This is a genomic window from Olleya sp. Ti.3.14 (assembly GCF_038154885.1).
Lineage (GTDB): Bacteria > Bacteroidota > Bacteroidia > Flavobacteriales > Flavobacteriaceae > Olleya.
Genome location: NZ_JBAKAO010000006.1, coordinates 57,672 through 173,014, shown reverse-complemented (window position 1 = coordinate 173,014; position 115,343 = coordinate 57,672). Strand labels below are relative to the sequence as shown.

Below are 115,343 nucleotides of genomic sequence, written 5' to 3'. Positions count from 1 at the left end.
CTTCTTCTTTAGCAATTGTGATGGTCTTTTTTTCGTTTAATTTCATATCAATAACTCCTTTTTCAAAACCAGGAATTAATTGTCCTTGACCTAAAGTAAACTCTAAAGGCTCTCTTCCTTCAGACGTATCAAAAATTTGTCCATCAGATAATTTACCTGTGTAATTTACTTTAACTGTGTTGTTTTCTTTTACTTGATTCATACTACATTATAAATTTTAAAACGTACGTTTTGCATAATTTTTATGCTGTAATTATTATAGTTTAAACGTACTGACAGGTTAAACGCTAAAACCAAGCCAAACCCTACATTTAGGGTCAACAAACTTATTTTAGCTTAAATTGCGATTTACTAAACGTCTCACCATTCCTTTGGTGATAGTACTGTAGCTGTTTTAAGTATTTAGAAAATTTAAAAAATACTTATTTACGCAAATCAGCAACTCTGTCATGTTTATGTAAATAACAAAAAATTAAGGTGTCAAAACTGCAAAATACCCATGTAACATTTTACTAAATTGTAGATCATAAAAAAAGCCCACAAGTTACCTTGTGAGCTTTTAATTTATTTGACTAATAAGGATTAGTCAATATAACCCATTTTACGCATCCAGTCGTCGTTATACATTTTACCAACATAGCGACTTCCGTGATCATGGAATAATACCACAACAACATCGTCTTTAGTAAAGTGCTCTTTTAATTGTAACACACCTTTAATTGCTGCTCCTGCACTATTGCCTAAAAACATACCTTCTTCTTTTGATAGTCTTTGTGTATATACTGCAGCATCTTTATCTGTTACTTTAGTAAAACCATCGATAATACTAAAGTCTACGTTTTTTGGAAGGATATCTTCTCCAATACCTTCTGTTACGTAAGGATAGATTTCGTTTTCGTCAAAAATTCCTGTTTCGTGATACTTTTTAAATACCGAACCGTAAGTATCTATTCCCCAAATTTTGATATTTGGATTTTGTTCTTTTAAGTATTTACCAACTCCAGAGATTGTTCCTCCTGTACCTACACCAACAACAAAGTGCGTGATTTTACCATCTGTTTGTTCCCAGATTTCTGGTCCAGTACTTTGGTAATGTGCTTTAGCATTACTTGGATTATCGTATTGGTTTACGTACCAACTGTTTTCTATTTCTGTGCTTAATCTTTTTGATACCGAGTAGTATGATCTTGGATCCTCAGGCTCAACTGCTGTTGGGCAAACCACTACCTCTGCTCCTACTGCCTTTAAGATATCTACCTTTTCTTTACTTTGTTTATCTGCCATTACAAAAATACACTTGTATCCTTTTATAATTGCTGCTAATGCTAATCCCATTCCTGTATTACCTGAAGTCCCTTCTATAATTGTTCCTCCTGGCTTAAGACGTCCATCTGCTTCTGCATCTTCTATCATTTGTAATGCCATACGGTCTTTAACGGAGTTTCCTGGGTTAAAGGTTTCGTATTTAGACAATACTAAACATGGTAACTCTGCTGTTAGTTTGTTTAGCTTTACTAATGGTGTGTTACCGATGGTTTCTAAAATGTTATTTGCGTATTTCATTAAGGTATTTTATTTTTTTTATTGAAGAAAAAAGCGTCTAATTTATGACTAATCCTTTAAGCTAAAGCTTGAAATTAAGACGTACTTATTTCTAATTTTGATTTTGCAAAAGTACGTTAATTGTCTAAAATTGAAAGTTAAAACTACATTAATTTATTTTAAAACTGTCCTTAGGGTTGATTGCGTTAGCGGTAGAAACGACATCCTTTTTTGTGCGCGCTTATGCGCAAAAAAGATATAGTGGATGACGCGACCCTTGTGGTAACGCCCAAATTATTTAATCAAAACGGATGGCCTTTACTGGCGAAATTTTTGAAATAATATATGATGGGACTAACAGCATTAACAAGCACAAAATAAAGGTACCAATGTTTAATGCTATTATGTAACCTATATTAATGTAAACTGGCACTGCAGAGACGTGATAGGTTTTTGGGTCTAATGGGAATAAACCGAAATATTTTTGTAATAATAGTAAACTTAATCCTATTACATTACCCCAAAATAGTCCTTTTAATATTAAATAGGCTGCGTTGTATAAAAATATTTTACGAATGCTATTGTTAGCACTTCCTAAGGCTTTTAGGATACCTATCATTTGGGTACGTTCTAAAATTAAGACTAGTAATGCTGTGATCATGTTTATACCTGCTACTAATATCATAATCCCGATGATGGCGTAAATGTTATTGTCAAAGATTTTAATCCACTCGAATATAAAAGGATATTCTTTATCAACCGTTTTAGCATTTAATGTAGAAGGGACCTCTTTAAAAATGGCGTCTCCTGTGGCTTCTAAGGTATTATAATCGTCAATAAAAACCTCGAAACGTCCTACTTGGTCGTCCTCCCATTTATTTAATCGTTGGATTTGTTTGATGTCACCAATCATATATAGTTGGTCCATCTCTTGTAAACCTGAATTATAAATACCTACTATATTATAGGTTATCACTCTTGGTGGTTTGGTCGTGTCCTCTCTTAAAAAATAGGTGTTTATATGATCGTTTAATTTTAGTTGTAATCTATTAGCTAGGTATTGCGATATTAAAACATCTGTACTGATATCCTTTGTGTAGTCAGGTAAGCGACCGTCTGTTAAAAATGTTTTAAAATATTGCCAGTCGTAGTCTGCACCTACACCTTTTATAACAACGTATTCAAAATCGTTTTCTAATCTAATAATTCCGGATTTAGTTGCAGTACCTTGTATATGCGTTACTTCTGGTACATTTTTAAATATTGGATAAAAGTCTTGATTGGTAGAGATTGGTCTTATGCTTTCTTGCGAGTTGTTATTATCGTAAATTTGAATAATACTATGACCATTAAAAGCGATTACTTTTTCTCTGATTTTTTGTTGTAAACCAATACCTGTTGCAATAGCAATCATCATTACAATAATACCTAATGCAATTGCTACGATACCAATTTTTATTATTGGTGCCGATATGCTACTTTTATACGCTTTACTATCAATTATGCGTTTAGCAATAAAAAACTCGAAATTCAAACTAGATTATGCGATTTAATATTTTCAAAAATACAGCTTTATTATTTGTTTTAATACTTATTTCTTGCGCTTCTAAAACGAAAAATAATATAAATGAAACTAATACTGTTTTGGCTAAAACCGAAACTACTTTAGATAACAGCACAATTAAGCCTATTATTGTTGGTGCCAACCAAACCGAAGCGTATTTACCTTTATTAAAAGGGAAACGTGTTGGTATAGTTGCAAATCAAACTAGCGTTATCTTTAAAAATACTTCCTTTAGTAAAACACCAACCTATGACAGCAACACACATATTGTAGATACTTTACTTGACTTACAAGTTGCTGTAAAAAAAGTTTTTGCTCCAGAACATGGTTTTAGAGGTACTGCAGATGCTGGAGAATTGGTTAAAGATGGTATTGATACAAAAACTAATTTACCAATAATATCATTATACGGAAATAATAAAAAACCTACCGTTGCACAATTACAAGATGTTGATGTTGTTATTTTTGATATTCAAGATGTTGGTGCACGTTTTTACACCTATATATCGTCTTTACATTATGTCATGGAAGCTTGCGCTGAACAAAATAAAACCTTGATTGTTTTAGATCGACCAAATCCAAATGGACATTATATTGATGGTCCAATTTTAGAAAAAGAACATTCTAGCTTTGTAGGTATGCATCCTGTACCTGTAGTGCATGGTTTGACTATTGGCGAATATGCACAAATGATTAATGGCGAAAATTGGCTAAACAATAGTGTAAAGTGTAATTTAAAAGTAATTACTATAAAAAATTACAATAGACAAATGGCTTATGACTTACCTATTAAACCGTCTCCAAACTTACCTAATGCTCAGGCGATAAACTTATACCCTAGTTTATGCTTTTTTGAAGGTACTAATGTAAGTGCTGGTCGTGGTACGGATTTACAATTCCAGATATATGGTTCTCCTTTTTTACCAAATACAGATTATGCTTTTACGCCTAAATCTAACGAAGGTGCTAAATACCCAAAGCATGAAAACAAAGTATGTCATGGTTATGATTTAAGTAATATTAAACAACAAAGTGGTTTAAACTTAAGCTACTTAATTAATGCTTATAATACCACATCTATAAAATCTGATTTTTTTATTACTAATGGTTTTTTTACAAAACTTGCTGGTACTAAAAAACTGCAACAACAAATTGAAGCAGGTTGGAGTGAGGACAAAATAAAAGCCACTTGGACAAGTGGCTTAAATGATTTTATGGTTAAACGTAAACCTTATTTATTATATCAATAAAGATTAATCTTCGTAAGGTAGACCGTTAGGTCTTAAATTTTCTTTTCTGTATTCTTCTCTGGTTTGCTTTTCTACAGATCCATCTTGTATAACAGAGATGTTATATTTGACTTCTTTTTTCTCAAGCTTATTGTCTTCTGTCGTCACAGTTTGAACATTTGCAATACGTGCATCTGCTTCTTTTCTTTCTGCTGCAGCAATAGCTCTTAACTCTTCTCTTCTTTTTTCTGCTAATGCTCTTTCTTTTATGGCTTGTTTATTAGCTTCAATTTGTGCTAATTGTCTGTCTGCTTTCTCTCTTTCAGCTTTTGCTCTATTAGCTTCCGCTAAAGCGTGTTCTTGTTTAGATCTAGCTTCAGCTTCTTTTTTAATTAATTCTCTTTGCTCTTGCTCTTTTTGTTTCGCTTCAGCTAAAGCCTGATTTTTTCTAGCTGTATCTTCTGCTGCTCTTTTTATCAACGCTCTTTGTTCTCTTTCTTTAGCTTCAGCAGCTTCTTTGCTTTTACTTGCAGCACTAGCTAAACGTGTGTCACTACTTGCATTGTGTCTAGGCTTGATGTTTCTTTTACGTTGCTCGTCATTAGACAAACTGGCTCTTAAAACATCTTCTTCTAAATCTGCAATAGCATCTATTGGCTTAGTAATAGCACCAACTCTGTTTAAAGAAATTGGATACACAGCATCTTCACGATAGGCAACAACGGTATATTGTCCTACTTCAAAATGGTGTAATGGAATTTTTGCTTCCTTACTATCTAGATCCATTAAAACAGACTCTTTTTGAGAATGATATAAGAAACTAAATCTATAGATAGATGAGCTACTTTTAAGTATAATAGTATCTCCTGTTCTGTTTAGTACATGAACAAGTCCTGCTTTGGTTGCATTTACATTTTCAACTATAGTTGTTTTAACTTGCGAAAATACCGAAGTACTTAGCATTAACATTAAGAATAGTAGGAATGTTATTTTTTGCCTAATCATAATATAAATTTTATATAGTTACGCTAAAAATCAGTTATAAGGGAGACCAAATGTATTATGAAATTGGGATATTACATACAAATCTGAACATAATTTATCTATAATTAGCCGAACTACATAAAATAGTCGACGAATAGTTAAATTATCTGATTATCAATGATTTAAAGCTTTAACCGCTAATTAATTATGAGATATTCAATAAATATACCAAGATTGTAAGTTTTTACTATTTTTTTAAAACAAAGTCAATAAACTTCTCAAAAAACACAAATCGATTATGACTTGATTAAATAAAAAAAAACTCGTATTAATATTTAATTCGTTTTTTCATCTCTTCAACTATATTAAAAGCAGCAGGACAAATAGCTACGTTTTTTAAAGTCAAATTAGATATTTGCTGAAACTTTTTACGATCAGTATGCGGAAACTCTGAACAGGCTTTTGGACGCACATCGTATATTGAACAGTAGTTATCTGCTCCTAAAAAGGTACAAGGTACAGATTGTAATACATAGTCATTCTCTTCATCCAGACGTAAATAGTTATCAATAAATTGTTGTGGTTTTTGCTTAAAATGTTTAGCAATACGTTGGATGTCTTTATCTGTAAATAATGGTCCAGTAGTTTTACAACAATTAGCACACGTTAAACAATCGGTTTTTTTAAACTCGTTATCATGCAACTCTTGCATTAAGTAATCTAATTGCTTTGGTGCTTTCTTTTTTAGCTTAGTAAAAAAGGTTTTATTTTCCTTATGCTTATCTTTGGCAAGCTTTGGAAGACCATTTAAAAATTGTTCCATAGTGCAAAAATAGTATTTTAAATGAAAGACCTTTTCGGAAAAGCATTATTAGATTACCAAAATGGTAATTATACAGAAGACTTAATAACGTCTACTAACATATCTGACGAAGATGAGTTACCACTACCTTATCTTTTTAGGGATTATCAAGACATGCCAAAATTAGAACAAAAAGCTTTGCAACTATCTAAAGGACTGACATTAGATGTAGGATGTGGTTCTGGAAGTCATAGTCTTTACCTACAAGACCAAGGACTAAACGTTAAAGCTATTGACATCTCTAAAGGTGCTGTTGAAGTAAGTCACGCTAGAGGTGTAAAACAGGTTGCACACCTTGCGCTTTTAGATGAAACTGAAACTTTTGATACAATTCTATTATTAATGAATGGTACTGGTATTTTTGAAACCTTAAATCAGGTAGCAATGTATTTATCGCATTTAAAAACATTATTAAATACAGGTGGTCAAATTTTAATAGACTCTAGCGACATAAAGTATATGTACTTAGATGAAGATGGTGGATTTTGGCAAGATATGAATGCTAATTATTATGGCGAATTAGATTATTTTTTAAGTTATAAAGGAGAAGCTGAATTACCAATGAAGTGGTTATATTTAGATTTTAAGTTGCTGCAAAAAGCATGCGAAACTTCTGGTTTAAAATGCGAAATGCTCGCTGAAGGCGAGCATTATGACTATTTAGCAAAGCTATTTATTTAGATATCGTATCCTTGTTCTGATAATTTTGCTATCACATTTTTGTATAAATCACCACTCCACATTACAGAAATATCACTCATTGAGGCGTTCATGGAGTCTTGAGAGCTTACAATTTTTTGACCTGTATCGCTTTGATAAAATTCTTTTAAAATTATTTTATCGCCTTCTGTTAAGGCTTCAGGCTTAAACATATTTTTACCTGCTTTTGTTTTATAAAGCGCATTCATATTTTTTACATCATCATGTGTAAAATGAGCTTTGTAAGCAGATACTATCATAACAGCTAAATCATCCATTGCATCAGGTTTAACTTTTTTTAGATCTTTCCAAACCGAAGCTGGTACATCCTGCGATTCAAACTGCTGCTCTAACATGGTAAACATTTGGTCTATAACTCCTTCATAGTATGTCATTGTTCCGTTGCTTTGTATGCACGTTTTAACATCTTTACTATACTGATCACTTTGAGCAATACTTACTGTACCTATTGCTAAAAAGCACACTAATGCGATAATTTTTTTCATTTTAAATTGTTTAAGTTATTACAAAATAGCAACTACTGTGCCACTCCATTAATGTACGTTTGATTTACTTTGATATTAGGGATTTCTTTCTCTTCGATAGTCATTATATTGTTATCTAAGATAATAAAATCCGCAAATTTACCAGCTTCAATACTTCCTTTTTCTTCTTCTTCAAAATTAGCATAAGCAGCCCAAATAGTCATCCCTTTTAAGGTCTCTTCTCTTGTTAATCCATTGTCTTTATTAAAACCGCCTGCTGGAAATTGGTTTACATCTTGACGAGATACTGCTGCATAAAAGGTTAAAAACGGACTTACTTGCTCTACCGGAAAGTCTGTCCCTAAGGCTAATCTTCCGCTTTTTTCTAGTAAGGTTTTATAGGCATAAGCACCTTTAATACGGTCTTTACCTAAACGGTCTTCTGCCCAATACATATCACTTGTTGCATGTGTTGGTTGTATGGAAGGTATGATGTTTTCGTTTTTAAAATAGTCAAAATCATTATCTGTGATAATTTGAGCATGCTCTACTCTCCAACGTCTGTTAGTTAGATCTTTTAAGGTTTTTTGATAAGTCTGTAAAACAAATCTGTTAGCTGAGTCTCCAATAGCATGCGTATTCATTTGGTATCCTGCTTTTGCTATTTGGTCAGCTAAATTAATAAATGCATCAGTACCAATAACTAAAGCACCAAAATGATCATGTTGGTCTGAATATTCTTGTTTTAAAGCTGCTCCTCTAGAGCCTAAAGCTCCATCTGCATACACTTTTACAGATTGCACATTTAATCTGTCTGTCTTGATTTTTCCTTTTGATAGGTAATACTCTAAGTTTTCTTTTTTATTGCTAATCATAGCATACATGCGCATATCTAATGTTCCTGCTTGTTGTAGACTATCAATTAATTGAATGACTTGTTTGTCCAAACCAGCATCAGACACGGTTGTTAAACCTAAATCTGTACATATCTTATGTGCTTCAAGCAAAGCATCAATTTGTTGTTGTTTTGTCGGTTCCGGAAAAATAGCCTCAACCAACTCCATTGGATTATCAATTAATACTCCTGTAAGTTGGCCATCTTTCTTTAAAATTTCGCCTCCTTCAATTTTTGTATTAACATCTATTTTAGCTAAATCTAAAGCTGCCTGATTACATAACATAGCATGACCATCTATTCTAGTTAGAGCCACAGGTGTATCTGGATATAATTTATCCAATAATGCTTTATTTGGGTAAGTTTTATCGTCCCAATCGTTTTGATCCCAACCTCTACCAATAATAAAATTAGATGGTCGGTTATTATGAAAATCGATAACACGTTTCATTACCTCATCAAAACTTTTAGTATCTCTAAGATTTACTTGTAATTGGTTTAAACCTAAACCGTAAAAGTGACAATGCGCATCGATAAAACCAGGCAAAATGGTTTGTCCTTTAGCATCAATTGTATTGATAGCTTTGTATTTTTTATTAATATCATTAGTTGTACCAACTGCTAAAAATTTACCATCTTTAATGGCAAAAGCTTCAGCATTGTTAAAATCGGCATCAACAGTATAAACCGTTCCGTTTGTAATGATAGTATCGACTTCAATTTTATCTGAAGCACAGGATACTATAATTAAGAATAATAATAAAACTTTGGTGATTCTCATTTTTAATATTTTTTGTAAATATAAACATAAAAAAAAAGCCTCAAATAGAGGCTTTAAATTTAAAATATTAGGTAGTTTAAAACCTATAAGTGAATTATTTATTTTTACTGAAAATCAAATTTATACGTTGCTCCTGCTAGAAACTGTATACCTTGAACAGGTGTGTTTTGCCATTTAGTATACTCCTCTCCTACAATATTATTAGCTTTAGCAAACACTGAAAAACGGTCATTTATATGATAACCAACATGTGCATTAGCATCAAAATAACTATCTAAGGTTACAATACCTGTGTTTGGACTAATCAAGTTAGGAATATTAAATTGATCCTTACGCTCACCTACATAAAATAGATTAGCTCCTGCAAACCATTGATCGGTTATTTGATAATCTAAAAAGACAGAAGCTGTTAAGTCTGGTAAATTCCATGCTTCCATTTGATTGGTTACATCATAAGAAAAATACTCTCCTTTAATGCCTAATGTAAAGTTACGGTTTATGTCAACATTTAATTCTCCAGCAACACTAAAAGTAGTCACATCGTCATAAACTAAACTAAACGAGTTACCAAATGTATATGGCTCTGAGGTTGTTGTAATATCATTGTTTGTGTAAAGTGCTTTGTTTTTTTCTGAATAATAATTTCCGCTAACTGAGTAACTCATTGTATTAGACAGCTTACCTTTTATTCCTGCAAATGCCTTATACTGCTGGTCTGTTGGTGCTATAAAAAGATTTGGTGAGACAAATGGATTTTCTTGAGCAAAATCATAATACGAATTTTGATTTAATCCTCCTGTTACTCCTCCAAAAGCAATTAAAACCTCATCCACCAACCTGTAACTTGCTGCTATATTTGGATAAATGAAAAACTTACTTTTACTTGCTTCGGTATCATTTAAATACACAGCCTTAACACCTAAATCTACAGTTAAGTCGTCTTGTTTTAATTGAAAAGTTGGTGCTAAACCAATCTGAAAGTTACCATAGTTAATCTGATTAGGATCTGCATAAGCTTTATCAAAACTACCACCAACATAATCTGTAAACACTTCAATATCTACATCGTTATCCTGAATATTAATTGTACCAATTGCATTGGCTTTAAATCTATTTTCTCCTGATCCCAAGTTATCTCCGAAGCGTCTATATAAAAAGCTTCCTGAGGATACTATAGCGTCTTCAAAAGTAATATCTCCTCCAACATAACCGTTAATAAAACTATGACCAACATCTAAACTATCTGCTGTTGCTTGATTAAATAGTGGTTGTTGTAAGCCATACCAATTGTACGTTTGGTATTGGAAACCACCTAAAGCAGTCCAACTATAATCACGATCTTTTTTAGTATATGTTAAATTAAGTTTTGAATCTGAAAATCCGTTGTCTGTCAATACATTTTCTATATCACCTTGTGACGAGTGATGTCCTACATATGCACTAAAAATCTGATCTCTACCAATAGCATGATTAAGATACGCTTCTCCAACTACTGTAGTGTATGTACCAACACCCAAGGTAGCATAGTTATCGTACAACTTAACTTTTTTTGCTTTATCCACAACTGCTGCTTTTCCTTTTGCAGGTGTAAAAGTAGAGGCTACAGGAAATGAAAAAATATTATATTTTACTTCTTTTTTAGTTGCAGTCTCTGTGTCGTCTAAGGTAGGTGTTTCTTTAACTTTAAAAGCGTCAGAAATACTAGGCGTATATGGTTTAACAACATCTATAACTCCTGTTTGAATGGTATCTCCTTCTCTTTCTTGTGCAAAAGCGAAGACAGTGATTAATAGTGATGCTATCGTTATAATGATTTGCTTTTTTGTACTAAACATAATTTATATTTATGAATTACGATTGTGTCGATTGCTGTTATTAGTCTTCAGATATTACTGAAGAGTTTGTTTTAGCTTCTTCTGTTTTAATTTTATTCAATTCGGTTTGTGCTTCTGTTTTTACATCTTCAAAATTGCTAAAATTTTTGATAACACTTTCTAGAATGTATGTCGCTTGAAACGCGTCACCTAAGGCATAAAAATTCTTAGCCATTACGACTAAACCTTTAGCTCCATAATATTTATAACCGGAATAATCTTTAGCTAAACGTTGTGTCACTTGGTTAGACTCTGCGTATAAACCATCTTTATTTTTAAAATATGCATTATAGTATAGTGCTTCTGCTGCAGTTTCACCAGTTGCAAACGTTTCGACTTGTGCATAAGCTATTCTTGCTTTAGCAACATCGTTAGTTTTAATTGCCGAACGTGCAATGATAACATGAGCATCACTTCTAATTTTGTTATCTAAATTACCATTACCTAGCACTTTTTCCGCGTAAGCGACTGCTTGATTATAATTATTTAATTGATAATTAGATTGCATTAAATTAGACTGTGCAAATAAGCTGTTTTGCGGAAAGTTTGCTTCTGCCTCTAAACGTTTTAAGGTTGGTATTGCTGCATTCCAATCTTTTTTATCTAACTGAATTTGAGATAAGCGCAATAAGGCTTCTTCTGAAAATTCGCTTTGAGATTTACCGACTACATAAGCATAATGAGGCTCTGCATTAGATTTTAAATCTTTTTTAAAGTACAATTGTGCTAAGTAAAAATGAGCTTGAGTGGCATGTAATCCATTAGAAAACTGATTTAAATACCCATTAAATTGCTTGATAGCTTCATTTACGTTTTCGTCTAGATATTGTTTTTCTGCAGCTTGATACGTTGCATTGTCTAAATCAGCATCTGTAACTTCTACAAAATCTAAAGTTCTAACCCAAGATGCATACTCATCTACCTTACCTAAATCTATATAAATAAGTCTTGCTGTTGCTACTGCTTGATTAGCTTCTGGTGTGCTTGGATAGTCTTTGGCAACGGACTTAAAGGTTGATAATGCTTGTTGGTTTTGACTTGCGTTATAATATACTAATCCTTGACGCAATTGGGCTTTACTAGTAAATGGACTAGTACTATATTCTTTTTTTAATTGGCTATAAATAGCTATTGCTTTAGCATCTTTACCTGCTTTTACGTAGCTATTACCTAAAGCATACATAGCATCATCACGTAATTTTGAAGTTGGGTATTTTGCAATAAATTGTTCTAATTGATTTGTTTGATCACCTTCTTTACCAATGTAACCGTAGCTCATCGCTTTTTGAAAATACGCATAGTCATTTTCAATCTTGCCTACTTGCATCGCTTTTTCATAAGCTGTTATAGCTTCAGTATAACGACTAGACACAAAATAACCATCTGCTAAACGTAAATACGCATCGTTTAACCTAACTTTATCCGATTGATTTTTCTGAATAAATTGATTAAAAAACACTGTTGATTGATCGTAGTTTTTTTGCTTAAAATACGTGTAAGCTATATTGTAATCTAAGTTTTCAAATTCTTTTGTTGACGAAGCTTCACCTTGTTGTTTAAATTGTTTAAACCCAATTAAGGCATCTTCGTAGTTGGTTAGATTATAATCTGTTTCGGCTTTCCAAAATGTTGCTCTTGCAGTAAATTTTTGATTTTGTTGTTCTTTCAAAGATTTATCAAAAAGGGTTTCTGCCTCTTGGTATTTACTTTCGTTATATAATTCTAAACCTCTGTAAAACGCTACTTTTTGTAACGCTACTTTGCTTTCAAAGCTGTTTTTATTTTTCAACAACTCTAAAGCTTCCTTATAGTTTTTAGAGGTAATGTACGAGTCTATTAGTAATACCTCTACCTCATCTTTGTATTGTGTGTCTGGATATTTATCTAAATAACCTGTTAGTATTTGAGGTACCGATTGATAAGCGTTACCAATTTCGTAACTAATTTTAGCGTAGTTTAACCAGGCGTCTTCTTGGATTTTTAAATCGTAATCCATTTGAGAGGCGTTTCTAAAAGCATTTAACGCTTCTTGTTTTTTGCCTACATTAACATAGCTTTCTCCTAAGTGATAGTATGCATTTTGAGCTACACTATTATCTGCACTTACAATTTTGTTAAATTCTGAAATGGCTTTATCATAATCCTTTTGCTTGTAGTAAGCGTAACCTAATTGGTAATAATCTGTATTACTCCATTTTCCTTTTTTACCTTTATATTGGGTTAGGTATGGAATCGCTTCGTCATATTTTTCTAAGTTGAAATAACTTTCACCTATAATTTTATTTAATTCTGAAACTTCGTCTCTGTCACTAGTTTCTAGTTTAGATTTAGCTAGCTCTATTGCTTTATCAAATTTCCCTAATTTGAAGTTTAAATCAGCCTGATAGTAACTTAGTTTTTCTTTATATTTTTCTTCTTGACCAACTTGCTCAAAATACTTATTAGCTCCATCATAATCATCACCTTCATAGGACATAAAGCCTAAATAATATTTAGCCTGAGAACCATATTTTTGAGAGGTCTCTACACGTGTTAAATACTTTTTAGCATCTTTATAGTTTTTAGTTGTAAATGAAGCATAACCATTATTAAAGTTATAAGATTCCTTATCTGCTTTAGACAGTCCATTCTCGTCTACTTTTGCATACCACTTTTGAGCATAGGCGTATTTACCATTAGCAAAGTAATATTCTGCAACATCTAAAAATGCCGTATTTTTTTTAGTACTTGTTGGATAATCTTCCACAAAACGCTCCATTAAAACGTCTGCATTTTGCTGATTTAATCTTATGGCTGCATTGGCTATATAAAAAGCACAATTACTTTTTACGTTTTGGTCTTGCGTCTCTTTTTTAATTTGACTAAACAAATTTTGAGAGGCTAAATATTGCTGACTATTATAAAGCTGTAACGCTTTTTGATAATCGCCTAGACTATTGGTATAAACTGCAGTTTCTTGTCCAAGTAACTGGAAACAAAAGACTATGGTAATGAAAAATGTAAGCTGTTTTTTTACTAACATTGATACTATTTTTAAATTCAAAATCAAAGATAAATTAATCTATATCTCTAACGATAGATTTAACTAATAATTATAAACCGACTTAATATATTATCAAAAAAAGGTAGATTTAATTATTCTATATTTACAGTCTTATTTAAAACAATCCCATAAATGTCTACCAAGAATAAATTACAACATTTAATAACTAATCATGCAGGACTTTTAGTTGTTATTTATGCTATAGTTATTCGTTTTATTTTTGTTGTTTTTTATAATACAGTAACCCTATTTCCTGACTCTGAAGATTATATTAATTTATCAAAAACTGTTTTTGATTTAACTGGTTATGACGGAAAAAGAACACCTGGACTACCAGTAATTATCAATCTTTTTGGATATAATTTAACTTGGGTTGTAGGTTTCCAATTAATTTTAGGTGTAATTACAACCTATTTTACATATAGCATTACTAGTGTCCTTAGTAAGGATAAAGTAATTGGCTTTTGGACTGCCATTATATTTACATCTTTTGCTAATGTTGTACTATTTGATTTTGCTATTCTAACGGAAACATTAACTACTTTTTTATTAATCTTTAGTATATGGCTAATAGTCTATTGCAGATTATTTATAAGCAAAACCAAATGGTACTTTTACTTTTTATTATCGTTAACACTAACTTGGTTATATCTTACAAGACCTTTTTTTATATATGTTCCTATAGGTTTTGCCTTGTTTTTTATTGTAGCATCTTTTAAAACTAATTTAAAATCGGTTATTTTAAAAAGCACAATCGTTTTAAGCTTGCCACTATTGACCTATTATATGTGGAACAACTATAATAAAAAAACCATTGGACACTTTACCAATACTGCATATTTTGGAATTAATTTAACACAAACAGCAACTCCTTTTTTTGAACTAGCAAAAGACGAACATGCACAAATTAGAGATATTATAGTTAGACATAGAGACTCTATACTTATACACAATCCAAAAATTGAAGCTATGAGTGTTTGGGACGCACAGGTTGAGTTATTGCAAGTCACAAATTTATCTCAACAAGACCTGTATTTTAAACTAGGAGACATCTCTAAACAGGTTATAAAAGACAACCCCTTACTTTATTTAAAACAAGTAGGTAAATCTTGGCTACTTTTTTGGGGTAATCAAAGTAGTTTTTATTGGAATATTGAAAAGATAAACAATGTTTATTTCAAGCAAGGCACGTTGCTAGTGTGGATTTACATACAACGCTTTGCCTTAATAATATTTAATATTTTATTTCTAATGTTTGCTTTCAAAAAAATAATCCTTTTTTTTAAAAACAAAATGTGTACCTATGATCCTGATCTTTTTATAGTTTGTATAATCCTGTCAGGATCCTTAGCACAAGCATTAATTGCCTACGGAAACAATAGTAGATTTTGTTTTCCATTTTTCCCATTAATTGTTTACTTTGTCATCAATAATATTTGGTCTTACAAAGACGTTATTACTTCAAAAAAATAAAACTTTTTATGTCAAACACTGTCTTAGAATTAAAAAACGCCTCTATTTTTCAGGGTGAAAGTCTAATCCTTTCTGAAGTTAATTTAGAAGTTAAAAAAGGAGAGTTTGTTTATCTAATTGGTAAAACAGGTTCTGGTAAAAGTAGTTTTATGAAAACCTTATATGGTGATTTAAAATTATCACAAGGTGAAGGACATATTGTTGAGTTTGACTTACCGTCTTTAAAGGAAAAAGACATTCCGTTTTTACGAAGAAAACTAGGCATTGTTTTCCAAGATTTTAAATTATTGACTGACCGTACCATTAATGACAATTTACTATTTGTACTAAAAGCAACAGGTTGGAAGGATAAAACTAAAATGAATGAGCGTGTCGCTTCTGTTTTGGACAAAGTTGACATGAAAACTAAAGGTTTTAAATTTCCGCATGAATTGTCTGGAGGAGAGCAACAACGTATTGCAATTGCACGTGCGTTGTTAAATGATCCTGAATTAATTTTAGCAGACGAGCCAACTGGTAATCTTGACCCACAAACCAGTATTGAAGTTATGGAAGTATTACAAGACATTAATAAAAATGGTAATACTATTTTAATGGCAACTCATGATTATGCTTTACTTTTAAAATACCCAAGTAAAACATTAAAATGTGACGATAACAGAATTTTTGAAGTGGTACAGCGTAAGACTACTGTATAATTTGGTTTAAAATTACTGTACATTTTTTAGCACCTTTAACATTAAGGTGATTAGCATCAAAAAAATCTGAATCATCAAATCGGTTATCTTCAAACAAGTTGATATACGTTGTATTACTATTGCCTAATGCTAAAGCATTTGCTGTATCGTAAATTTTAGTTACTTTTTTAGAATTTACTAAATTTACATACCTATAATTAACTGGTAAACTTACTAAATACACGTTAATATCTCTAGACTGACATTGCTTGATAATTTCTTGAATCCTATTGATATTTTGAGTAAAATCTAACAATCCATCTTCATGGTTTAAAGCAACACGTGTAGCAAAACCATCTAAATCTTTAGTACTATTTTTAACTAAATTAGTTGTAATAAATCCATAAGTATCACTAGTTACTAAAGTACCGTCTTTAAAATAATCTCTGACATATTTAATGGTTTTGGATAGTTTGTTTACTAATGCAAGACTATGTTGTTTTAAATCATATTTAGAGATCAAAGGAATGTTTAATCCCATATGGTTTTTATAAAAATACTTTCGCCATTTTAAGTCTAACTTATCATCTACCTCACTTAGCGTTGTATATGCAATAGTTAAAATAATGTTTTTTAGTTTAGGAAAACTATCCACATGTTTTTCAAACAATAACTTATCAAAATATATGGATTGGCTAACATTAGAAATATTAAAGGTTGGTCCGTCAAAACCTTTAGGATCTATTCCATAAAATGCATGAGAATCCCCAAAAACTAGTGTTTCTATATTACCATATTGCGTTTGTATTTGCTTGTTTTTGTATGAATAATTATTTGGAACACACCTATAAAAACATTCTATAGCAATAAAAACTAAGATTAACGGAATGGTAAAAAGTAATGCGTTTTTAAAAAAAGAATTCATTAATTAAATAATAATATCATTTGTAAATATATCACTTTGAAAATTATCCACTTGTCTATTTATAAATCTATATTAATGCTTAGATTTGAAAAACTGCTACAGCATATTAAAACTGTAGGTCCATAACAAACCAAATAACCAAAATTTAATAATTATAATGTCTTTTTTTTCTGTAATTATACCGCTTTATAACAAGGAAAAATATGTTTTAAAAACTATTACATCTGTTTTACAACAAAGTTTTCAAAATTTTGATATTGTAATAGTCGACGATGGCAGTACTGATCAAAGTTTAGCACTAGTCAAAAGTCTAAATAATGACAAAATAACAGTCATCCAACAAGAAAATCAAGGCGCATCCATAGCAAGAAATACTGCTATTGCAGCCTCAAACGGAAGCTATATTGCCACATTAGACGCTGACGATATTTGGGATAAAAATCATCTATTAGAACTAAAAAAATGCATAAACACTTGCCCTGAGGCTATACTGTTTTGTACCAATTATAATATTAAACGTCATGATGGGTTTATAACTAAATCTAAATTTAATTTTGAATATGACAATAGTTGCTTGATAATTAACGACTTTTTTAAAGCCAACATTATTAATTTTATTCCTACTTCATCTTCCGTTGCTTTTAAGAAACAGGACTTTTTAAAAGTAAATGGATATAATACTACATTAAGAACAGGACAAGATATTGATTTGTGGATTAAATTTGGTTTAATTGGCAAAATCGCTTTTAATCCCAAAATAACAATGCTCTATAACTTCTTTGATCAATCTAGTTTATCAAATCGTGATTATAATGAGGACAGATATTTACTAATTAATAATTATAAAAATGAAGCACAAAACAACGCATCATTAAAAAAGTATTTAGACATAAATAGATATGCATTAGTAATTCGTTATAAATTATTAGACCAACCTATTGACGCTAAAAAAGCAAAGCAAGACATCGATTTTAAAAATTTAAACTATAAACAAAAAGTCCTTGTAAATTGTCCTACCTCTATTTTAATTGGATTAAAAAAGCTTCATAGTTTTTTAATAAAAAATAACATTTACTTATCAGCTTTTAAGTAATACAAATTCGCTATAATCTCTAACATAATCCTCTTCATTGTAAACTTCTGATGCTAAGACTAAACATACTGCTCCTGAAGAAAAATTTTCAAGTTCTCTCCAAATACCTGGTACAATCATCAACCCTTTATTAGGCTTATTTAAACTGACTGTTTTAGTGTTTTTACCATCTTTTAAAATCACATCAAAACTACCACTTAAGGGTATTAAAAACTGAAATAAAGCTTTATGAGCATGACCTCCTCTATAGGCATCACTAGGTACATCGTATAAATAATATACACGTTTGATATCAAATGGAACGCAATCCTTTTCTATAACTGATAAATTACCACGTCCTTCTTCATCAGTGATTTTAGGTATTTCTATAATAGATACTGCGTTCACAGTCGTTGATTTTAATTTCATTTTAAGACTTTTCAATTCCTAATTTAACTAGATTTTTATAAGTTGAAATTCCTTTTAAACCTACTTTAAATTTTTTAATAATTTGATTTGTTTTTATTGCACCTTGCTTATGTACAATGTATAAATATTTACATAATTTTAAATATCCCAATACACCAGAATATTTGTAATATAAGGCACTTCTGGCATATACTAATTTGTCATTTCCAGAGTCTTTGCCTGAACTAAAAAACGGATGCGACAATAATACCTTGGGCTCAAATATAGTCTGCATATTTAATTTTAAAGCCTCTCGCATAAAAATATATTCGTCTGCGGTTTCAAAAGTGGACCCTAATCCAAAATTGACATTAAAAAGCAGTCTGTTTTGCTTTACTAATTTAGTGTTAAACGTAATCACTACAGAGTTAACTTCTTTAATAGACTCTAAATCATGACACTTAACTTGAAGATAATTTTTAAATAAATTACCTTCAAAATCTTCCATTTTAAAAGTTATAATAGCTGCATTAGGATTACTATTATATGCTTCTAAAATAATTTTATCAAAATCTGGTTTAAACTTAACATCATCATCTACAATTAAACATAACTGACCAATCGTGTTTTTTATTGCCATGTTTCGGCTTTTAGCCAAACCTTTTTCAAAACTATTTATTACTCTAATATTATCCACAGTCGACTCCAATATGTGAGATTGATCTGTTTGATTAATTATCAGGATGTTATAATTTTTAAAAGAACTACTTGGAAACATATTTGATAGAAAATCTATAGATGTCTGAAACATTGTTGCTACTAACAACTCTAATTTCACATCTTTCTTTTTGGCATTGCCCATTAACTTCTATCTTTGAAAACAAATGTATAAAATATAAATGAAGATATTATTAATTGGCGAATATAGCAGACTACACAATTCTTTAAAAGAAGGTTTGATTGCTTTAGGACATCAGGTGACTTTAGTTAGTTCTGGTGATGGCTTAAAACAATTTGAATCTGATTATCTGTTAACTTCAAAAATCAAAAATAATCGCTTTTTAAGACTATTAAACTCTGGATTAATTAGACTTTTTGGTGTTAATTTGATTCAAAATGAATACTATCAGCAGTTTAAAAAATTATTACCACAATTTAAAAATTTTGATGTTGTCCAATTAATAAATGAAGATGCACTTGGCGTAACACCAAAACAATCTATAAAATTATACTCACAGCTTTTTAAGCAAAATAAGTCTATCTATTTATTGGCTTGTGGAGAAGATCATGTAACCATAAATTATTTTTTAAATCCAGCAAATGGCTATTCTGTTTTAACACCTTATTTAAACAATATTACTTTAAAAAACACATTTAATTTTTCGTTAAAATACACCACAGAAGCTTATAAAAACTTACATGAGTTTATAAACAAAAATATTAATGGTGTTATTTGTTCTGATATAGATTACCACAGAGCTTATATAAACCATTCTAAATATTTAGGGTTAATCCCAAATCCAATTAATACTGATTTATTAGAATTTAAACCATTAAAAACAAATGGTAAAATTCATATTTTCCATGGTATTAACTCGACATCAAGTTTAAAAAAAGGTGCCAATTATTTTTCTGAAGCGTTGCAAATTATTGCTAATAAATATCCTGAAAAAGTTAGTATATCTAGCACTACAGACCTACCCTATACTAAGTACATACAAAGCTACGATCAAGCACATATAATATTAGATCAAGTCTATTCATATGACCAAGGATACAATGCATTAGAAGCCATGTATAAAGGTAAAGTGCTATTTACAGGAGCAGAAAAAGAATGGTTACAATATTATAACTTAAAAGAAAATAGTGTTGCTATTAACGCTTTACCTAATGCGGATTATTTAGTTGAAAAACTTGAATGGCTAATTAATAATCCAAATCAAATACAAATCATGGGAAGCTATGCCAGCGCATTTATAAAGCAACATCATGATTACATTACAGTAGCGCAACGTTATTTAGATACTTGGAATAAAAACTAGTTAATCCTCTTCTAATTTATCCGGAATCACACCAAATAATGACGAATAGAAAATTAGTAAGATAATAGCGTAGTACATAACATAAGTTGCAAAATGTGCCATATTAGCTCCAACTAAACCAAACTCGTCTATAAAATACTTGCTAGTAAAGTACAATGTTGTAACTGAAAAAGCTTCGGTAATTATATAATGCCAAAACATACGTTTAGCTAAAAATTGGTAAGCTATAACAATTGAAAGTACTTTGATAAAATCGCCTAATAATTGCCATAAAAACAAGTCTTCAACTGGTCTAAATTCTTCAGTAAAAACTAAACTAACAATAAAACCTCTTAAAAAATAAACGACAATTAAACCTAAAGCAAATATTGGAATTATTGTTTTATAAAAACTAAACACTTCTTTTCTAAAATCCTTTATATTGTCTATTTCAGAGAATCTAGGTAAAATATACATGGTTAATAATGTACTTACAAATAGTAAGTAATATTTAGAAATCCGATTCATTGCTTCCCAAAAACCAGCTTGTTCTAAACCTATATTATCAATAATATAACTTCTAATTAATATTGCAACTAAGGGTAAAATAATTGCAGAAAACAACGCCATTCCTGAGTATGACCCAAGCTTTTTAGCAAAGTTTAAACTAAAATTACTGGCTTTAATTAATGGAATAAAGTTTTTTCGGTTTGCAATACCTACAAGTGTTATTAAAAAAATAATGGACTCTGCTATCACAACTGCAATTAATGCACCATCAATTTTTTCTTGCCAAATCAGTAAAATGGTAATAACAGCACCTAAAATTTGACCAAAAATATTAAATACAATCAAGTATTTATATTTTGCAAAGCCATTCATTATGGAAAAAGCAAACATATTTAACGCGTAAAACGGAAGTGCCATAGAAAATATCCTAATAACGTACGCGTAATTGTTGTAATCTTTAAAAATTAAATCATTAATAAATTCTGCTTTAAAATAAACTAGAATAGACATTAATAGTGTAGAACAAAATCCCATGTAAAATACGGTAGAAATTGTTTTACTTAATTGAAAAGCATCATCTTTAAACTGAGCGATATACTTTACGACACCTTTGTAAAGTCCTAAAATGGATAAGGATTGCACAGAACCTACAAAATTACGTAAGTTACCAACTAATGCCATACCCTCTGAACCCACAAATAATGCTATAAATTTGGATGTTAAAAATCCAGCTATAATTTTTACAATTACAGATACAGAATTAAGGGAAGCTACCTTAACTAGGACATTATTATTTATGTAGTCTAGAACTTTTTTCAATTAGTAATTATTCAATTTTTCAATCACTGTATCTACCTCTAAACTAGTCATTATTGGACTAATAGGTAAGCTTACACAAGTTTCGTGAATTTTTTCTGTTATTGGAAATTTTAAATGGTTAAATCGTTGAAGCGCAACTTGTTTATGTGGCGGAATAGGATAATGTACTGCTGCTTCTATATTATTTACTTTTAAATAGTCTAAAAACTGTTGTCTATTATCCACTAAAATCACAAATAAATGAAATACATGGTTTTTAGTACCATCATAAAAAGGCAGTTTTATTTTATTATTGTTGATTTTGGATATATATTGTTTAGCTATAGATTGCCTATGGCTGTTATCCTTTTCTAACGCTTTAAGCTTTATATCCAAAAATAAAGCTTGTATTTCGTCCATTCTGTTATTAACGCCTAGTACTTCATTTTCATATTTAGTGCTAGTACCATAATTTCTTAATTTAAAAATCATGTCAGCTAATTGGCTATTATTGGTGGTAATTGCACCTGCATCTCCTAAAGCTCCTAAGTTTTTACTTGGATAAAAACTAAACGCTGCAGCATCACTTAAATTTCCTGCTTTTGTATTTAAACTTTTATGTAAAGCTCCATGTGCTTGTGCTGCATCCTCAATAACTAATAATTGTTTTTGATTTGCTAAACTATTTATGGCTTCCATATCACTAAGCTGACCATATAAATGCACTACTAAAATAGCTTTAGTTTTATGGGATAAACTTTTTTGTATGTCTTTAGCTTCAATATTAAAGGTCATTGGATTAGGCTCCACCAAGATTGGTTCCAACCCAACTTCTAACAAAGCCAAAATGGAAGCAATAAATGTATTAGCAGGCACAATAACTTGGTCTCCTTTATCTAAAATACCAAGTTCCATATATCCTTTGAAAATTAAAACTAAGGCGTCAAAACCGTTACTAACACCAATACAATGTTTAGTTCCACAAAAGGCTGCAAAGCTAGTTTCAAAGGTATTAACACCATCGCCTAATATGTATTGTCCTGTATTTAAAAACGAATCAAATTGGTTTTTAAATTGGGTCTCAAATCTTGCGTTTATCTTTGGTAGGTCTAAAAATTTGATCATATAAACACTGAATTTAATAATTCGTGATTTCTTGTACTAACACTATAAAAGTCTTGTACAATCATTCTAGCTCCAAAACTTTCTTTCCAATACAATAGTCCTTTGTTAATATTTAATCCATTATTTACATTTGATGTACCAAAATCAAAAAATAATTTATCCTTAAAAACGGTATGTATTAAATACTGAAACAATACATCTAAACTACCAAGTTCTTGCTTATCACTATTAGCCGAAATGTACTGCGCATGTGCGACATTTTTAGTTTCAAAAACAGTTGTTCCAGCTACAATGGTATCGCCTTTATATACATTAAACTGTCGTATATTATTTGGAAAATGGGATTGCAGCAATGTCATTTCTTCTAAGGTATGCACTGGTTTGACATTATGTTGTGCTTTTAGATTAGGAATTAAAATAGCATTCCAAAAATTTTCTAAACTGCTTTCCTCCTTTACTACTAAATTATTAGCTTGTCCTTTTTTAAAGCCTCTTTTTCTGTTACTAGAAATAGATTCTGGCATAAAGTTATAATCAATTACAGATAATGCATCACGCCTTACTACACTAGCTTTTAGTAAAAACATTAAATAGGCTAACTGACTGTCTGGTCCTGAAGCATAAATTGAAGGTAAGCTCTTAATATTTAAATACAATATATCTTGATCTTTTAAAAACTGTAAAAGCAATTTAAAGACCTCTAAGACTTCATTAAATTTTAGAGCCTTATGTGTCACCAATCCACCATACGTTAATCCTTGATGAGAATGTAGTGTGTCACCAACCTTATTTGCTGGTAAAACCGCAATTAGTTTTTCACCTTTAAAAATAAGCACTGAAAAATCATTAAATCGTTCTTTATGGTATTCCATAAAATTTCGATTTAATAAAAATGTTCCATTATTGGATTCAGTAATAAAACTGTTCCAAAGCTTTTTATGTTTAGCGGAATATATGGTTAAAGAAAAAATAGCGCACTTTTATTTAAGCAATGAAAGTACTAATTTTTATTGAAGAATTTACTATAAAAATAAGTTATAGCCAATTGCTGAATAAATATAAGGGTAGACACAGTATGTACTGCAGTAAACCTAAATTTAAAAGTATGAAACTGCAAGTGCTTTGATTAACCAATTTTAGATCTATCTTAAAACAAAAAGATAGGTTTAGTAGTAAACAAAAAAAGAGGTTTCTAAACTAGAAACCTCTTTTAATATTATATAATTTAGACCGTTGTATTTACAACTAATCTAATATTAAGCAATCTTATTTCTCTTACGATCGTTTTCTGTTAAATAGATCTTACGTAAACGAATATGGTTTGGTGTAACCTCTACATACTCATCTTTTTGGATATATTCTAAAGCTTCTTCTAACGAGAATTTGATAGCTGGTACAATCTTAGCTTTATCATCTGCTCCAGAACTACGTACGTTACTTTGCTTTTTAGCTTTAGTAATGTTTACAGCCATATCATCTTGACGAGAGTTCTCACCAATTACTTGACCTTCGTAAATATCTTCTCCTGGCTCAACAAAAAACTTACCTCTATCTTGTAATTTATCGATAGAATAAGGTATTGCTTTACCATTTTCCATAGAGATTAAAGATCCTGAAATACGTCCAGGAATAGCACCTCTTAATGGTTGGTATTCTTTAAAACGGTGTGCCATAATAGCTTCACCAGCAGTTGCAGTTAATAATTGGTTACGTAAACCAATAATACCACGAGAAGGAATTAAGAATTCGCAAATCATACGATCTCCTTTTGTTTCCATACTTAACAATTCACCTTTACGTAAAGTTACAAACTCTACAGCTTTACCTGATACACTTTCAGGAAGGTCAATAGTTAACTCTTCAACTGGCTCACATTTAACACCATCAATTTCTTTAATGATAACTTGTGGTTGTCCAATTTGTAATTCATAACCTTCACGACGCATAGTTTCAATCAAAACTGATAAGTGTAATACACCACGTCCAAAAACCATAAATTTATCTGCACTACCAGTTTCACCTAATCTAAGTGCTAAGTTTTTTTCTAATTCTTTTTCTAAACGATCTTTAATGTGTCTAGATGTTACGTATTTACCGTCTTTACCAAAAAATGGCGAATCGTTAATTGTAAATAACATACTCATTGTAGGCTCATCAATAGCAATTGATTTTAAACCTTCTGGATTTTCGATATCTGCAATAGTATCTCCAATTTCAAAACCTTCAATACCAACAACAGCACAAATATCTCCTGTTTGTACGCTATCAACACGTTTACGTCCTAAACCTTCAAATATAAAAAGTTCTTTTACTCTACTTTTAGTTGTAGAACCATCTCTTTTAACTAAAGATATTTGTTGACCTTCTTTTAATTCTCCTCTTTGTAATCTACCAATCGCGATACGACCTGTAAATGAAGAAAAATCTAAAGATGTAATTAACATTTGTGTCGTTCCTTCTGGAAAAACTGGTGTAGGTACATGCTCCACAACCATGTCTAATAAAGGCTCAACGTTAGTTGTTTCTTTTCTCCAATCATCACTCATCCAGTTATTTTTAGCCGAACCGTAAACTGTTGGAAAATCCAATTGCCACTCTTCTGCTCCTAACTCGAACATTAAATCAAAAACTTTTTCATGTACTTCATCTGGAGTACAGTTTTCTTTATCAACTTTGTTTACAACCACACAAGGCTTTAACCCTAAGTCAATCGCTTTTTGTAATACAAAACGCGTTTGAGGCATAGGACCTTCAAAAGCATCAACTAATAACACAACACCATCTGCCATGTTTAATACACGCTCTACTTCTCCTCCAAAATCGGCGTGACCAGGTGTATCAATAATGTTAATTTTAGTATCCTTATAAATAACTGATACGTTTTTAGATGTAATCGTAATTCCACGTTCACGTTCTAAATCGTTATTATCTAAAATTAAGTCTCCTGTGTTTTCGTTTTCACGAAACAGTTGACAATGGTACATGATTTTATCAACCAACGTCGTTTTTCCGTGGTCAACGTGTGCAATAATTGCAATGTTTTTAATATTAGCCATAATTGTGCCTTATTTTAAGCGTGCAAAGGTACTCATTTTTTATATAAAAAAGCGTTTTAATTTATATTTGACAAATTCATTTTAAAAAATTGTAACTTTTTGAACTTAACAGACACAGATAGTTAGGCCTATTTAAAGAAAACATTTGTAATTTAAACCAATAAATTTCTTCAAAAACAATATATCATTAGTTTTGTATTCTTTTCAATCAACGACTTAAAAACCATTATCACCACATCATGAAAAAAATCATCTCTGTATTACTTATCGTTTTATTATTTGCTAGTTGTAGTAAAAAAATTGAAGAATCATACTTTATACCAAAAGACGCTATTGGTCTCATGTATGTTAATTTAAAATCGCTTTCAGAAAAAAGTAAAGGTTTAGATTTTAATCAATTAAATATAAATTCGCTTATCGAGGACAAAGCACCTAAAGAGGTTAAACGTTTTGTGCAAGAGTTACTATCAAAAGATAATTTAGATAAAACCTTTAGAAAAGAATATATTTTAGGTTTTGGTACGTTTAAAAGATTATCTGGTGTTGGTGGATTAATATTACCTATTAAGGATGCAGCGTCTTTTGAAGCCTTTATACAACCAATGATTGATGAAGTTCCTAATTTAGAAAAAGAAACTAATGTTGGTAAAGATCAAGAATTTACTATTTACGCAAATAAGGAAATTGCAATTGGATGGAATGGTAAAACTGCTTTAATTATTGGTGCAAATAATTATGCTGCTGCAGAATTAAAAGACCTTACCACATTAAAAAGAGAAGATTGCATATTAGCAACCAACTATTTTGATGCCTTTTTTGACACTAAACAAGACATGGGTTTACACATCACCTCTACTCCATTAGGAGATGCATTTGATGGACTACTAAATACTTTTGCTGGTTTAGATGTTAATCTAGAAAACAACAACCTATCTTATTATGGTAGCTTTGAGCAAGACCATATATACACTAAAACCAATTTAAAACTAAATGATGATTTTACATCTTTAATTGGTTATAAAAAATGGATGTCTACCTCATATTCAAAGTCTATGCTTAATGCATTGCCTGATAACCCATTGTTATTTGCAAAATTATCTATTGATCCTGAAAACTTATACGAGCATATTTTAAGTCTTCAAGACAACAAAAATTTACCTATCCAAGCTAGAGAAGAGTTAAGAAAAAACATAAAAAAATCTAATAGTGACACAGAAAAAGAACTAGGTATGGATGCTAAATCTTTTTCTAAAATATTTGATGGCTCGCTAATGTTTGCTATGACAGAGGGTAAAACAGTAAAAGACACTATTTATGATTACAATTATTTTACTGACGAAGAAACCTATACAATTGTAGATAAAAAAACACCCAACATGTATGGTACAGTAGCCCTAAATGATAAAAATAAATTTGACCAATTTTTTAATATTGTAAAAAAGAAAGGTGCACAAATAGAAACCTTAAACTCCAATTATTTTAAAATAGACGGTAGTACTTTTATGGTTATTACAGAGGATTACATCTTTTTTACAAACGACCAAAGTAAAGCTGATGAAATAAGTAGTAACGGAAAACTTGCCAACAATTTAAGCGACTTTAAACATAAAGATAAATTATCACACAGCGTTTACCTTTACACAAAAGGAAACATTGCACAACTTAGCAATGACTTTACAAAAAGTTTAGGCAATATGTACAATCCTTATAGCAGTTACAATAGATATGGCAATAATAAATCCATGGATGTCATTACAGAAAAAAGCAGCGAGCTTTACAACAAATTTTATGGCGAAAATCATTATTTTATAGATACAGATGGAGGCGAATCTTTTACTTACACTAAAGGAAACAAAAACTCATTAATACAATCCATATTATATGGTGACGAAGTTGCAAAAATGATGAGCACTTTAGAAGATGATGATTATGATGAAGCAGATGAAGATGAAATAGAAGAAACTGTAATAGAATCTACCGAATCAAACTAGATTAAGTGCAAGTTACTATACAATCCATCATACCAGACTATTTTACTCCAGCTTCGTCAGAAGTCTGGAGTAAAAATTTTGAATTTCAACCTAATTCTAAATACTTGGTTAAAGCTGTATCAGGAAGCGGAAAAAGCTCGTTATTTAATTTTATTTATGGTTTAAACAATAGGTTTTCAGGCTCAATTTTATTTAACGACACCTCTATTACTTCGTTTTCTGAAGCTGAATGGACAACCATTAGGACACAAAAAATCGCTATCGTTTTTCAGGGTTTAAAACTGTTTTCAGAATTGACAGCATTGGAAAATATTCAGTTAAAAAACATACTTACAAATCATAAAACGGAAGCCGAAATTTTAGACATGATGTCACAATTAGAGGTCGACCAATTAGCACATAAAAAAGCTGAAACCCTATCTTACGGTCAACAACAACGTATTGCTATAATCAGAGCATTATGCCAACCTTTTAAATTGTTGTTACTTGACGAACCCTTTAGCCATATTGATGAAGCTCAAATTACTAACGCTATAGCACTTATTAATAATGAAGTTACCGCAAACCAAGCAACCTTAATAATTGCTAGTTTAGGAGATACTTATAATATTGACTACACAAAAACAATATTGTTATGATAGGTCAACTTTTAAAAAAACAAGTCCACAAATCACAACTATTATTTTTTGCATTAAGCTCTAGTTTAGGCCTAGGTATTTTACTAATTGTGGTGCAATTATTTATTGATACGCAATCCTTATTTAATTCTAAAAACGATTTATTAGGCAATCAAAATTTAATAATATATAAGGACTTAGGACGTGATAATGCTTTTACATCTAATGAAATTACAGAGTTAAACGCTCAACCTTTTATTAATAAAACAGGTGGTTTTACTCACGGAACCTATCGTGTTTTGGCAAGTGTTACGTTTCCTAATCACGCAGGAATATCCACCGAAATGTTTCTAGAAGCTGTGTCTGATGAGTTTATAGACATTACCAATAAAGATTGGAAATGGCAACCAGGAGATAAAGAGGTACCAATTATTATTCCTAAAAACTATATTAATTTATATAATTTTGGATATGCAACTAGCTCTGGATTACCACAAGTTAACGAGAAAATAATTAGACAAGTCCCTATAGACTTGACGTTATCCGGAACACATAAAACAGAAAATTATCGTGCGTATATTTTAGATGCTTCAGAAAAAATAAACTCTATTTTAGTTCCAGAATCCTTTTTAAACTATACCAACAAAAAATTAAGTCCTTTAAAGGATAATAAAGTTTCACGTATTATACTTGATGTTATTAATCCATCTGATCCTAAATTATTAGAATTTTTGGCTTCAAAAAAATACAATTACCTATCCAACGATGTTCAAAATTCAAAACTTAGCTATGTCTTAAAATTAATACTAAGCATTGTTTTAGGTATTGGCTTATTAATTACCATATTGTCTATTTATCTTGTTATTACCAACATTAATTTACTTATTCTAAAAAATAAGCAAACCATAACACAACTTAATTTTTTAGGATACTCTAAATCACAAATAGCAAAAGTATATCATGCTATTGCTTTTAAAATTTTAGGTGTTTCAATTATTATAGCACTAACCCTTAGTATTATTTGTAAGTATATATTTTCGCCATATTTAAGTGTTTTACAAGTACAACAAAATACAACTTCTATAATTTATTCTGTAATATTAAGCGTATTGATTTTTATTAGCTTAGCCATGTATTATCGTAAACATACTAATAGTAAAATCAAACAAATGTTAAGACCTAATACAAGTCTACTATCTTCTGAAAATTAACTTATCTTTGCAAGATAAATTATTACGATTATGACACTTCAAGATATCCCTAAAATTAAACATACAGCTAGCAACAACTTTTTTTTACTTTGTGGTCCTTGTGCTATTGAAGGCGAAGAGATGGCTTATAGAATTGCCGAAAAAGTTGTTACTATTACTAATAAGTTAGAAATACCTTACGTATTTAAAGGTAGTTTTAAAAAAGCTAACAGAAGTAGGATTGACAGTTTTACAGGTATTGGAGATGAAAAAGCTTTAGAGATATTAGCTAAAGTGTCTGAAAAATTTGACATCCCAACAGTTACAGATATTCACGAAGTTAGCGATGCTGCAAAGGCTGCACAATATGTAGATGTTTTACAAATACCTGCATTTTTGGTACGCCAAACAGATCTTGTCGTTGCTGCTGCAAAAACAGGTAAAGTTGTTAACCTTAAAAAGGGACAATTTATGAGTCCTGAAGCAATGAAGCATGCGGTACAAAAAGTAAAAGATGCAGGAAGCGACAAAGCTTGGATTACAGATCGTGGGACGATGTTTGGTTACCAAGATATGATTGTGGACTTTAGAGGTATCCCAACAATGCGTCAATATGCACCAACTGTATTGGATGTAACACACTCTTTACAACAACCTAATCAAAGTGCTGGTGTAACTGGTGGAAGACCTGATATGATTGAAACTATAGCTCGTGCTGGAATTGTAAATAATGTTGATGGTTTATTTATCGAAACACATTTTGATCCTGCAAATGCAAAAAGTGATGGTGCCAATATGTTACATTTAGACAACTTGGAAGCGTTATTAACTAACTTAACTGCTATTAGAAAAACTATTAATAGCCTATAACATCCCTTAAACATAATAATAAATGAAACATTTATTAAGGCAAATAGCCTTAGTGTGTCTTACCCTATTGTCAACACTAACATTTGCTCAAGACAACATTGACTTACAAAAATACACTGCTAACAACAAAGGAAAGTTTTATATCAGTTGGGGAGGAAACAGAGAAACGTTTTCTGAATCTGACATTAGGTTTAAAGGTGATGGTTATGACTTCACTATTGACAACGCTACTGCCGAAGACAAACCTAAAGGTTGGCATATAGATTATATTAATCCAACTAGAATGACCATACCACAAACTAATTTTAAAGCTGGTTATTTTATTTCTGACAAATACAATATTTCACTTGGTGTAGATCATATGAAATATGTAATGAACAGAAATCGCAGCCAGAATGTTACAGGTTATGTTAACCTTCCTGCAGATGAAGAAGGTAGCGTATTTAATCAAGAATTTGATGGAAGTGAGTATGTTGTTTCAGAAGATTTTTTAAAATTTGAACATACCAATGGGTTAAATTACGTGTATTTAGAGTTAAATAGATTTGATGATATTTCTTCTATCTTTAAAATTAATAACACTGATAAATTTCAATTAAATATTACTGAAGGTCTTGGTGCTGGAGTGTTATATCCTAAATCTAATACGACATTATTAGGTAAAGATACTTATGACGAGTTTCATTTATCTGGATATGGATTTTCTGCAACTGTAGGTTTAAACCTTACCTTTTTTAAATACTTTTTTATTCAAACAGATTTAAGAGGTGGCTTTATTAATATGCCAGACATTAGAACAACAAGTAATGCTAATGAGAGTGCATCGCAACATTTTTGGTTTTTACAACGTGTTTTTTCAATTGGTGGACGCTTTAGACTATAGTCTATTGCAACGTTAAAGCTTCTTGCAATACAGCATTAATTACGGTATCATCTATTTTGTCCAAAGACTTGTATCTTAATGATATCATTTTTTTTCTATTTTCAATAACATGATGTGTCTTAAAAACAGTTAATTGATTGCCTTTAACAAAAACCAAATCAACAAATTGTTTTTTATGACTTGCATTTAAATAACAAAATGGCATTCCGTTTACGTAATAAAACGGAATGCTCCATTTGTACTTTAATTCAAAATTATGAATTGCATGCTCAATAATAACCTGCAAATGCATTAATATAGAACGATAGGGTTCCGGTTGTTTTAAAATATAATGCGCTGCAGGATTCACTTTTTTCTATAATATATGTAGTAAGCTAAGCACACCAATAGCTAATAATGCTACACCTATAATAGCTTTAAAAGGCATTAACTTGTCTGATATTTTTCTTAATGTCTCTTCTAAAGCAGGCACTTTTCCAAATACGTGTGTTAACAATAGTATACCTCCAATAATACTTACAATACTAAAAATACCAAACCCTCCTCCTAGTATAATTAAAATAGGCAACACAATAAGTGCGCCACCAATAACGGTTTGAAAAGGTGCTAAAACACCTGCAATTTTATTAAAAAAATTAGCTTCACCATCCCATTTATCTAAAGTAGCTAATCCTAATAATAAGCCTCCAGAAATGTTAGCAATGTCTAATAGTAATCCTGTTAATGCCATGATTTATTTGATTTAAATTGGTTAGATTATAAATTTATGAAAAATAAACCATGCATTGGGCAAATGTTAAAATGAAAATTAATAAACCTTTAACTTTTATATTCTAATTAATTAAACTTACTTTGTATTTCAAAGTACTTTAATTATGAGCAACGAAGATTATTTAAAAGATATTAGCGAGATTAAAAACCTTATGAATAAGTCTTCTAGATTTATTTCGCTTAGTGGTTTATCTGGAATTTTAGCTGGTATCTATGCACTTGTAGGTGCTGCAATGACTTATTATTACGTAACCACCTATAGTTATGGTACATTATTATTGGATGGATGGGTTTTTAAAACCATAATATTTATACTATTTATGGTTGCTTTTTTAAGTATTGTTACTGGTATTTATTTAACTACAAAAAAGGCAAAAAAAAATGGCGAAAAAATTTGGGACACCTCATCAAGACGATTAATATTTAATTTTCTAATTCCGTTAGTCGTTGGTGGTTTATATATTTTAATAATACTTAGCCAAGGTCGCTATGGTCAAACAGGTGGTTTGATGCTAATATTTTATGGTTTGGCATTAATAAATGCCTCTAAATATAGTATTGGAAACATAAAATATTTGGGCTATACCGAAATTATTTTGGGACTTATAGCAACACTTTATCCTGGTTATGGCTTTTGGATTTGGGTTATTGGTTTTGGCTTTATGCACATTATTTATGGTACTTATATGCATTTTAAATACGACAAAAAATGAGCATTGAAGTTCCAATTATATTAACAATCATAGCAATAATACTATTTTACACAACTTACTGGGTTGTAAAAAAGTATAATCAAAATTTAAAAAAAGCCAAAATTACAGCTCTAGTTTTAAGTATTATTAGTACTCCTTTAGCGTATTATGGTTTAATATTATTATTGATGAGTTATATAGAGTACATACCAGAGTCAACATTTAATGAACAAAAATGGCGTACAGAAACAACATCAAGATATAAAATGAGAGATGATATAATTAATAATCAAATTTTAAAACTAAAAAACAAGTCCGAAGTAGTTACGCTTCTGGGAAATCCTTCTAATAGTACTATTGATAATCAGTGGGTTTATGATTTAGGAATATCTAGTGCAGGCTTTGGTGTTCAATTTCATAGTTTACAAATCACTTTTAAAAACAATGTGGTAGCAAAAGTTAAAAAGTTTATGATAACAGATTAATTAGCAAAGATTCCTATTTTCGCATAATATAAAATGAGTATAATAACCAACATAAATAAAGTATTTGACCATAGGATTAGGCTAGGAATTATGTCTGTTTTAATGGTAAATGAGTACGCAGATTTTAAAACCCTAAAAGCGTTATTAGATGCGACAGATGGTAATTTAGCAAGTCACACTAAAGCATTAGAAAAAGCAGATTATATCACTGTAGAAAAACAATTTATAGATCGTAAACCAAACACACGTTATAGTGTTACTAAGTTAGGTCAAGCCGAATTTAAAAAACACATTAATGCACTTGAAAAATTAATCAAAAAACAGTAATCTATTTTTTTATCTATTTACTTTGAAAAACAAAGCACTTTGAAATATGAAAACACAACGTAAACAATTAATCGCATGGTTATTTAAAATAACACAACATATTTACACCAAATACTTCAAAAAAAACAAACCTTGGCATATAAAAAAACAACACTTACTACAATTTCCAAAAGACACCTTTGGTTATCATTTAGGCCTGTTTTTACAACACAATGGGTTTGAGTTAATTCCAAAAGTAGAACGTCACGACGCCTACCACGTAATGACTGGATATAATACCACTGAAGAAGACGAAATAGCCTTACAATACCTTTGCTTTGGTAATGGTAAACGCAGCATATACTTGTTTGGCGTGATTACTATAGGCTCCATAATATTACCAGAATATTGGAAGTATTATATAAAGTCGTATCGCATAGGCAAAAATGCAAATGTCTTTTACAATCTAAATTATAAAGGATTACTAAACACCTCAGTTAGCACTTTAAGAAGCTCTATATTTATTAATCTAAATAATTAAAATGAAAACCTACATCAAACTTATAATTATTACCATAACTATAATGGTACTAGCCCTTTTTATGGCGCACTTTTATATTAATTATAACGCTAAAGACAAACTTTATAATGACGTAAACGCAATTCCTGAAAACCAAGTAGGTTTATTACTTGGCACCAGCAAATTCATAAGTAATAACACTATAAACTTATATTACAAATACCGCTTGAAAGCTGCTTATTTACTTTACAAAAATAAAAAAGTTGAACGTATTTTAATAAGTGGAGATAACAGTACTAGTTATTATGACGAACCTTCAACATTTAAACATGACCTTATCAATCTTGGTATTCCTGAAGATAAGATAATATTAGACTATGCTGGATTTAGAACATTAGATTCTGTTATTAGAGCCAACAAAATATTTGGTTTGGATAGTTTTACAATAATTTCACAAAAATTTCATAACCAACGCGCTATTTATTTAGCACAACACTATAATTTAAACGTTATTGCCTTTAACGCTAAAGATGTAAAAAGGCGATACGGTTTACGCACCAATGCAAGAGAGTACTTAGCACGTACCAAAGCAATTATAGATGTTATTATTAATACACAACCTAAGTTTTTGGGTCCAAAAATAAGCTTATAATGACAATAAAAATTGACACTAAATTTTTAGCGCTAACACTAATTATACTATTAACAGAAATTGCAATTGCCTACTATTTAAAAAATGGTTTTATACGATTTACAGTTGGCGATTTTCTGGCTTCTATATTAGTCTATTGTGGCCTAAAAAGCATTTTTAAAACACATTGTATTCAGGCTTCAATTTGGGCATTAGCCATCTCTTTTTGTATTGAGTTTGCCCAACTTACAAATCTACTTGAAACATTACATTTAAAACATAACAAAATAGCCTCAATCGTGCTTGGCAGTCACTTTAGTGTAGCAGACTTAGTCGCATATACATTAGGCATTGTCACTATCTATTTTATAGATATAAATTACATCACTAATGAAAACAATTAAACAAATCATCCAAGCAGAATATCAAACCATATTATCTATAATATTACTAACTTTTTTTAGTTTAACTTTATTACTAATAAGATTTAAATTAACTAATAATTACTACTATTTATTTTTAATTTGGAATTTATTTTTAGCAGGACTACCCTATTTACTAAGTAGTTATTTGGCAACTCTTAAACACATAAAATCATCAACTCTAATTACTAACAGTATACTATGGTTACTATTTTTACCAAACGCACCTTATATAGTTACGGACTTATTTCATTTAAAATATAGTAGTCACCATTTACTCTGGATAGACACGTTAATTATCACCATGTTTGCTATTACGGGATTAATTTTGTTTTTTAAATCTGTTTGGACCATGGAAATTATTTTTAAGACTTACGTCGAAAAACATATTGTTGCATTCAGTATTCCGTTGTTATTTATATTAGTTGGTTTTGGAGTTTACTTAGGTCGCTTTTTAAGATTTAATTCTTGGGAAGTATTAAATAAACCATGGACTATATTAGAAACAATAGTATTTATAGTACTAAACCCAAATTTAAATTACACAGCGTGGCTATTTACAATTGTATTTGGATTGTTTTTATGTGTCTGTTATTACGCCATAAAAACAAATTACACAACAAACAAAAAAGCTTCCCATTAGGAAGCTTTTTTTTATACTAATTAAATATGAAATTAATTTTAATCATTATCTATAATGGAAATCGTCGCTTCTCCTATCGCACTTGCAGATCCACTTAATAACGTTCCTACGACAGTAAAATCTTCAGTCCCTTCAACTTCTGTATCATCTGTAATTACAATTGCAAATACTCCACTTGTGCTACCTGCTTCAATGGTAAAATTAATATTGTTATTACCATAAATACCTTCAATTTGATAATCGTCAAAATCTACTTCACTAGAAACAATTTCAAAATTAATAACAATATCATCGATTGCTGGACTAGATAAAGTAAAAGCATATTCCATAACATCTCCTTCTGTTACCGTTTGATCATTTACAATTATACTTGGGCTAGTTGGTATACTAGTGTCATCACTTGGATTTGTACCACTAGTAGCTTCTATACAATCATCAAAACCATCTCCATCACTATCTGCTAAATTAGGATCTGTAATATTTCCGTTTGGATTACAGATAGTAAGGTCACTATCAATACCTGATGTCTCTTCACAATCTGTTAATCCATCTCCATCTGTATCTAAAAATTCCTGATACAAATATACTTCTGCAATATCAAATTGGTTTGTTATGGTATTAACCGCTTTTACATAAATTATTTGCGTATTCCCATTATCTATAAATGGACTAGCTAAAGGATTAACGTCAACTAATGCATCAGCTTCAGTTAAGTAAAAAGTATACGTATTATTAATTAATTCAAAATAAACCTCTGAAACAATACTATCAAAATCGTAAATTAATGATGGGATACAACCTATTCCTGAAACCTCTGTTGCGTAAATTAAGACATCTAAATTATCTAAATAATCAGGTATCGTGTCACCATCACTATCGTCATTCATTGGATCTCCATCACTATCATAATCCTCATCAATAGTATCAACACCATCACCATCATCATCAGTATCTAAATAGTCAGGTATACCATCTTGATCTGTATCGTCATCAGTATAATCGCCATTAGCATTTAAGTCTTCATTAAAATCTAACACACCATCTGCATCAGCATCCAAAAGTGTTGTACATGACATTTGCGTACCTAAATCTGTTATAGGAACTGTAAAATTACCTGTTACAAAAGTTGTAGATTGATTGTTTGTTATATCAAAAAACTGCATAGTATACTCCGTATCTGTCAAACAATAATCAATAGATAAATCCAAGATTCCGTCGGTTATTGGAATAATAGATACAGAATTATTATAATTTAAAAAGACATAACCATTTGTAGCTGGAGCACCAGAACAATCATTAAAAACACCAGTTATATTAGTCGTTTGTGCATTGCTATCTGATACTGTTATGGTCAGATTAGTGTCCATATCAAACGGTCCAACAATCTCAGTATAATCATTATCAATACAACCAAAATCCGGAATGGTTACTGTTAATGTTTCGTTAGCAGGAATAATACCACAAACTTCACCATTTGCATTAGTGTACCCTGTAGTTGTAGATGTCCAAGATATAGATTCGCGTTGCAATTGTACAATGGTATTAGGCAAAGGATTGTTATTATCATCCACTACAGTAATACATAGTTGAACGGTATCAAAAGCAATATCACAGTTCCAAAAACTAAAATGGGATACCTCTCCAACATATTTATTACCCTCTAAAACTGCTGTACCTTCTTCCTTCCAATATCCATATGTTTCGTCAAAATACCATAATGGTATTGTTTCCGGAGGATTAGTAGCATTAGTAGGCACAGGAACAGATAATTCTGCAGTGGTACCTTCTGCGATATTTAAAACCTCACCATTTTCTCCTATTAACTTAACAGCTATCATACCATAGGTTTCTAAAGCTTGTAAATTACCACTCGTATTCTCTGCTATTAAAGCTCCTGGCATTTGCAAAGCCATAGCCTCATTATCCGGATTTAAATGTCTTAAAACAACCTGAACATTTCCTAAATACTCAAAACCATTTTCAGTTTCAAAATCACCTGAAAAATTAACAGAAGTTCCGTTTGGCAAGCCAATATTAAAAGGTTGACCTGCTCCAATTGTAGCATTTGGATCGGCATCTAGTAACATAATAACGACTTGGTTAACACCACTTGTAGGTACCAAAGATCTAGAACCATCAATAAAACCAACTTTAGACGCTTTTATATAGGCGAATTTTTCATAAACCGTTGCTGACTCTACAGAAAATACTCCGTTTGCATCTGTTACAGTCATCATATTACCGACGTTAATACTAGCTCCAATAATTGGGTCACCTTCTTCATTTATAATCCTTCCTATAAATCTTGCATCCATAGATGCTCCAAAATTTTCTAAAAAAGGATTGCCAGCTTGACCATCTACTTGTTGTTGGTTTAACGGAATATTATTGTCTTTTTCGCAAGAAAAAATTAATAAAACAACTAGTAATGATACTATAAACTTTAGTTTTTTCATCTTTTAAGTTTTGTAATGGTTATATTAATATAACAGATTAAGGTCAAAAAGTCCTAACTTGATATTACTCTTTACCGTCTACGTAGTTTTGTAAATAACTAAATCTTTTAGTCAATTTACCATTTTCGGTAATTTTAGCTCTTTTTAAAACACCATCTGCATCATTGTTAAAAAACGCAGGAATAACATGTTTTAAAAACATCTCTCCAAAACCTTCACTTGCATCTTTTGGTAATTCGCAAGGTAAATTATCTACTGCCATGACAGTTATTGCATCTTTATCATTATAAGCTACTTCTTTTTCAGTTTTGGCATTATAACCATAAAAAGGATCTGCAATAGTGGATGGACGGATTGTGGATGCTACAGGTCCATCAATATCGCAAGAAATATCGGCTATTAAGTTAATTTTAAAATCTGGATGTCTTGCATCTTCTCTTGTAAATAAATAAGGAGCTCCATCACCATAAAAGTGACCTGCTATAAAAAAGTCTGTTTGTTTAGCATAAGGCATAAAATTACTTTCGTAACCTGAAGGATCTTTATAAAACTGTCCTTTATTACCAACTTTACCATCCTTACGCTTACTATATTCCATAACATCAATTAAGCAATACACAGGCTCAGTAAAATTAGAGGTTAAGTATAAAGCATCACTGACTTGCTTAATTTTAAGATGATCTAAAATTTCTTGTGCGCCTTTAGCTACTTTACCAGTACCAGAAAGCACAATTTTTATGTTGGGTAATTTAATTTTATCCAGTTCGCTTTTTACTTCATCTAAATCTTTTAAGTGCTCTACTTTAGGTAGTGTAAATAAATTATCACGAAGTCCTAAGGCTCTAAAACCGTTGTAAGCACCTACCAAACCAGCATAACGCCCAAAACCAATTAGTCTTGCGCCATTTTGTCTAACAATAGTTTCGTGATCATACATTTCAATATTTTTATCAAGGATAGCTCTTAAAAGCGCTCTATTATAAGGTTGCTTTTTTATTGTATGACTGAAGAAAAAATATTTTTTATTAGGAATAAGCGCTTCTGTTGGCACTTCTTTTACACCAAACATAACATCTGCATCTGAAACGTCCTTAAAAATCTGAAAGCCATTTTTTTCATATTCAGCATCATTAAACACACGAATGTCCGAAGCCTCAATCATTACTTCTGCTTGTGGAAAGGAAGTTTTTAAATCTTTTAAGTCATTAGGAGAAAACACGACACGTCTATCTGGTGGATTTTTACGTTCTTTTATAATTGCAAATTTCATATATCTAAATTTATTCTTGCTAAATTACCTTTAATATTAAGGTTTAGCAAATCAAATTTATTATACACGCTTTACTTCATTTTCGCTTTTTAAAACGTAGTCACCATCTGATTGCTTTATAAAAAGCGCTTTGTTTCCAGAAGTCCCATCTCTGGTCACTTTGGTACCTTTAATAGTTTTTGTTATTTTTTTAGTGTAGGTTTCTTCTACTTTTCCTTTAGCAGTTCCGTTTCCCCAATCCCATTGTACTTCTGTACCTGTTTTTATCATCTCTACTTTTTATTTCAATTTAAAAAATATGACTTAATTTTATCTTAAGTTTATTATAAATCTTAAATGGTACAACGTTTGCATTATAATTTTTAGTAATTTTGCAATCCAATAAATAACACAATTTATTAAAATGGGGTCGACTGGTTTTGACAGCGAGATTAATTAAATTGTAAGCACGTCGAGTAATGATTTTGCGCTCGTAAAACACTAGATCAACTTTTTAATCGGCGAGAATAACTACGCTTTAGCTGCCTAATCCGAATCATAGTAGGATTAAGCCTCGGCTCACAAGGTGAGCAAGCTTTATGTCTCCGGAAAGCTTTGATTGACAGCGTTCCATTTGAGGCATCGAAAAAGTCAATATAGGCTAAGTAGCGCTTTGATGCTTTGCTGAAATTAAAAAAGATAAGTTAAAAGTAGGTTGTCTTTAACCAGCTTTTAATCGAAAACCTAAGAAAAGAATAAACGTGTAGAAAGCCTTTTGGTTACTTGTTTGGACGAGAGTTCGATTCTCTCCGACTCCACTTTAAACGCTCTGAAATATTGATTTCAGGGCGTTTTTTATGACCTAAAGGTAGAATCCCTAATTACTATATTACTTTTAATTTCAACTAATTTGCTGGTTATATTATCCTCAGGGATATTAATTTCATTTACAAGGTATTGCACTGCTGTACGTCCTATTTTTTCTCCAGGTTGATCTACTGTGGTTAATTTGGGTTCTATTATAATTGAGTGCTCAGAATTACTAAATCCAACAACTGCTATTTCTTCAGGTATTTTTACATTAAACTTATTTAGTGTTTGTATTACGCCTATTGCTGCACCATCTGTAATCGCGAAAATAGCATCAGGTCGTACTTTTGAACTCAATAATATATTAGTCATTCTTTTTCCTTCTTTCATTGATATATCCTCTACACTAATAACCATTTTTGGATCTAACTCCAGATTATTATCTTTTAAAGCTTTTAAATAACCCGAATACCGTTTTTCCGAATTATAAGAATATTGGTCTTCCTTAATTATAGCAATACGTTTTTTTCCAATATTAATTAAATGTTCAATAATGTTATAGGTTGCTTCCTCATCATTAATTGTAATTTGTGTGCATGGAATTTTATTTGAAACCTTATCAAATAAAACAATTGGCATTGTGTTTAACGTTGCTAATATGTGATCAACTTCTCTGGTACGCTTAGTTAATGAGGCTAAAATACCATCCACACCAAATTGCATCATAGTATTAAACATCTCTTTTTGTTTTTCTACATCATTATTAGATTCTGATATAATTACCCTAAATCCTTTACTTTCGGCCTCTTCCATAATACCTCTAACAATAGTCGTAGTAAAGTAATGTGTTATATTGGGTACGATAACACCAATAATATTAGATCTATGATTTCTAAAACCTTTGGCAAAAATGTTTGGGACATAATTTAATTTTAATGCTAATGCCTTCACCTTCTCTTTAGTTTGCACACTAATGTCTGGATGGTCATTTAATGCTCTAGAAACTGTTGATATCGATAATTCTAAAGTCTGAGCTAATTTTTTTAAAGTTGTAACTTCTTTCTTCATCAAAATAAAATTTCAAACGTTTTCGCAAACGTTTGCATACAAATATCGTACTTTTTAGCACACAACAATACTTATTTCGTAATTATATTAGCCTAACATTAACTAATTCTTAATAAAATGAAAAAACTAACCACCACACTATTATTATTATTTTGTTGTTTTTCAATGTTTGCACAAACAGAAATATCAGGAACAGTAAAAGATAAGGCTGGATTACCTATCCCTAATGCTAACATTTTAATTATTAACTCAAACGTTGGAGCTTCTACAGATTTTGACGGAAATTTTAGTTTTACAGTACCTGAACTTACAGGATCAAGGGAGTTACAAATTTCTTACATTGGCTATAATACTTTAATTAAAAAAGTAGAATTAAACGGTACGCCATTAACACTTGATATTATCTTACAAGAAGGTAATAATTTAGATGAAATTGTACTTACAGCTTCATCAACTTTTAGATCACAAAAACAAGCACCTTTATCCATTAGTAGTAAAGGCATTAAAGAAATTACTAGACTATCGGCTAATAGTCAAGCCGATATTTTAAGAGATGTACCTGGTATTACTGCTGAAGGTGGTGGTGGAGAAACTGCAACCAACCTTTTTGTTAGAGGTTTACCTTCTGGTGGACAATATGTCTTTAACCCTTTACAGTACGATGGTATGCCACTTATGAGTACGTTTGGATTAAACTCTTCTGCACATGATGTTTACGCTAGACCTGATGTTGGTTTTAAAGGTGTCGAATTTGTTAGAGGTGGATCTGCTGTACTTTATGGTGCTGGATCGGTTGCTGGTATTATTAATTACTCTAGTAAAACTGGAGATTCTAATGACGAAAATTTAATTAATGTAGAATGGGGAAATGACGGTAGATTAAAAACAGACTTTTATACTGGTGGACAATTAGGTAGCGAAGATTCTAACACTTACTACGCTTTTACAGGTTTTGTTAGAAAAGATGATGGTCCAATTGAAACTGGTTTAACCACAAAAGGAGTGCAGTTTAGAGGTAATATTAAACAAAAATTTGAAAACGGATCCTTTACTGTTCACGGACAATATATTAATGATAGAGCTCAATTTTACTTACCATTACCATTAGATGGAGCGTCTAGAGAACGGTTAAATGGTAACGATGGCGAAGCTGTAAACCAACTATTATCTGGTGAACTTGCAAACACTTCATTTTTAACTCCAGGTGGTGTATATGAAAGTCCTATTGAAGATGGTGTGTATACTAAAGGTGGTTACCTTTTAGCAGATTTTAACTATAACTTAAATGACAATCTAAAATTTAAATCGAAAGTAAAATATGCCAACTACCAACACAATTTTGCATTATATGTTGGAGGTAGTGGTGATTATGGTAATCCAATTACTATTAATGATTATGTAGCTGCTATTGCTCCAGATAATACTGCATTTAGCGCAACATACCAAGGTGGAGCTGGCAACCAAATTAATGGTAATGATTTAGTGGTAGAAAACCTACACGTAGATAGATTAAGACCTATGACAGATTATTCTGGAGAGGCTAGCTTTATATTAAATTCTGATGATGGAATACACACCTATACCGCTGGAACATTCTTAGCCAGAACAGAAGCTGAAGATGTTAACTATCAATATAGAGTCCTTTCAGAATTTAATAATAATCCGCAATTAGTAAACTTAAGCTACACTGATGCTGGAGGAAATAATGTAATATATTCTGAAGGCGGTTTATATAACAGAATTGGTATGACTGCCAATAATTTCCTAACGCAAAGCAGAACTGCCTTTTACCTTACAGACGAAATGGTTTTTGATAGATGGCGTTTTGACGTTGGATTCCGTATAGAGTCTACAACAGGTACCTTTAGACGAGGTGGATTAGAAACCTCTCAAGTTTATGAAAATGCTGACTTAACAACTAACTTACAAAACGTTCAATTTGCTGATGGTACATTTACAACTGGAGAAATTAAGGATACAGATTGGGCATTATCATTAGCAGGTTTATACAAACTAACTGATGCTACTAACTTATACGCAAACTTCTCAAAAGGATACTTTTTTCCGCAACAACGTGGTTTTGGACCAACTCCAGGAATACGAGATACCAATTATGAGGCTGAAACAATTTTACAAGGTGAAATGGGAGCCAAATTTGGAACAGATAAATTTTCTGGTTCTGTGGCTGCATACTACGTTGGATTAAGCGACCGTATACGTATAGATCAAGCTATTTCTGGAGGTCAATTAGTAGATCAAGCTAGAAGTGAGCAATCAACACAAACTTTAGGTCTTGAAGCAACAGGTAAATATAAATTTACTGAGTATTTAAATGTTTCTGGGACACTAACATACCAAGACCATGAAATTACAACTAATCAAACCGAAGATTTAGTTAGTGGTACAACAAGTACTATTAATGAAGGTAATGAAATTGCAAGACAACCTAACCTTTTAGGTAACTTAGGCCTTAACTACGATAACAAAGTTTTTGATGCAAGCTTTGCTGTTAACCACACAGGAAAAAAGTTTACTGACGACACTAATAATGTAGAGTTAGATGCTATTACAATTGCAAGATTAGGTGCTGGTTACACAATTCAAACTAACGAAGATACGTCCTTACGTTTTGGATTATCTGTATTTAACTTATTTGATAGTTCTGGTATTACAGAAGGAAACCCAAGAGCTGGTATTGCTGGTCAATCTGGAGATGGCGAGTTTTTTGTTGGACGACCAATCTTACCTAGACGTATGTTCTTAACAGCAACATTCAACTTTTAATTTATAATAATTTAATTAGTCATATAACTCATCATTTTTTTTGCTAAGTAAAGTGATGGGTTATTTTTTAAAATCAAAAAAACTTACAATCTTTAATATATATGAAGGATTTACAAAACAACGCTATTACAGTATTAAACAATAACTGGAAAGATAAATTTAGCATTCCATGCGCAAAGCTTTACCCTTTTCAATGGTTCTGGGATTCTGGATTAATCGCAATTGGTTTCGCTCATTTTGACATGCCTAAAGCCGAAAAAGAAATAGAAACACTGCTTGATGCACAATGGAGTAATGGTTTTATTCCTCATATTATTTTTCATACCGAAACGGACACTTATTTTCCTGGACCAGATTTTCATCGTTCAGATTTACATCCTCAATCTTCGGAAAAATATAAATCTACAGGTATGACACAACCTCCTGTTACTGGTTTTGTTCTAGAAGATTTATACCGTATTAGTAAGGATAGAGATGCTACTTTAAAATTTATAGAGTCCGTAATTGATAAAGTATATAAAAATCACGAATATTTTTACAACCAACGTGATCCTCAAGATGAAGGTTTAGTATACATATACCATAACTGGGAATCAGGTACAGACAACTCTCCTATTTGGGATGATATTTGGGGCACCATGAATCCTCCAGAATATACTTTTGAAAGACGTGACACAACACATGTTGATGCTGCGCAAAGACCTTCAAAAAGAGAATACGATCACTATTTACATATTATTGAAATAGCAAAACAAAACAATTATAATGATCAAAAAATTGCAGAGCTTTCTCCTTTTTTAGTTCAAGATCCATTATTTAACGCAGTGCTTTTAAAATCTAATCAAAGCCTAATAGATTTATATCGTATTATTGGAAATAAAAATAATAACGATAAGATACACCAACTTCAAAAATGGCAAGACAAAGGGACTAAAGCGTTTAATAATAAACTCTATGATGAAGAACTAGGTGTTTACGTGCATTACGATTTAAGAAACGAAAAATTATTAAAACACATATCATCCTCTTCTTTTGCCCCACTTTTTGCTAATCTACCAAGTGAGGCTAGAGCAAAAAAAATGGTAGATATTATGATGGAAAAATTTGGTAACCCAGATCAATATCTGTGTGCATCATTTGATCCAACTAGCGATAGGTTTAATCCTAAAAAATATTGGAGAGGTCCAGTTTGGGTTAATTTAAATTGGATGTTATATTATGGGTTAAAACAATATGGTTTTTATGACATCGCCAAAAGAATGAAACAAGATACCATAGAGATTATTGAAAACAATGGGTTTTACGAGTATTTTGATTCCAGAAAAGAAGAACATAAAAATGGTAACGCAGGTTATGGAGGTCATAATTTTTCATGGAGTGCTGCATTATTTATAGATTTATTAAATGAATAAATAACCCATTAGCTTTAACCACATGAATTATATAGACTACATCATTATCATATTATATTTAATCGGATTTTTAGGGATAGGGTATTTCTTTAAAGAAAATAAAAACTCTAAAGATTACTTCCTTGGAGGTCAATCAATGGGATGGTTTCCGTTAAGTTTATCAACCATGGCAACCCAATTATCTGCTATTAGCTTTATATCTGCACCAGCATTTGTTGGTTTAAAAGAAGGTGGTGGATTGCAATGGTTAACCTATGAGTTTGGTGTACCTTTAGCTATGGCGTTTTTACTAATTGCCATAATACCTACCTTATATAATTCTGGTATTGTTAGTGTTTATGAATATCTAGAACGTCGTTTTGATGCCTCTTCAAGGTTACTTATTAGTTTTGTTTTTCAAATTAGTCGCTCTGTAGCAACAGGTGTTATGGTATACACTATGGCACTTATTTTACAAGCTACTATTGGTATAGAGTTTTGGATTTCGATATTAATTATTGGTGTTATAACCATGGTGTACTCCTTTCAAGGTGGAATGAAGGCTGTAATTTGGGGAGACGTCATACAAATGTGCATTCTCTTTTTTGGTATAATTATTTGCTTATTTTATGGTTTAAGTGAGTTGGGTGGCTATAATAATTTTATAAATCTTGTTGATAAAGACAGATTAACTGCAGTAGATTTTTCTAAATGGGGATTTAATAATGCTGATAAAAATGACGAATTTGGTTTTTGGCCAATGGTAATAGGAGGTTTCTTTTTGTATGCTTCCTATTATGGTACAGATCAAACACAATCACAAAGACTGCTATCTGCAAAAGGATTACCTACCATAAAAAAATTATTACTAGCTAATGGATTGTTTAGATTCCCAATTACATTAACCTATTGTATAATGGGATTAATTTTAGGGACATTATTACTACAAGACGCTAGTTTTCAAGAGTTATTAAATACAGTTTACCAATCTAATATTACAAGTTTAGAAGGTAAAAAAGCCGACTTAATGGTACCTGTTTTTATAATTAAATACTTACCAAATGGTGTCATCGGTATTTTAATAGTTGCAATAATGTCTGCCGCAATGTCCTCTTTAAGCAGCACAGTAAATTCATTATCTGCAGTAACCTTAGAAGACTTTATAAAACGATTTAAACCTGATATGCCAGACAAAAAATACGTACAATACTCGCGTTTATTATCTGTGTTTTGGGGATTAGTATGTTTGTTTTTTGCGTTTTTCGCTGGAAGTATAGAAGGAACTGTTATTGAGGTTATTAACAAAATAAGCTCAATTTTTTATGGTCCCATTTTAGCTGCTTTCATATTAGCTATTCTAACTAAAAAAACGCATGCTTTAGGTGCTAATATTGGTATCGTTATAGGTGTGTTATTCAATATGTATTTATGGCTATATGTACCAAGTATATTTTGGTTTTGGTGGAATGCAATAGGTTGTTTAGTGACTGTTATAATAGCTTTAATTGTAAGCTATGTTATTAAAAAAGAAACCAAACCAGGTTTAGATATTGAAGTCTATAAAGCAGGTAAAAAAGAAGTCATTATACTATTATCATACTTTGTTTTAATTGTGCTGTTTGCAATTTTTATTGGTGAAATTTTAAATTAAAAGTTAACATGAAAATAGTAATTGCTCCAGATAAGTTTAAAAATTCGCTAACCAGTTTAGAGTTTTGTAATATCGTTGAAAAACAGCTTAAAAAAGAGTTGCCTTATGCCAATATCGTAAAACTACCATTAGCAGATGGTGGTGATGGCACCATTGATATTGTTAAACATTATTTAAACGGAGAAACAATCAAAACTAAGGTGTGCAATCCTTTATTTTCTACAATTGAGGCAAGCTACATTTATGCTCCAAAATATGAAACTGCATTTATAGAAATGGCAGAAGCCTCAGGCTTAAAGCTTTTAAAACCAGAGCAATTAGATTGTAAAATAACTTCAACATTTGGAACTGGTCAGCTTATTTTGGACGCTTTAAACAAAGGTGCAAAAAAAATAATACTTGGTATTGGTGGAAGTGCTACAAACGATTGTGGTATTGGCATGGCAACTGCATTAGGATACCGTTTTTTGGATAAAAAAGGTGTAACAATAAACCCTATTGGCAAAAACCTGTCATCTATAAAATCCATTGACGTTAGTCATGCAAATCCACAAATTTTTTCAACAGATTTTAAAATAGCCTGTGATGTTACTAATCCATTATATGGTAAAAAAGGCGCTGCTTACGTTTACGCTGCTCAAAAAGGAGCTAATCATCAAGATATATTATTACTTAATAAAGGACTTAAAGATTTCTCAAAATTAATCAGTCAAATCTTTAAAATAGATCCACAGTCCATACCTGGTTCTGGAGCTGCAGGAGGTATGGGAATTGCTTCTAAAATATTTTTAAACGGAACTCTTGAAAGCGGAAATAAATTAATTAAACAGTTATCAAATTTTGATAATCAAATTTCAAATGCAGACTGGATTATAACTGGAGAAGGCAAGTTAGATAATCAAACGTTATCCGGAAAAACAATTCAGGGTGTTTTAGATACCTCAACTAAAAATAATATTAATGTAGCAGTCTTTTGTGGTGCGATTGACATTAACGAAAAAGCACTAAAAAACATGGGAATTAATTATGCTTCACAAATAATAAACGAAGCAAAAAACTTAGATGACGCCATGCAAAACACTAACATACATCTTACAACTATGACTAAAAAATTTATTGGCCATATCAAACAACTTAAATAAAATGAAATTATATCCCTTAACTTTCAATCCAGTTTTTAGTTACCGTATTTGGGGAGGAAACAAATTAAAATCGGTATTAAATAAAAGTTACTCCCAAGACAGCATAGGCGAATCTTGGGAAATTTCTGATGTTGAGGATAACCAAACCATTGTAAATAATGGCAATTTAAAAGGGAATACGCTAAAAGATTTAATTAAGACATTTAAAGGTGATTTTCTAGGACACAAAGTGTATCAAACCTTTGGCAACAACTTTCCGTTGCTAATAAAATTTATTGATGCCAAAACACCTTTATCCATACAAGTTCATCCTAGTAATCAGTTAGCTAAAAAAAGACATAATTCATTTGGTAAAAATGAAATGTGGTACGTTATGCAAGCTGAAAATGAAGCCGAATTAATTGTAGGTTTTAATCAAAAAATCAGTAAAGAAGACTACGTAAATCACCTTAAAAACAACACCTTAAAAGATATTTTAAATATTGAAACAGTAACATATGGAGACACCTTCTATATTCCTACTGGACGCGTTCATGCAATTGGAGCAGGTGTTTTACTTGCCGAAATCCAACAAACCTCAAATATTACTTATCGTATATATGATTATGATAGGGTTGACAAAAAAACAGGACAAAAAAGAGAGCTACACACCAATCTAGCTTTAGACGCTATAGACTACAATTTTTACACGCATTATAAAACGGATTACAACCAACAATTAAACACACCAAGTCAGTTAGTAAATTCCAAATATTTTAAAACTAATATAATCGAATTAAACACCAAGTTAACAAGGGATGTTACAGCAATAGATTCGTTTATAATTTATATATGTGTTCTGGGAGAGGTTATAATTAACACGCCTGACGACGCTACTAATTATAGCTTAAAAATGGGGCAAACTATTATTATTCCTGCCTGTATTAATATAATAATAATTCATGCAAATTCTGCTAAACTAATTGAAGTCTATTTGTAACATCTAGCAAAAAAAATCCCAATCTGAAAAGATTGGGATTTTTAGTTAATTCTTTTTATAAGGTAATCCATCATGTTTCCATTTAGAAAAACCACCTTGCATATCATATATTTTTTTAAATCCTAAGTCTATCATTTTTTCGGCACACTTAGCACTTCTACCGCCTTTTTGACAATACAATAGTACAGGTTTTTTCCTATCTAAGGTTTTAATATCATCCTCAAATGTAGGCGACATAAAATCTATATTTTGTGCTGATGCAATATATCCAGAATTGTATTCCGCTGGTGTCCTAACATCTATAAACTGAACATTATCAAGAGTCAATAGTGTTTGCATTTCCTCTGGAGAGACAACCTTTATTTCACCTTCAACATTTTTTTTACAACTCAGTGCAACAAAAACTAAACACAAACTTAATACTAATGCTATTTTTTTCATACCTTTTTTATTATTCAACTGGTCCTGACCACTCACTAAATCCTCCTAGAAGATTGTAAGTAGTACCAAATCCTAATTGATTCATTATTGCGCATGCTTGGGCACTTCTTCCACCTGATCTACAATACACGTAAAAATTCTTAGATTTATCTAACTCCTCGACAGCATAAATAAATCCCTGTCCTTTATAAATGTCAATATGTATTGCATTAGGTATTTTTCCTTCTGCAACCTCTTCATCTGTTCTTACATCAAGGATGACTGCGTTATCGTCTTTTTCTAATTGGTTTACCCAATCCGATTGAATTAAATCTGCCATAATATTTATACAATTAATTTTAGCACAAAATTAACACATATATAGTATATAGACGTAAAAAAATCCGAAATGTTACATCTCGGATTTTTATTTATTATAATAGATTAATTTTTTTTAAACTTTAATAGAACAACCTATAGCTTTAGTTTCGTTAATTTTTACTTCTTTATTATTTAATAGGGCATCAACTGCATCTTCTACATACTTAGTTTTTACAGCATTTGCATCTTGATAATTATCATCAATTGCACCAATATATTTAACGACATTTCCTTTTTGTTCTTTTTGCAAAACATACACATGTGGTGTTTTTGTTGCGCCATATTGCGGATAAATATCCTGACCAGAATCCATCAGATAAGGAAAAGTAAACCCTTTATCCTTAGCTCTAGTTTTCATAGCTTCCATATTATCTCCTGGTTTAACGGTTGTATTATTAGGCATAATGGCAATTACGGGATAACCTAGATCTGCATACTTTTTATTTAAACCCTGCACTCTATCCTCATAAGCTACTGCGTAGGGACAAGTATTGCAGGTAAATACAACTATAAACCCTTTAGCATCTTCATAATCTGATAAAGACACCATATTACCATCAATATTTTCAAGTTCAAAATCTGTTGCCACATCACCTATTTTATATCCTGAATCAGTACTATTAGTCTTTGTTGTAAAAGCACTAACCGTTATTATAACGACCAACACTAAGGTTAATTTAAATATTTTTTTCATAATTTATTGTTTTAAAAATTGTTTTAATTCTGTTTCTAACGCTATATAATCAAATGATTGCTCATAAAAAACTGTCTTTTGGGTATTGTAAATTAATGTTGCAGGAATTGCTCCTGACCAATTTTCATCTACTTTAGGTATCCATGTATTAGCATCAACATCGTTTAAAACTATAACCTCACTTTTTAATTTATTTTTCAATAAAAAAGGTTTTAATTTACTTTCAATCTGCTTTGGAAAATCTAAACTCACCAAAATAACTTCTACCTTTTTGTCTGCATACGTTGTGTTTAACTGTTCAAAATAAGGTAATTCTTTAACGCATGGTGCACACCAAGTCGCCCAAAAATTTATCACATAAGTTTTACTTTTATCCTTAGCAGCAAGGTATTGCTCCAAACCGCCAAAATCGACTATTTTTAAATCTTGCTTTAAATAAGGTGCGTCTACTATTTTTATTTGATTACTATTTAATAAACTAATATACTGGTTTCCAAAAGCAAAAAAAGTAAAGGTCAAAATTAAAAATAAGTGTTTCATAAAGTAAATTTAATATATATTGTTTTCTTCTTTTTCAGTTTTAACAAATAATTAAAGGGGAAAATAATTTGAAAACTAACTTTTGATTTATATCTTTGAACTTTATAATAAACATGAACACAATTTTAAATCATACTTGGTGGTGGAATAATCGAAATCAAACTTCGTGAACTAACGCTATACGTATTATTTAAGTAACTATACAAAAAAGGCTTGTCATTCACGACAAGCCTTTTTTTTATTTCTGAACTTGTTTCAGAAAACACAAACAAAATTAATAATATCTCTAATAATGGAGATACTGAAATAAATTCAGCATAATAAAAATGAAAACATTCAGTTTATACACACATTACAAAAAAATACTAGCAGACACCATTACTCCTGTTAGCATCTATTTAAAAATTAGAGATAAATATCCTAATAGTATTTTGTTAGAAAGTAGCGATTATCACGCTAATGATAATAGTTTTTCTTACATATGCTTTAACCCAATCGCCTCAATTAAAGTTGACGATAAAGCAATTACACAAACATTTCCGGATGGTAGTGAGATGAAAAACAAGGTGCGTAATGTAACCGAGATGATACATAAGTTTACCAAACGCTTTAAAGTAAAATCGGACGAGGATTTTAAGTTTATCAACAACGGGATATTTGGCTACACAGCTTATGATGCTGTGAAACACTTTGAAGATGTAGAGATTTCTAAAAAACCAGATTCTCTCGACATTCCTGACGTTTACTACGCAGTTTACCAAAATATAATTGCTATAAACCACTTTAAAAACGAAGCCTATATTTTTGCACATTGTTTTGAAACAGAAAACAATATAGACGAAGTTTTACAACTAATAAGCTCTAAAAACTTTGCGACTTATAAGTTTACAACAAACTCTGAAATACAATCAAATTTAACGGATGACGAGTATAAAGATCAGGTCCTATTAGCCAAACAACATTGTGCTAGAGGTGATGTGTTCCAGTTAGTATTATCTAAAAAATTCTCGCAAGGTTTTAAAGGTGACGAGTTTAATGTCTATCGTGCCTTACGCAGCATAAACCCATCACCATACCTATTTTACTTTGACTATGGTGACTTCAAGATTTTTGGAAGCTCACCAGAAGCACAATTAGTCGTTAATAACGGTCAAGCCGAAATACATCCAATTGCCGGAACATTTAAAAGGACTGGAAATGATGAGGAAGACCAAAAGCTAGCCAAACAACTAGCCGAAGATGATAAGGAAAATGCAGAACACGTCATGTTAGTTGACCTTGCCAGAAATGATTTAAGCAGACATGGTAGCGAAGTCAAAGTTGTAACCTATAGAGAAGCACAATTTTTTTCTCATGTTATTCACTTAGTTAGTAAGGTAACCGGAAAAATACACGACAATACACCAACAATGCAGGTTGTTGCAGACACCTTTCCTGCAGGAACTTTAAGTGGTGCTCCAAAACACAAAGCCATGCAACTTATTGAAAAATACGAAAAAACTAGCAGAGCCTTCTATGGTGGAGCAATTGGTTTTATGGATTTTGATGGCAATTATAATCACGCAATTATGATTAGGACATTTATGAGTAAAAACCATCATTTACATTGGCAAGCTGGAGCAGGTCTAGTCTCTAGATCAAACCCAGAAAGCGAGTTACAAGAAGTATATAACAAATTAGGAGCATTAACAAATGCTATAGAATTAGCCAAAGAGATATGAGAGTTTTAGTAATAGATAATTACGATAGTTTTACTTATAACTTAGTTCACTATTTAGAAGACTTAGATTGTGAAGTTACTGTAAAAAGAAATGACAAATTAACCTTGGACCAAGTCGAAGCTTTTGATAAAATTGTACTTTCTCCAGGTCCAGGAATACCTGACGAAGCTGGTTTGCTTAAAGCAATAATTAAAACTTATGCACCTACTAAAAGTATTTTAGGCGTATGTTTAGGTCAACAAGCTATTGGAGAAGTTTTTGGTGGTAGTTTAATTAATTTAGACAATGTATATCATGGTGTATCAACAAATGTAGATATTGTGGTTGACGATGAAGTACTGTTTAAAAACATGAACAAAACTATTGAAGTCGGACGTTACCATTCATGGGTTGTAGATCCTAATTTACCTGAGGTTTTAGAAGCCACATCCTTTGACCAAAATGGACAAGTCATGTCGTTAAGACACAAATTTTACGACGTAAGAGGTGTGCAATACCATCCAGAAAGCGTACTGACACCAAACGGAAAACAAATTTTAGAAAACTGGATTAAGAGTTAATATGAAACAAATACTAAACAGACTAATTAATCAAGAAAGCATCACTGCTGAAGAAGCTAAATACCTTTTAGTCAACATATCTGAAGGCGCATATAATCAAAGTCAAGTAGCCTCTTTCTTAACGGTTTATATGATGCGAAGTATAACTCTAGAAGAGCTTCAAGGGTTTAGAGATGCATTGTTAGAATTATGTATTCATGTAAACTTATCAGAATTTGATCCAATCGATTTATGCGGAACTGGAGGTGACGGAAAAGATACTTTTAACATTTCAACCTTAGCATCATTTGTAACTGCTGGTGCTGGAGTTAATGTGGCAAAACATGGTAACTATGGTGTGTCATCAGCTTCTGGATCTTCCAATGTTATGGAAGCTTTAGGCATTCATTTTTCTAACAAAACAGATTTTTTAAAATACGCCTTAGAAAAAGCAGGCATCTGTGTTTTACACGCACCTCTGTTTCATCCAGCTATGAAAAACGTTGCTCCTATTAGAAAAGAATTGGGTGTAAAAACATTTTTTAATATGCTTGGACCAATGGTAAATCCAGCATTTCCAAACAATCAAATGGTAGGTGTATTTAGCTTAGAGCTACAACGCATATATGGTTACTTATACCAAAATACAGATAAAAATTATAGCATCGTACACGCTTTAGATGGATATGATGAAATTTCATTAACTGGAAATACTAAGATAATTTCCAATACAGCTGAAACAATATTAAACCCTTGCGATTTGGGTCTAAAACAACTTGAACAATCTGAACTATTTGGTGGAAACACAGTTAAAGACGCAGCAAAAATATTTAAAAACATTATAAATGGTAAAGGTACAGACGCGCAAAACAACGTGGTTTGTGCTAATGCAGGTTTAGCAATTGCAACAGCCAAACAAATATCACATTTAGAAGGTTTTGAACTTGCTAAAGAAAGTTTGGAAAGCGGACGTGCAAAAACGAGTTTGGAAAAATTAATCGAACTAAGTAAGTAATGGATATTTTAACTAAAATAGTTAACGACAAACGTATTGAAGTTAACCTACGCAAGCAATTAATACCAATCAAACAATTAGAACAATCCATTCTTTTTGAACGTGAGACTGTTTCACTAGCCGAAAAATTAAAAAAAAGTACGACAGGTATCATTGCAGAGCATAAAAGACGCTCACCTTCAAAACAAGTCATCAATCACGATTTAAATGTCTTTGATGTTGCTAAAGGTTATGAAGATGCTGGTGTTTGCGGAATGTCTGTTTTAACCGATGGGAAATATTTTGGAGGAAGTTTAGACGATTTACTAACTGCAAGAGCAAGTTGTAATTTACCTTTATTAAGAAAAGAGTTTATAATAGATCCGTACCAAATTATTGAAGCTAAAGCTTATGGTGCAGATGTTATTTTATTAATTGCAGCAATCTTAACCAGAGAAGAAATTAAAACCTATTCAGAATTAGCTAAAAGTTTAAATCTTGATGTGCTTTTAGAAGTGCATAACCAAGACGAATTACATAAATCTATTATGCCAAGCTTAGATATGCTGGGTGTTAACAACCGTAATTTAAAAACCTTTGAGGTTAGTTTAGATACAAGCAAACAATTAAGTGATTTAATCCCTGACGATTTTGTAAAAGTATCGGAAAGCGGAATAAGCAATATCGAAGCCATAAAAACACTACAACCCTTTGGTTATAAAGGATTTTTAATTGGCGAAAATTTTATGAAAACTGACAATGCTGGCTTAAGTGCCAAACAATTTATCAAAACATTAAACAACTAAGACTATGAAACTAAAAGTATGCGGAATGAAAAACGAAAACAACATCCTAGATGTTGCTGATCTTAATCCAAATTATATGGGTTTCATTTTTTACGAAAAATCATCGCGTTATTTTAACGGAGTCATTCCAGAATTACCAGAAAGCATCAAAAAAATTGGTGTTTTTGTAAATGCAACGTTCGAGTATATAAAAGGAAAAGTGGATAAGCATGACTTACAAGGAGTGCAATTACACGGTCAAGAAACACCTGAATTGTGTCAACGTTTAAAAGATTTAGACATTGCTGTAATCAAAGTGTTTTCTATAAAAAACCAATTTGACTTCTCTGTTTTAGAACCTTATGAGGATGTTTGTGACAATTATTTATTTGACACAAAAGGAAAAGAACCCGGAGGTAATGGTTACACCTTTAATTGGAATGTTTTAAAAAGCTACCCCTCTTCAAAACCTTACTTTTTAAGTGGCGGTATTGGATTAAACGAAGTAGATGCCATTCTTCTATTTTTAAAGAGGCCGGAATCTTACCTATGCTTTGGATTTGATTTAAATAGCAAATTCGAAACTGCAGCAGGATTAAAAGACACAACAAAACTTAACGATTTTAAACAAAAATTGATAGCACACAATTATGAGTTTTAATATTAACGACAAAGGATATTACGGAGATTTTGGAGGTGCATACATCCCGGAAATGCTATATCCAAACGTAGAAGAATTACGTCAAAACTATCTAAAAATAATGGCAGAACCGTCTTTTAAAGCGGAATTTGACGACTTATTAAAAGATTATGTTGGACGCCCTTCTCCACTCTATTTTGCAAAACGCTTAAGCGAAAAATATAATACTAAAATCTACCTTAAACGCGAAGATTTAAACCATACAGGAGCACACAAAGTAAACAATACCATTGGTCAAATTTTAATGGCACAGCGTTTAGGTAAAACGCGTATTATAGCAGAAACTGGCGCTGGACAACATGGTGTTGCCACAGCTACAGTTTGTGCATTAATGGGTATGAAATGTATTGTTTACATGGGCGAAATTGATATTGCACGCCAAGCACCAAACGTGGCAAGAATGAAAATGTTAGGCGCAGAAGTACGTCCAGCATTATCAGGAAGTCGCACCTTAAAAGATGCCACTAACGAGGCCATTAGAGATTGGATTAATAACCCAGTAGACACACATTATATTATTGGTAGTGTGGTTGGACCACATCCTTACCCAGATATGGTTGCTCGTTTTCAAGCGGTCGTATCAGAAGAGATCAAATGGCAACTAAAAGATAAAGAAGGTACAGAAAAACCTGATTACGTTATAGCCTGTGTTGGAGGTGGTAGTAATGCTGCTGGAGCTTTTTATCATTATTTAGACGATACAGATGTTAATCTTATAGCTGTTGAAGCAGCTGGAAAAGGGATTCATTCTGGAGAAAGCGCTGCAACTTCTGTCCTTGGTAAAGAAGGCATTATTCACGGAAGTAAAACCCTATTAATGCAAACGCAAGATGGGCAGATTACAGAGCCTTATTCGATTTCAGCAGGATTAGATTATCCAGGTGTTGGGCCAATGCACGCTAACTTATATACCACTGGTCGTGCCGAGTTTATCTCAATTACCGATGATCAAGCCATGAAAGCTGGATTAGAATTAAGTCAGTTAGAAGGGATTATTCCAGCAATCGAAAGTTCGCATGCATTTGCCATTTTCGAAGACAAAAAATTTAATCCAGACGACGTTGTTGTTATTAATTTATCAGGTCGTGGTGATAAAGATTTACAAAATTATATAGATTATTTTAAACTGTAATATTTGGGCGTTACCACAAGGGTCAGGCTTTCAAGGCTCGCTCTCTGCGAGGAGCTCAGACAGACCTTTCAATCCTTAACGCGAGAAAATGTAACAGTTTACAGTTAGAAAAACTGACGAGATGCTAAAACAAGTTAAGATTGACGTAACGTTATAACAACCAATCATAATATCGATATTACAAATTAAATTACAACCTCAACGTCATACTGAACTCGTTTCAGTATCACACAAGTAAAAGAAAATAGTAACCTAGTTCCTGTATCTCATAACAATGAAAACAAGTTACACTTACATAATCACTAATAAGTACAGAACAACATTTTATGTAGGTGTAACAGCAGATTTAAATAAGAGAATCACTGAACATCAAAATGGAATTGGTTCTGTGTTTACAAAAAAGTATAATTTAAAAGATTTGATTTACTACGAAATATTTACCGATATTAATCAAGCTTTATTGAGAGAAAAACAAATTAAAAATTGGAAAAAGGAATGGAAACTAAATTTAATTAAAGAACAGAATCCAAAACTTGAAACAATAAAAACAATGTGAATCTGAAACAAGTTCAGATTGACGTAACTGAATAACTAAAAAACACATAACGTCATGCTGAACTCGTTTCAGCATCACACAAAAAATAAAACGTCAGGAAGATCTAAATAATGGAAACACCAAACAATGTGAATCTAAAACAAGTTCAGATTGACGCAACTTAATAACAAAGTAAACCACAAACACAACGTCATACTGTACTCGTTTCAGTATCTCACAGGGAACATAAAATAAATTCATTTAAAAATGAACAGAATAAATCAAAAACTAAAAGAAGACAAAAAGCTATTAAGCATATACTTCTCAGCTGGATACCCAACATTAAACGACACTGTTTCTATTATAAAAGACCTTGAGAAAAACGGAGTTGACATGATTGAAATTGGACTTCCGTTTAGTGACCCTCTAGCAGATGGGCCAACAATACAGGCTAGCTCTACGCAAGCTTTAAAAAACGGAATGACAACAGAGACGTTATTTACGCAATTAAAAGACATTAGAAAAACGGTATCTATTCCTTTAATAATCATGGGCTATTTTAACCCAATGTTACAATATGGTGTTGAGGCGTTTTGTAAAAAATGTCAAGACATCGGAATAGATGGTTTAATTATTCCTGATTTACCAGTAGATGTTTACAACGAGCAATACAAAACTATATTTGAAAAATATGGTTTAATAAATGTCTTTTTAATTACACCACAAACTAGTGTAGAGCGTATTAATTTTATTGACTCTATTTCCAATGGTTTTATCTATATGGTAAGTAGCGCAAGTGTTACAGGAAGTAGCTCTGGTTTTGGAACAGAACAGACAGATTACTTTAAACGTATTGCAGACATGAAGTTAAACAATCCTCAAATTGTAGGTTTTGGTATTTCGGACAATTCAACATTTACGCAAGCCACAACATATGCCAAAGGAGCAATTATTGGAAGTGCTTTTATAAAACACTTAACCAAACACGGTAATACTAAAATTGACACTTTTACAAATTCAATTCTAAAATAAAAATCAAGTATGGCTGCAATTACGTTTAGAGAAGCAACTTTGGAAGACAAACCAAAACTATTACAATTTGAACAACAATTAATTGCCTATGAGCGTCCATTTGATAGTATTTTAAAAGAAAATTGCACGTATTATGACTTAGATTATTTAATTCAATCTAATGAAGCTAAATTAGTTGTTGCTACAGTAAACAACCATTTAATAGCTTGTGGATACGCCAAAATTATAAAAGCAAAAGCGTATCATACCATCGACAGATATACTTATATGGGTTTTATGTATGTAGCTCCAGAATTTAGAGGTCAAGGTGTCATTCAAAATATAATCGAGCAATTAAAACAATGGTCAATTAGTTTAAATATTTTTGAAACTAGATTAGAAGTTTATAGTGATAACGAATCTGCAATAAAAGCGTATCAGAAAAAAGGGTTTAAAAACAGAATGATTGAAATGAAAATGGATCTTAAATAAACCTTTTAAGAGAGTTTAACACTTAGAGACAAGACTTTAACTAAGCCTTGTGAGACAATAACTTAAGTTAATAGTATCTTTATTACGAACCAAAAAAACAATAAAATTATGGGAATGATAAAAGATAGAAAGAAATTTGAAACTAAGGTTAGACAAACAAATCCTACAAATCCAACTGCAAATACAAAGTTGGAAACCAATGATTTTGATATCGATAAATCGACAATTAAAAAACAGCAAAATAAAACAAATAGCTAATCCAAATTAGCCTATTTATTAAATGCCTATTCAGTATATTTGAATAGGCATTTTTTTATTCAATTTCATGAAACTACTCAACGACTTCCGACTAATTATATTACTCTGTTTAACCCTAGGTTTAGCGCCTTTTTTTCCAGAACCTCATATCTGGGGAAAATTACAATGGATTGCAGGTGGTGCAAAAGGTATGCAACTTAAAGATTGGTTTGATGTACTTTTACATGGATTCCCTTGGATACTTTTAGTTAGAGTAATAATTGTTAAATTAACAACCAAATCCAATGCTTAACATTGTTTTAATAGAACCAGAAATACCAAATAACACAGGGAATATTGGCAGATTAGCACTAGCTTCCGGAAGCACATTACATTTAGTAAAACCTTTTGGTTTTGAGCTAAGTGACAAACGTTTAAAACGTGCTGGATTAGATTACTGGAAACATTTAAACGTCGTGATGTACAACTCGGTTGATGATTTTTTTGAAATAAATAAAGATGCCAATTTTGCATTTTTTTCCAGTCATGGCACAAAATCGCATTGGGACATTCCTTTTAAGGATGATCAATTTTTAGTTTTCGGGAAAGAGTCCGTTGGACTAGGAAGCACTATAATAGAAAAGCATAAAAAATCATTATATAAAATCCCTCTGTACAGTGAGCATATAAGAAGTTTAAACTTAGCAAATTCTGTTGGGATTGTTGTGTATGAAGGCTTAAGAAAACTACAAAAATAACTTATGAAAAAAAGTAAAATAATTAAATCACTGTCAGAATATGCTCAAATTGCACTTGGTATTATATTGGCTAGTATTGGATTAAAAGCATTCTTACTTCCAAACCGTTTCTTGGATGGTGGTGTAACTGGAATAGCATTATTAATAAGTAGACTAGTTGATATAAACATATCTTTATTATTAGTTGTGCTAAGTATTCCGTTTTTAATCATTGGTTATTTTACGGTTTCAAGACGCATTATTTTAAAGTCTGTTATTAGTATAATTGGATTAGCACTATTTATTCATTTTGAAAATTTCGAAATAATTACAGAAGATAAGTTTTTAATATCCATTTTTGGTGGTCTGTTTTTGGGAGCAGGAATTGGAATAGCCATTAGAAATGGATCTGTTTTAGATGGATCAGAAATTTTAGGTGTTTTTATTAACGACCGATTTGGAATAAGTATTGGAAAAGTCATCCTACTTTTTAATGTCATATTGTTTACAATTACAGCTTTTGTTATTTCAAAAGAAATAGCCATGTATTCTATACTTACATATATTGTAACTGCTAAAGTAACTGATATGGTTATTGAAGGTTTTGAGGACTTTATAGGTGTATCCATTGTATCTAAAGATTACGAAAAGATTAAAGTCGCAATTATTAAAGAGCTTGGTGCTGGAATGACCATTTACAAAGGAAAAAAAGGGTTTGTAAATAAAAATGAAAACGAAGAATTAGATATTATTCATACGATTATTAATCGTATTGATATCAAAAAAATGTACCGAATTATATCTGATATAGATGATGATGCTTTTATTGTTGAGTTTGATGTAAACAACGTAAAAGGTGGCGTTTTAAGACGCTATTTAGACCGAAAAAAGGGAGAAAAACTAGCAAACTTTTTGTCGCAAAATCCTTTTTAAAAACTATTTGTTTTTTTTCAAATAGCTTAAATACATATTTTCTACCTTAGTCCTAGCCCAAGGTGTACGACGTAAAAATTTAAGACTAGATTTAATAGAAGGATTGTCTGTAAAGCACTTAATTTTCACAACATGACCCATATATTCCCAACCATAATGTGATTGTAAATCCGTTATGATTTGTTCTAACTTAATTCCGTGTAAAGGATTATTCTTTTGTGTTTCCACTAACTATTTTCTATTAAGCTTTTAATTTTGACTGCTTTTTCAAAATGATCTAATTGGTGTGTCTGTATCCACCAAGTTGCTGCTTCCATTAATAACTCTGGATTATCATTTTTATTTTTAAAAAAAGCATAAAAAGAGACACCAACAGTGTCTCCTTTTTGAGCTATTTTTTTATTACAAACTTCAATTATTTTATCTTTTAAATCAATAGTCATAACTTGTAATTAATTAACGTCTACTGTCGTTGTTTCTACTTTTAGTTCTTGACCTATTACGACCACCTGAATTAGATGACGTATTACTTTTAGATTTACCTTTTTCGCCTTTAGGCTTATTATTTCTAGGTTGTTGTCTTCTATTTTGACCTGGTTTAATTGGTGCAGTTGATGCGTTTGGATCAGGCTCAAAACCTTCTAAAATTTCCACTGGTAGTTTCATACCAATTAACTTTTCTATATCGCGTAAAAAAGTAGTTTCGTCTGCACTAACCAAACTTATCGCTTCTCCATTTGCTCCTGCACGACCTGTACGACCAATACGATGTACATAATCTTCAGAGATATTAGGAATTTCAAAGTTAATAACGTGTGGTAATAATGGTATGTCTAGTCCACGTGCAGCAATATCTGTTGCTACTAATACACTAACGCTTCCGCTTTTAAAACCAGCTAAAGCTTTTGTACGTGCACCTTGACTTTTATTACCATGTATTGCAGCTGCTTTAATACCAGCTTTAATCATTTTTTCTACTAACTTATTTGCACCATGCTTAGTACGCGTAAAAACTAATACTTGCTTCCAGTTACCATCTGTAATTAACTTAATAATTAAGTCGGTTTTTTTTCCTTTAGCTACTCTAAATATCTTTTGTGTAATTGCTTCTACAGTCGTGTTTTCTGGTGTAGCTTCAACTTGGACTGGACGATTTAAAATCCCGTTTGCTAATTTTCTAATATCTTTAGAAAACGTTGCAGAAAACATTAAGTTTTGTCTCTTATCAGGCATAAGCTTCATGACACGTTCTATATCGCGTAAAAAACCCATATCTAACATACGGTCTGCTTCATCTAAAACAAAAATCTCAACACGTTTTAAAGACAATAATCCTTGACTTTCTAAATCAATTAAACGACCTGGAGTAGCGACCAATACATCGATACCTTGACGGATGGTTGCTGCTTGTGGCTTTTGATTAACTCCTCCAAAAATAACAGCACTACGTAAGTTTAAAAACTCACTATACTCTTTTACATTAGCATAAACTTGAGCTGCTAACTCACGTGTTGGCGTTAAAATTAAAGCACGAATAGGTCTATATTTTTCTTTCGGGTTTTCCGATAATATATGTAATAAAGGCAGTGTAAAACCTGCAGTTTTTCCTGTACCTGTTTGTGCAGAAGCTAACACATCATGACCTTGTAATACTGGCGGAATGGCTTTTGCTTGAATTGGACTTGGTGTAGTGTATCCTTTTTTACTAATTGCTTTTAGTAAGGCTTCAGATAGGCCTAAAGATTGAAATGACATAAATACTGTTTATTGAGATAAACACTATTTAATTAGGCTACCTCTTTTAATTTAATGCAAAGGTACTGCTAAATTATGGTTTTAATATTTTTATTAGGTTTTGTTTGTGTTTTAGTGCATTTACGCCACTTAAAACAAAACAAAAATAGACTTACTTTATTTGCTTAATTAAAAAGTAAGTCTACGTAAAATTTAATCTATCAATCCTTTAACTGCATCAAAATCTAAACCTCCATAATTACCAGAACTCATTAATAACAAGGCTTTATTATCAAAGTTTTGCTTAAACAAAAAGTCTTTAAATGCTTCTGGATTGGTGTATATAATTAAATCTTCACGCTGAAAAGCATTGGCAATTTGCTCATGCGATACTATATCTAATTTTTTAATTTCTACAGCATGCGGACTATAAAACACCACTGCTACATCTGCAGCATCTAATGCTCCTTTATATTCTTTTAAAAATTCGGCATTTAAACTACTATAAGTATGTAACTCTAAACAAGCCACTAACGTACGGTTTTGATATTGCTCTTTAACAGCGTTAGTAGTAGCTTCTACTTTACTTGGCGAGTGTGCAAAATCTTTAAAAGCAACACTGGTGTTACTTTCGGCAATTTTCTCTAAACGTTTACTTGCGCCTTTAAAAGTAGAAATGGCTTCGTAAAAATCGTCTTCATCAATTCCCATATGTTGGCAAATCCATTTGGCACCTGCTAAATTGTTTAGGTTATGTTTTCCAAAAATTTCAATTGGCATTGGACCTTCAGGAGTTTCTAATAACGTTTCACCATCTTCCACAGTATAATCTGGTGTGTGATAAGCAATCTTACGTATTGGATTTACAGATGCTTCAACTACGCGCTTAACCTCTGCGTCTTCTTCGTTATAATTTATGCTTCCTCCTTTTACAATACTATCTACAAAAATGCTAAACTGCTCGACATAATTTTCATAGGTAGGAAACACATTAATATGGTCCCAAGCAATTCCGCTTAACAAAGCAATATTTGGTTTGTATAAATGAAATTTTGGTCTCCTATCTATTGGACTGCTTAAATACTCATCACCTTCTAACACAATAAAGTCGTTATCATCGGTTAGTTTAACCATAACATCAAACCCTTCTAATTGTGCACCAACCATATAATCCACATCACGATCATGGTAATGCATAACATGTAAAATCATGGATGTTATTGTCGTTTTACCATGACTTCCACCAATAACTACTCTAGTTTTATGCTTAGATTGTTCGTATAAAAACTCTGGATAACTGTAAATTTTAAGTCCCAAATCTTGTGCTTTTAGTAACTCTGGATTATCTGCTTTAGCATGCATACCTAAAACTATGGCATCCAGATTATCACTAATTTTTTCCGGAAACCAACCAAATTGTTCTGGTAATAATCCCTTTGCTTCTAATCTAGATTTAGAAGGTTCAAAAATCGTATCATCACTTCCTGAAACTTGGTAACCTTTGTTGTGTAATGCTAATGCCAAATTGTGCATAGCACTTCCGCCAATAGCTATAAAATGTACTTTCATTATCCTAATTTTGTAGAGTAATCAAAGATAGTAATTGCTAACAAAAATAAGGGTTAGCAATTATCCTTTTTAAAATCTTTTTTTAGTTACTTACAGCAAATTAATTTGTGCTTAAATTATATTAAGGGTATTATTGTTATATAATTTTAGATATACCTTATGACTTCGGACACGTTCAGTAACTTAATAAATAACCATAAAGCATTAAATTTACTTTTAAACGAGAAAGAAATCACGGGTTTTTCGGATTTTTCAAAAATTGATTTTGTTGATGATGCTTTTAAAACATATATCGAAGACCAATACATTGAAAGCTTTAAAACTATTTACAATAACTATGCAGTACAATCTACTAACACTGCAAAAACAAATGCTTTTTTAAGGTCTACCCAATTTTTAGCCACAAGAAAAGTAATTGATGTTGTTGCAATCCAGTACCATCCAGAACTAGTTAAAACTTTAGACGTTTTAAAACATGCTAAAGAAACAGTAGATAAAAAGCCAGAAAATTTTAATGTTCCGTTAGTTAAAAACGCTCTAAACGTTACTATTTTAAATATCTGTAACCGTTTGGACAGCTCTGAAATTATAAAAAAAGATAAAAATCAACTTATCGCTTATTGCTTATATATCTGTGATGTTTTAGAAGACATTAGCCCTAAACATCATAAAGATATTTATGTTGCTAGAGAGGACATTTTAAAATATCTCCAGAAAATAGATAGCTATTCTGCTTCAGAAAACCATATTTACTTAGCTTCAAAAAAAGGTAAAGATAACGCAACATTTAGAGGTCAAAAGCCAATATTAGAGAAAAAAGTAAAAAAGCGTGGCGTTGGTTATTACGCCTTAATCGCTTTAGGTATTGCCTATTTTTTATTTAAACTATTTAGACGCATGGGATAAATTTACAATCCTTGCTTAAACGTTTTAAATACATCAATACTTGGTAATTCGGCTATAGCCAAATCAATATATTTTTTAGCATTAGTAATGTCTTTCTTGTGCTTATATATTTGCGCTAATCTGTAATTTGCCCAAGCTTTTGGAACACCATCTTTAGCTGAATAATTTTGGACATAAACTTTTAAACAACGCTCTCCTTTATCTAATTGCACGTTATAATCTGCGCACACCTTACCTATTTGGTAATGCAAACTATTGCGTTGGTGTTTAATTTGTGCAGCTTCCAAATTAGAGACTGCTTTTTCTGGTTGCTTTTCTTTTTCGTAAAGCGCTGTTAACTTATCGTAGCACGTTAAAGAGCCTCCAACTTTTATAGCCTTTAGGTAATATTCTTCTGCTAATTCTGGCTCGTCGTCATATTCATAAATATAACCTTTAGCCAAATAACCATCTACCTTAGACAGATTTTCAAGCTCATTAGCGTACTTTAAAGATTTACTTTTACTTCCACCAATAATACCTGGTAATTGCATGTATAATTCTACCAAAGCCCAACGTGCTTCAATATGATTTGGGTCTAATTCTGCAGCTTTTAAAAAAGAGGATTTTACGTCTCCAATAATTCCTAAAGCAGAAATTTTACTTACAGATAAGGCTTTCATCCCTAAAGCGCCTCCTAATTTATAATGGTAGTTTGCTGTATTAGGTTTAGTATTTACTAGCTTTTTATATTCTGCAGCAGCTTCATCCCATTTTTTTTGATGACCATACGCATCACCTAACAACTCAATAGCTTCTAGATTTGCAGAATGATAATTTACATAAGCAGATAATTCTTGTTCTGCTTTAGCAAATTGTTTACTATCAATATAGGTCTTCCCTTTCTCTATTGAGGTCTGAGCAAAAATAGTTAACGGTAATAATAAGGTTACTAAAAATGATTTCATATTGAATGTTAAAGGTTTACAAAAATAGCATTCTCTTGGTATTGTTTTTGATTAATTTGGTTAAATATTATTTAACTTTAAATTTATCACTCGTCACTCATTGAAACGTTTACTTTACACATTTATGTTATTACAATCATAAAAAGCAAAGTACCTTGTTTAAAAATTAATAAAATGAAACATATATTATCGCTATTAATGGTATTACTTTTTGCAACGTCCCACTCTCAAACCAACAACTATTCCAAACTTTGGGAAACTGTAGAAAATCACGAAATTAATGGCCTTCCAAAAAGTGCGCTAGAAGTTGTTAATACCATACAAGACAAAGCCTTAGCAGACAATAACACAGCACAACGTATTAAAGTTTTACTATTTAAAAGCAAGTTTGCATTATTGCTAGAGGAAGATGCTCAACTTAGTATTGTTAACGATTTTAAAGCAGAAATTGCCAAAACAGAAGCACCTACTAAAAATGTGCTAGAAAACATGTTGGCAACGTTGTATTGGCAATACTTTCAGCAAAACAGATATCAATTTTATAGACGCACAAAAACTGCACAAAAAGCAGATGCAGTTGATTTTAGAACTTGGGATTTAGAGACCCTTTTTACTGAAATCCAAACGCTTTTTGCCAGCTCTTTACAAAATGGATTAATACTTCAACAAACACCAACACATCAATTTGAAGCTATAATTACTAAAGGAAAAGACGCTGAAATTTACAGACCAACTTTATTTGACTTTTTAAGCCATAACGCCTTAGAATTTTACAGAACACCAGAAAACAGAATTACGCAACCAGCCTATAAATTTAATATTGATGATGAGCAATTTTTAACAGACTCTAAACCGTTTTCTGACTTAAAAATCACCTCTATAGATTCGACATCATTACAATTACAAGCATTAAAAGTATATCAAGATTTAATTAAATTTCACTTAAAAGACAAAACACCGTATGCCTTAACGGAATTAAATACTGAGCGATTAGACTACGTCTACTACAATGCCACTTTTGAAAATAAAGACGACCTATATTTAAAAGCACTACAAACCGAAGCTGAAAAATATAAAAATCATGAAGTTTCTGGGCTTTACCTTTTTAAAATAGCCACACTTTATAACACACAAGGTTTTAACTATAACAAGGACACAAATGCTGATGTAAGATTTAAAATTAAAGATGCTTTAGCTATGTGCAAACAAGTCATAGCAAAGTTTCCGAATAGTAAAGGTGCTGGTTTGTGCAGTGCTTTACAGGCTCAAATTTTAGAACCTAGTTTAACCATTCAAACCGAACAAAACATACCAATTAATACGTATTCGCGTTTTTTAATTAGCTATAAAAACATTCAAAACTTAACCTTTAACGCTTATATAATAAGTAAAAAACAATACGATGCGTATTTAAAATTATATAAAGAGGAAGATAAAAAAGACTTTATCAAAAAACTAAGTTCAACAAAAACTTGGTCGTCTACCTTAAAGGATGAAAATGATTACCAACAACACACCATTGAAACTTTAGTACCTCAATTAGATAATGGATTATATCTTATTGTAGGACAAACTACAGATTTAAAATCAGATTTTTTTGCAACAGCCTTAACCCAAGTGACTGATATAGCTATTGTAAACTATCAAGATAATAATCAAGATTTTTTCCAAGTCATTAATCGTAATAACGGAGCACCATTAGCAAACACAAAAGTAGACCTTGACTATACCTACCGTAACGAGAAAATACACACTAAAACCACAACCACAGACTCAAAAGGTATTATTGCTTTAAGCAAAACCAATAATTATAATCGCAGTAATATTAATTTAACGGTAAAATCTAATGATGATACTGCCTATTTTGGCAGCTATTACATGTATAATTACAAACGTAGTCGTGAAGATAATGACACCAATTATCAAGCTTTTGTTTTTACCGATCGTAGTATCTACAGACCATCCCAAACCGTTTACTTTAAAGCAATTGCTTTAAAAATCAAAAACAACAAAACTGAGGTATATACTAATAAAAAAATACAAGTCATTTTATATAATACTAATGGCGAAAAAGCAAGCACATTAGATTTAATTACTAATGATTTTGGATCTGTTTCAGGCGAATTTATTTTACCTAACGATGGATTAACAGGTAATTATAGCATTCAAATTAACGATGCAGATCTTTATGGTCAGACTTCTATTTCGGTTGAAGAATATAAGCGTCCTAAATTTGAAACCAATTTTAATCCCATTACCGAAACGTTTAAAGTTAATGACAGCATTACTGTAAAAGGCGAAGCTATAGCTTTTGCAGGTAGTAAAATTACAGATGCAAAGGTCGTTTATCGTGTGGTTAGAAACGTACAATATCCTGCTTGGTATAGATGGTATAGACCTAGTTATACTAGTGAATCGCAAGAAATAACACATGGCGAAACAACAACAAATGCAGATGGTAATTATGAACTTGTATTTAAAGCCATACCAGATGAAAAAGTTGATAAATCTGGCTTACCAATTTTTAGTTACAAAGTCACAGCAGACGTCACAGATATTAATGGCGAAACAAGAAGCACCTCAACAATTGTAAAAGTCGGATATCACGCGTTAACAGCTACTATTGACATTGCTTCTACCATTGACAAAACAAAAAAAGACAATCAAATTACTATTACTACTCAAAACTTAAATGGTCAATTTGTAGCAGCCAAAGGGACTTTAAAGATTTACAAATTGCAAGCTCCTGATAATGTATTAAGACCACGACCATGGAGCATTCCGGATTACAATGGTTTTACAAAAACAGAATTTAAAAACTACTTTCCGCATGATGCTTACAACAATGAGGATAATCCAGAACATTGGGAAAAAGGCGACTTAGTTTTATCCAAAACGTTTGACACAGAAAAATCTAAAACTATAGACTTAAAAAACACCAAAAAATGGCTGTCTGGAGCCTACATTTTAGAACTAGAAACTAAAGACAAGTTTGGTCAAGAGGTTAAGGATATTGCTAAAACCATGTTGTTTTCGGACAAGGATAAAACCCTTGCAGACCAGCAATTAATTACAGTTACAACAGATAAAACCAGTTATAATGTTGGTGACAAAGCAATTTTAACCTTTGCAAGCGCTGCCAAAAACATAACTGTTACAGTTAGTATAGAACGTGATTATCAAATCACGGAAAACCATACTGTTACTTTAAACCAAAACAAAAAAACGATAAGTATACCTATTGACAAAAACGATTTAGGCGGTTTTGGTGTTCATTATAGCTTGGCAGCATTTAATAGTTACTCAGATGGTAGTCTAACCATAAATGTGCCTTATCCTCAAACAGATTTAGAGATTGAAACACTTACGTTTAGAGACAAACTTCAACCAGGAACAGACGAAACTTGGAGCTTTAAAGTTAAAGGAACAAAAGGCGAAAAAATTACATCCGAGTTTTTAGCTAGCATGTATGATGCGTCTCTTGATCAGTTTAAATCACACAACTGGAATTACTCACCATTTAAACCGCTAACCTATTACACGTCTTTTAGAAAAAATAATGGAAAAAGTTTTGGCGTAACCCATTTTAGAGTGGATAGGGTTTATGAATACCATAGTTTTAATAATTTAAAAAGCTTTGATCAATTTAATTGGTTTGGGTTTTCTATTAATAATAACGGTTGGTTTTATAACAATTACATCAATTCGCTTAGAGTAAGCAAAACTAGAACCTCTTATGATGGTAATGTAAAAGATGGTTATGTAAAAGGAACCGTAATTGACGAGAACGGATTACCATTACCCACTGCTGCAATTGCTGTTAAAGGTAGTACAGAAAGTACAACTACAGACTTTGATGGTAACTTTATTATTAAAGCAAAAACTGGCGCTATTTTAACTTTTAGCTATGTTGGCTATGGTACAATCCAAAAAACAATTGGAGTTGATAACGTCTTTAATATAACACTAAAACCTGACAACACTTTAGATGAAGTGGTTATAACTGCATTAGGTGTTGAGAGAAAGGCTGATGAACTTACAGGTGCAACTGAAAATGAATTTGACTATTATAGAGGAAATGATTACACAAAGAAAGCTTTAAATGAAGATGGCACTGTAAAAAAAATCACTCTTAGAGGAAATAGATCCTTAACTGGTGACAAAGCAGCGTTAATTGTAGTTGATGGTGTGATAATGTCTGCAGACCAAGTTAGTAATCTTGATCCAAATTCTATACTAAACACTCAAGTATTAAAAGGTGCAGGTGGAACTGCCTTATATGGATCTCAAGGTGCCAATGGTGTAATAATTATTACAACAAATAAAGGTGCATCAGAAGATTTCTCTCAAGTTAAAGCAAGAACAAATTTACAAGAAACCGCTTTTTTCTTTCCGCAATTAGCTACAGATAAAGATGGTAATGTGTCCTTTAATTTTACAACACCAGAAGCATTAACTAGATGGAATCTTAATGTGTTTGCACATGACAAACAAGGTAACTATGCCCAAAACACGCTGCAAACCGTTACACAAAAAGAATTGATGGTGTTACCAAATGTGCCACGTTTTTTGCGTCAAGGTGACCAAATACAGATTAGCACAAAAATTGCAAATCTTAATACAAAGGATTTAACAGGTACAGCAGTGCTTCAGTTGTTTGATGCATTGACTGGAAAAGCTATAGATTCGGAATTATCCAATACGTTAAACCAGCAATCATTTTCCGCGAAAGCAAAAGGAAATACACAAGTCACATGGACGCTGTCCATTCCGGATAACGTTAGTGCGATTCAATATAAAATATTAGCAAAATCTGGTGATTTTAGCGATGGTGAACAAAATGCCTTACCTGTTTTAACCAATAGAATGTTGGTGACTGAAACCCTTCCAATGTGGATTAAAAGCAACCAAACCAAAACCTTTACATTGGATAAGTTAAAGACCAATACGTCGGCTACTTTAAAGCATCACAAATTAACATTAGAGATGACTAGCAATCCTGCTTGGTACGCTATACAAGCATTACCCTATTTAATGGAATATCCATATGAGTGTAATGAGCAAACCTTTAGCAGATTTTATGCTAATGCCTTAGCTAGCCATATTGTTAATAGTAATCCACGTGTCAAAGAGGTGTTTAACCAATGGAAAAATACAGATGCGTTATTGAGTAATCTAGAAAAAAACGAAGAATTAAAATCTATTTTAATACAAGAAACACCTTGGTTACGTGATGCACAGTCAGAGACAGAACAGAAAAAACGTATTGCTTTACTGTTTGATTTAAATAAAATGAATAATGAGTTAACACGTGCTAAAACAAAATTAAAAAACAACCAAATGTCAAATGGTGGCTGGTCTTGGTTTGGAGATTATCGTGTTAACCGTTACATCACACAACATATTATTACAGGTTTTGGACATCTTAAAAAATTAAATGTAGTTGATGGCAAAGATGAAGACATTACAAATATGGTGGAAAATGCATTACAGTATTTGGATGATGAATTTGAAAAAGAATACAACGACTTAACAAAATATAGTAATACTATAGATTACACCAAGGACCATTTAAGTTATACGCAGTTACATTATTTATACATGCGAAGCTTTTTTCCAGAATTTAAACTGTCGAAAAAACAACAAGAGATACACAACTATTACTTGTCACAAATTAGAAACTATTGGTTACAGCGTCCATTATATGCTAAAGGAATGATGGCTTTAATAATGAAACGTAATAACGATACGACAACAGCTAAAGCCATTTTAAAATCGGTTAGCGAAAACAGTATTACGTCTAACGAATTAGGTATGTATTGGAAAGAAAACACAAACTCTTACTATTGGTATCAAGCATCCATTGAAACACAAGCCTTAATGATTGAAGCTTTTGCTGAAGCTGGTACAATACTACAAACCGAAGCTAAAAACATTGAAACGATTGATAACCTTAAAATATGGTTACTTAAAAACAAACAGACCAACCAATGGAAAACAACAAAAGCAACCACAGATGCTGTCTATGCTTTATTATTACAAGGTAACGATTGGCTAAGTGTAACAGAAATGGTTGATGTGGTTTTAGGTGACGAAAAAATAACACCTGCTACATTAGAAGATGTAAAAGTAGAAGCTGGAACAGGTTACTACAAAACCTCTTGGTCTGGAACGGAAATTACTCCTAAAATGGCTGAAGTCAAGCTAACCAAAAAAGGAAATGGCATTGCTTGGGGAAGTTTATACTGGCAATATTTTGAGGATTTAGATAACATAACGTCTGCAGAAACGCCTTTAAAACTTAAAAAACAATTATACTTAAAAACCAATACAGATACAGGTGAACTTATTACTGCCATAACAAATGAAACTAAATTAAAAGTTGGAGATTTAGTAAGAGTCCGTATAGAATTACGTAGTGATCGCACTATGGAATTTGTACACATGAAAGATATGCGTGCTGCAGGATTAGAACCTGTAAATGTACTTAGTCAATACAAATATCAAGATGGTTTAGGGTATTATGAAGCGACTAAAGATGCATCTACCAACTTCTTTTTTGACTATTTACCAAAAGGTATTTTTGTCTTTGAATATGATTTACGCGTTAATAATGCTGGTAATATGAGTAATGGTATTACAACTATACAAAGTATGTATGCTCCAGAATTTAGTAGTCATAGTGAAGGTGTACGCATTGAGGTAGAATAAATTCAGCTTAACTAAACAAAAAAGCTTTTATTAATTTGGAAGCTTTTTTTTATACACATAACTCACTTAACCACAATAAACTACAGTGGCTAAAAAATGATTTAGGCATTTAACCAACCTACTTTTGACTATAAAAAATAGATATAATAGTTTGCAAAAGGGTTAAAAATTATATTTTTAGGCCAAACTAAACTAACCATAATGAAAAAATCAGTATTACTTATTGCTTTGCTTTTTGCATTTTCAATAAGCGCACAAACCGTGAATTTAACTAAAAGTGAGATATTTAAAGACTCAAAAAAAAACAGCTCTTTAGTATTTTCTTTAGAAGATGATAATGGAGGCTTAATTACAATTAGATCTTTTTTAGGTGGCTTTATCCCTAAATTAAAAGGCTATTACATCCAACACTTTGACTCTAAATTAAAGTTAATAAAAGAGGTTGAATATGAGGTAGACAATAATTTTATTCAAAACGCTTTTATTAAAGATGGACAATTACACATTATAGAATTTGATCATGATAAAAAAGCAGATAAAATCATATTTAATGTAGTATCATCTAGCCTTAAAGACTTAAAATTTAGTAAAAAAGAACTGTTATCTTTCTCTGAAGACAACATGCAAAAGTATTTTGGAATAGGTCTTTTTCCCTTTTTTATAAATAACTTTTCTCAAATGGATGGAAACCATATGGGAGAAGTAATTATGTCTAAAAACAATGCGTTTTTTGCTATCAACTTTGACTTTAACAATAAAGATAAAGAGACCCACAAAATATTTGTTTTCAATACTAATTTTGAAAGTGTATATGATAAATTAATAGAAAAAGATATTAAAGACAAATTGTTTGAATACAATAGTATTGATGTCGATGACAAAGACGGAACCGTTTACTTTTTAGGTAAAGCTTTTGAAAACAACTCTAGAAAATCTAAGAAAAAAGGCGAAGCTAATTACCACTTTGAATTGCTAAAAGTAAATGCAAATGGGCAAAAAACAACATCGTTTAAAAAGGCAGATAAATTTATCTCGTCAATGGAGTTAATCAAAACAGAGGACAGATTATCTTGTGTTGGTTTTTACGGAGTTAAAGATCAAGGTAATTATAATGGTGTTTGTTTGTTTAATTTAAATCCAGATACGCTTGCTATGGAGACTGAAAAATTTACACCTTTCTCTGATGAGTTTATGACGGATAAATACGGTAATAAAGAAAACAGAAAAAAAAGAAAACAGAAAAAAGGTATTAAAAACATAGATTTTAAAGGCATTTTTACAATGGATAATGGTGACATTATTGTAAACGCAGAAGAGTTTTTTATTACCACACATACTTCCATGAATGGTAGTGGTGGGATGTCTACTTATACCATCTATCATTTTAATGATATTATGAGCGTTAGATTAGATAAAGATGGAGGCTTAAAATGGGCAAGAAACATCAATAAAGCACAAACAGGACTTACTAATAGCTCTTACACTTCAATTCCAGTAGGCGAAACAACTTACTTTTTTATAAACTGTTCTGATAATATTAAAAAACTTAGTGCAGACCGTATTGCTTTTAAACAAACTAAAGCTAAAAAGTCTAATCTTTACATGATATCTATTGATCAAAATGGTGCTTTTGATTTTGAAAAATTAATCGACGATAAAGACTCTAAAGTCTATTACAAGGTTAATGATGGTGTTGTAAACCTTAATGATCGCACAGTTATTTTACCAGGTAAAAAGAAAAAAAATACACGAATTTTAAAAATTAAGTTTTAATTTTTTTAAAAGATGCAGATTAAAAGCTTCCACTCTAGGAAGCTTTTTTTTTGCTATTTAAAATAATATTTAGATATTTGTCTAAATACCTAATTAGTGAATTTATTATTTAAAGCATTAAACGACGACACAAGACGTCAAATTTTAGAACTTTTAAAAGAAGATAATCTTACAGCAGGACAAATTGCTGACGCCTTTAATATTAGCAAACCTAGCATATCACATCATTTAGACATTTTAAAACGTGCCGATTTAGTAACCAGTGAAAAAAAAGGTCAGTTTGTAGAATATGCCATAAATACAACCATCCTAGAAGATGTACTCCAATGGATTATAACTTTAAAACAATAGAATTATGAATCTTAAAAAAGAATTTCCGTATATGATATTAATGGCTTTGCCATTTATATATTTAGCTTACATCTGGAATACTTTACCAGAAACAGTACCAACCCATTGGAATGCTAGTGGAGAAATTGATGGTTATGATAGTAAAAACACCTTACTATTAATTCCGTTTATGTTACCTGTTTTAGTTTATATTATAATGACCATTGCACCCAAAATTGATCCAAAAAATAAGATTGCTACAATGGGGAAAAAGTATGAGCAATTAAAATTTTTCTTAGTCTTGTTTATGTCTGTACTAGCCTTATTTATAATTTACAGCTCAAAAACACAAAGCTTTTCTAGCCCAAACATAATATACATACTACTAGGATTATTATTTGCTGGTCTTGGTAATTTTATGAAAACGGTAAAACCAAATTACTTTATTGGTATCAAAACACCTTGGACTTTAGAAAACGAAACAGTTTGGAAAAAAACGCATCTTTTAGGTGGTAAAATATGGTTTGTTGGTGGTTTACTAATTGTTTGCATGAGCTTAATCTTTACAGCACAAACAGCAGCTACGTTATTTGTCATAATAGCTGTATTAATTACCATAATACCGTTAGTGCATTCTTATATTGAATTTAAAAAAATAAAATAGTTATTATGAAGTATTTAAATAACCTATCAGTTGCGCTGTTTATATTATTTACAAGTTTGATTGTTGCACAAACCGAAAAACCTCAGACACCAAAAGCACCTTTTAACTATAAAATTGAAGACGTTACTTTTATTAACACAGCAGCAGACAGCATAGTGTTAGCTGGCACATTAACGTTACCTCAAGATACTATCAATCCTCCTGTCGCCATTTTAATTAATGGTTCAGGTGCACATGATAGAGATTGCGACATCATGGGTCACAAATCGTTTTGGGTAATTGCAGATTATTTAACCAATAACGGAATTGCTGTTTTACGTTATGACGAACGTGGTACAGCACAATCTGAAGGCGATTTTAGCACAGCTACCACCTTTGATTTAGCTAAAGATGTTGAAGCTGGTATTAATTTTTTAAAATCACGTACAGATATTGATGCATCAAAAATTGGATTAATTGGTCATAGCGAAGGCGGATTAATTGCACCAATAGTAGCATCTACCAATACAAATGTGGCTTTTATTGTCATGCTTGCTGGTACAGGTGTTAGTGGACAGGAAGTACTACAGTCACAAAGCAAAAAAATTGCAGAACTACAAGGGACTACTAAAGAAGGCATTGCTTTTAACCACCAATTAACAACTGTTGCTTATGATGCTTTATACACTGAAACTGAAATGGATAAACAAAAAGCTGCTATAACCTTAGCTTTAGAAAACTATAAAAAACAATTAGAAGCAGATCAAAGTCCGTTTGCGGTTTATGTAAATAATATAGTAATTAAGCAATTAGCTTCACAATTAACTAATCCTTGGCTTTATGCGTTTATTACATTAGACCCTAAAGCATATTTAGAAAAAGTTACGTGTCCTGTTTTGGTCCTTAACGGAACTAAAGATGTACAAGTATTACCAGAAATAAATTTACCTGCCATTAAAAAACACCTTGAGACTGCTAAGAATAATGATGTAACTATACATGAAATTGAAGGTTTAAATCATTTATTTCAAACTGCAAAAACGGGAAATATTAATGAGTATGCTAAAATTGAGGAAACTTTTTCTCCTGTTGCTTTAAAATTAATATCAGATTGGATTCATGCTAGATTTTAGTCCACTTTAATTTTACATTATAGGGTAAAAACCAATAGTAGGAATCTAAAATTTATCTGCCATTTTGCTTAATAACACAAACATTGCAATGGTTATTGTTATTAATAGGATAAACTCGAATTGCGGAAATTGTTTAGATATTAATCCTGCTACCAAAATGCTAATAAAAAAACGAATAGCTACATTTTTTATAATGTTCATTAAAATAACATTTAACTATATGAAGTAATCTTAGTGTTTAAGATAATGGTTGGCTTTGCGTTAAGGATGGAAATGACATCCTTTTTTTGCTGCCATATATGGCAAAAAAAGATATAATGGACAGCCTGACCCACTTTTGCTACTTAAAAGCAAAAGTGGGTAACGCCCAAAATAATTTAGTTAAGCATTTTCCATAGTGTGTCTTTCAACTCGGTTAAACCTTGTTGTGCTACACTTGATATAAATTGGTAAGGAATTGGAAGTGTTTTATCCAATTCGGCTTTCAGTTCTGCTTTAAGCTCGTCGTCCAACATGTCTGACTTAGAGATGGCAATCATACGATCTTTGTCTAACATTTCTGGATTGTAACGTCTTAACTCGTCCAACAAAATCTCATACTGTGCCTTAATATCTGGCGCATCTGCTGGAATTAAAAATAGTAAAATCGAGTTACGCTCTATGTGACGTAAAAAGTAATACCCTAATCCTTTACCTTCTGCTGCACCTTCAATAATCCCAGGAATATCAGCCATTACAAAAGTTTGAAAATCTCTGTATTTTACAATTCCAAGGTTAGGTTTAAGTGTTGTAAACTCGTAATCTGCAATTTTTGGTTTTGCTGAGGTTACTACAGATAGTAATGTGGATTTTCCTGCATTTGGAAATCCAACTAAACCTACATCTGCTAAAACTTTAAGTTCTAGGGTTATAAATTTTTCTTCTAATGGTATTCCTGGTTGTGCATATCGTGGTGTTTGGTTAGTAGATGTTTTAAAGTGCCAGTTACCTAGACCACCTTTTCCACCTTCTGCCACAATACGCTCTTCTCCATCCTCAGTGATTTCAAAAAGGATTTCGTTAGTTTCTGTATCTCTAACGACAGTACCTAAAGGTACGTCTGCGTACATGTCTTCTCCATCTTCTCCAGAGCTTCTACTTTTACTACCATGTCCACCATGTCCTGCTCTAATATGTCTTTTAAATTTTAGATGCAATAGTGTCCAAAGGTTAGAGTTACCTCTTAATATAACGTGTCCTCCACGTCCACCATCTCCTCCATCTGGTCCACCTTTTGTAATAAATTTTTCGCGATGTAAATGCACAGATCCTTTTCCTCCGTTACCGGAAGAGACATGCATTTTTACGTAGTCTACAAAATTTCCCTCAGTCATAATTTAGTTAAAAATTTAAAACGTTAACAGCTAAAAGTTTTCACTAATATATATTAACTCAAACACGTTTGTTTGTATTACAATTTGTCAATTACAGTGTTTAAGCGTTTGGTAATATCTTCTATACCACCAATACCATCTACTCCAAAATATTTATTTTGTGCTGCGTAGTAGTCTTTTAAAATTGCAGTTTCGTTGTAATAAACTTTAATTCTATTTCTAATAATAGACTCGTCAGAGTCATCTTTTCTTCCACTAGTTTTACCACGTTCTAATAAACGTTGTACTAACACCTCATCCTCTACTTCTAAAGCTACCATTGCACTAACTTCAGAGTCTTTACTTGCCATAATTTTATCTAAAGCTATAGCTTGTGTTTCGTTTCTTGGAAAACCATCAAAAATAAAACCTTTAGCTCCTGCATTACGCTCTACCTCTGCCTCTAACATATCAATAGTTACTTGATCTGGTACTAAATGCCCTTTGTCCATGTAAGACTTAGCTAGTGTACCTAAAGCAGTTTCGTTTTTGATATTGTATCTAAATACATCTCCTGTAGATATGTGTACTAGATCATATTTTTCTTTTAAAAAATTAGCTTGAGTTCCTTTTCCTGCACCTGGAGGTCCAAATAGCACTAAATTAGTCATGTGTTGTGTTGTTTTTAGTTGGTATACTGCTGGCAAATCGCGACCTAATCCATCATAATCTAGACCGTAGCCTACTATAAATTTATTAGGAATCTCTATACCAACATAGTGTAATTTAAAGTCTTTTTTATAAGCTTCCGGTTTGTAAAACAGTGTTGCGATTAACAATTGTTTTACGTTTTCGGATTTAAAAATGCGGTGTACTTCTTCTAACGTGTTTCCTGTGTCAATAATATCTTCTAGGATAACTACAGTGCGTCCTGTTAAATCTTGTGTTAAACCAATTAAGCGTTGTATATCCTCTGTAGATTTTACACCTTCATAAGAGGCTAATTTAATAAAAGTTACCTCACATGGTTTTGGATATTTTTTCACAAAATCACTTACAATCATAAACGATCCATTTAAAATCCCAACAAAAACTGGGACTTCGTCTCCTAAATCGTGAGCGACTTGATTAGCCATTCTTGTTACAGCATCATCTAATTCTTGTTCAGAAATAAATGGTTTAAACTGTTTGTCGTGAAGCGTAATAGTTTGCATTTTATAAATTTAAAGCGCAAATATACGCATTTGTGACTGCTTAACAGATATTTGAATTCGATTTTTAGGTCCTGTTTTGGTTTTAAAATGTATTTTTGTGGCTAACACGATTTATGACCAATGAATTATTTTTCTTCAGACTTTAAATTAGGTATTTTAGGTGGTGGCCAATTAGGCAAAATGCTACTTTATAATACTAGAAAATTTGATATTTACACTTGTATTTTAGATAATAGTAATGAGGCACCAAGTCGTATGGCTTGTAATGAGTTTACTAAAGGTGACTTGATGGATTTTGATACTGTTTATAATTTTGGTAAACAGGTTAACGTCTTAACCATCGAGATTGAAAATGTAAATGTCGCTGCACTTGAAAAATTAGAGAATGAAGGTATTACTGTTTACCCATCGTCAAAAACTTTAAGACGCATACAAAATAAAGCGACTCAAAAATTATTTTATCAAGACCATAATTTACCAACTGCACCTTTTAGCAGGTTTGCTTATGTGTCTGAGATTGAAGACGCTATTGATAATGGTGGTTTAAACTTACCATTTGTATGGAAAGCTGCACAATTTGGTTATGATGGTAATGGTGTAAAAATAGTAAGATCCATTGCGGATTTAAAAGATTTGCCTAAAGGCGAATGCATAGCAGAACAATTAATTCCGTTTAAAAATGAATTAGCTGTAATTGTTGCTAGAAGTGCTAATGGCGAAATGAAAACCTATCCTGTGGTAGAAATGGAGTTTCATCCAGAAGCTAACCAAGTAGAATATGTTATTTGTCCTGCAAGAATAAGTGCAGAAGTTGCTAAAAAAGCGCAAGATATTGCATTAAAAACATCTGAAGCTTTTAATCACGTTGGTTTATTAGCTGTTGAGTTATTTCAAACCGAAGATGATAAAATACTAATTAACGAAGTTGCACCAAGACCACATAATTCTGGTCACCAAACGATTGAAGGGAGTTACACGTCTCAATTTGAGCAACATGTTCGTGCTATTTTAGGATTACCTTTAGGTAAAACTGAGAATAAAGTGGCAAGTGTTATGGTTAATCTTGTTGGTGCTGAAGGCTATACAGGTCAAGTACACTACAAAAACATAGAATCTATAATGGCTATGGATGGTGTGACACCTCATATTTATGGTAAAAAAGAAACGCGACCATTTAGAAAAATGGGTCATGTTACCATTGTAGATGAGGACTTAAATACAGCACGTCAAATTGCTGAAAAGGTTAAAAATAGCATTGAAGTGATAAGTTTATAACTAAAATTTAAACCCACGAGAAAGCGGAATATCTTGACCATTTGTCATAATAACCTCCATGCTATTATACTGCTTGATATAATTTTTATTAATTATATAAGAGCGATGACATTTAACAAAGTTAGGTGGTAATTGTTTTTCAATTTCCGAAATTTTACCTCTTACAAATTCCTTTTTGGAAGTCGTGTAAAGGTTTAGATAATGCCCATCAGATTTGACGTAAATTAATGCTTCAAGATAAACTTTGGATTTGTTTTTAAGTAAAATAAAGTCATTAGTAACGATAGACTTTACGGTTTCTAACTCGTGTTTTGTCTTTTTATTTTCTATGCTTAGAGATTGATTTTCTTTATTTAGCAGCTTTTTTGTTTTGTCTGATTTTTTCCATCGTACAAAAGAATAAAGCGCTAACAAAAACACTAAAAACAATAATACACTATAGACTATTTTGTTAGTATTAAATGTCTTTTTAAAAGATGACAACTCCTCTATTTTTTTATCTTTTTCTTTAGTTTGGTAGGCAACGTCAATCTCGTAAAAATTACTGTTTTTACTAAAATCACTTATTACATTATCTAACTTATAATACAAATCATCTTGGTGTTTTAAATTTACAGAATCTTTTAACCCATAGTAGGCATTACCTTTATTACTTGCTATAATTCTGGCTATTTTGATATTGTATTTGCTATTAGGTATACTTTCTATTAGATCAAAGTAACTTAATGCTTTTGTATAATTTTTCTGTTTATTTTCATTTACTCCAAGATTAATAAGACAATACACTTGTCTTAGATAATCTTTATTTTGTTTAGCCAAGTCTAAGGCATGAAATAAATTACTTTCTGCAATCTTAAAATTATTTATTTTGGTGTTTAGGTTACCTTCATTTAATAAAATTACAGACCTAAACGTGCTATTTGATTGGTAATAATTTGTTTTTTTTATACCATTAATTATTTCTTTTGCTTTGTCTAATTTTAAGCTATCAATAAAATAGTCTTTGAATCGTTCGTTTTCTATTTTAGCTAACCATTTATCGTTAGTTTCATTAATGGTTCGTTGTTTTAAAAGCTCTAGAAAGTAGCGTCTATCTTTTTCATAATTATACTTACTAGATTCGGTTGTGTGTAACGAAAATAGCAACTCATTAAAAGCATCGTCGGATAACGTTAGCTTTTTAAATTCTTTATCAAAAACCTTATAATAAGCTGCATAAGCAGAATCCTCGCAGTTAATTCTTTTATAAATTTCGGCAATTTCAAGCTGCTTTTTAGGATTAAAAGAACGTCCTATTTGTTGTTGTTTTAAAGACACTATTTGTTGTAATTCTTTCTCATAAAAATACTCGTATGAAATAGAATCTTGTGGATTTTGTTGCGCTAAAACAAATTGTGCGAATAGTATGAAAATTAGTTTTTTCAATTAATTAGAACAACTTATCACTCCAACGACTCCGCCATTACCAGACTCTCTAGGCTCCTCAAAATTTATACTAGTGTTTTCAGGTTTGAAAAGAGCGTTATCGTTATAAAGAGCTATATCAACGTCCATTCCTTCCTTTAAATCTTTATTGACAAATGTGCTCTTAATTATCTTTTTGACATTACCACCAACACCTATTCTACTTCCATCAACTGTTTCAATAAAAAGCACTAGGTGTCTTTCATTTTTACTGTCTAAAAAAGTGATATACTCTTTACAGTTTATATCAACTTCGACTGGGATATTCAGTTCAATTGTAAAATTAACATCACTATCTTTTAAACATACTTCTACTTTTGCTTTAAATTGAGTCATTTTTTTAGTTTTGATGGTTAGATTTTAAATATAATAAATATTTGCTTTTTTATCACGCTTGTGACTTATTTACAATATTTTAACTACGCTTTTGAGGTAACAACAGTACTTTTTAATTGTAACCCAATTAGTACTATGCTTTATCAATAACAAGGTAGATTAAAGTCAAAATCTAAACGACTTATTTTTATAATTTTCTTTTCTCTGTTGTTATGATTTGTGTTATTAAACACTGCCATAGCATTTGTTATACCACGTTTAGCATCACTATAATTTTCTGAAGCTGTATCATTTTTTTTATTAAAAAAATAACACATGTGTGTAAAACCGCTTAAACCACCATAATTGACAAACTTATTAGCGCCTTTAATTGTGCTTGCATAATTAGCCTCTATGTAAGCTTCAAAATCTTCATTAAACTTAAAAGAATCAGATTTTTCAACACTATTACATAATTTGATAGCATCTGTAATAAATAAGTATTCTGTATTATCCTTAACGTATATTTTCATTCCGTAAAACGCTGTAATTTCTTTTTGACTGTCAGTCCACGGAAACATGGCACTACCTGTCTCTTGCTTAGATTGTGCGATGCTAGCAAAACTTAAAGTAAGTATAAATAGTGTTGCAAATAGTTTAATAGTTTTCATAGTTAATTATTTTGATTTTGTGTATATTTCAAAAGGTATTCCAACGCGTAATCTGGCGGTAAAATCGTTGTTTATTTTAGTATTGTAAATAGCATTGTCAAAACCGATATCAATACCTAGCACAACACCTTTGCCTTCTTTTCCTGTCGCTTTAAAAATTGGTCCTACTAAAGCTGTAAAATTGTTTTTATAAAAAACATTTTCGGGTTTATTTATTAAGTAATTATGGCTAAGATTTAAATTTATTCCAAACTTTTGGTTTGATCCAAAAAACATAGCTCCATAAGCACTAAAACTTCCATAAGTAAGTGATTTATCTATTGCATTAAAATCACCTTTTAACGTATTCTCTTCACTATTACTTTCATCAATTACATTTTGATTTTCATCTATTTTAGGTGTTCCATTTAATAAATTAGAACTTAAAAATGATCCACTATGCAATGCTGTTCCCGCTTTAAAAAACATTAAATTTCTCCTACTTTTTTTAGTGAAATTATAATTAATCTGTGTAGAGAGTTTTAATTTATTTTGAGATTTATCAAACTTTAAACTATCATTTAAGGCTACATATAATGTATTATCGATATTAGCTTCTTCAAACTTATAGGTTGCATTGGTTAAAGTAAAATCTCCATCAAACCAATGCAATGAATAACCATAAGTAATATCATGTTTTTTATCAAAAGCTGTTAACTCTTCAATAATATAATCTATAGCTTTATTAAACGCAGTACTTCCTGATTTTTCTAACTCGTTTAAAGCTCTTTGGTTTTCCAAAATAAATACAGAATCAGGTAAAACGTCTGGATTATAAAGTAAATTATTGTAGTAATCCGTTAAAGTAAAATTTGGATTCACATTTTTAAACACAGAATTAAATGTATCTATTTCATTTTTAATTGCATTTAAACTATCTTTTTTGTGATAATAAGTTGCTTTACTTTTATCCAATTCACTAATTAAAGATTCAATTAATTCTAATTTTTTAGCATAGGATATCTTAATCTTTATTAAAGAATCAACAAATTTTAATCGCTTTAAGCTAACTTTTTCTGCTTCATTATCAATATAAGAAGTCGAAGAGTTTTGACGCTTATAAATGTAACCCAAGGTTGCACCAACACCACTACTCCAAGTATTATCATCATACAAGTTAAATGGAGATGATGATCCCTTTGCATGAATACCTACTTTTAAGAAATGACTATATGATGCACTTAGTTTAGAAATACTATTAACAGACACTGTTTCTTTAGAGTCATTTTTTTGGTAACCTATAGCAGATCCATTTGAAGCTACATCCGAATTAGCAAGTACAACTGTATTAAATATTTTATTAATATTTTCATTTAACAATTGAGGTTGTATAGCAATACCATTAGAGTTTTTACCAAAATCATATTCTGAAACTTTAAAAAGTAACAGTTTTTCATATTTAGAAACAACAGTATTGGTAAGTGGTATTTTATATAATTTTACATTTTCGATAGGTGTATTATTATTGTCTTGCGCAAAAGCAAAAGCACCATAAAAGAAAATAAATGATATTAGATTTAATATTTTTAGCTCTTTCATCTTCCTAAAATTTAATATCATCAAAGGTTGTATCTCTATTAGCATATCCTAATTTTAATAAATGCTTTACTGCTCTTACAGTTTTAGGAATAGCGCTACTAAATAAAAAGTAATTTCTATAAAAAGTTTCATCATCAGAACCTACACAAGTGATAGATTCTGTTTTAAATTTCACTTTAACATAATTTTTTTCTTTATGGTCAGTTATCGTATACTCTTTATTCATATTGACAGAATATTTTAAGACACCATTTTCAACATCAAAAAATATTTCAATAGCATTTTTAGACTCATTATAAGCTATGTTTTTATACTTCCAATCACTCATACAAGGCAAGTCGGTTATATTAGCATTTAAATAACTAAGTGTTTGCTCCATTGTAGGTTCTTGTCCAATTGCAGCTGTAATAGTAAAAAGCGTTAATCCTATTAAAATTAATTTTTTCATTTTTCTTGTTTTAAGGTTGATAGTTATTTATTGTAGTGTGTTAGATTTAATTATGGTGTGACATTTGGTTTTGACGATTTCTAAAAGAAATTTTAGAATCAGATTTTTAACTATTTTAAATAAAACCCAATACCAGAAATCAAGTAAAGGGTTTTATTATTATTGATTAATAGCAATTCAAAACTGCAATAAAATCAAGGTGTATAAAAATAAATGTCGTGAAATGCATGTTATATGTCATGAATAGCAGACACACTTTTTGTAAATGATTAAGAAGCGGAAATAATCATAAATTTGACATTAATTTAAAGTACTAAAAAACGTACTTTTGCAAAACAACTAAATTTTGAAACAACACAATTTATGAGCAAAGTAGCAGTAATAATGGGAAGCAATAGTGATATGCCAGTCATGCAAGACGCTATTGATATATTAAAAGAATTTAAAATAGATATAGAAGTTGATATTGTATCAGCACATCGTACACCAGAAAAACTATTTTATTTTAGTAAAAACGCTCATAAAAGAGGCATTAGCGTCATTATTGCTGGTGCAGGTGGTGCAGCACATTTACCAGGTATGGTAGCTTCTTTAAGTCCATTACCAATTATTGGAGTACCAGTAAAAAGTAGTAATTCTATAGATGGATGGGACTCGGTATTATCCATACTACAAATGCCAGGAGGTGTTCCTGTTGCTACTGTTGCATTAAATGGAGCAAAAAACGCAGGAATATTAGCTGCACAAATCATAGGAGCATCTGATGCATTAGTATTGGATAAAATTATAGCTTACAAAGAAGCTTTAAAAGTAAAAGTAGAGCAAGCTTCAAAAGATATTAAATAGCTAAAAATAGAAAACCCCAACTAGGTTGGGGCTTTCAATCGCTATTAATCTTTCTATATGTGGACATATATATTCTCACATCAAAAAAACTTATGTCAAAGTTGCAACTTAAGCCTCTATATATACAATTAACAACCAATAAAATTAGAGGTTTCGACAAACAACACTTTTATCGGTTTAACAATAGTTTAGAATAAAAAAAGCCCCAAACATAAGTCTGAGGCTTCCATCGCTATTATTTTCTATTTATGAGAATGTATACTCATATCCAAAAAACAGTTGCAAAAAAGTATGTTTTCTTACAAAACCAACCAACATTTTGTATTATTTTAGAATATTAGTTAAAGAGTCTTAATAAATCGTTAAATAACAAAATATAAAAAAAAAAGCCTCAGACATGTCTGAGGCTTTTTATCGCTATTAATCAATAATTTTTATGTGAGTAACCAACTCACGGGAAAAAATCATTTGCAAAAATAAACATTTAAATAATTAATATGCAATAAAAATATTAATTTTAACATCAAAAATTTTACTATAACGTTATAATGAATACACTTTTAAACAATTTTAGCACAAAATTTAACACTCCACCTTTTCATTCTATAAAAAATGAGGACTTTAAACCTGCCATTTTAAAACTAATTGAGGATACTAAATTAGAGATAGAGACAATTATAAACACTACTGACGCTCCTACTTTTAAAAACACAATCGAAGCTTTAGAGTTTTCTGGACAACAACTAGATCGTGTAACCAGTATATTTTTTAATCTTAACTCGGCAGAAACTAATGATGAACTTCAAAAAATAGCACAGGACATCTCTCCTATTTTAACCGAGTTTGGTAATGATATAACATTAAACGAAGCGTTATTTAAAAAAGTAAAACACGTTTACGACAGTAAAGATAGTCTTGATTTAAATATAGAACAAACTACACTATTGGATAAAAAATATAAAAGCTTTTCTAGAAATGGAGCAAATCTTCCTGAAGATAAAAAGCAAAAACTAAGAGCTATTGACAAACAATTAGCTAGTTTAAAATTAAAGTTTGGAGAAAACATTTTAGCAGAAACCAATGTTTTTGAAATGCTAATCACCAATGAAGCTGATTTATCAGGATTACCAGAAGGTGCAATTGAAGCTGCAAAACAATTAGCTGAGTCTAAAAACAAAGTGGGTTATTTAATAACTTTAGATTACCCAAGTTATATACCATTTATGACGTATGCAGATAATAGAGCATTACGTAAAAAATTAGCGCTAGCTTTTGGAGCCAAAGGATTTAATAATGACAAATTAGATAACCAACAAAACGTTTTAGACATTGCTAGACTGCGTTTTGAACGTGCTAATTTATTAGGCTATGACACACATGCACATTTTGTTTTAGAAGAACGTATGGCTCAAACACCAGAAAAAGTAAACACCTTTTTACAAGACTTATTAGTTAAAGCAAAACCTGCTGCTTTACGTGAGTTTGCAGAATTAGAAGATTTTGCAAAAGAACTTGATAACTTAGATCGATTAGAAAAATGGGATGCTGCTTACTATTCTGAAAAATTAAAACAAAAACTATTTAATTTAGATGACGAGCAACTTAAACCATACTTTAAATTAGAAAATGTTATTGATGGCGCCTTTCAAGTTGCAAATAAATTATTTGGACTTCAGTTTAAAAAAATTGATACAATAGATAAGTACCATGAAGATGTTATGACCTATGAAGTTTTAGATGAAAACAATCAATTAGTCTCCATATTTTATGCTGATTTTTTCCCTAGAGCAGGAAAAAGAAATGGTGCATGGATGACATCCTTCAAACCACAATTTATTAAAGATGGCATTAACCAAAGACCACAAATATCTAACGTATGCAACTTTACAAAACCAACTAAAAGCAAACCGTCATTACTAACCTTTAATGAAGTTACTACATTATTTCACGAGTTTGGTCATGGATTACATGGTATGTTAGCCAACACAACTTACCCAAGTTTATCTGGTACAAGTGTGTTTTGGGATTTTGTAGAGTTACCTAGCCAAGTTTTAGAAAACTGGTGTTATGAGAAAGAAGCTTTAGAATTATTTGCTAAACATTACCAAACTGGAGAAATCATTCCAATGGATTTAGTCCAAAAAATTAAAGAAAGTGCCACATTTCAAGAAGGAATGCAAACCCTTAGACAACTAAGTTTTGGTTTATTAGACATGAGTTGGCATGGTATAAACCCAACAGATATTACTAATGTTAAACAACATGAAAACAAAACCTTTAAGGACACAAACCTATATCCTGATGTTAAACAGAATTGTATGAGTACTGCTTTTGCGCATATTTTTCAAGGTGGTTACTCCTCTGGATATTATAGCTACAAATGGGCAGAAGTCTTAGATGCAGATGCGTTTGACTACTTTAAAGAAAAAGGTATATTTAATAAAGAAGTAGCGACAAAATTTAAAGACAATGTATTATCTCAAGGTGGTACAGATAACCCAATGGTATTATACAAACGTTTTAGAGGTCAAGAACCTAAACCTGAGGCACTATTAAAACGCGCAGGACTAATAAAGTAATTTAGTTATCATAATTTAAAATCTGCCATTCTTGACTACGTTTAAGAATGGCTTTTTTTTGTTTAAATAATAAACTTTCAATAATTACTGAAAGTTTAAAAATTATTAATATATTTGTGTCATGGAATATCAAGAAGCAAAAGATAAGTTTATTAGCACATGGGGAAGTTTAGGCTCTCTTTGGGGAATAAATAAAGCAATGGCGCAAATACAAGCGCTTCTTTTTATTTCTACCAAACCATTATCTATGGAAGAGATTATGGAAGATCTTAAAATCTCTAGAGGAAATACTAGTATGAATTTAAGACAATTGATGGATTGGGGAATTGTAACCAAAACATTAGTGGCTGGAGAACGTAAAGAGTTTTTTACTACTGAAAAAGATGTACAAGAATTAGCTAGGATTGTTGCTGTGGAACGTAGTAGAAGAGAAATTAAACCTGTAGTCAAAGTTTTAGATGAAGTTTCAAGCATTAAAGATGATGGCACTGCAAAAACTAAAGAGCTAATCAAACAGACAAAAGCACTTCACGAGTTAACAGAAACTATGGACGTGATGATAAATAAATTAGTAAATCAAAAACAAAACTGGATTACTAAATCTTTACTTAAACTATTTAAATAAAAAAATTTAAAACTAACTTTCAATAATTATTGAAAGTTTTAAACACTTAATAACTATGAAAACAGTATTTAACATCAACAAATTTCTAGTCATTGCTACTACCATTTTATATTTAACCTTTTATCTAGGATTATATGCTCAAATATTACTTGGTGCTGTTCAATTAATAAGTGCGTTAGGTATCCTTTTTCTGTGGAAACAGTATAATAACAAACAACAAAAGCATATTACATTGTATTGGATATTAACACTGTGTTATGGTTTAGGTTGGTTAATCGTTAAAGATTTAAATGGATTATTCCTAGTTGTTTTACTTATAATCATAATTCCAATGAGTCTTGCATATTATTTTACATGGATATTAAATTATCTAAAAAAAACTGAACTATGAAATATCAAATTCCTAATTGGCTAATAATACTTGGAGGATGTGGTCAGATATTTACAGCTTTAATATATCCATATATAAGACACCAAGTATTTGATTGGTACAATGATGTTAAACAACTTAAACCTTTAAATCAAGAAATAGCAAAAACATATGGTCGTTATATACAAGGTTTAAATTTTTGTTTTGGATTGATTGCAATACTAATACCTACAGATTTAAAAAACGGAAGTCATTTAGCTTTAGCACTAACCACTTTAATAGGCATGTATTGGGTAGGTAAAGTGGCCACTCAAATTGCATATTACCCTATGTATCAGATTCCGCAGAAAATAATTTTTAAAACAGGAAGTTATTTCATGAACACACTATTTGTAAGCTTTGCAATAATTTATACGTGGCTATTTATGTTAAACCTCCAGACAATTATAAACTAATTGCAATGAAAAATCTATATACTATTAATAGTTGGGCGTTTATAATTTGTGTTTTGATAAGCTTTACTATTTATGGAGCAATAATAGCATTACCCATATTAGGCATTATTCAAATTATTATAAGTGTAAAAATTGGAATTAATTTTAAACAACTACCTAAGTCAATTAAAATATCAAGCTTTATCTATTTGCTTAGCGTCGTAATTGCACTAATTTTCATCAAATTAATAGTATTAAATCAATTACTAATCTTTTTTATTTGGTCACTAATGGCTATCATATTGGCTGGATTTCATTTAGCAATAACACATTTTATTTCAAAATATAGTACCACAGAATAGTCAATACATTTTAAAATTTAAAAGGCAATTATAATAAAACTATCTCTTTTAGCACGACCAAAAATGCATAGCAAAATAAGTTAGAATAGTAGATTTTTAAAATTAGACAAAAGAAGAATACATGTTTTGGAGTAAAGCTAATATTATTCATTTTGACTATTCCTCACCTTTTTAAACAAACTATTATATCGGTTCTTTCAACCCTTTGCTATCCAGTTTACATATCAAAGTTTTAGGTATTCCATTATTTAGATGTAAAAAAACGTAATTACTTAATTGTAATTTTAGTATTTTTAGCCCGAAAAAGAAATCTTAAACATGTCAGATCACACAATTAATCCTAATAAATGGATAGATTTATACAGCGACTACCTCTTTAATTACACTATTACACGTGTAAATGACAGAGCAATAGCGCAAGACTTAGTTTCTGACACTTTTCTAGCTGGTCTAAAAAGCATGAAAAACTTTAAAGGAGAAGCTAGTGAGCGTACTTGGCTAGTATCTATTTTAAAAAGAAAAGTTATTGACCATTACCGTAAATCAAATTCTAATAAAGGTAAAGCTGAAGTTAGAATGTCTTACAATTCTGATAGCGAAACAGAAGGCGATTGGTTAGAAGAACGCGTTGCAGATCCTTTTGATAAAACTGCAGAAGACCAAATAGAAAATACTGAATTAGCCAGCGCAATTGATGATTGCCTGTCTAAATTACCAAAAAAACAAGCTCAAATATTTGAAATGAAAACCATTTTAAATTATGAAACCGAAACAATTTGTAATGAATTAGAAATAACTGCGTCTAATCTTTGGGTAATAATCCACAGAGCAAGAACTGCTATGGCAGGTTGTTTAGAAAAAAATTGGTTTTAATTATGTTTATGAAAAAATTTATGATTTCTTGTGAGGAATCAGGACATATCTGCGATAAAGCTCAGTATCACGAAGCTACTATTTTAGAAAAAGTGAAGTTTAAATTTCACACATTTATGTGTGTAGTTTGTAGACAGCACTCTAAAAACAATACTAAGCTTACTAATTTAATTAATAATTTAAAAGGTGAACATTTAACATCTTCTGAAAAAAAAGAGCTTAAATCTTCTTTTGACAAAGAATTACAGAAGCATAAGTAACATCCAAAATATGGGTAAGGCTTCTACCCAAAACGATGTATAATATGCATTTCTATCTTCATTAGCAAAATAGATAAATACACACAATATTATACTTATCACACACTGAAACAACAATCCAGTTGCATCAATATTATCTTTAAAATATTCTACAAAATAAAACAGTAGTACTAACACATAACCTAACCGTTTAGTATTTTTTACACCTATTTTTTGTGGTATAGTCGCTAATTTTAAGCTGTCATAGTTTAAATCTCTAATCTCAAAAGACAACATTAATGCAATAACTAGAATAAAATTTTGGATTATTGTAATAATAGCATCTTGATTAAATACTCCATTGCTATCTAATAGTGGTAAGACTACCGTAACACCACTCCAGACCAAAGCAATAACATACACTTTTAAACCACTTATATCTCTTAAGTTTTGTTGCGTATCTAAATACCATTTTTTTGGTAAAATAGGTATGGCGTATAAAAATGTAACAACACCAAAACCTAAAATTAACAAGACAGTGTTTTGTTTTAATTGCAACCCAAAATACAACATCAAACTAAAGCATATAAAAGAGAACAGTTGTATAACTTTTAACCAATTAGCCAAACTACGATGGTGCCATTTAGCAATACCAAAATATTTTACAAAATTATAACCAGTTATAGTGGCAAAAAAATTAAAATAAAGGATGGTAGCGTCATAATTTATGTTCAACTTTTTTAAAGTAATCCAACTTAACGCATAGACTGCTAAAGCAACATGAATGCTACTATTTATGTAAAAATCTAAAAGCTGTTTTAGGACCTTCATTAGACAAAAATAATTAATCTGTTAATAAAGCAGCCGATTAGTTGAAAACTTTCAATTTTTAACAAAATTTTACTATTAGTTTTCGTTAATTTTGCAAACATTAAAAAACAACTATATTTTTTCTCAAACCTTGTAAAAAAGGTTAATAACAACACAACACAAATGAACACAAACGCATTCGCATTACGTCACATTGGTCCAAGAGAAAATGATCAAAAACTAATGCTTCAAACAGTAAACGCAGATACCATTGAACAATTAATATCTGAGACTGTTCCTGCTCCAATTCGTCTTGAAAAAGACTTACAGCTAGATGAAGCTATGACAGAATATGAGTATTCAAATCATATCAATAACCTGTCTAAACTTAACAAAACTTACAAAACCTATATTGGTTTAGGATACCATCCAACTATTCTACCTGCTGTTATACAACGTAACATACTAGAAAATCCAGGTTGGTATACTGCTTACACGCCTTACCAAGCCGAGATTGCTCAAGGTCGTCTAGAAGCATTACTAAATTTCCAAACTATGGTTACTGACCTAACTGGAATGGAGTTAGCAAATGCGTCTTTATTAGACGAAAGTACTGCTGCTGCAGAAGCAATGAGCTTACTATTTGCTGTTAGAAAACGTGATCAAAAAAAAGCTGGTGTTTCTAAATTTTTTGTTAGCGATACTATTTTACCTCAAACCCTATCTTTATTACAAACACGTGCTACTCCAATTGGTGTAGAGTTAGTAATAGGTGATGAAACTACGTTTGATTTTTCTACAGACTTTTTTGGAGCAATACTACAGTATCCAGGTAAAGATGGACAAATTACAGACATCAAAACCTTTATAGAAAAAGCTAACGCAAATAACATTAAAGTAGCAGTTGCTGCAGACATTTTAAGCTTAGTAAAATTAGAAGCTCCTGGTAAATTTGGTGCAGATGTTGTCGTTGGTACTACACAACGCTTTGGTATCCCAATGGGTTATGGAGGACCACATGCAGCTTATTTTGCTACAAAAGAGGCTTACAAACGTGATATTCCTGGACGTATTATTGGTGTAACCAAAGATGCAAATGGTAACAGAGCTTTACGTATGGCTTTACAAACCAGAGAGCAACACATTAAACGTGACAAAGCAACCTCTAACATTTGTACAGCCCAAGTATTATTAGCAGTTATGGCTGGTATGTATGCTGTGTATCATGGACCAAAAGGGTTAACTTTTATTGCAAATCAAGTACATAATGCAACGTCAACATTAGCCAATGCCTTAACTAAAATGGGTATTGAGCAATTAAATACTTCATTTTTTGATACACTTCAAGTTAAAGCTAACGCTTCAGCTGTAAAAACAATTGCAGAAAAGCACGAGGTTAACTTCTATTATCCTAATGACAATACGGTTACAATCTCAATCAACGAGACAACTTCTGTTAAAGATATCAATCAAATTATAACAATTTTCGCTGAAGCGGAAACAAAGCCGACTACAACAATCGATAGTTTTACAGAAGCAAACAATATACAAAACAGCATACAACGTCAATCTGAGTTTTTAACTTTAGACGTATTTAACACGCATCATTCTGAAACAGAATTAATGCGTTACATAAAAGGTTTAGAGCGTAAGGATTTAGCCTTAAACCACTCCATGATTTCACTTGGATCTTGCACAATGAAGCTTAATGCTGCTTCAGAGATGTTACCATTAAGTTCTCCAAATTGGGGAAGCATCCATCCATTTGTTCCTTTAAATCAAGCTGAAGGTTACCAACAAATGCTAAAAGCATTAGAAGATCAATTAACTGAAATCACTGGTTTTGCAGGTACCTCTTTACAACCTAACTCTGGAGCTCAAGGTGAGTATGCTGGATTAATGGTTATTAGAGCGTATCACGAATCTAGAAACGATCATCACAGAAACATCTGTTTAATACCAAGTTCTGCTCACGGAACCAATCCTGCAAGTGCAGTAATGGCTGGAATGAAAGTTGTCGTTACTAAAGCTGATGAAGATGGTAATATTGATGTAGATGATTTACGCGAAAAAGCAGAATTACATAAAGACAATCTAGCTGCTTTAATGGTAACTTACCCATCTACTCATGGTGTTTATGAGTCTGGAATTAAAGCTATCACAAAATTAATACACGATAATGGTGGTCAAGTCTATATGGATGGAGCCAACATGAATGCTCAAGTTGGATTAACTAATCCTGGAAATATTGGCGCAGACGTTTGTCACTTAAACTTACACAAAACCTTCGCTATTCCTCATGGTGGTGGTGGACCTGGTGTTGGACCAATTTGTGTTGCTAAACAATTAGTGCCATTTTTACCTGGTAATCCTATTATAAAAACTGGTGGTGACCAAGCAATAACTGCTATCTCTGCTGCTCCTTTTGGATCTGCTTTAGCATGTTTAATATCTTATGGTTACATAAAAATGTTAGGTGCTGAAGGATTGAAAAAATCAACCGAAATAGCTATACTTAACGCCAATTATATCAAACACAGACTACAAGGTGCTTTTGAAACTTTATACTCTGGAGAACAAGGTCGTGCTGCACATGAGATGATTATAGATTGTCGTCCATTTAAAGAGCATGGTATTGAAGTTGTCGATATTGCAAAACGTTTAATGGACTATGGTTTTCATGCTCCAACTGTATCTTTTCCGGTTGCAGGAACTATGATGATTGAACCTACAGAAAGTGAAAGTAAAGCAGAAATGGATCGTTTTTGTGACGCTATGATTTCTATTAGAAAAGAAATTGATGCTGCAACTAAGGATGACGATAATAATCCTTTAAAAAATGCACCTCATACATTAGCTATGTTAACAAGTGACGAATGGTTATTACCATACACTCGTCAGAAAGCTGCTTATCCATTGGATTACGTGGTAGACAACAAGTTTTGGCCTTCTGTACGTCGTGTGGACGATGCTTATGGAGACCGAAATTTAATATGTACTTGTGCTCCAATTGAAGCTTATATGGATGCTAACTAAACGTTGAACATCGTAAATAATTAACCAATAAAATTGCCTTTAGTTTTTAACTGCTTATCTTAGCAGTTAAACAATTAAAGGCAATCCTTTTTTTATGAATATTAAGATTATTGGAACAGGAAGTTACATTCCAAGTACTATTGAAAAAAATGAAGATTTTTATAATCATGAGTTTTTAAATGCTGATGGTTCTAAAATAAATAGCACAAATGAGGTTATCGTAGATAAATTCAAAGCCATTACTGGTATTGAAGAAAGACGCTACATAAAATCAGAATTATTAAACTCTGACATTGCATTTTATGCAGCCGAAAAAGCAATTGCTGATGCTAAAATCGACAAAGAAACTTTAGACTATATTATTGTTGCCCACAATTATGGTGACATAAAACACAATACAGAACAAAGTGACACTGTCCCTAGTATAGCCTCACGCGTAAAACATTTATTACAAATTAAAAACCCTAAATGTGTGGGTTACGACCTACTATTTGGATGTCCAGGTTGGATAGAAGGTGTCATACAAGCCAATGCTTTTATTAAATCAGGAATAGCAAAACGCTGTTTAGTTATTGGTACGGAAACATTATCTCGCGTTGTAGATAAACATGACAGAGACTCCATGATTTATAGTGATGGCTCTGGAGCTGTAATTGTCGAAGAAACCAATGACGATAGCGGAATTATTGCACACGAGTCTGCTACTTATGCGTTAGATGAAGCTCATTTTATCTTTTTTGGAGAAACTAATAATTTAGAATCTACTAGTCAACGTAGATACATTAAAATGTATGGTCGTAAAATTTACGAATTCGCTTTAACTAACGTGCCTTTAGCTTTAAAATCATGTTTAGAAAAAAGTGGCTACAACATAAATGATGTTAAAAAAATATTGATACATCAAGCTAATGAAAAAATGGACGAAGCTATCGTAAAACGTTTTTACAAGCTACACGACATGAAAATGCCAGAAGGCATTATGCCAATGAGTATTAATACTTTAGGTAATTCTAGCGTAGCAACAGTACCTACTTTGTACGATTTAATTTTAAAAGGTAAACTAAAAGACCAAGAGATTAATAAAGGTGATGTTATCCTTTTTGCTAGTGTTGGTGCTGGTATGAATATTAATGCTATAGTTTACAAACAATAAAACGTCTGCATTTTATTATAAAACTAAATCATTTTTTTTGTGTACGAACAAACTTTTCCGCATAAACGCTTTAAACTAACGTATCAATTTTTAGAAAAACATATTTCTAAATCTGAAACAATTTTAGACTTAGGAGTAGAAAACCCATTTACTAAAATATTAAAAGACAATAATTACAATGTTGAAAACACCAAAGGTGAAGATTTAGATTTTGATGTTTCAAGTATCAAAAACTCTGAAACCACAGTCGTTACAGCTTTTGAAATTTTTGAACATTTATTAAACCCCTTTACTATTTTACAAAGTATAAAAGCAGACAAATTAGTAATTAGCGTGCCACTTAAATTATGGTTTTCTTCGGCTTACCGAAGCAAAACAGACCCTTGGGATAGGCATTATCACGAGTTTGAAGATTGGCAATTAGATTGGTTATTAGAAAAAACAGGTTGGAAAATTATTGACAGACAAAAATGGACTAATCCCACCAAAAAAATTGGAATCAGACCTATTTTAAGATGGTTTACACCTAGATATTATATTATTTATGCTGAAAGATCTTAAGCAAATCTAGTCATTGCGAACATAGTGAAGCAATCTTTTCATTAAATTAAAATCATTTAACTTTGAATTTTAACTACTAAACCTTGAATTTCAGTATAATCATTCCTGCACATAACGAAGCTTCATCAATTGGATTAACACTACAATCTTTAGTTAGTCAGACATTGCTGCCCAAGCAAATTGTAGTGGTTAATGATAATTCCACAGATAACACAAAAACTATTGTAGAAGACTTTCAGAAACAACACGATTGCATCATTTTAGTTAATGTTACCTCATCAAACCAACACTTGCCAGGTACTAAAATAATCAATGCCTTTTATAAAGGCTATGAGATTGCAAATAAAAATTATGATGTGATTTGTAAATTTGATGCCGATTTAATTTTTCCTTTAAATTATTTAGAAACATTAGCCTTTCATTTTAATAAAGATTCATCTATTGGGATGGTTGCTGGCTATTGTTATATTGAAAAAAATAATGATTGGGTTTTAGAATCTATTACTGGTAAAGATCACATAAGAGGAGCACTTAAAGCTTACCGAAAAGATTGTTTTGAAGCCATAGGACAATTAAAAAAATCTATGGGTTGGGATACTATTGACGAGCTTTTAGCAAAGTACAACAACTGGTCTATTGTCTTAGATAAAAGTTTACATGTTAAGCATTTAAAACCTACAGGAGCTAGCTACAATAAAGGTGCAAAACACCTGCAAGGCGAAGCCATGTATAAAATGCGTTATGGTTTTACACTGACGTTAATTACTGCTTTAAAAATGAGTGTAAAAAAGAAAAGCTTTAGATACTTTAAAGATTATATTGTTGGGTATTTAAAAGCCACAAGTAACAAACCTGAGCGCTTAATTACTAAGGTTGAAGGACGGTTTGTTAGAGATCTAAGATGGAAAGGTGTAAAGCAAAAATTATTTTAAAAGCTCCATCCTTTATAACTGCTGGATGCTTCTAGCCTATCTTCAATAGCATCATCTAATTCTGAAAAGAAATCAATACCAGTTAATTGTTCTATATGATCTACAGAGGTTACAAATTTATATAAAGGTTGTTCAGACTCTAGGTGTGGTAATAAAAAAGCAATCACTTTGGTAGTTCCATTATTATTGTCAATTAATACTTTATAAAACTGATTAGGAATAGACACCTCTTCCTCTCCTATTGTTTTTAATCCATTTTCTAAAACACCTCCTGTAACTACAAAAACACCATCGTACTTACTAGCCCAATAACGTGTTTTTTGTTCTAATCTATTCCAAACTCCTGCATTAAAATCGTGATTTTGAGGAGCGATATTACTAGTCAAAAAAGTTTCGTCATGTGCTTCTTGGCTATATTTTCTGTCTCCTGCTGGACAAAGGTGTCCACGATCGTAACCTGACTTTTTATAATTACGCCAATGTGCAGCACCTGTTTTTACAGCATGATCAACTTCAAAATAAGGACGTTTATAATCCGCATTACTTAAATGAGATTTTTTTAACTCGTAAGCTACCCATTCTGCTTGTTCATGTGGCTCGCTATAACTTAAACTATAACCATTATGGTGTATAATTTGTCCTGTCGTGCTTGTTGGTAAAAAGTACTCGTTTGTATTGGTTTTTACTGTTGTACCTTGTATTACAGTGTCTATTTTATCTTTGGAATCTAAATAATTATTTACACCATACGATGCTATAATTACTAAAGCTGTTAATATAGAATACTTAGTTTTATTAGACATTAACGTTTAATAAATTTAAGATTAACCAACTGTCCATTAGCCTTTGTGATTTTAGCAATATATACTCCTGAGTTTATATTAGACAAATCAACTTCCTGAGATTCAATAGAATTTATAGTTTTAACATTTTGACCTAATAGGTTAAATACATTTATATTTTTAATACTATTCAGGTTTTCAATATCTTTAAATACTAAAGCTTTTTTAGAACTATCAAAGTAAACTAAAGACTGTGTGGTTATAAAATCTTCGGTAGATAAAGTTTCTGATGATTGATATACAATAGAGAATCTAGACTCATCAACACCTGACACTAAATTTAATGTTACAGGATTAGATTTAATATCGTATAACGTATTAGTTTGATTATCTTTTAAATAGATTTTCTGATTTGTTGGAAAGTTCAAAGTTTCACTAATTTCAAAAGTAAAATTACCTGAATTTGAAATATCAATTCCTAAAGGAATCTCATCTGAAACATCAAAAGTATTTAGACCTTGAATACTTAATCTTTGATCAGGAATAACCCAATATAAGTCATTTGGTAAATCGTTAAACATTTTACTATCGTAACCTTTATCAAAATCTGTACTAGCATTAGTATCATAACCTAAAGCAATAGTAGACTCGTTATCATTATTATCTTTAAACTTAAGCCAAAACTTAATACGGTTATCCGCTAAAGCTGCCTGAGCAGATCTAAAAAAAGTAGTTTCACCTGCAGACTCTTTAGCAAAAACACGCTGATTATTATTAAAAGTAATCGTTCCTGAATTGGCAATCTTTACAAAAAAGCCTTGTGCTACAGCTACATTACTTGTTGGAGCACCTTTAGTTGTTGTACCTCCATTTGTTGGAGGAGCAGGACTACCTATAGACGTTAATAAATTATAAGTTGCATAACCACCTTTATAATTAGCTAAAATATGCGAATTATTAGATTCAAAATGCTCATAGAAATAAAGCGTACCATCTATTACAGATAAATTATCATTAATAAACTGGTCAGCATCCATTGCAGATGGATATGGGTTTCCTATTAAAATTTGATTTCCTCCTATTGCTGGCACATTGTAATCACCATCATTAGCTGTCCCTCTAAATACATAATTTTGATCCACAGATGGGAATGGAGATGGTGACACATTACCAGAACCTTTCATGATATAACCTGTTGTTGGGCTAAGAGGTGTGGTAGTTGAAATGTGATTCCATCCATAATAATTATCAATTAAATTATTAAAAGTATGCAACCAATAACTACTAATTTCTCCCGGAGAAGCTAATGGATTAGCATCATAACCTGATGTAAAACCTACAGGACCTGTTTCGGTTTCTAAAAAGCTTACTTGCCAACTACCACCTCTATTAACAGGAGCACTCCAATAATTGTAATTATACAAATTATAAGTTCCTTGCTGTCTAATTTTTAATTCACCAGAACCAGAGTTTAAGCTTGTACCTGTATGATTTTGTATTAGCTGAGCATCACCAATCAACTCAATTGTTCCTTGATTAACAATACCGTTTTCAACTTCTAATAAGACACCATCTTCAACTTGTAATGTAGCTCCTGATTGTACCTCAACCTCTTTTACAAAAGCGTCTGCTGTCAAAAAGGCTGTGCTACCTGACTTTACAACTAATTTAAAACATGAATCTGTATTGTTAGGTGCATTAGATGCTCCTGAACCATTATAGTAAGTTGAGCCATCCCAAACGATTTCATCTACATATTTAATAGTAAAATAATCTCCATCCGAAAAAGACACGCCTGCTGCTGTTGCTGCGTTACCGGAAACTGATAAATTATAAGTTGTAGGACTTCCAAAATTACTATCATTATCCACCACTAATTGTAATGTATTACATGTTATAGCACTTGCTATACTTGAAATATCAAATGACACTGAAACTGAACCTAAGTCACCTACCTTACTAACACGCCATTTAGAGTTTAATTGTTTTGTATAGGTAGTCGTTTCTGTTACTAGAGCGTAAGTTTGATCTTTAATCTCTTCTCCCCAAAATAAATATTCGTTATTTGACAAAGCTGAAGGCGTATTAATTCTAACTATTCCTGTTCCTCTAGAATCCGTATGGTTACTACCATCGCCAGCCTGTCCTATTCCTGCTACATTAAAATCAAAGTTTCCATTTACAGCGTTATCTTGAATATAAAAATCTACAGTACTACTTAAAGCTAAACCATATTTTGCTGTTAGGTAGTTTTGAATAATAACTCTTTCAGCAGAATTAATAACTTGATTAAAAATAATAACCTCTGTAAAATCACCTTGATGAGATTGACCTTCTGCATAATTAGCATCGACAGCATCTTGCTCTCCAGCTAATGATAAACTACCACCTGGAGTTATACTTGTACCATTATTATGACTGGTCGTTGTTTTTAAAACCCCATCTAAATATGAAGTTAATCCTAAACCTGTATTTATCCAACTCATGTCCACCATGTGCCAAGCACCATCATTAGCATCAATACTTAAACCTGTGTTGTTTGCACGATAGTACTGTAAATTACCACTATTAAATAATAAATAATCATTATCACGTCCCGCTGAATTGTAAGACAAAATACCATCACTTGAATCTGTGGTTTTATTAATATAGAACGTAGTAATTTGTGTAGAGGGAAAGTCTGTGAAGTTAGTTTTTCTTAAACGTCTATTTCCTGTTTCGAATCTAACAACATCATAACCATTTACAACATTAGTTTTTACAATTGGTCTAAAAGCTGGATCAGGTTGTGACAATGAGTTTGCATTTCCTGAGGCGTCATCCCAAGTTTCTAAAACTGTTCCATCTGCTAAAGAAAAACCATCTGGTTTTAACCATAACACTTGAGTTGTTGAATTACCAACACCTCCTGGACCTGTTTGAGAAAACAAATAAATGGGTAAAAATAATGCTACAAGCATTACTACTTTAAAAGGACTTTGAAACATGCTATTAATATTTAGGGACTGCTAAAGTATAAAAACAAGAAAACCGTTAAAAGCATTTAAGACTATGTTTAACATACATTTCGATAAAGCGTCTATTACATCGATGACTGAGGTTTTAACCACACTTCCAATATGTTAAAAGAAAAAAGCTACGTTAAAACGTAGCTTTTTATGTACAAACAAATAGACTAAATTTATTTATCGTCAGCGACTTTATTTAGCTTTTTTATTTCTTCATTATATTCTTCTCTAGCATCATCTACATCACCATCATCCATAATCTCTTCTTTATATTCTTCATTAGCTTTACGATTAATTTTGACATATTTATCAAAGGTTTCATTAATCTCTTCAACTAAATCATCATAAGCTTCATTTAACTCTTCTAAATTTCTGACATTACGTTTTTCCTTTCCGTTTTGTTCCTTAATATATTCGTTATATTCCTTTTGAACGTCTTCAATATCTTCAGTGATTTCTTCTGTTTTCATCCAATCTGGTCTTGTACTTTGAAGTGACGCAATTATAGATCCCATATTAGGTATCGCAGCAGATTTAGTATTAAAATCTGCACCTTCAATTTTTTTCATTTCAATGGAAAGCTTATTAAAGCCATCCCATCCACTAATCTGCATAGCGTTTACTTTAGTGTTTACAGATCTAGTGACAACATTACCTGTCTTGGTTGTTGCTGTATTACCATCAGACCTATTTTTATTATTAGCTACCAATTTATCCGAATTTGAATACATTGCATTTGAATTAGCTTCTAATGTCACTTCTTGATTAGTTTCTGAATCCGTAATATCTGATTGATTATTTTTTTTATCATCCATACAAGACGTGACTAGAAGTCCTGTTATTACGGTTAATCCGATTACATTTTTTAAATTTGTCATAATAATATTTTTGGTTTAATTCAAAGATATTAGACTTTCCATACACTAAATCACAAAAAATTATAAAATAAACATAAAAATGAAGATTAAATTAACATTAATTTAAATAAATTAACAAAACAAGACCTTTTAATAAAAAGAAATGTTAAATTTTAAGTTTTAATTGTGAATTATTCAAAAAATTAACAAACAATAATAAACAAAAAAGCCTTCCCAAACGGAAAGGCTTTTTACATATAAATATAATTTTAAACTACTACTTTAAACTAGCCAAGCTACTTTTTAATGTTTCTATTTTAGCTAAAGCATCTGCTTCTTTGTTACGCTCATTAGCAATTACTTGCTCTGGTGCACCAGCTACAAAACGCTCGTTAGACAGCTTTTTTTGTACAGACTTAAGAAAACCTTCTGTATACTTTAACTCTTCAGTTAACTTAACAATCTCTGCTTCTACATCTATTGCACCATCCATTGGAATAAAGTACTCGTTAGATTTTACTCTAAAGGTTAATGCGCCTTCAACAGGCTCTTTTACATAATCGATAGCTTCTAAATTACCTAATTTTGCAATTACAGTATCAAACGCTGTATTTGAGTTTTCATTATTTATAACTGAAAAACCAATCGCATCTTTAAAAGCGATGTTCTTTTCTTTTCTAACGGTTCTAATTCCAGAAATAACCTCTGAAGCAAATTCAAATTGTGCAATTAACTCCTTGTTTACTGGTTTAGCTTCAGGCCATTTTGCAACAATTAGCGCTTCTTCTGGAGTTCTTTCAGCAATATACTGCCAAATTTCTTCGGTTAAGAAAGGCATAAATGGATGCAATATTTTTAAGTTATCCTCAAAAATAGCCATCACTTTATTATATGTAGTTGCATCAATTGGTTGTTGATATGCTGGTTTTACAATCTCTAGTAACCATCCACAAAAATCGTCATATACTAGCTTATAAATAGCCATTAAAGCATCACTTAAACGGTATTTACTAAAGTGATCTTCAATTTCTAATAAAGCATCACTAAACTTAGACTGGTACCAATCTAAAGCAATTTTACTTGAGTCAGGTTGCGCTATTGTATCATTAACCTCCCATAAATTAGTTAAATTAAAGGCGTTCCAAACTTTGTTTCCAAACCCTTTTCCTTGTTGGCATAAAGTTTCATCAAACATTAAATCGTTTCCTGCAGCACTACTTAATAGTAACCCAACTCTAACACCATCTGCACTATACTCTTCAATTAATTTTAAAGCGTCTGGTGAGTTCCCAAGAGACTTACTCATCTTACGACGTTGTTTATCACGTACTAGACCTGTTAAGTATACATTGTTAAATGGTTTTTGGTCTTTATACTCATAACCTGCAATTATCATACGTGCAACCCAAAAGAATAAAATATCTGGTCCTGTTACTAAATCGTTAGTAGGATAGTAATATTTAATTTCTTCGTTTTCTGGATTACGGATACCATCAAAAACAGACATTGGCCATAACCAAGAGCTAAACCAAGTGTCTAGCGCGTCAGTATCTTGCTTTAAATCTATTGCCTTTAAATCTGCTCTTCCTGTTACTTTTTGTGCTTTTTCAACAGCTAATTCAATAGTTTCTGCAACTACAAAATCTTCTTTTCCATCGCCATAAAAATAAGCAGGAATTTGTTGTCCCCAAAGTAATTGACGTGAGATATTCCAATCACGAATATTCTCTAACCAATGACGATAGGTGTTTTCAAATTTCTTCGGAAATAATTTAATCTCAGCATCTTCTCCTAAAACAGCTTCGATTGCTGGCTTAACCAACTCTTCCATTTTTAAGAACCATTGGTCACTTAATCTTGGTTCAATAACTGCTTTTGTACGTTCTGAAGTCCCGACTTTATTCATATGCGTTTCAGTCTTCACTAGAACACCAATTGTTTCTAATTCCTTTGCTACATTTTTTCTAGCAACAAAACGATCTTGACCTTCAAATTGTAATCCAAAGCTATTTAATGTGGCATCTTCATGAAAGATATCAATAACTTCTAATTTGTGCTTATCTCCAAGATTCTTATCGTTTTCGTCATGTGCAGGTGTTACTTTTAAACACCCTGTTCCAAATTCGATATCAACATAGTCATCTTCGATTATAGGAATAACACGATTAGAAATTGGCACTATGGCTTTTTTTCCACGTAAGTGTGCAAACCTTTCGTCTTCTGGATTTATACAAATTGCTGTATCACCAAAAATAGTTTCAGGACGTGTTGTTGCGATAGTTAATGTATCGTCACTTCCTTCAATTTTGTAATTTATGTAATATAGGTTTCCTTGACGCTCTTCATGGATAACCTCCTCGTCAGATAGCGTAGTTTTTGCTTCAGGATCCCAGTTTACCATACGGTAACCTCTGTATATTAATCCTTTGTCATGTAGGTCCACAAACACTTTAATTACAGCTTCAGACATATCATCATCCATTGTAAACTTGGTACGATCCCAATCGCAAGAACATCCTAATTTTTTAAGTTGTTCAAGGATTACGCCTCCATATTCTTCTGTCCATTCCCAAGCATGTGCCAAAAACTGGTCCCTTGTCAGGTCATTTTTGTCAATACCTTGCTCTTTTAATTTGGCAACAACTTTAGCTTCAGTAGCAATTGACGCGTGATCTGTACCAGGAACCCAACACGCATTTTTACCTTGCAGGCGTGCACGACGTATCAAAACATCCTGAATAGTATTGTTAAGCATGTGTCCCATATGTAAGACTCCTGTTACGTTTGGAGGAGGTATTACAATTGTGTAAGGCTCTCTGTCGTCTGGTTCTGAATGAAAATAATTATTTTTCATCCAGTAGTCATACCACTTATTTTCTGCTTCAATAGCATTATATTTTGATGGAATTTGCATACTTTGGAATAGTTTTTGAAATATATCTTACAAAAGTACTTATATTTCTGTTTTTGTGAAATTATAACGATGAATAATGTATAGTTAAATATGTTATAAGTATTTGCAAGTATGCATTACATCTAATAACTTTGCAAAAGGAATAAAAAGTAATTAGATTTACAAACCAATAAAATCAAAATACAATGAAAAAATTATTTACAATATTATTTATCGGACTTATTAGTTTATCGATGAATGCTCAGGACAAAGTAGCAAAAATAGAGTTTAAAGATACGACTATAGACTACGGAACTATTAACAGAGGAGATAATGGTGTAAGAACTTTTGAGTTTACAAACACTGGTAATGCACCTTTAATTGTATCTAAAGTTAGCTCTAGCTGTGGATGTACTGTACCTAAAAAACCAGAAGCGCCAGTAATGCCTGGACAAACTGGAGAAATTGAAGTAAAATATGATACTAACAGAGTTATGCCTATTAGAAAAACAATTACTGTTTTATCTAATGCTGACACACCAACAGTATCTTTAAAAATAAAAGGAGAAGTTATTGATCCTTCTAAAACTAGTGTTTTAGAGAAAAAAGGAAAAAGCGTAATGGAGCAATAAACTCTCTATTTAAATCATATTTTAAAAGCCGAAACATATGTTTCGGCTTTTTTATGGTCTACTCTATGGGCGATTTTAATCTAAATTTAATTTCTTTTTCGTGACCATTTCTATTAACTAACAATTTAATTTGAGTACCTGATTTTTTATAAAAGTGATTAACAATACGATCTAGTGTTAAATCAAAAGTAATTTTATTATTTATTGTTAAAATAACATCACCTTTTTGGACTCCAGCCCAATAAGCAGGAGAGTTTTTGACAACATTATGCACTATAAATGTTGGTTTTAATGAAAAATTACGATTTGTCTTTACTACACTATTAACTGCAATGGAATTGGACTGTTCACTTCTAATATGAGCACTGTTTTCTTCAACATTAATCTCCATAACCACTCTTACACCATCGTGCTCTACTTGCAAACCACTTTTATTATAGCTAAACGCATCATGAAAAGTACTGTTTTTCTTGAAAGTAATTTTAGCGTTTGAATAATCAACTATTAAGTTGAAGCGTTTTAAAATTTCGCCACCAATAGTCCCATCTCTATCTTTAAATTTTTTAACTGCCTTTACAGTTACAGAATCAGGAAAAGCTACTTTAGGATATTTAATAGTAAAACGATTTAAGTTTAGCGCTTCTATTTTAGTTCTTTTACCAAAAACGTCTCCACTAAGTCCAGAACCTAAAAAATCTTCAAAATATTTATCGCTATGCTGCAAGCCTTTATCTTTATCCTCAAATAACCACAAGGCATCACTACCTCCAGAATCCATAAGTAGTTTTACTGGAACTAATTTATCTTTAATAGTTACGTTAGTATTTAAGTAAGGCCTATTATCTTTAAATTCTAAATCTAAAACTTCACATCTATTGCACCTTTTATACTTATAATGTTCAGGATTGTGTAACCTAATATATCTACCAGAATAATTAACCTCCACAACAAAATCCTTAAACAAATCATAGCCAATAATACCATCTATTGGTGTACCTAACTTAGGAGCCAAATTAATTCTGGAATCAAATACTGCAAACAATGTTTGATCAGTATTTATTACGTCTCCAATTTTAAAAGTATTATGACTAGATCTTAAAGCGTCAATGTAGTCTCCATCTCCAAGTCCCTTAATTTTAATTTTTTCTGAATTTAAAATTTTTAACGAGTCTGAACCTTTTATAAAATTGAAAAGAATTGGTTTGCTAACACCTGTATCAAGCAGAAATTTTAAAGTAATACCGTTAACCTCTACAGGAATAAGAATTATATTATTAATTAACTCAAACTCTATTTTTTGAGATTTAATTTTATCTATTAACTTGTAGTTACTTTGCGCATTAACACAAAAAGTAAAGATTAAAAAAAAATAAAATAATAGTTTATGTAAGCGCATCCATGGTATAATAAATTATGTCTTTAATAAAATTACAAATCTTTTAACTATAATCTCTTTTAAAAGGTCTTTTTTTAAAGAAACATTACAATTATTTTTTGCAAATTTGCAACCTAAACGATATGTAATGCCAAAAATTTCTCAAAAAGGGCAATCAATGCCACAGTCACCAATAAGAAAGTTAGTTCCTTTTGCTGAAAAAGCATATAAGATGGGAAAAACTGTTTATCATTTAAATATTGGGCAACCAGATATTAAAACACCACAAGCAGCTCTTGATGCAGTAAAAATGCATGGCTTAGATATATTAGCTTATACACGATCTGAAGGATCTGAAGAGTATCGTAAAAAAATCGCCAACTATTACCAAAAAAATGATATCCATGTAAAACATGACGATATTATTGTAACCACAGGTGGTAGTGAAGCATTACTTTTTGCTTTTGGAAGCATAATGGATGTTGATGACGAAGTGATTATTCCAGAACCTTTTTATGCAAATTACAATGGATTTTCAACTGCATCTGGTGTTAAGGTCGTACCTGTAATTTCTAAAATAGAAGACAATTTTGCCTTACCTGCAATTGAAGAGTTTGAAAAACTTATCACACCAAAAACTAAAGCAATATTAATCTGTAATCCAGGAAACCCAACAGGTTATTTATATTCAAAAGACGAAATAAAAAAATTAGCCGAAATAGTTAAAAAGCATGATTTGTTTTTAATAGCTGACGAGGTTTATCGTGAGTTTGCTTACGATGGAGCAAAACACTATTCCATATTACAAGAACAAGGTTTAGACGACCATGCAATAGTCATAGACTCTGTATCTAAACGTTACAGCATGTGTGGTGCAAGAATTGGTTGTTTAGTCTCTAAAAACAAAGAAGTTATCGCAACTGCATTAAAATTTGCACAAGCAAGATTAAGCCCTCCAACCTTGGCACAAATTGCTAGTGAAGCTGCTTTAGAAACACCTCAAAGTTATTTTGACGATGTTATTGAAGAGTACGTTGAAAGACGTAATGTGCTTATCGCAGAATTGCAAAAAATAGATGGTGTCCAAGTAGCTAATCCAAAAGGTGCTTTTTATTGTATCGCACAATTACCTATAAAAAATAGTGACGCTTTTGCACAATGGCTTTTAGAAGATTTTGATATTGATGGAGAAACCGTTATGGTCGCTCCTGCTGCAGGTTTTTACAGCACACCTGGAGTTGGATTAAATCAAATCCGTATTGCTTATGTATTAAATCAAGACAGTTTAAAAAAAGCAGTAAATATTATCAAACAAGCATTAAAAGTATATAAAGACTAGTGCAAATTTTAAACGACATATCTTTAAAACCTTATAATACTTTTGGCATAGATGTTAACGCTAAACAATTTGTAGCAGTTAGTACAGTCCAAGATTTAAGGTTTATCTATTCTAATTACAAAAACACCAATAAATTTATCCTTGGTGGTGGTAGCAATATGTTACTAACCAAACCTGTAGATGCTTTAGTGATACAATTAAATCTTAAAGGAAAAACTATTGTTGACACTACAGATAATCATGTATTAATAGAGTGTCAAGCTGGTGAAAACTGGCATGAATTTGTAGAATGGACACTAAAACAAGATTTTGGCGGTTTAGAAAATTTGTCTTTAATCCCTGGTAATGTTGGCTCAAGTCCGATACAAAATATTGGCGCTTATGGTGTAGAATTAAAAGATCATTTTTACTCTTGCAATGCTCTAAATCTAGACACTTTAAAAATAGAAACTTTTACTAAGCAGGACTGTGATTTTGGGTATAGACATTCAATATTTAAACAAGATGCAAAAGGAAAATATATAATAACAAGTGTGGTTTTTAAACTAACAACTAAAAACCACATTTTGCATACTAATTATGGTGCTATAACTACAGCGTTAGAAACCATGAATATTACCCAACCCACAATACAAGACATCTCCAAAGCAGTTATAGCTATTCGCGAAAGCAAATTACCAGACCCTAAAATTATTGGCAATTCTGGAAGTTTTTTTAAAAACCCTGTTATTTCAAAAGCTCAGTTCTTACAATTGCAAGATAACTTTAAAGAAGTGCCACACTATGTGATTTCTGAAAACGAAATAAAAATACCTGCTGGATGGTTAATTGAAACCGCAGGTTTTAAAGGAAAAACATTTGGTAATTATGGCGTACATAAAAAACAAGCCTTAGTACTAGTTAATTATGACGACGCTAAAGGAGAAGACATTTTAAACCTTTCAAAATTAATACAAAATACTATTTATCGTATCTTTAATATTTCAATTGAAGCTGAAGTAAATATCTTTTGACACAATATAAAATAACTTCAATTTAAATTAGTTAACTAACAACTACATACAATAGCTTGGAATTTTCTTTAGAAAAACATATTATAACACACCTTAAAAATGGCGATAAACAAGCCATTAATTTGTTATACGAAAATTATGCTGATGCATTATTTGGAGTCATAAAAAAAGTGATTTCGGATGACGACTTAGCGCAAGACGTGCTTCAAGAGACTTTAATAAAAGTTTGGAAAAAAGGTAAAAGTTATAATCCTGATAAAGCCAAATTATTCACTTGGCTATACCGCATTGCATATAACTCGGCAATCGATAAGATTAGATCTGTAAATAATAAATCTAATAAAGAAGTCCAAATCGAAGATTCAAACGTATATAAACTGACAACTAATAGTTTAAACGAGGATGTTTTAGATATTAAAAAGCATTTGAACACTTTAGACGAAAAGTATCAAATAGTTATAAACGCGCTCTTTTTTGAAGGAATGACGCAACAAGAAGCAAGCGAAGAATTAGACATACCGTTAGGTACAATAAAATCAAGATTAAAAATTGCGTTACGTGAATTGAAAAAAATTTACAACCCTTAATTGTAAAATGATGAATCAGAAAGTAAAAACATTTTTAGACACTGACTTATTAGACAGATATTTAATAGGTCTAACTACAGCTTCAGAAACTTTAGAGGTAGAGCATTACATATCAGAATACCCACAAGTTAAAAAAGCATTTCAAAAGCTTGAAGACAAGCTAGAATTTACTACGCAATTAAATGCAGTAAAAGCACCAAAATCTATTTTAGATAATGTTCTAGATACTTTAGACGATAAACCAGTAATAGCATTAAAACCAGAAAAATCAAAAAAATGGTATAGCTTAGCAATTGCTGCAAGTGTGGCTGCACTATTATTTGCAGGAAGCTCTGTTTATCTACTTAATCAAAACAATAATTTAGTAGATGAAAATCAAACTATCGCTGATGAAATCTTTGATTTAAGAAGTGATATTTCCAATAACAATAGTACTTTAAATAAAGTATTACAACAGTTTGAACAATTAAATAATCCTGAAACAGAAAAATATGTGTTAACAGGAAATACTAGAGCTAAAAACCTTAAAACTGTAGCTTACATTAATCCAGAAGAAAAAAAATCTATGATTGATGTAGTATCCTTACCTCAATTACCTGATGACAAAGTATATCAAATTTGGGCTAACTTACAAGATAAAATGGTTAACCTTGGTGTGCTAAGTGAAGCTGACAGACGCTTACAAGAAATACCATATACAGAAGACGCCTTAGGTTTAAGTATATCCATAGAACCTAAAGGAGGTAGTCAATTTAGATCAAATGACACACCTGTTGCAGAGATCTCGTTAAAGATTAACGACTAATTAGTTTTACTATATAAAAAAGCCTCATAACTATTATGAGGCTTTTTTTATGTCAAAATTTGACGATTTAATCCTTACTAAACAATGCTTTATGGATTAAACCAGCTACAATTGCACCTGCAATTGGTGCTAACCAAAACAACCATAGTTGCCCCATATATTCACCACCTTCGGCAAATAAAGCTTGACTAGTTGATCTTGCTGGATTAACAGACGTATTTGTTATAGGAATACTAATTAAATGAATTAAAGTTAAAGCTAAACCAATAGCAATACCTGCAAATCCTTTTGGTGCTTTAGGGTACGTACTTCCTAATATTATTAATAGAAAAAATAAGGTCAAAATAAACTCAGTCACCAAAGCAGACATCATGGAATAACCATCAGGAGACAAAGCGCCATAACCATTAGCAGCAAAACCACCTTGACCAGAAAATCCTGCTTTACCAGAAATAATATATAATAAAGCTGCAGCTGCTAAAATAGCTCCAGCTAATTGTGCAATAATGTAACCAGGCAGCTCCTTTGCAGGAAACTTACCACCAGCCCATAAACCTATAGATACCGCAGGATTAAAATGCGCTCCAGATACGTGACCAACAGCGTAAGCCATAGTTAATACGGATAATCCAAAAGCTAAAGCTACACCAACAAATCCAATACCTAAATCTGGATAACCAGCTGCAAAGACTGCACTACCACAACCTCCAAAAACTAACCAAAAAGTTCCAAAACATTCTGCCAATAATTTTTTCATAATCTAAATAATTAAAAGTTAAGGGTTTAAGGTATTTAAAAAAATCAAATCTTGGGTACTTATTTTTCGCTTGAATAAAAAATTCGATAAAAAACAACTTTAATAGATATAAAAAATAAAAACACTGTTAGAGGTTTTATAAAACCTTTACATTATTCTTTAAAATTTAGTATCTTTGTAGCCACAAAAAAGAAAAATAATTTGAAACTTTTACTACTTACATTAGGTCTTCTAGCATTAGGTTTTGCTGGAATAGCAATTAAAATATGGGCAAAAAAAGATGGTAAATTTGCTGGTACTTGTGCAAGTCAAAATCCTATGCTAAACACAACAGGAGAATCTTGCGGATTTTGCGGTAAAACTCCAGATCAGTTTGACAACTGCAACGAAACGCAACATTCTTAATACATGCTAATACTTGAGGTTTTATTCTACAGCTTTGTAGCTGTGGTTGTTATTCAGGTATTATATTATGCTATGTTATTTGGCAGCTTTGCTTTTTCTAAAAGTGTTACAACCTCTTTAAACAGAAACTATCCAATTTCTGTAATTATATGTGCAAAAAACGAAGCACAAAACCTTAAAAAATTTCTACCTAGCATATTAAATCAATCGTATCCCAATTTTGAAGTGGTACTAATAAACGACTCATCTCACGATGAGACTTTAGATGTTTTTGAAGATTTTAAATCTAAACATAGCAATATTAAAATTGTAGATGTAAAAAATATTGAAGCCTTTTGGGGAAATAAAAAATACGCACTCTCACTAGGTATAAAAGCTGCCACACACAATCATTTACTGTTTATTGATGCAGATTGCCAACCGGTTTCAAACCAATGGATCGACAAAATGAGTCAAAGTTTTAATGACGAAAACACCATAATTTTAGGTTATGGTGCGTATAACAAAATAAAAAACTCATTTTTAAATAAACTAATCAGATTTGAAACCTTGCTGACTGCAACACAATATTTTTCGTTTGCAAAAGTTGGGATTCCTTTTATGGGTGTTGGTCGTAATTTAGCCTACCATAGAGATGAGTTTTTTAAAACTAATGGTTTTATTAAACACATGAAAATTAGATCTGGAGATGATGATCTTTTTATCAACGAAGCTGCTAATGCAACCAACACAGCAATTTGTTACAATAAAGAAGGTTTTACCTCTTCCATACCAAAAACATCATTAAAGGGTTGGTTTAAACAAAAACGGAGACATGTGTCAACTGCTCAATATTATAAATTTAAACATCAATTTTTATTGGCTAGTTTCTATGTCTCGCAAATACTATTTTGGATATTAGCGATTGTATTAGCCATAACCACCTATTTATGGCCTTTTGTTTTGGGTCTAATTATTTTACGTTTTATCATTCAATTTTTAAGTTTAGGCTTTTCTGCAAATAAATTAGACGAAAAAGACACCATTTTATTGTTACCAATCCTAGAAATAACCTTGATTGTATTGCAATTTAGTATCTTTATAGCCAACAAAATTTCAAAACCAAATTATTGGAAATAGAAGAAGCAATAAAAAGAGCCAAACAAAACGACCAAAAAGCGTTTAATTATTTACTTCATAATTATTGGGATAAGGTTTATGGTTTTCAACTTAAACGCATCCAAAATGAAAACGATGCAGAAGACATTACCATTCAAACCTTCTCTAAAGCTTTTGACAAAATAAAAACTTACGACAGCAAATACGCATTTAATACTTGGTTAATTACAATTTCTAAAAACATTCATATTGATATTATTAGAAAACAAAAAAACAGCATTAAACAAGCTATTTCAAGTACAGATGACAATGCTGTCTATCAAGTTTTAGACGAAACACCATCTGTTGAAGACAAACTAATTACAGAACAAAATTTAGCTAAATTACTTCGTGACATTAAAAAGCTAAAACCACATTATCAAGAAGTAATAAACTTAAGATACTTTCAAGAATTAAGTTATAAAGAAATTTCTGACGAGCTAAAAGAGCCAATTAATAATATAAAAGTAAAGTTACTTCGTGCTAAAAAATTATTAGCAGAAATTATTCAAAAAAAGTAATTATTAGCTTACCCTACTTTACTCCTACTCCTTAAATTTTAACCAAAATACTTCGTATCTTTGCATCTACAAAATTGCAACTATGAATACAGAAACTGCATCAAATATATTACCAGAAAGACAACCTAAACCAAAATGGTTACGCGTTAAATTACCAACAGGTAAAAAATATACCGAATTAAGAGGATTAGTAGACAAATACAAATTAAACACTATTTGTGCGTCTGGAAGCTGTCCTAATATGGGAGAATGTTGGGGAGAAGGAACTGCAACTTTTATGATTTTAGGAAATGTTTGTACCAGATCTTGTGGTTTTTGCGGTGTAAAAACTGGTCGTCCAGAGGATGTAGATTGGGACGAACCGGAAAAAGTAGCGCGTTCGATTAAGATTATGGGAATTAAACACGCTGTATTAACCAGTGTGGACAGAGATGACCTTAAAGATATGGGAAGCATCATGTGGGCAGAAACAGTAGATGCTGTTAGACGAATGAATCCACAAACAACTTTAGAAACATTAATCCCTGATTTTCAAGGTGTAGAAATGCACATTGACAGAATTATTGATGTAGCTCCAGAAGTGGTCTCTCATAACATTGAAACCGTAAAAAGACTAACCAGAGAAGTCCGTATTCAAGCTAAATACGAAAGAAGTTTAGGCGTATTAAAATACTTAAAACAACAAGGACAACGCAGAACAAAGTCTGGGATTATGCTAGGTCTTGGAGAAGCGCGCGAGGAAGTTATTCAAACCTTACACGATTTACGTGATAACGATGTGGATGTTGTTACCATTGGTCAATATTTACAACCAAGTAAAAAACACTTACCTGTTAAACGATTTATACTTCCTGACGAATTTAAAGAGTATGAAGAAATAGGACTAAAACTTGGATTTAGACATGTAGAAAGTAGCGCATTAGT

The 115,343-nt window shown here is 31.3% G+C and carries 110 protein-coding genes and 1 other RNA gene (2 of these 111 cut by a window edge); 65 read left to right on the top strand and 46 right to left on the bottom strand.

Annotated elements, in window-relative coordinates; genetic code table 11:
• The 3 genes from V6251_RS10235 to V6251_RS10225 all read right to left on the bottom strand — a co-directional run.
• Positions 1–202, bottom strand: partial view of an FKBP-type peptidyl-prolyl cis-trans isomerase gene (locus V6251_RS10235; RefSeq protein ID WP_028283634.1) — the 5' end (the start) only. The gene continues 227 nt to the left of window position 1, outside the view; only the first 202 of its 429 coding nucleotides appear in the window; its start codon is at positions 200–202; the stop codon falls past the left edge of the window.
• Positions 203–582: 380 nt separating this feature from the next.
• Positions 583–1,563 (bottom strand): PLP-dependent cysteine synthase family protein, encoded by a 981-nt coding sequence (locus V6251_RS10230; RefSeq protein WP_341588151.1) that lies wholly within the window; start codon positions 1,561–1,563, stop codon positions 583–585.
• 277 nt (positions 1,564–1,840) lie between these two features.
• Positions 1,841–3,076, bottom strand: a complete 1,236-nt coding sequence (locus V6251_RS10225; protein WP_341588150.1) for an ABC transporter permease — start codon at positions 3,074–3,076, stop codon at positions 1,841–1,843.
• Positions 3,077–3,084: 8 nt separating this feature from the next.
• On the opposite strand from V6251_RS10225, the gene V6251_RS10220 reads away from it, so the two are divergent.
• Entirely contained in the window at positions 3,085–4,356 is a 1,272-nt protein-coding gene (locus V6251_RS10220) for an exo-beta-N-acetylmuramidase NamZ family protein (protein WP_341588149.1), read from the top strand.
• 3 nt (positions 4,357–4,359) lie between these two features.
• On the opposite strand, the gene V6251_RS10215 is transcribed toward V6251_RS10220, so the two are convergent.
• Together V6251_RS10215 and V6251_RS10210 are read right to left on the bottom strand one after the other, a co-directional pair.
• A complete protein-coding gene (locus V6251_RS10215) occupies positions 4,360–5,340 on the bottom strand; it encodes a hypothetical protein (RefSeq protein WP_341588148.1) in 981 nt (326 codons plus the stop codon).
• A 307-nt stretch (positions 5,341–5,647) separates the two neighbouring features.
• Entirely contained in the window at positions 5,648–6,142 is a 495-nt protein-coding gene (locus V6251_RS10210) for a YkgJ family cysteine cluster protein (RefSeq protein WP_191100435.1), read from the bottom strand.
• A gap of 21 nt (positions 6,143–6,163) precedes the next feature.
• Between V6251_RS10210 and V6251_RS10205 the strand changes: the two genes are divergently transcribed.
• A complete protein-coding gene (locus tag V6251_RS10205) occupies positions 6,164–6,862 on the top strand; it encodes a class I SAM-dependent methyltransferase (protein ID WP_292949792.1) in 699 nt (232 codons plus the stop codon).
• On the opposite strand, the gene V6251_RS10200 is transcribed toward V6251_RS10205, so the two are convergent.
• The 4 genes from V6251_RS10200 to V6251_RS10185 all read right to left on the bottom strand — a co-directional run bounded on the left by V6251_RS10200 (position 6,859) and on the right by V6251_RS10185 (position 13,937).
• Positions 6,859–7,386 carry a DUF2059 domain-containing protein gene (locus V6251_RS10200; RefSeq protein ID WP_341588147.1) on the bottom strand — a complete coding sequence of 176 codons (528 nt, stop codon included), beginning with the start codon at positions 7,384–7,386 and terminating at the stop codon, positions 6,859–6,861. The genes V6251_RS10205 and V6251_RS10200 overlap by 4 nt on opposite strands.
• A gap of 32 nt (positions 7,387–7,418) precedes the next feature.
• Positions 7,419–9,041 (bottom strand): amidohydrolase, encoded by a 1,623-nt coding sequence (locus V6251_RS10195; RefSeq protein WP_341588146.1) that lies wholly within the window; start codon positions 9,039–9,041, stop codon positions 7,419–7,421.
• A 104-nt stretch (positions 9,042–9,145) separates the two neighbouring features.
• A complete protein-coding gene (locus V6251_RS10190; RefSeq protein WP_341588145.1) occupies positions 9,146–10,876 on the bottom strand; it encodes a TonB-dependent receptor in 1,731 nt (576 codons plus the stop codon).
• Between the two features lie 40 nt (positions 10,877–10,916).
• Positions 10,917–13,937 (bottom strand): tetratricopeptide repeat protein, encoded by a 3,021-nt coding sequence (locus V6251_RS10185; protein WP_341588144.1) that lies wholly within the window; start codon positions 13,935–13,937, stop codon positions 10,917–10,919.
• A gap of 153 nt (positions 13,938–14,090) precedes the next feature.
• On the opposite strand from V6251_RS10185, the gene V6251_RS10180 reads away from it, so the two are divergent.
• Together V6251_RS10180 and V6251_RS10175 are read left to right on the top strand one after the other, a co-directional pair.
• Complete coding sequence (locus tag V6251_RS10180; protein WP_341588143.1) at positions 14,091–15,431, top strand: hypothetical protein; 1,341 nt, start codon at positions 14,091–14,093, stop codon at positions 15,429–15,431.
• Between the two features lie 8 nt (positions 15,432–15,439).
• Complete coding sequence (locus V6251_RS10175; protein ID WP_341588142.1) at positions 15,440–16,129, top strand: cell division ATP-binding protein FtsE; 690 nt, start codon at positions 15,440–15,442, stop codon at positions 16,127–16,129.
• Here V6251_RS10175 and V6251_RS10170 read toward each other — a convergent pair.
• On the bottom strand, positions 16,119–17,033 hold the full coding sequence (locus V6251_RS10170; protein WP_341588141.1) for a hypothetical protein: 915 nt from the start codon (positions 17,031–17,033) through the stop codon (positions 16,119–16,121). The genes V6251_RS10175 and V6251_RS10170 overlap by 11 nt on opposite strands.
• Before the next feature lie 157 nt (positions 17,034–17,190).
• Between V6251_RS10170 and V6251_RS10165 the strand changes: the two genes are divergently transcribed.
• The gene (locus V6251_RS10165) at positions 17,191–18,126 is read left to right on the top strand and encodes a glycosyltransferase family 2 protein (RefSeq protein WP_341588140.1); all 936 of its coding nucleotides are present in this window, start codon (positions 17,191–17,193) and stop codon (positions 18,124–18,126) included.
• Here the strand turns inward: V6251_RS10165 and V6251_RS10160 are convergent.
• Together V6251_RS10160 and V6251_RS10155 are read right to left on the bottom strand one after the other, a co-directional pair.
• Positions 18,112–18,534, bottom strand: a complete 423-nt coding sequence (locus tag V6251_RS10160) for a sugar 3,4-ketoisomerase (protein WP_341588139.1) — start codon at positions 18,532–18,534, stop codon at positions 18,112–18,114. The two genes, V6251_RS10165 and V6251_RS10160, sit on opposite strands and share 15 nt — an antisense overlap.
• Position 18,535: 1 nt before the next feature.
• Entirely contained in the window at positions 18,536–19,375 is an 840-nt protein-coding gene (locus tag V6251_RS10155; protein WP_341588138.1) for a glycosyltransferase family A protein, read from the bottom strand.
• Positions 19,376–19,412: 37 nt separating this feature from the next.
• Between V6251_RS10155 and V6251_RS10150 the strand changes: the two genes are divergently transcribed.
• A complete protein-coding gene (locus V6251_RS10150; protein WP_341588137.1) occupies positions 19,413–20,555 on the top strand; it encodes a glycosyltransferase in 1,143 nt (380 codons plus the stop codon).
• Here V6251_RS10150 and V6251_RS10145 read toward each other — a convergent pair whose 3' ends face one another.
• The 4 genes from V6251_RS10145 to typA form a co-directional block, all read right to left on the bottom strand.
• Positions 20,556–21,863, bottom strand: a complete 1,308-nt coding sequence (locus V6251_RS10145) for an O-antigen translocase (protein WP_341588136.1) — start codon at positions 21,861–21,863, stop codon at positions 20,556–20,558. It lies immediately after the preceding gene.
• Positions 21,864–22,967 carry a DegT/DnrJ/EryC1/StrS family aminotransferase gene (locus V6251_RS10140; protein WP_341588135.1) on the bottom strand — a complete coding sequence of 368 codons (1,104 nt, stop codon included), beginning with the start codon at positions 22,965–22,967 and terminating at the stop codon, positions 21,864–21,866.
• Positions 22,964–23,839, bottom strand: coding sequence for a GNAT family N-acetyltransferase (locus tag V6251_RS10135; RefSeq protein ID WP_341588134.1), 876 nt, complete (start codon positions 23,837–23,839; stop codon positions 22,964–22,966). The genes V6251_RS10140 and V6251_RS10135 overlap by 4 nt, the downstream gene beginning before the upstream one ends.
• 384 nt (positions 23,840–24,223) lie before the next feature.
• Positions 24,224–26,023: a translational GTPase TypA gene (gene typA / locus V6251_RS10130; RefSeq protein WP_292949814.1), complete on the bottom strand. Its 1,800-nt coding sequence runs from the start codon at positions 26,021–26,023 to the stop codon at positions 24,224–24,226.
• A gap of 239 nt (positions 26,024–26,262) precedes the next feature.
• Between typA and V6251_RS10125 the strand changes: the two genes are divergently transcribed.
• From V6251_RS10125 to V6251_RS10105, 5 genes are read left to right on the top strand one after another with little or no spacing between them, the layout of a single operon-like run.
• Complete coding sequence (locus tag V6251_RS10125; protein ID WP_341588133.1) at positions 26,263–28,014, top strand: hypothetical protein; 1,752 nt, start codon at positions 26,263–26,265, stop codon at positions 28,012–28,014.
• A 5-nt stretch (positions 28,015–28,019) separates the two neighbouring features.
• On the top strand, positions 28,020–28,652 hold the full coding sequence (locus V6251_RS10120) for an ATP-binding cassette domain-containing protein (RefSeq protein ID WP_341588132.1): 633 nt from the start codon (positions 28,020–28,022) through the stop codon (positions 28,650–28,652).
• Positions 28,649–29,842 (top strand): FtsX-like permease family protein, encoded by a 1,194-nt coding sequence (locus V6251_RS10115; protein WP_341588131.1) that lies wholly within the window; start codon positions 28,649–28,651, stop codon positions 29,840–29,842. The genes V6251_RS10120 and V6251_RS10115 overlap by 4 nt, the downstream gene beginning before the upstream one ends.
• A gap of 30 nt (positions 29,843–29,872) precedes the next feature.
• On the top strand, positions 29,873–30,691 hold the full coding sequence (kdsA, locus tag V6251_RS10110; RefSeq protein WP_099569863.1) for a 3-deoxy-8-phosphooctulonate synthase: 819 nt from the start codon (positions 29,873–29,875) through the stop codon (positions 30,689–30,691).
• A 22-nt stretch (positions 30,692–30,713) separates the two neighbouring features.
• A complete protein-coding gene (locus V6251_RS10105) occupies positions 30,714–31,574 on the top strand; it encodes a hypothetical protein (protein ID WP_341588130.1) in 861 nt (286 codons plus the stop codon).
• A gap of 1 nt (position 31,575) precedes the next feature.
• Here V6251_RS10105 and V6251_RS10100 read toward each other — a convergent pair whose 3' ends face one another.
• The gene (locus V6251_RS10100) at positions 31,576–31,923 is read right to left on the bottom strand and encodes a DUF1801 domain-containing protein (protein WP_341588129.1); all 348 of its coding nucleotides are present in this window, start codon (positions 31,921–31,923) and stop codon (positions 31,576–31,578) included.
• Between the two features lie 6 nt (positions 31,924–31,929).
• A complete protein-coding gene (locus V6251_RS10095; protein ID WP_145002658.1) occupies positions 31,930–32,304 on the bottom strand; it encodes a hypothetical protein in 375 nt (124 codons plus the stop codon).
• A 145-nt stretch (positions 32,305–32,449) separates the two neighbouring features.
• Between V6251_RS10095 and V6251_RS10090 the strand changes: the two genes are divergently transcribed.
• From V6251_RS10090 to V6251_RS10060, 7 genes are read left to right on the top strand one after another with little or no spacing between them, the layout of a single operon-like run.
• The gene (locus V6251_RS10090) at positions 32,450–33,058 is read left to right on the top strand and encodes a hypothetical protein (RefSeq protein ID WP_341588128.1); all 609 of its coding nucleotides are present in this window, start codon (positions 32,450–32,452) and stop codon (positions 33,056–33,058) included.
• Positions 33,055–33,522 (top strand): hypothetical protein, encoded by a 468-nt coding sequence (locus tag V6251_RS10085; protein WP_341588127.1) that lies wholly within the window; start codon positions 33,055–33,057, stop codon positions 33,520–33,522. The genes V6251_RS10090 and V6251_RS10085 overlap by 4 nt, the downstream gene beginning before the upstream one ends.
• 33 nt (positions 33,523–33,555) lie before the next feature.
• On the top strand, positions 33,556–33,849 hold the full coding sequence (locus V6251_RS10080; RefSeq protein WP_145002667.1) for a winged helix-turn-helix domain-containing protein: 294 nt from the start codon (positions 33,556–33,558) through the stop codon (positions 33,847–33,849).
• Positions 33,850–33,895: 46 nt separating this feature from the next.
• A complete protein-coding gene (locus tag V6251_RS10075; RefSeq protein ID WP_341588126.1) occupies positions 33,896–34,369 on the top strand; it encodes a Coq4 family protein in 474 nt (157 codons plus the stop codon).
• Between the two features lies 1 nt (position 34,370).
• Positions 34,371–35,000 (top strand): SanA/YdcF family protein, encoded by a 630-nt coding sequence (locus V6251_RS10070; protein WP_341588125.1) that lies wholly within the window; start codon positions 34,371–34,373, stop codon positions 34,998–35,000.
• Positions 35,000–35,383, top strand: coding sequence for a ribosomal maturation YjgA family protein (locus V6251_RS10065; RefSeq protein ID WP_341588124.1), 384 nt, complete (start codon positions 35,000–35,002; stop codon positions 35,381–35,383). Before V6251_RS10070 ends, V6251_RS10065 begins: the two co-directional genes overlap by 1 nt.
• The gene (locus V6251_RS10060; RefSeq protein ID WP_341588123.1) at positions 35,370–36,044 is read left to right on the top strand and encodes a DUF1361 domain-containing protein; all 675 of its coding nucleotides are present in this window, start codon (positions 35,370–35,372) and stop codon (positions 36,042–36,044) included. The genes V6251_RS10065 and V6251_RS10060 overlap by 14 nt, the downstream gene beginning before the upstream one ends.
• Positions 36,045–36,082: 38 nt before the next feature.
• On the opposite strand, the gene V6251_RS10055 is transcribed toward V6251_RS10060, so the two are convergent.
• The 3 genes from V6251_RS10055 to V6251_RS10045 form a co-directional block, all read right to left on the bottom strand.
• Entirely contained in the window at positions 36,083–38,500 is a 2,418-nt protein-coding gene (locus V6251_RS10055) for a hypothetical protein (RefSeq protein WP_341588122.1), read from the bottom strand.
• Positions 38,501–38,564: 64 nt separating this feature from the next.
• Positions 38,565–39,770, bottom strand: a complete 1,206-nt coding sequence (locus V6251_RS10050) for an NAD(P)-dependent oxidoreductase (RefSeq protein ID WP_341588121.1) — start codon at positions 39,768–39,770, stop codon at positions 38,565–38,567.
• Positions 39,771–39,830: 60 nt separating this feature from the next.
• Positions 39,831–40,040 (bottom strand): DUF2945 domain-containing protein, encoded by a 210-nt coding sequence (locus tag V6251_RS10045; protein WP_341588120.1) that lies wholly within the window; start codon positions 40,038–40,040, stop codon positions 39,831–39,833.
• Between the two features lie 135 nt (positions 40,041–40,175).
• Between V6251_RS10045 and ssrA the strand changes: the two genes are divergently transcribed.
• Positions 40,176–40,570: a transfer-messenger RNA gene (gene ssrA, locus V6251_RS10040) on the top strand.
• Positions 40,571–40,604: 34 nt separating this feature from the next.
• Here the strand turns inward: ssrA and V6251_RS10035 are convergent.
• Positions 40,605–41,627, bottom strand: a complete 1,023-nt coding sequence (locus V6251_RS10035) for a LacI family DNA-binding transcriptional regulator (RefSeq protein ID WP_341588119.1) — start codon at positions 41,625–41,627, stop codon at positions 40,605–40,607.
• 117 nt (positions 41,628–41,744) lie between these two features.
• Between V6251_RS10035 and V6251_RS10030 the strand changes: the two genes are divergently transcribed.
• The 5 genes from V6251_RS10030 to V6251_RS10010 all read left to right on the top strand — a co-directional run bounded on the left by V6251_RS10030 (position 41,745) and on the right by V6251_RS10010 (position 49,574).
• Positions 41,745–44,411, top strand: coding sequence for a TonB-dependent receptor domain-containing protein (locus V6251_RS10030; protein WP_341588118.1), 2,667 nt, complete (start codon positions 41,745–41,747; stop codon positions 44,409–44,411).
• 101 nt (positions 44,412–44,512) lie between these two features.
• On the top strand, positions 44,513–45,823 hold the full coding sequence (locus V6251_RS10025) for an MGH1-like glycoside hydrolase domain-containing protein (protein WP_341588117.1): 1,311 nt from the start codon (positions 44,513–44,515) through the stop codon (positions 45,821–45,823).
• 22 nt (positions 45,824–45,845) lie between these two features.
• Positions 45,846–47,453, top strand: a complete 1,608-nt coding sequence (locus V6251_RS10020; RefSeq protein WP_339876520.1) for a sodium:solute symporter — start codon at positions 45,846–45,848, stop codon at positions 47,451–47,453.
• 8 nt (positions 47,454–47,461) lie between these two features.
• Positions 47,462–48,595 carry a glycerate kinase gene (locus tag V6251_RS10015; RefSeq protein WP_341588116.1) on the top strand — a complete coding sequence of 378 codons (1,134 nt, stop codon included), beginning with the start codon at positions 47,462–47,464 and terminating at the stop codon, positions 48,593–48,595.
• 1 nt (position 48,596) lies between these two features.
• Complete coding sequence (locus tag V6251_RS10010) at positions 48,597–49,574, top strand: type I phosphomannose isomerase catalytic subunit (protein ID WP_341588115.1); 978 nt, start codon at positions 48,597–48,599, stop codon at positions 49,572–49,574.
• Positions 49,575–49,619: 45 nt separating this feature from the next.
• Here the strand turns inward: V6251_RS10010 and V6251_RS10005 are convergent, their stop codons facing one another.
• The 4 genes from V6251_RS10005 to V6251_RS09990 all read right to left on the bottom strand — a co-directional run bounded on the left by V6251_RS10005 (position 49,620) and on the right by V6251_RS09990 (position 51,609).
• Positions 49,620–50,015, bottom strand: coding sequence for a rhodanese-like domain-containing protein (locus V6251_RS10005; RefSeq protein WP_341588114.1), 396 nt, complete (start codon positions 50,013–50,015; stop codon positions 49,620–49,622).
• Between the two features lie 10 nt (positions 50,016–50,025).
• On the bottom strand, positions 50,026–50,334 hold the full coding sequence (locus V6251_RS10000) for a rhodanese-like domain-containing protein (RefSeq protein ID WP_341588113.1): 309 nt from the start codon (positions 50,332–50,334) through the stop codon (positions 50,026–50,028).
• 114 nt (positions 50,335–50,448) lie between these two features.
• Positions 50,449–51,069, bottom strand: coding sequence for a thioredoxin family protein (locus V6251_RS09995; protein ID WP_341588112.1), 621 nt, complete (start codon positions 51,067–51,069; stop codon positions 50,449–50,451).
• 3 nt (positions 51,070–51,072) lie between these two features.
• Entirely contained in the window at positions 51,073–51,609 is a 537-nt protein-coding gene (locus tag V6251_RS09990; RefSeq protein WP_341588111.1) for a TlpA disulfide reductase family protein, read from the bottom strand.
• Positions 51,610–51,935: 326 nt separating this feature from the next.
• On the opposite strand from V6251_RS09990, the gene V6251_RS09985 reads away from it, so the two are divergent.
• From V6251_RS09985 to V6251_RS09925, 13 genes are all read left to right on the top strand, one after another.
• Positions 51,936–53,330, top strand: a complete 1,395-nt coding sequence (locus V6251_RS09985) for an anthranilate synthase component I family protein (RefSeq protein WP_341588110.1) — start codon at positions 51,936–51,938, stop codon at positions 53,328–53,330.
• Positions 53,327–53,890 (top strand): anthranilate synthase component II, encoded by a 564-nt coding sequence (locus tag V6251_RS09980; protein ID WP_341588109.1) that lies wholly within the window; start codon positions 53,327–53,329, stop codon positions 53,888–53,890. Before V6251_RS09985 ends, V6251_RS09980 begins: the two co-directional genes overlap by 4 nt.
• Before the next feature lies 1 nt (position 53,891).
• Positions 53,892–54,884, top strand: coding sequence for an anthranilate phosphoribosyltransferase (gene trpD, locus V6251_RS09975; protein WP_341588108.1), 993 nt, complete (start codon positions 53,892–53,894; stop codon positions 54,882–54,884).
• Complete coding sequence (gene trpC, locus V6251_RS09970; protein WP_341588107.1) at positions 54,884–55,669, top strand: indole-3-glycerol phosphate synthase TrpC; 786 nt, start codon at positions 54,884–54,886, stop codon at positions 55,667–55,669. Before trpD ends, trpC begins: the two co-directional genes overlap by 1 nt.
• A 4-nt stretch (positions 55,670–55,673) precedes the next feature.
• Complete coding sequence (locus V6251_RS09965; RefSeq protein WP_090841443.1) at positions 55,674–56,309, top strand: phosphoribosylanthranilate isomerase; 636 nt, start codon at positions 55,674–55,676, stop codon at positions 56,307–56,309.
• Positions 56,299–57,480 (top strand): tryptophan synthase subunit beta, encoded by a 1,182-nt coding sequence (trpB, locus tag V6251_RS09960; protein WP_341588106.1) that lies wholly within the window; start codon positions 56,299–56,301, stop codon positions 57,478–57,480. Before V6251_RS09965 ends, trpB begins: the two co-directional genes overlap by 11 nt.
• Positions 57,481–57,754: 274 nt before the next feature.
• Positions 57,755–58,036 (top strand): GIY-YIG nuclease family protein, encoded by a 282-nt coding sequence (locus V6251_RS09955; RefSeq protein WP_341588105.1) that lies wholly within the window; start codon positions 57,755–57,757, stop codon positions 58,034–58,036.
• 246 nt (positions 58,037–58,282) lie between these two features.
• Positions 58,283–59,047: a tryptophan synthase subunit alpha gene (trpA, locus tag V6251_RS09950; protein WP_341588104.1), complete on the top strand. Its 765-nt coding sequence runs from the start codon at positions 58,283–58,285 to the stop codon at positions 59,045–59,047.
• Positions 59,048–59,056: 9 nt separating this feature from the next.
• On the top strand, positions 59,057–59,518 hold the full coding sequence (locus V6251_RS09945; protein WP_341588103.1) for a GNAT family N-acetyltransferase: 462 nt from the start codon (positions 59,057–59,059) through the stop codon (positions 59,516–59,518).
• A 108-nt stretch (positions 59,519–59,626) separates the two neighbouring features.
• Positions 59,627–59,776, top strand: a complete 150-nt coding sequence (locus V6251_RS09940; RefSeq protein WP_186439202.1) for a hypothetical protein — start codon at positions 59,627–59,629, stop codon at positions 59,774–59,776.
• Positions 59,777–59,843: 67 nt separating this feature from the next.
• Entirely contained in the window at positions 59,844–60,068 is a 225-nt protein-coding gene (locus tag V6251_RS09935; protein ID WP_145002747.1) for a hypothetical protein, read from the top strand.
• The gene (locus V6251_RS09930; RefSeq protein WP_341588102.1) at positions 60,061–60,513 is read left to right on the top strand and encodes a tRNA (cytidine(34)-2'-O)-methyltransferase; all 453 of its coding nucleotides are present in this window, start codon (positions 60,061–60,063) and stop codon (positions 60,511–60,513) included. Before V6251_RS09935 ends, V6251_RS09930 begins: the two co-directional genes overlap by 8 nt.
• A gap of 3 nt (positions 60,514–60,516) precedes the next feature.
• The gene (locus V6251_RS09925; RefSeq protein WP_341588101.1) at positions 60,517–61,425 is read left to right on the top strand and encodes a YitT family protein; all 909 of its coding nucleotides are present in this window, start codon (positions 60,517–60,519) and stop codon (positions 61,423–61,425) included.
• Between the two features lie 3 nt (positions 61,426–61,428).
• Here V6251_RS09925 and V6251_RS09920 read toward each other — a convergent pair whose 3' ends face one another.
• The 4 genes from V6251_RS09920 to V6251_RS09905 form a co-directional block, all read right to left on the bottom strand.
• Complete coding sequence (locus V6251_RS09920) at positions 61,429–61,653, bottom strand: VF530 family protein (protein WP_028283691.1); 225 nt, start codon at positions 61,651–61,653, stop codon at positions 61,429–61,431.
• The gene (locus tag V6251_RS09915; RefSeq protein ID WP_191100388.1) at positions 61,653–61,868 is read right to left on the bottom strand and encodes a DUF6500 family protein; all 216 of its coding nucleotides are present in this window, start codon (positions 61,866–61,868) and stop codon (positions 61,653–61,655) included. Before V6251_RS09915 ends, V6251_RS09920 begins: the two co-directional genes overlap by 1 nt.
• Positions 61,869–61,881: 13 nt before the next feature.
• Positions 61,882–63,180: a DEAD/DEAH box helicase gene (locus V6251_RS09910; protein WP_341588100.1), complete on the bottom strand. Its 1,299-nt coding sequence runs from the start codon at positions 63,178–63,180 to the stop codon at positions 61,882–61,884.
• A 192-nt stretch (positions 63,181–63,372) separates the two neighbouring features.
• Positions 63,373–64,728, bottom strand: a complete 1,356-nt coding sequence (locus V6251_RS09905) for a UDP-N-acetylmuramate--L-alanine ligase (RefSeq protein WP_341588099.1) — start codon at positions 64,726–64,728, stop codon at positions 63,373–63,375.
• Positions 64,729–64,887: 159 nt separating this feature from the next.
• On the opposite strand from V6251_RS09905, the gene V6251_RS09900 reads away from it, so the two are divergent.
• Entirely contained in the window at positions 64,888–65,634 is a 747-nt protein-coding gene (locus tag V6251_RS09900) for a hypothetical protein (RefSeq protein ID WP_341588098.1), read from the top strand.
• A 2-nt stretch (positions 65,635–65,636) separates the two neighbouring features.
• Here the strand turns inward: V6251_RS09900 and V6251_RS09895 are convergent, their stop codons facing one another.
• Positions 65,637–66,581, bottom strand: a complete 945-nt coding sequence (locus V6251_RS09895) for a tetratricopeptide repeat protein (protein ID WP_341588097.1) — start codon at positions 66,579–66,581, stop codon at positions 65,637–65,639.
• Between the two features lie 174 nt (positions 66,582–66,755).
• Between V6251_RS09895 and V6251_RS09890 the strand changes: the two genes are divergently transcribed.
• The 5 genes from V6251_RS09890 (at position 66,756) to V6251_RS09870 (ending at position 77,171) form a co-directional block, all read left to right on the top strand.
• The gene (locus V6251_RS09890) at positions 66,756–73,292 is read left to right on the top strand and encodes an alpha-2-macroglobulin family protein (RefSeq protein ID WP_341588096.1); all 6,537 of its coding nucleotides are present in this window, start codon (positions 66,756–66,758) and stop codon (positions 73,290–73,292) included.
• A 201-nt stretch (positions 73,293–73,493) separates the two neighbouring features.
• On the top strand, positions 73,494–75,065 hold the full coding sequence (locus tag V6251_RS09885) for a hypothetical protein (protein WP_341588095.1): 1,572 nt from the start codon (positions 73,494–73,496) through the stop codon (positions 75,063–75,065).
• Positions 75,066–75,161: 96 nt separating this feature from the next.
• On the top strand, positions 75,162–75,416 hold the full coding sequence (locus V6251_RS09880; protein ID WP_145002772.1) for an autorepressor SdpR family transcription factor: 255 nt from the start codon (positions 75,162–75,164) through the stop codon (positions 75,414–75,416).
• 4 nt (positions 75,417–75,420) lie between these two features.
• On the top strand, positions 75,421–76,059 hold the full coding sequence (locus V6251_RS09875; protein ID WP_341588094.1) for an SdpI family protein: 639 nt from the start codon (positions 75,421–75,423) through the stop codon (positions 76,057–76,059).
• 5 nt (positions 76,060–76,064) lie between these two features.
• Positions 76,065–77,171, top strand: coding sequence for an alpha/beta hydrolase family protein (locus tag V6251_RS09870; protein ID WP_341588093.1), 1,107 nt, complete (start codon positions 76,065–76,067; stop codon positions 77,169–77,171).
• Positions 77,172–77,216: 45 nt separating this feature from the next.
• On the opposite strand, the gene V6251_RS09865 is transcribed toward V6251_RS09870, so the two are convergent.
• From V6251_RS09865 to V6251_RS09855, 3 genes are all read right to left on the bottom strand, one after another.
• Positions 77,217–77,372 carry a hypothetical protein gene (locus tag V6251_RS09865; RefSeq protein WP_341588092.1) on the bottom strand — a complete coding sequence of 52 codons (156 nt, stop codon included), beginning with the start codon at positions 77,370–77,372 and terminating at the stop codon, positions 77,217–77,219.
• A 176-nt stretch (positions 77,373–77,548) separates the two neighbouring features.
• Complete coding sequence (gene obgE, locus V6251_RS09860) at positions 77,549–78,544, bottom strand: GTPase ObgE (protein WP_341588091.1); 996 nt, start codon at positions 78,542–78,544, stop codon at positions 77,549–77,551.
• 77 nt (positions 78,545–78,621) lie between these two features.
• Entirely contained in the window at positions 78,622–79,737 is a 1,116-nt protein-coding gene (locus V6251_RS09855) for an adenylate kinase (RefSeq protein ID WP_341588090.1), read from the bottom strand.
• Positions 79,738–79,857: 120 nt separating this feature from the next.
• Between V6251_RS09855 and V6251_RS09850 the strand changes: the two genes are divergently transcribed.
• Positions 79,858–81,012 (top strand): 5-(carboxyamino)imidazole ribonucleotide synthase, encoded by a 1,155-nt coding sequence (locus V6251_RS09850; RefSeq protein WP_341588089.1) that lies wholly within the window; start codon positions 79,858–79,860, stop codon positions 81,010–81,012.
• Here the strand turns inward: V6251_RS09850 and V6251_RS09845 are convergent, their stop codons facing one another.
• The 5 genes from V6251_RS09845 to V6251_RS09825 all read right to left on the bottom strand — a co-directional run bounded on the left by V6251_RS09845 (position 81,013) and on the right by V6251_RS09825 (position 85,488).
• A complete protein-coding gene (locus tag V6251_RS09845; RefSeq protein ID WP_341588088.1) occupies positions 81,013–82,437 on the bottom strand; it encodes a LytR/AlgR family response regulator transcription factor in 1,425 nt (474 codons plus the stop codon).
• A complete protein-coding gene (locus tag V6251_RS09840) occupies positions 82,438–82,812 on the bottom strand; it encodes a hypothetical protein (protein WP_341588087.1) in 375 nt (124 codons plus the stop codon). It lies immediately after the preceding gene.
• 143 nt (positions 82,813–82,955) lie between these two features.
• Entirely contained in the window at positions 82,956–83,462 is a 507-nt protein-coding gene (locus tag V6251_RS09835; protein WP_341588086.1) for a hypothetical protein, read from the bottom strand.
• Positions 83,463–83,468: 6 nt separating this feature from the next.
• On the bottom strand, positions 83,469–85,040 hold the full coding sequence (locus V6251_RS09830) for a hypothetical protein (protein WP_341588085.1): 1,572 nt from the start codon (positions 85,038–85,040) through the stop codon (positions 83,469–83,471).
• A 4-nt stretch (positions 85,041–85,044) separates the two neighbouring features.
• Positions 85,045–85,488 carry a hypothetical protein gene (locus tag V6251_RS09825; protein ID WP_341588084.1) on the bottom strand — a complete coding sequence of 148 codons (444 nt, stop codon included), beginning with the start codon at positions 85,486–85,488 and terminating at the stop codon, positions 85,045–85,047.
• A gap of 363 nt (positions 85,489–85,851) precedes the next feature.
• Between V6251_RS09825 and purE the strand changes: the two genes are divergently transcribed.
• From purE to V6251_RS09785, 8 genes are all read left to right on the top strand, one after another.
• Positions 85,852–86,334 (top strand): 5-(carboxyamino)imidazole ribonucleotide mutase, encoded by a 483-nt coding sequence (gene purE, locus V6251_RS09820; protein WP_341588083.1) that lies wholly within the window; start codon positions 85,852–85,854, stop codon positions 86,332–86,334.
• 548 nt (positions 86,335–86,882) lie between these two features.
• A complete protein-coding gene (locus V6251_RS09815) occupies positions 86,883–88,913 on the top strand; it encodes a M3 family metallopeptidase (protein WP_341588082.1) in 2,031 nt (676 codons plus the stop codon).
• A gap of 121 nt (positions 88,914–89,034) precedes the next feature.
• Entirely contained in the window at positions 89,035–89,538 is a 504-nt protein-coding gene (locus V6251_RS09810; RefSeq protein WP_028283705.1) for a GbsR/MarR family transcriptional regulator, read from the top strand.
• A 55-nt stretch (positions 89,539–89,593) separates the two neighbouring features.
• Entirely contained in the window at positions 89,594–89,929 is a 336-nt protein-coding gene (locus tag V6251_RS09805; RefSeq protein ID WP_341588081.1) for a hypothetical protein, read from the top strand.
• Positions 89,926–90,363, top strand: a complete 438-nt coding sequence (locus tag V6251_RS09800) for a hypothetical protein (protein ID WP_341588080.1) — start codon at positions 89,926–89,928, stop codon at positions 90,361–90,363. Before V6251_RS09805 ends, V6251_RS09800 begins: the two co-directional genes overlap by 4 nt.
• A 5-nt stretch (positions 90,364–90,368) precedes the next feature.
• Positions 90,369–90,704: a hypothetical protein gene (locus V6251_RS09795; protein ID WP_341588079.1), complete on the top strand. Its 336-nt coding sequence runs from the start codon at positions 90,369–90,371 to the stop codon at positions 90,702–90,704.
• A gap of 318 nt (positions 90,705–91,022) precedes the next feature.
• Positions 91,023–91,577 carry a sigma-70 family RNA polymerase sigma factor gene (locus V6251_RS09790; protein WP_145002810.1) on the top strand — a complete coding sequence of 185 codons (555 nt, stop codon included), beginning with the start codon at positions 91,023–91,025 and terminating at the stop codon, positions 91,575–91,577.
• Positions 91,578–91,585: 8 nt separating this feature from the next.
• Entirely contained in the window at positions 91,586–91,837 is a 252-nt protein-coding gene (locus V6251_RS09785) for a glycine dehydrogenase (protein ID WP_341588078.1), read from the top strand.
• Here the strand turns inward: V6251_RS09785 and V6251_RS09780 are convergent.
• Positions 91,820–92,647, bottom strand: a complete 828-nt coding sequence (locus tag V6251_RS09780) for a hypothetical protein (protein WP_341588077.1) — start codon at positions 92,645–92,647, stop codon at positions 91,820–91,822. The genes V6251_RS09785 and V6251_RS09780 overlap by 18 nt on opposite strands.
• A 162-nt stretch (positions 92,648–92,809) precedes the next feature.
• On the opposite strand from V6251_RS09780, the gene gcvP reads away from it, so the two are divergent.
• The 4 genes from gcvP (at position 92,810) to V6251_RS09760 (ending at position 98,308) form a co-directional block, all read left to right on the top strand.
• On the top strand, positions 92,810–95,662 hold the full coding sequence (gcvP, locus tag V6251_RS09775) for an aminomethyl-transferring glycine dehydrogenase (protein ID WP_341588076.1): 2,853 nt from the start codon (positions 92,810–92,812) through the stop codon (positions 95,660–95,662).
• 94 nt (positions 95,663–95,756) lie between these two features.
• Complete coding sequence (locus V6251_RS09770) at positions 95,757–96,815, top strand: 3-oxoacyl-ACP synthase III family protein (protein WP_339808360.1); 1,059 nt, start codon at positions 95,757–95,759, stop codon at positions 96,813–96,815.
• 39 nt (positions 96,816–96,854) lie between these two features.
• Positions 96,855–97,376, top strand: coding sequence for a methyltransferase (locus V6251_RS09765; RefSeq protein ID WP_341588075.1), 522 nt, complete (start codon positions 96,855–96,857; stop codon positions 97,374–97,376).
• 83 nt (positions 97,377–97,459) lie between these two features.
• A complete protein-coding gene (locus V6251_RS09760) occupies positions 97,460–98,308 on the top strand; it encodes a glycosyltransferase family 2 protein (protein WP_341588074.1) in 849 nt (282 codons plus the stop codon).
• On the opposite strand, the gene V6251_RS09755 is transcribed toward V6251_RS09760, so the two are convergent.
• From V6251_RS09755 to V6251_RS09740, 4 genes are all read right to left on the bottom strand, one after another.
• Positions 98,305–99,111, bottom strand: a complete 807-nt coding sequence (locus tag V6251_RS09755) for a DNA/RNA non-specific endonuclease (protein WP_341588073.1) — start codon at positions 99,109–99,111, stop codon at positions 98,305–98,307. The genes V6251_RS09760 and V6251_RS09755 overlap by 4 nt on opposite strands.
• A complete protein-coding gene (locus V6251_RS09750) occupies positions 99,111–102,077 on the bottom strand; it encodes a T9SS type A sorting domain-containing protein (protein WP_341588072.1) in 2,967 nt (988 codons plus the stop codon). Before V6251_RS09750 ends, V6251_RS09755 begins: the two co-directional genes overlap by 1 nt.
• A 194-nt stretch (positions 102,078–102,271) precedes the next feature.
• Positions 102,272–102,976 (bottom strand): hypothetical protein, encoded by a 705-nt coding sequence (locus tag V6251_RS09745; protein ID WP_341588071.1) that lies wholly within the window; start codon positions 102,974–102,976, stop codon positions 102,272–102,274.
• Between the two features lie 256 nt (positions 102,977–103,232).
• Positions 103,233–105,869: a valine--tRNA ligase gene (locus V6251_RS09740; RefSeq protein WP_341588070.1), complete on the bottom strand. Its 2,637-nt coding sequence runs from the start codon at positions 105,867–105,869 to the stop codon at positions 103,233–103,235.
• A gap of 185 nt (positions 105,870–106,054) precedes the next feature.
• On the opposite strand from V6251_RS09740, the gene V6251_RS09735 reads away from it, so the two are divergent.
• Positions 106,055–106,480, top strand: coding sequence for a DUF1573 domain-containing protein (locus tag V6251_RS09735; RefSeq protein ID WP_341588069.1), 426 nt, complete (start codon positions 106,055–106,057; stop codon positions 106,478–106,480).
• A gap of 58 nt (positions 106,481–106,538) precedes the next feature.
• On the opposite strand, the gene V6251_RS09730 is transcribed toward V6251_RS09735, so the two are convergent.
• Complete coding sequence (locus V6251_RS09730; protein WP_341588068.1) at positions 106,539–107,876, bottom strand: aspartyl protease family protein; 1,338 nt, start codon at positions 107,874–107,876, stop codon at positions 106,539–106,541.
• Positions 107,877–108,003: 127 nt separating this feature from the next.
• Here V6251_RS09730 and V6251_RS09725 point away from each other — a divergent pair, with 127 nt between their 5' ends.
• Genes V6251_RS09725 through V6251_RS09710 form a run of 4 tightly spaced genes read left to right on the top strand, consistent with a single transcriptional unit; the run spans position 108,004 to position 111,599 of the window.
• On the top strand, positions 108,004–109,194 hold the full coding sequence (locus V6251_RS09725; protein ID WP_145002840.1) for a pyridoxal phosphate-dependent aminotransferase: 1,191 nt from the start codon (positions 108,004–108,006) through the stop codon (positions 109,192–109,194).
• A complete protein-coding gene (murB, locus tag V6251_RS09720; RefSeq protein WP_341588067.1) occupies positions 109,194–110,207 on the top strand; it encodes a UDP-N-acetylmuramate dehydrogenase in 1,014 nt (337 codons plus the stop codon). Before V6251_RS09725 ends, murB begins: the two co-directional genes overlap by 1 nt.
• Positions 110,208–110,263: 56 nt before the next feature.
• A complete protein-coding gene (locus tag V6251_RS09715) occupies positions 110,264–110,794 on the top strand; it encodes an RNA polymerase sigma factor (RefSeq protein WP_028283724.1) in 531 nt (176 codons plus the stop codon).
• Positions 110,795–110,801: 7 nt separating this feature from the next.
• Entirely contained in the window at positions 110,802–111,599 is a 798-nt protein-coding gene (locus V6251_RS09710) for an anti-sigma factor (RefSeq protein WP_292949999.1), read from the top strand.
• Positions 111,600–111,666: 67 nt separating this feature from the next.
• Here V6251_RS09710 and aqpZ read toward each other — a convergent pair whose 3' ends face one another.
• Positions 111,667–112,356, bottom strand: a complete 690-nt coding sequence (gene aqpZ / locus V6251_RS09705) for an aquaporin Z (protein WP_341588066.1) — start codon at positions 112,354–112,356, stop codon at positions 111,667–111,669.
• A 201-nt stretch (positions 112,357–112,557) separates the two neighbouring features.
• Here aqpZ and V6251_RS09700 point away from each other — a divergent pair, with 201 nt between their 5' ends.
• From V6251_RS09700 to lipA, 4 genes are all read left to right on the top strand, one after another.
• Positions 112,558–112,761, top strand: coding sequence for a hypothetical protein (locus tag V6251_RS09700; protein ID WP_028283727.1), 204 nt, complete (start codon positions 112,558–112,560; stop codon positions 112,759–112,761).
• Between the two features lie 3 nt (positions 112,762–112,764).
• Positions 112,765–113,880 (top strand): glycosyltransferase, encoded by a 1,116-nt coding sequence (locus tag V6251_RS09695; protein ID WP_341588065.1) that lies wholly within the window; start codon positions 112,765–112,767, stop codon positions 113,878–113,880.
• Positions 113,871–114,419 carry an RNA polymerase sigma factor gene (locus tag V6251_RS09690; RefSeq protein WP_145002849.1) on the top strand — a complete coding sequence of 183 codons (549 nt, stop codon included), beginning with the start codon at positions 113,871–113,873 and terminating at the stop codon, positions 114,417–114,419. The genes V6251_RS09695 and V6251_RS09690 overlap by 10 nt, the downstream gene beginning before the upstream one ends.
• A gap of 82 nt (positions 114,420–114,501) precedes the next feature.
• Positions 114,502–115,343, top strand: partial view of a lipoyl synthase gene (gene lipA / locus V6251_RS09685; RefSeq protein ID WP_145002852.1) — the 5' portion only. The gene runs 37 nt beyond the window's last position; the window shows 842 of its 879 coding nt (coding positions 1–842); the start codon lies at positions 114,502–114,504; its stop codon lies beyond the right edge, outside the window.

Coding starts and splice junctions, on each gene's coding strand:
- V6251_RS10230 (WP_341588151.1), bottom strand. CDS start 1,563: ATGAAATACGCAAATAACATTTTAGAAACCATCGGTAACACACCATTA.
- V6251_RS10220 (WP_341588149.1), top strand. CDS start 3,085: ATGCGATTTAATATTTTCAAAAATACAGCTTTATTATTTGTTTTAATA.
- V6251_RS10215 (WP_341588148.1), bottom strand. CDS start 5,340: ATGATTAGGCAAAAAATAACATTCCTACTATTCTTAATGTTAATGCTA.
- V6251_RS10210 (WP_191100435.1), bottom strand. CDS start 6,142: ATGGAACAATTTTTAAATGGTCTTCCAAAGCTTGCCAAAGATAAGCAT.
- V6251_RS10205 (WP_292949792.1), top strand. CDS start 6,164: ATGAAAGACCTTTTCGGAAAAGCATTATTAGATTACCAAAATGGTAAT.
- V6251_RS10200 (WP_341588147.1), bottom strand. CDS start 7,386: ATGAAAAAAATTATCGCATTAGTGTGCTTTTTAGCAATAGGTACAGTA.
- V6251_RS10195 (WP_341588146.1), bottom strand. CDS start 9,041: ATGAGAATCACCAAAGTTTTATTATTATTCTTAATTATAGTATCCTGT.
- V6251_RS10190 (WP_341588145.1), bottom strand. CDS start 10,876: ATGTTTAGTACAAAAAAGCAAATCATTATAACGATAGCATCACTATTA.
- V6251_RS10185 (WP_341588144.1), bottom strand. CDS start 13,937: ATGTTAGTAAAAAAACAGCTTACATTTTTCATTACCATAGTCTTTTGT.
- V6251_RS10180 (WP_341588143.1), top strand. CDS start 14,091: ATGTCTACCAAGAATAAATTACAACATTTAATAACTAATCATGCAGGA.
- V6251_RS10175 (WP_341588142.1), top strand. CDS start 15,440: ATGTCAAACACTGTCTTAGAATTAAAAAACGCCTCTATTTTTCAGGGT.
- V6251_RS10170 (WP_341588141.1), bottom strand. CDS start 17,033: ATGAATTCTTTTTTTAAAAACGCATTACTTTTTACCATTCCGTTAATC.
- V6251_RS10165 (WP_341588140.1), top strand. CDS start 17,191: ATGTCTTTTTTTTCTGTAATTATACCGCTTTATAACAAGGAAAAATAT.
- V6251_RS10160 (WP_341588139.1), bottom strand. CDS start 18,534: ATGAAATTAAAATCAACGACTGTGAACGCAGTATCTATTATAGAAATA.
- V6251_RS10155 (WP_341588138.1), bottom strand. CDS start 19,375: ATGGGCAATGCCAAAAAGAAAGATGTGAAATTAGAGTTGTTAGTAGCA.
- V6251_RS10150 (WP_341588137.1), top strand. CDS start 19,413: ATGAAGATATTATTAATTGGCGAATATAGCAGACTACACAATTCTTTA.
- V6251_RS10140 (WP_341588135.1), bottom strand. CDS start 22,967: ATGATCAAATTTTTAGACCTACCAAAGATAAACGCAAGATTTGAGACC.
- V6251_RS10135 (WP_341588134.1), bottom strand. CDS start 23,839: ATGGAATACCATAAAGAACGATTTAATGATTTTTCAGTGCTTATTTTT.
- typA (WP_292949814.1), bottom strand. CDS start 26,023: ATGGCTAATATTAAAAACATTGCAATTATTGCACACGTTGACCACGGA.
- V6251_RS10125 (WP_341588133.1), top strand. CDS start 26,263: ATGAAAAAAATCATCTCTGTATTACTTATCGTTTTATTATTTGCTAGT.
- V6251_RS10115 (WP_341588131.1), top strand. CDS start 28,649: ATGATAGGTCAACTTTTAAAAAAACAAGTCCACAAATCACAACTATTA.
- kdsA (WP_099569863.1), top strand. CDS start 29,873: ATGACACTTCAAGATATCCCTAAAATTAAACATACAGCTAGCAACAAC.
- V6251_RS10105 (WP_341588130.1), top strand. CDS start 30,714: ATGAAACATTTATTAAGGCAAATAGCCTTAGTGTGTCTTACCCTATTG.
- V6251_RS10095 (WP_145002658.1), bottom strand. CDS start 32,304: ATGGCATTAACAGGATTACTATTAGACATTGCTAACATTTCTGGAGGC.
- V6251_RS10090 (WP_341588128.1), top strand. CDS start 32,450: ATGAGCAACGAAGATTATTTAAAAGATATTAGCGAGATTAAAAACCTT.
- V6251_RS10085 (WP_341588127.1), top strand. CDS start 33,055: ATGAGCATTGAAGTTCCAATTATATTAACAATCATAGCAATAATACTA.
- V6251_RS10080 (WP_145002667.1), top strand. CDS start 33,556: ATGAGTATAATAACCAACATAAATAAAGTATTTGACCATAGGATTAGG.
- V6251_RS10075 (WP_341588126.1), top strand. CDS start 33,896: ATGAAAACACAACGTAAACAATTAATCGCATGGTTATTTAAAATAACA.
- V6251_RS10070 (WP_341588125.1), top strand. CDS start 34,371: ATGAAAACCTACATCAAACTTATAATTATTACCATAACTATAATGGTA.
- V6251_RS10065 (WP_341588124.1), top strand. CDS start 35,000: ATGACAATAAAAATTGACACTAAATTTTTAGCGCTAACACTAATTATA.
- V6251_RS10060 (WP_341588123.1), top strand. CDS start 35,370: ATGAAAACAATTAAACAAATCATCCAAGCAGAATATCAAACCATATTA.
- V6251_RS10055 (WP_341588122.1), bottom strand. CDS start 38,500: ATGAAAAAACTAAAGTTTATAGTATCATTACTAGTTGTTTTATTAATT.
- V6251_RS10050 (WP_341588121.1), bottom strand. CDS start 39,770: ATGAAATTTGCAATTATAAAAGAACGTAAAAATCCACCAGATAGACGT.
- V6251_RS10045 (WP_341588120.1), bottom strand. CDS start 40,040: ATGATAAAAACAGGTACAGAAGTACAATGGGATTGGGGAAACGGAACT.
- V6251_RS10035 (WP_341588119.1), bottom strand. CDS start 41,627: ATGAAGAAAGAAGTTACAACTTTAAAAAAATTAGCTCAGACTTTAGAA.
- V6251_RS10030 (WP_341588118.1), top strand. CDS start 41,745: ATGAAAAAACTAACCACCACACTATTATTATTATTTTGTTGTTTTTCA.
- V6251_RS10025 (WP_341588117.1), top strand. CDS start 44,513: ATGAAGGATTTACAAAACAACGCTATTACAGTATTAAACAATAACTGG.
- V6251_RS10020 (WP_339876520.1), top strand. CDS start 45,846: ATGAATTATATAGACTACATCATTATCATATTATATTTAATCGGATTT.
- V6251_RS10015 (WP_341588116.1), top strand. CDS start 47,462: ATGAAAATAGTAATTGCTCCAGATAAGTTTAAAAATTCGCTAACCAGT.
- V6251_RS10010 (WP_341588115.1), top strand. CDS start 48,597: ATGAAATTATATCCCTTAACTTTCAATCCAGTTTTTAGTTACCGTATT.
- V6251_RS10005 (WP_341588114.1), bottom strand. CDS start 50,015: ATGAAAAAAATAGCATTAGTATTAAGTTTGTGTTTAGTTTTTGTTGCA.
- V6251_RS10000 (WP_341588113.1), bottom strand. CDS start 50,334: ATGGCAGATTTAATTCAATCGGATTGGGTAAACCAATTAGAAAAAGAC.
- V6251_RS09995 (WP_341588112.1), bottom strand. CDS start 51,069: ATGAAAAAAATATTTAAATTAACCTTAGTGTTGGTCGTTATAATAACG.
- V6251_RS09990 (WP_341588111.1), bottom strand. CDS start 51,609: ATGAAACACTTATTTTTAATTTTGACCTTTACTTTTTTTGCTTTTGGA.
- V6251_RS09985 (WP_341588110.1), top strand. CDS start 51,936: ATGAAAACATTCAGTTTATACACACATTACAAAAAAATACTAGCAGAC.
- V6251_RS09980 (WP_341588109.1), top strand. CDS start 53,327: ATGAGAGTTTTAGTAATAGATAATTACGATAGTTTTACTTATAACTTA.
- trpD (WP_341588108.1), top strand. CDS start 53,892: ATGAAACAAATACTAAACAGACTAATTAATCAAGAAAGCATCACTGCT.
- trpC (WP_341588107.1), top strand. CDS start 54,884: ATGGATATTTTAACTAAAATAGTTAACGACAAACGTATTGAAGTTAAC.
- V6251_RS09965 (WP_090841443.1), top strand. CDS start 55,674: ATGAAACTAAAAGTATGCGGAATGAAAAACGAAAACAACATCCTAGAT.
- trpB (WP_341588106.1), top strand. CDS start 56,299: ATGAGTTTTAATATTAACGACAAAGGATATTACGGAGATTTTGGAGGT.
- V6251_RS09955 (WP_341588105.1), top strand. CDS start 57,755: ATGAAAACAAGTTACACTTACATAATCACTAATAAGTACAGAACAACA.
- trpA (WP_341588104.1), top strand. CDS start 58,283: ATGAACAGAATAAATCAAAAACTAAAAGAAGACAAAAAGCTATTAAGC.
- V6251_RS09945 (WP_341588103.1), top strand. CDS start 59,057: ATGGCTGCAATTACGTTTAGAGAAGCAACTTTGGAAGACAAACCAAAA.
- V6251_RS09940 (WP_186439202.1), top strand. CDS start 59,627: ATGGGAATGATAAAAGATAGAAAGAAATTTGAAACTAAGGTTAGACAA.
- V6251_RS09935 (WP_145002747.1), top strand. CDS start 59,844: ATGAAACTACTCAACGACTTCCGACTAATTATATTACTCTGTTTAACC.
- V6251_RS09930 (WP_341588102.1), top strand. CDS start 60,061: ATGCTTAACATTGTTTTAATAGAACCAGAAATACCAAATAACACAGGG.
- V6251_RS09925 (WP_341588101.1), top strand. CDS start 60,517: ATGAAAAAAAGTAAAATAATTAAATCACTGTCAGAATATGCTCAAATT.
- V6251_RS09915 (WP_191100388.1), bottom strand. CDS start 61,868: ATGACTATTGATTTAAAAGATAAAATAATTGAAGTTTGTAATAAAAAA.
- V6251_RS09910 (WP_341588100.1), bottom strand. CDS start 63,180: ATGTCATTTCAATCTTTAGGCCTATCTGAAGCCTTACTAAAAGCAATT.
- V6251_RS09905 (WP_341588099.1), bottom strand. CDS start 64,728: ATGAAAGTACATTTTATAGCTATTGGCGGAAGTGCTATGCACAATTTG.
- V6251_RS09900 (WP_341588098.1), top strand. CDS start 64,888: ATGACTTCGGACACGTTCAGTAACTTAATAAATAACCATAAAGCATTA.
- V6251_RS09895 (WP_341588097.1), bottom strand. CDS start 66,581: ATGAAATCATTTTTAGTAACCTTATTATTACCGTTAACTATTTTTGCT.
- V6251_RS09890 (WP_341588096.1), top strand. CDS start 66,756: ATGAAACATATATTATCGCTATTAATGGTATTACTTTTTGCAACGTCC.
- V6251_RS09885 (WP_341588095.1), top strand. CDS start 73,494: ATGAAAAAATCAGTATTACTTATTGCTTTGCTTTTTGCATTTTCAATA.
- V6251_RS09875 (WP_341588094.1), top strand. CDS start 75,421: ATGAATCTTAAAAAAGAATTTCCGTATATGATATTAATGGCTTTGCCA.
- V6251_RS09870 (WP_341588093.1), top strand. CDS start 76,065: ATGAAGTATTTAAATAACCTATCAGTTGCGCTGTTTATATTATTTACA.
- V6251_RS09865 (WP_341588092.1), bottom strand. CDS start 77,372: ATGAACATTATAAAAAATGTAGCTATTCGTTTTTTTATTAGCATTTTG.
- obgE (WP_341588091.1), bottom strand. CDS start 78,544: ATGACTGAGGGAAATTTTGTAGACTACGTAAAAATGCATGTCTCTTCC.
- V6251_RS09855 (WP_341588090.1), bottom strand. CDS start 79,737: ATGCAAACTATTACGCTTCACGACAAACAGTTTAAACCATTTATTTCT.
- V6251_RS09850 (WP_341588089.1), top strand. CDS start 79,858: ATGAATTATTTTTCTTCAGACTTTAAATTAGGTATTTTAGGTGGTGGC.
- V6251_RS09840 (WP_341588087.1), bottom strand. CDS start 82,812: ATGACTCAATTTAAAGCAAAAGTAGAAGTATGTTTAAAAGATAGTGAT.
- V6251_RS09835 (WP_341588086.1), bottom strand. CDS start 83,462: ATGAAAACTATTAAACTATTTGCAACACTATTTATACTTACTTTAAGT.
- V6251_RS09830 (WP_341588085.1), bottom strand. CDS start 85,040: ATGAAAGAGCTAAAAATATTAAATCTAATATCATTTATTTTCTTTTAT.
- V6251_RS09825 (WP_341588084.1), bottom strand. CDS start 85,488: ATGAAAAAATTAATTTTAATAGGATTAACGCTTTTTACTATTACAGCT.
- purE (WP_341588083.1), top strand. CDS start 85,852: ATGAGCAAAGTAGCAGTAATAATGGGAAGCAATAGTGATATGCCAGTC.
- V6251_RS09815 (WP_341588082.1), top strand. CDS start 86,883: ATGAATACACTTTTAAACAATTTTAGCACAAAATTTAACACTCCACCT.
- V6251_RS09810 (WP_028283705.1), top strand. CDS start 89,035: ATGGAATATCAAGAAGCAAAAGATAAGTTTATTAGCACATGGGGAAGT.
- V6251_RS09805 (WP_341588081.1), top strand. CDS start 89,594: ATGAAAACAGTATTTAACATCAACAAATTTCTAGTCATTGCTACTACC.
- V6251_RS09800 (WP_341588080.1), top strand. CDS start 89,926: ATGAAATATCAAATTCCTAATTGGCTAATAATACTTGGAGGATGTGGT.
- V6251_RS09795 (WP_341588079.1), top strand. CDS start 90,369: ATGAAAAATCTATATACTATTAATAGTTGGGCGTTTATAATTTGTGTT.
- V6251_RS09790 (WP_145002810.1), top strand. CDS start 91,023: ATGTCAGATCACACAATTAATCCTAATAAATGGATAGATTTATACAGC.
- V6251_RS09785 (WP_341588078.1), top strand. CDS start 91,586: ATGAAAAAATTTATGATTTCTTGTGAGGAATCAGGACATATCTGCGAT.
- V6251_RS09780 (WP_341588077.1), bottom strand. CDS start 92,647: ATGAAGGTCCTAAAACAGCTTTTAGATTTTTACATAAATAGTAGCATT.
- gcvP (WP_341588076.1), top strand. CDS start 92,810: ATGAACACAAACGCATTCGCATTACGTCACATTGGTCCAAGAGAAAAT.
- V6251_RS09770 (WP_339808360.1), top strand. CDS start 95,757: ATGAATATTAAGATTATTGGAACAGGAAGTTACATTCCAAGTACTATT.
- V6251_RS09755 (WP_341588073.1), bottom strand. CDS start 99,111: ATGTCTAATAAAACTAAGTATTCTATATTAACAGCTTTAGTAATTATA.
- V6251_RS09750 (WP_341588072.1), bottom strand. CDS start 102,077: ATGTTTCAAAGTCCTTTTAAAGTAGTAATGCTTGTAGCATTATTTTTA.
- V6251_RS09745 (WP_341588071.1), bottom strand. CDS start 102,976: ATGACAAATTTAAAAAATGTAATCGGATTAACCGTAATAACAGGACTT.
- V6251_RS09740 (WP_341588070.1), bottom strand. CDS start 105,869: ATGCAAATTCCATCAAAATATAATGCTATTGAAGCAGAAAATAAGTGG.
- V6251_RS09735 (WP_341588069.1), top strand. CDS start 106,055: ATGAAAAAATTATTTACAATATTATTTATCGGACTTATTAGTTTATCG.
- V6251_RS09730 (WP_341588068.1), bottom strand. CDS start 107,876: ATGCGCTTACATAAACTATTATTTTATTTTTTTTTAATCTTTACTTTT.
- V6251_RS09725 (WP_145002840.1), top strand. CDS start 108,004: ATGCCAAAAATTTCTCAAAAAGGGCAATCAATGCCACAGTCACCAATA.
- V6251_RS09710 (WP_292949999.1), top strand. CDS start 110,802: ATGATGAATCAGAAAGTAAAAACATTTTTAGACACTGACTTATTAGAC.
- aqpZ (WP_341588066.1), bottom strand. CDS start 112,356: ATGAAAAAATTATTGGCAGAATGTTTTGGAACTTTTTGGTTAGTTTTT.
- V6251_RS09695 (WP_341588065.1), top strand. CDS start 112,765: ATGCTAATACTTGAGGTTTTATTCTACAGCTTTGTAGCTGTGGTTGTT.